This window comes from Paraburkholderia silviterrae, from assembly GCF_004353915.1.
Taxonomy (GTDB): Bacteria; Pseudomonadota; Gammaproteobacteria; order Burkholderiales; family Burkholderiaceae; genus Paraburkholderia; species Paraburkholderia silviterrae.
In genome coordinates this window covers 552,851-637,095 of the sequence record NZ_SMRP01000003.1, presented here as the reverse complement: position 1 = coordinate 637,095, position 84,245 = coordinate 552,851, and the positions used below count along the sequence as shown (strand labels likewise).

Annotated in this window: 74 protein-coding genes and 4 tRNA genes; 23 read left to right on the top strand and 55 right to left on the bottom strand. The window is 65.6% G+C overall.

The window, feature by feature from the left end; all coding sequences use genetic code 11:
- The 5 genes from EYW47_RS10380 to EYW47_RS10360 all read right to left on the bottom strand — a co-directional run.
- On the bottom strand, positions 1 to 225 hold a 225-nt coding region (locus EYW47_RS10380), incomplete at its 3' end, for a substrate-binding domain-containing protein (RefSeq protein WP_205710044.1).
- Positions 226 to 667: 442 nt separating this feature from the next.
- Complete coding sequence (glmM, locus tag EYW47_RS10375) at positions 668 to 2,020, bottom strand: phosphoglucosamine mutase (protein WP_133194742.1); 1,353 nt, start codon at positions 2,018 to 2,020, stop codon at positions 668 to 670.
- A 54-nt stretch (positions 2,021 to 2,074) separates the two neighbouring features.
- Positions 2,075 to 2,881 (bottom strand): dihydropteroate synthase, encoded by an 807-nt coding sequence (gene folP / locus EYW47_RS10370; protein ID WP_133194783.1) that lies wholly within the window; start codon positions 2,879 to 2,881, stop codon positions 2,075 to 2,077.
- Positions 2,882 to 3,131: 250 nt separating this feature from the next.
- On the bottom strand, positions 3,132 to 5,021 hold the full coding sequence (gene ftsH, locus EYW47_RS10365; RefSeq protein ID WP_133194741.1) for an ATP-dependent zinc metalloprotease FtsH: 1,890 nt from the start codon (positions 5,019 to 5,021) through the stop codon (positions 3,132 to 3,134).
- 235 nt (positions 5,022 to 5,256) lie between these two features.
- Entirely contained in the window at positions 5,257 to 5,919 is a 663-nt protein-coding gene (locus EYW47_RS10360; RefSeq protein ID WP_133194740.1) for an RlmE family RNA methyltransferase, read from the bottom strand.
- A gap of 266 nt (positions 5,920 to 6,185) precedes the next feature.
- On the opposite strand from EYW47_RS10360, the gene EYW47_RS10355 reads away from it, so the two are divergent.
- Positions 6,186 to 6,731 carry a YhbY family RNA-binding protein gene (locus EYW47_RS10355; RefSeq protein WP_133194739.1) on the top strand — a complete coding sequence of 182 codons (546 nt, stop codon included), beginning with the start codon at positions 6,186 to 6,188 and terminating at the stop codon, positions 6,729 to 6,731.
- Between the two features lie 73 nt (positions 6,732 to 6,804).
- Here the strand turns inward: EYW47_RS10355 and EYW47_RS10350 are convergent, their stop codons facing one another.
- From EYW47_RS10350 to gloB, 6 genes are all read right to left on the bottom strand, one after another.
- Complete coding sequence (locus EYW47_RS10350; RefSeq protein WP_133194782.1) at positions 6,805 to 7,278, bottom strand: DUF4149 domain-containing protein; 474 nt, start codon at positions 7,276 to 7,278, stop codon at positions 6,805 to 6,807.
- 74 nt (positions 7,279 to 7,352) lie between these two features.
- On the bottom strand, positions 7,353 to 7,829 hold the full coding sequence (gene greA / locus EYW47_RS10345; RefSeq protein ID WP_133194738.1) for a transcription elongation factor GreA: 477 nt from the start codon (positions 7,827 to 7,829) through the stop codon (positions 7,353 to 7,355).
- Between the two features lie 218 nt (positions 7,830 to 8,047).
- Positions 8,048 to 11,302, bottom strand: coding sequence for a carbamoyl-phosphate synthase large subunit (gene carB / locus EYW47_RS10340; protein WP_133194737.1), 3,255 nt, complete (start codon positions 11,300 to 11,302; stop codon positions 8,048 to 8,050).
- Between the two features lie 158 nt (positions 11,303 to 11,460).
- Positions 11,461 to 12,603 carry a glutamine-hydrolyzing carbamoyl-phosphate synthase small subunit gene (gene carA / locus EYW47_RS10335; protein WP_133194736.1) on the bottom strand — a complete coding sequence of 381 codons (1,143 nt, stop codon included), beginning with the start codon at positions 12,601 to 12,603 and terminating at the stop codon, positions 11,461 to 11,463.
- A gap of 660 nt (positions 12,604 to 13,263) precedes the next feature.
- Positions 13,264 to 14,916 (bottom strand): transglycosylase SLT domain-containing protein, encoded by a 1,653-nt coding sequence (locus tag EYW47_RS10330; protein ID WP_133194735.1) that lies wholly within the window; start codon positions 14,914 to 14,916, stop codon positions 13,264 to 13,266.
- Positions 14,917 to 15,070: 154 nt separating this feature from the next.
- Positions 15,071 to 15,913, bottom strand: coding sequence for a hydroxyacylglutathione hydrolase (gene gloB / locus EYW47_RS10325; RefSeq protein ID WP_133194734.1), 843 nt, complete (start codon positions 15,911 to 15,913; stop codon positions 15,071 to 15,073).
- A gap of 20 nt (positions 15,914 to 15,933) precedes the next feature.
- Between gloB and EYW47_RS10320 the strand changes: the two genes are divergently transcribed.
- The 4 genes from EYW47_RS10320 (at position 15,934) to EYW47_RS10305 (ending at position 18,151) form a co-directional block, all read left to right on the top strand.
- Complete coding sequence (locus EYW47_RS10320) at positions 15,934 to 16,767, top strand: class I SAM-dependent methyltransferase (RefSeq protein ID WP_133194733.1); 834 nt, start codon at positions 15,934 to 15,936, stop codon at positions 16,765 to 16,767.
- The gene (rnhA, locus tag EYW47_RS10315) at positions 16,764 to 17,207 is read left to right on the top strand and encodes a ribonuclease HI (RefSeq protein WP_133194732.1); all 444 of its coding nucleotides are present in this window, start codon (positions 16,764 to 16,766) and stop codon (positions 17,205 to 17,207) included. Before EYW47_RS10320 ends, rnhA begins: the two co-directional genes overlap by 4 nt.
- A 73-nt stretch (positions 17,208 to 17,280) precedes the next feature.
- Positions 17,281 to 18,027 (top strand): DNA polymerase III subunit epsilon, encoded by a 747-nt coding sequence (dnaQ, locus tag EYW47_RS10310; protein WP_133194731.1) that lies wholly within the window; start codon positions 17,281 to 17,283, stop codon positions 18,025 to 18,027.
- 49 nt (positions 18,028 to 18,076) lie between these two features.
- Positions 18,077 to 18,151, top strand: a tRNA-Val gene (locus EYW47_RS10305).
- A gap of 113 nt (positions 18,152 to 18,264) precedes the next feature.
- Here EYW47_RS10305 and EYW47_RS10300 read toward each other — a convergent pair.
- The 4 genes from EYW47_RS10300 to EYW47_RS10285 all read right to left on the bottom strand — a co-directional run bounded on the left by EYW47_RS10300 (position 18,265) and on the right by EYW47_RS10285 (position 24,361).
- On the bottom strand, positions 18,265 to 21,168 hold the full coding sequence (locus EYW47_RS10300; RefSeq protein ID WP_165976522.1) for a CHAT domain-containing protein: 2,904 nt from the start codon (positions 21,166 to 21,168) through the stop codon (positions 18,265 to 18,267).
- A 284-nt stretch (positions 21,169 to 21,452) separates the two neighbouring features.
- The gene (locus EYW47_RS10295) at positions 21,453 to 21,917 is read right to left on the bottom strand and encodes a DUF2214 family protein (protein WP_133194729.1); all 465 of its coding nucleotides are present in this window, start codon (positions 21,915 to 21,917) and stop codon (positions 21,453 to 21,455) included.
- Positions 21,918 to 21,985: 68 nt separating this feature from the next.
- On the bottom strand, positions 21,986 to 22,987 hold the full coding sequence (locus EYW47_RS10290; RefSeq protein ID WP_133194728.1) for a hypothetical protein: 1,002 nt from the start codon (positions 22,985 to 22,987) through the stop codon (positions 21,986 to 21,988).
- A gap of 309 nt (positions 22,988 to 23,296) precedes the next feature.
- Complete coding sequence (locus tag EYW47_RS10285) at positions 23,297 to 24,361, bottom strand: glycosyltransferase family 4 protein (RefSeq protein WP_133194727.1); 1,065 nt, start codon at positions 24,359 to 24,361, stop codon at positions 23,297 to 23,299.
- 756 nt (positions 24,362 to 25,117) lie between these two features.
- On the opposite strand from EYW47_RS10285, the gene EYW47_RS10280 reads away from it, so the two are divergent.
- Positions 25,118 to 26,953 (top strand): ABC transporter ATP-binding protein, encoded by a 1,836-nt coding sequence (locus EYW47_RS10280; RefSeq protein ID WP_133194726.1) that lies wholly within the window; start codon positions 25,118 to 25,120, stop codon positions 26,951 to 26,953.
- A gap of 134 nt (positions 26,954 to 27,087) precedes the next feature.
- Here the strand turns inward: EYW47_RS10280 and otsA are convergent, their stop codons facing one another.
- Entirely contained in the window at positions 27,088 to 28,521 is a 1,434-nt protein-coding gene (gene otsA / locus EYW47_RS10275; protein ID WP_133194725.1) for an alpha,alpha-trehalose-phosphate synthase (UDP-forming), read from the bottom strand.
- 112 nt (positions 28,522 to 28,633) lie between these two features.
- Positions 28,634 to 29,383, bottom strand: a complete 750-nt coding sequence (gene otsB, locus EYW47_RS10270; protein WP_133194724.1) for a trehalose-phosphatase — start codon at positions 29,381 to 29,383, stop codon at positions 28,634 to 28,636.
- 442 nt (positions 29,384 to 29,825) lie between these two features.
- Here otsB and EYW47_RS10265 point away from each other — a divergent pair, with 442 nt between their 5' ends.
- From EYW47_RS10265 to EYW47_RS10255, 3 genes are all read left to right on the top strand, one after another.
- On the top strand, positions 29,826 to 30,455 hold the full coding sequence (locus EYW47_RS10265) for an SCO family protein (RefSeq protein ID WP_377784930.1): 630 nt from the start codon (positions 29,826 to 29,828) through the stop codon (positions 30,453 to 30,455).
- Between the two features lie 89 nt (positions 30,456 to 30,544).
- Positions 30,545 to 31,033, top strand: coding sequence for a copper chaperone PCu(A)C (locus EYW47_RS10260; protein WP_377784929.1), 489 nt, complete (start codon positions 30,545 to 30,547; stop codon positions 31,031 to 31,033).
- Positions 31,034 to 31,154: 121 nt separating this feature from the next.
- Positions 31,155 to 32,030, top strand: a complete 876-nt coding sequence (locus EYW47_RS10255) for a cytochrome c oxidase assembly protein (RefSeq protein WP_133194723.1) — start codon at positions 31,155 to 31,157, stop codon at positions 32,028 to 32,030.
- 50 nt (positions 32,031 to 32,080) lie between these two features.
- On the opposite strand, the gene EYW47_RS10250 is transcribed toward EYW47_RS10255, so the two are convergent.
- The 7 genes from EYW47_RS10250 to uvrC all read right to left on the bottom strand — a co-directional run bounded on the left by EYW47_RS10250 (position 32,081) and on the right by uvrC (position 36,792).
- Positions 32,081 to 32,569, bottom strand: a complete 489-nt coding sequence (locus tag EYW47_RS10250) for a GNAT family N-acetyltransferase (protein ID WP_133194722.1) — start codon at positions 32,567 to 32,569, stop codon at positions 32,081 to 32,083.
- Positions 32,570 to 32,651: 82 nt separating this feature from the next.
- Positions 32,652 to 32,924, bottom strand: a complete 273-nt coding sequence (locus EYW47_RS10245; protein WP_133194721.1) for a DUF2164 domain-containing protein — start codon at positions 32,922 to 32,924, stop codon at positions 32,652 to 32,654.
- A 191-nt stretch (positions 32,925 to 33,115) separates the two neighbouring features.
- Positions 33,116 to 33,189, bottom strand: a tRNA-Cys gene (locus EYW47_RS10240).
- A gap of 125 nt (positions 33,190 to 33,314) precedes the next feature.
- Positions 33,315 to 33,390: transfer RNA gene (locus EYW47_RS10235), tRNA-Gly, on the bottom strand.
- 75 nt (positions 33,391 to 33,465) lie between these two features.
- Positions 33,466 to 33,541 (bottom strand) — tRNA-Gly (locus EYW47_RS10230).
- A gap of 181 nt (positions 33,542 to 33,722) precedes the next feature.
- Positions 33,723 to 34,313: a CDP-diacylglycerol--glycerol-3-phosphate 3-phosphatidyltransferase gene (gene pgsA / locus EYW47_RS10225; protein WP_133194720.1), complete on the bottom strand. Its 591-nt coding sequence runs from the start codon at positions 34,311 to 34,313 to the stop codon at positions 33,723 to 33,725.
- A 115-nt stretch (positions 34,314 to 34,428) separates the two neighbouring features.
- Complete coding sequence (gene uvrC, locus EYW47_RS10220; RefSeq protein ID WP_133194719.1) at positions 34,429 to 36,792, bottom strand: excinuclease ABC subunit UvrC; 2,364 nt, start codon at positions 36,790 to 36,792, stop codon at positions 34,429 to 34,431.
- A 211-nt stretch (positions 36,793 to 37,003) separates the two neighbouring features.
- Between uvrC and earP the strand changes: the two genes are divergently transcribed.
- The 4 genes from earP (at position 37,004) to EYW47_RS10200 (ending at position 41,333) form a co-directional block, all read left to right on the top strand.
- Positions 37,004 to 38,290, top strand: coding sequence for an elongation factor P maturation arginine rhamnosyltransferase EarP (gene earP / locus EYW47_RS10215; protein ID WP_133194718.1), 1,287 nt, complete (start codon positions 37,004 to 37,006; stop codon positions 38,288 to 38,290).
- Between the two features lie 140 nt (positions 38,291 to 38,430).
- Positions 38,431 to 38,988 carry an elongation factor P gene (gene efp / locus EYW47_RS10210; RefSeq protein WP_133194717.1) on the top strand — a complete coding sequence of 186 codons (558 nt, stop codon included), beginning with the start codon at positions 38,431 to 38,433 and terminating at the stop codon, positions 38,986 to 38,988.
- A 310-nt stretch (positions 38,989 to 39,298) separates the two neighbouring features.
- Positions 39,299 to 39,508 carry a CsbD family protein gene (locus EYW47_RS10205; RefSeq protein WP_133194716.1) on the top strand — a complete coding sequence of 70 codons (210 nt, stop codon included), beginning with the start codon at positions 39,299 to 39,301 and terminating at the stop codon, positions 39,506 to 39,508.
- Positions 39,509 to 39,947: 439 nt separating this feature from the next.
- Entirely contained in the window at positions 39,948 to 41,333 is a 1,386-nt protein-coding gene (locus EYW47_RS10200) for a sigma-54-dependent transcriptional regulator (protein ID WP_133194715.1), read from the top strand.
- A gap of 129 nt (positions 41,334 to 41,462) precedes the next feature.
- On the opposite strand, the gene nagZ is transcribed toward EYW47_RS10200, so the two are convergent.
- The 22 genes from nagZ to EYW47_RS10090 all read right to left on the bottom strand — a co-directional run bounded on the left by nagZ (position 41,463) and on the right by EYW47_RS10090 (position 62,195).
- Complete coding sequence (nagZ, locus tag EYW47_RS10195; RefSeq protein ID WP_133194714.1) at positions 41,463 to 42,503, bottom strand: beta-N-acetylhexosaminidase; 1,041 nt, start codon at positions 42,501 to 42,503, stop codon at positions 41,463 to 41,465.
- A gap of 78 nt (positions 42,504 to 42,581) precedes the next feature.
- Positions 42,582 to 42,989 carry a holo-ACP synthase gene (acpS, locus tag EYW47_RS10190; protein WP_133194713.1) on the bottom strand — a complete coding sequence of 136 codons (408 nt, stop codon included), beginning with the start codon at positions 42,987 to 42,989 and terminating at the stop codon, positions 42,582 to 42,584.
- A gap of 22 nt (positions 42,990 to 43,011) precedes the next feature.
- Positions 43,012 to 43,779 carry a pyridoxine 5'-phosphate synthase gene (gene pdxJ, locus EYW47_RS10185; RefSeq protein ID WP_133194712.1) on the bottom strand — a complete coding sequence of 256 codons (768 nt, stop codon included), beginning with the start codon at positions 43,777 to 43,779 and terminating at the stop codon, positions 43,012 to 43,014.
- Positions 43,776 to 44,705: a DNA repair protein RecO gene (gene recO, locus EYW47_RS10180; RefSeq protein WP_133194779.1), complete on the bottom strand. Its 930-nt coding sequence runs from the start codon at positions 44,703 to 44,705 to the stop codon at positions 43,776 to 43,778. The genes pdxJ and recO overlap by 4 nt, the downstream gene beginning before the upstream one ends.
- 75 nt (positions 44,706 to 44,780) lie before the next feature.
- The gene (era, locus tag EYW47_RS10175; protein ID WP_133194711.1) at positions 44,781 to 45,686 is read right to left on the bottom strand and encodes a GTPase Era; all 906 of its coding nucleotides are present in this window, start codon (positions 45,684 to 45,686) and stop codon (positions 44,781 to 44,783) included.
- A 61-nt stretch (positions 45,687 to 45,747) separates the two neighbouring features.
- Positions 45,748 to 47,025, bottom strand: coding sequence for a ribonuclease III (gene rnc, locus EYW47_RS10170; RefSeq protein ID WP_133194710.1), 1,278 nt, complete (start codon positions 47,023 to 47,025; stop codon positions 45,748 to 45,750).
- A gap of 242 nt (positions 47,026 to 47,267) precedes the next feature.
- Positions 47,268 to 48,161, bottom strand: a complete 894-nt coding sequence (gene lepB, locus EYW47_RS10165; protein WP_133194709.1) for a signal peptidase I — start codon at positions 48,159 to 48,161, stop codon at positions 47,268 to 47,270.
- 21 nt (positions 48,162 to 48,182) lie between these two features.
- Positions 48,183 to 49,976 carry a translation elongation factor 4 gene (lepA, locus tag EYW47_RS10160; RefSeq protein ID WP_133194708.1) on the bottom strand — a complete coding sequence of 598 codons (1,794 nt, stop codon included), beginning with the start codon at positions 49,974 to 49,976 and terminating at the stop codon, positions 48,183 to 48,185.
- Positions 49,977 to 50,182: 206 nt separating this feature from the next.
- Entirely contained in the window at positions 50,183 to 50,485 is a 303-nt protein-coding gene (locus tag EYW47_RS10155) for a glutaredoxin family protein (protein ID WP_133194707.1), read from the bottom strand.
- A gap of 5 nt (positions 50,486 to 50,490) precedes the next feature.
- The gene (locus EYW47_RS10150) at positions 50,491 to 52,026 is read right to left on the bottom strand and encodes a DegQ family serine endoprotease (protein ID WP_133194706.1); all 1,536 of its coding nucleotides are present in this window, start codon (positions 52,024 to 52,026) and stop codon (positions 50,491 to 50,493) included.
- A 25-nt stretch (positions 52,027 to 52,051) separates the two neighbouring features.
- Positions 52,052 to 53,122: a MucB/RseB C-terminal domain-containing protein gene (locus EYW47_RS10145; protein ID WP_133194705.1), complete on the bottom strand. Its 1,071-nt coding sequence runs from the start codon at positions 53,120 to 53,122 to the stop codon at positions 52,052 to 52,054.
- Positions 53,123 to 53,127: 5 nt separating this feature from the next.
- Positions 53,128 to 53,781, bottom strand: coding sequence for a sigma-E factor negative regulatory protein (locus tag EYW47_RS10140; protein ID WP_133194704.1), 654 nt, complete (start codon positions 53,779 to 53,781; stop codon positions 53,128 to 53,130).
- An 88-nt stretch (positions 53,782 to 53,869) separates the two neighbouring features.
- The gene (gene rpoE, locus EYW47_RS10135) at positions 53,870 to 54,469 is read right to left on the bottom strand and encodes an RNA polymerase sigma factor RpoE (protein WP_028215987.1); all 600 of its coding nucleotides are present in this window, start codon (positions 54,467 to 54,469) and stop codon (positions 53,870 to 53,872) included.
- A gap of 229 nt (positions 54,470 to 54,698) precedes the next feature.
- Complete coding sequence (locus tag EYW47_RS10130; protein WP_240763623.1) at positions 54,699 to 55,202, bottom strand: protein YgfX; 504 nt, start codon at positions 55,200 to 55,202, stop codon at positions 54,699 to 54,701.
- Between the two features lie 29 nt (positions 55,203 to 55,231).
- Positions 55,232 to 56,473 carry a beta-ketoacyl-ACP synthase II gene (gene fabF / locus EYW47_RS10125; protein ID WP_133194703.1) on the bottom strand — a complete coding sequence of 414 codons (1,242 nt, stop codon included), beginning with the start codon at positions 56,471 to 56,473 and terminating at the stop codon, positions 55,232 to 55,234.
- Between the two features lie 196 nt (positions 56,474 to 56,669).
- Positions 56,670 to 56,909 (bottom strand): acyl carrier protein, encoded by a 240-nt coding sequence (gene acpP / locus EYW47_RS10120; RefSeq protein ID WP_004197638.1) that lies wholly within the window; start codon positions 56,907 to 56,909, stop codon positions 56,670 to 56,672.
- A 168-nt stretch (positions 56,910 to 57,077) separates the two neighbouring features.
- Positions 57,078 to 57,827, bottom strand: coding sequence for a 3-oxoacyl-ACP reductase FabG (fabG, locus tag EYW47_RS10115; RefSeq protein WP_133194702.1), 750 nt, complete (start codon positions 57,825 to 57,827; stop codon positions 57,078 to 57,080).
- A 41-nt stretch (positions 57,828 to 57,868) separates the two neighbouring features.
- Entirely contained in the window at positions 57,869 to 58,807 is a 939-nt protein-coding gene (gene fabD / locus EYW47_RS10110) for an ACP S-malonyltransferase (protein ID WP_133194701.1), read from the bottom strand.
- Positions 58,808 to 58,929: 122 nt separating this feature from the next.
- Positions 58,930 to 59,919 carry a beta-ketoacyl-ACP synthase III gene (locus EYW47_RS10105; RefSeq protein ID WP_133194700.1) on the bottom strand — a complete coding sequence of 330 codons (990 nt, stop codon included), beginning with the start codon at positions 59,917 to 59,919 and terminating at the stop codon, positions 58,930 to 58,932.
- The gene (gene plsX, locus EYW47_RS10100) at positions 59,919 to 61,064 is read right to left on the bottom strand and encodes a phosphate acyltransferase PlsX (protein ID WP_133194699.1); all 1,146 of its coding nucleotides are present in this window, start codon (positions 61,062 to 61,064) and stop codon (positions 59,919 to 59,921) included. The genes EYW47_RS10105 and plsX overlap by 1 nt, the downstream gene beginning before the upstream one ends.
- 147 nt (positions 61,065 to 61,211) lie before the next feature.
- The gene (rpmF, locus tag EYW47_RS10095; RefSeq protein ID WP_018441573.1) at positions 61,212 to 61,391 is read right to left on the bottom strand and encodes a 50S ribosomal protein L32; all 180 of its coding nucleotides are present in this window, start codon (positions 61,389 to 61,391) and stop codon (positions 61,212 to 61,214) included.
- Positions 61,392 to 61,523: 132 nt separating this feature from the next.
- Positions 61,524 to 62,195: a YceD family protein gene (locus tag EYW47_RS10090; RefSeq protein ID WP_133194698.1), complete on the bottom strand. Its 672-nt coding sequence runs from the start codon at positions 62,193 to 62,195 to the stop codon at positions 61,524 to 61,526.
- A gap of 483 nt (positions 62,196 to 62,678) precedes the next feature.
- Between EYW47_RS10090 and EYW47_RS10085 the strand changes: the two genes are divergently transcribed.
- Positions 62,679 to 63,326: a Maf-like protein gene (locus EYW47_RS10085; protein WP_133194697.1), complete on the top strand. Its 648-nt coding sequence runs from the start codon at positions 62,679 to 62,681 to the stop codon at positions 63,324 to 63,326.
- On the top strand, positions 63,323 to 64,045 hold the full coding sequence (locus EYW47_RS10080; RefSeq protein ID WP_133194696.1) for an SAM-dependent methyltransferase: 723 nt from the start codon (positions 63,323 to 63,325) through the stop codon (positions 64,043 to 64,045). Before EYW47_RS10085 ends, EYW47_RS10080 begins: the two co-directional genes overlap by 4 nt.
- Before the next feature lie 129 nt (positions 64,046 to 64,174).
- Here EYW47_RS10080 and EYW47_RS10075 read toward each other — a convergent pair whose 3' ends face one another.
- The 4 genes from EYW47_RS10075 to EYW47_RS10060 all read right to left on the bottom strand — a co-directional run bounded on the left by EYW47_RS10075 (position 64,175) and on the right by EYW47_RS10060 (position 67,429).
- Positions 64,175 to 65,200: a S49 family peptidase gene (locus EYW47_RS10075; protein WP_133194695.1), complete on the bottom strand. Its 1,026-nt coding sequence runs from the start codon at positions 65,198 to 65,200 to the stop codon at positions 64,175 to 64,177.
- A 16-nt stretch (positions 65,201 to 65,216) separates the two neighbouring features.
- Positions 65,217 to 65,630 (bottom strand): Rieske (2Fe-2S) protein, encoded by a 414-nt coding sequence (locus EYW47_RS10070; protein WP_165976521.1) that lies wholly within the window; start codon positions 65,628 to 65,630, stop codon positions 65,217 to 65,219.
- Positions 65,627 to 66,286 (bottom strand): HAD-IIIA family hydrolase, encoded by a 660-nt coding sequence (locus EYW47_RS10065; RefSeq protein WP_133194694.1) that lies wholly within the window; start codon positions 66,284 to 66,286, stop codon positions 65,627 to 65,629. The genes EYW47_RS10070 and EYW47_RS10065 overlap by 4 nt, the downstream gene beginning before the upstream one ends.
- A 105-nt stretch (positions 66,287 to 66,391) precedes the next feature.
- A complete protein-coding gene (locus EYW47_RS10060; RefSeq protein ID WP_133194693.1) occupies positions 66,392 to 67,429 on the bottom strand; it encodes an RluA family pseudouridine synthase in 1,038 nt (345 codons plus the stop codon).
- Positions 67,430 to 68,326: 897 nt separating this feature from the next.
- Here EYW47_RS10060 and EYW47_RS10055 point away from each other — a divergent pair.
- From EYW47_RS10055 to EYW47_RS10025, 7 genes are all read left to right on the top strand, one after another.
- The gene (locus EYW47_RS10055) at positions 68,327 to 71,641 is read left to right on the top strand and encodes an Rne/Rng family ribonuclease (RefSeq protein ID WP_133194692.1); all 3,315 of its coding nucleotides are present in this window, start codon (positions 68,327 to 68,329) and stop codon (positions 71,639 to 71,641) included.
- Between the two features lie 655 nt (positions 71,642 to 72,296).
- Positions 72,297 to 72,842, top strand: coding sequence for a L,D-transpeptidase (locus tag EYW47_RS10050; protein ID WP_165976520.1), 546 nt, complete (start codon positions 72,297 to 72,299; stop codon positions 72,840 to 72,842).
- A 148-nt stretch (positions 72,843 to 72,990) separates the two neighbouring features.
- A complete protein-coding gene (moaA, locus tag EYW47_RS10045; protein WP_133194690.1) occupies positions 72,991 to 74,103 on the top strand; it encodes a GTP 3',8-cyclase MoaA in 1,113 nt (370 codons plus the stop codon).
- Between the two features lie 7 nt (positions 74,104 to 74,110).
- Positions 74,111 to 74,746, top strand: coding sequence for a molybdenum cofactor guanylyltransferase MobA (gene mobA, locus EYW47_RS10040; protein WP_133194689.1), 636 nt, complete (start codon positions 74,111 to 74,113; stop codon positions 74,744 to 74,746).
- A gap of 102 nt (positions 74,747 to 74,848) precedes the next feature.
- Positions 74,849 to 76,219: a molybdopterin molybdotransferase MoeA gene (moeA, locus tag EYW47_RS10035; RefSeq protein ID WP_133194688.1), complete on the top strand. Its 1,371-nt coding sequence runs from the start codon at positions 74,849 to 74,851 to the stop codon at positions 76,217 to 76,219.
- Positions 76,220 to 76,303: 84 nt separating this feature from the next.
- Positions 76,304 to 76,579: a hypothetical protein gene (locus tag EYW47_RS10030; protein WP_133194687.1), complete on the top strand. Its 276-nt coding sequence runs from the start codon at positions 76,304 to 76,306 to the stop codon at positions 76,577 to 76,579.
- On the top strand, positions 76,579 to 77,076 hold the full coding sequence (locus EYW47_RS10025; protein ID WP_133194686.1) for a GNAT family N-acetyltransferase: 498 nt from the start codon (positions 76,579 to 76,581) through the stop codon (positions 77,074 to 77,076). The genes EYW47_RS10030 and EYW47_RS10025 overlap by 1 nt, the downstream gene beginning before the upstream one ends.
- Before the next feature lie 96 nt (positions 77,077 to 77,172).
- Here EYW47_RS10025 and EYW47_RS10020 read toward each other — a convergent pair whose 3' ends face one another.
- From EYW47_RS10020 to pncB, 5 genes are all read right to left on the bottom strand, one after another.
- Complete coding sequence (locus EYW47_RS10020; protein ID WP_165976526.1) at positions 77,173 to 78,681, bottom strand: DNA recombination protein RmuC; 1,509 nt, start codon at positions 78,679 to 78,681, stop codon at positions 77,173 to 77,175.
- 14 nt (positions 78,682 to 78,695) lie between these two features.
- Positions 78,696 to 79,685 (bottom strand): 2-hydroxyacid dehydrogenase, encoded by a 990-nt coding sequence (locus EYW47_RS10015; protein ID WP_133194684.1) that lies wholly within the window; start codon positions 79,683 to 79,685, stop codon positions 78,696 to 78,698.
- Between the two features lie 201 nt (positions 79,686 to 79,886).
- Positions 79,887 to 81,401 carry a sodium:proton antiporter gene (locus EYW47_RS10010; protein ID WP_377784835.1) on the bottom strand — a complete coding sequence of 505 codons (1,515 nt, stop codon included), beginning with the start codon at positions 81,399 to 81,401 and terminating at the stop codon, positions 79,887 to 79,889.
- The gene (locus tag EYW47_RS10005; RefSeq protein WP_133194683.1) at positions 81,398 to 82,072 is read right to left on the bottom strand and encodes a LutC/YkgG family protein; all 675 of its coding nucleotides are present in this window, start codon (positions 82,070 to 82,072) and stop codon (positions 81,398 to 81,400) included. The genes EYW47_RS10010 and EYW47_RS10005 overlap by 4 nt, the downstream gene beginning before the upstream one ends.
- A gap of 149 nt (positions 82,073 to 82,221) precedes the next feature.
- A complete protein-coding gene (gene pncB, locus EYW47_RS10000) occupies positions 82,222 to 83,424 on the bottom strand; it encodes a nicotinate phosphoribosyltransferase (RefSeq protein WP_133194682.1) in 1,203 nt (400 codons plus the stop codon).
- A 367-nt stretch (positions 83,425 to 83,791) separates the two neighbouring features.
- Between pncB and fdxA the strand changes: the two genes are divergently transcribed.
- Complete coding sequence (gene fdxA, locus EYW47_RS09990) at positions 83,792 to 84,115, top strand: ferredoxin FdxA (RefSeq protein WP_133194681.1); 324 nt, start codon at positions 83,792 to 83,794, stop codon at positions 84,113 to 84,115.
- Positions 84,116 to 84,245: the final 130 nt, after the last annotated feature.

Genomic DNA, 84,245 nt, shown 5'->3' with positions numbered 1-84,245 from the left:
GCCCGCGAAGTCGACCGTTTTCGCCTGAATCTGCTTGATGCCGCCCGACGAGCCGATGCCTTGGTAGTTGACCTTGCCGCCGCCCGACTTCTGATAGGCATCTGCCCATTTCGTGTAGATCGGTGCTGCGAAGGTGCTGCCCGCGCCGGTGATATCAGCAGCTTGCGCTGCGATCGCGAAAAGCGCGCCAGCAACGCCAGCGAGCGCGGTTTGCATCAATTTCATGTGGCCTCCAAGTGTGTGAGCGGATGAACGACACCGCGAAGAATAGGGGCTCTCTGTGACAGTACCGTGACGATTCATGAAGCAATCGTGACAGTTCGATTACCGCCTGAAAGGCGAAAGGATTGTGAAGGGTGGCTGTGCCCGGGAGGCGCGCACGGCCCGCCCGTTGGGGCTCCCGTGTGCGGCGAAGCACAAGCGGGCGATGGCGTGGCGTTACAGGGTCGGAAGCGCAAGATGCTCGCTGAATGCGCGAGCGGCATCTGAAGCAAAAGTGAAACGTTTGCTCGTGCAGACAAAGAGGAACGGCCAGAGGCGTTCTGGCTCGAGAAAAACGATGCGCAACGCGGCGTCATGGCGCCTGCATGGCGCCGCGTTCGTAATGGGGACGTTGCGGCAGGACGCGCCTGCCGCTCCGGTTCTGGATCGCGCCGGAACGCCCGCGTCAGGCGATCGAGCGCTTGACCGTCTCGGCGATCGATTCGGCGTATTGAAGCGTGTCGCGCTCGTCGCGCGCCTCGACCATCACGCGCAGCACCGGCTCCGTGCCCGAGGCGCGGATCAGCACGCGGCCTCGGCCCTTGAGCTCAGCCTCGGCGTCCGCAATCGCCTTCTGGATCGCGGCATGGCCCTTCCAGTCTGCGCCCTGCGCGATGCGCACGTTGATGAGCTTCTGCGGAAACAGCGTCACGCCGTCGAGCAGTTGCGCGAGAGTCTGGCCGCTGCGCTTCATCGCGGCGAGCACCAGCAGCGCCGAGACGATGCCGTCGCCGGTCGTGTGGCGGTCGAGCGACAGAATGTGCCCCGAGCCCTCCGCGCCGATCAGCCAGCCGCGCTCGCGCAACTGCTCGAGCACGTAGCGGTCGCCCACATTGGCGCGCACGAACGGCACGCCGATGCGATCCAGCGCCTGCTCGACCGAGAGGTTCGTCATCAGGGTGCCGACCGCGCCATCGACCTTGCCGTCGGTCGCCATGCGGTCCTTCACGAGCACGTAGAGCAGCTCGTCGCCGTTGTAGAGGCGGCCCTGCGCATCCACGATCTGCAGGCGGTCCGCGTCGCCGTCGAGCGCGATGCCGAGGTCGGCGTGATTCGCGCGCACCGCGCGCACGAGCGCGTCGGGTGCGGTGGCGCCCACGCCATCGTTGATGTTGAAGCCGTTCGGCGAAACGCCGATGGGCACCACATCCGCGCCCAGCTCGTGGAACACATGCGGTGCGATGTCGTAGGCCGCGCCGTTCGCGGAGTCGACGACGAGCTTGAGTCCCCGCAGGCTGAACGCCTGCGGAAACGTGCTCTTGCAGAACTCGATATAGCGCCCGCGCGCGTCATCCAGACGGCGTGCGCGGCCGAGGCGTTCGGACGGCGCGCAGTCTAGCGGCAGATCGAGTTGCTCCTCGATCTGGGTTTCGACCTCATCCGGCAGCTTGTTGCCGTCGGCGGAGAAGAACTTGATGCCGTTGTCGTAGTACGGATTGTGCGATGCGCTGATCACGACGCCCGCTGAGAGACGCAGCGCGCGCGTGAGATAGGCAATGCCGGGCGTGGGCATCGGGCCCGCGAGCATCACGTCGATACCGGCGGCGGAAAGCCCTGCCTCGAGCGCGGCCTCGAGCATGTAGCCGGAAATACGCGTGTCCTTGCCGATCAGCACGGACGGGCGCGGCCCCGAGGACGCCGCGGCGCCTGCCAGCACCTTGCCCGCCGCGTAGCCGAGACGCAGCACGAAATCCGGCGTGATCGGCGCTTCGCCAACCTTGCCGCGAACCCCATCGGTTCCAAAATAGCGACGACCCATAATTCAAACCTCACATTGGCTCTGTTTTACGGCGCGTTCTCGCGCCCTGTTCTCTCAATGTCGCGCGGCCTCGCGCATGGCGCCCCATACCTTGAGCGCATCGACCGTAGGCGCGACGTCGTGCACGCGAATGATGGCCGCGCCCTGCTGCGCCGCGCACACCGCCGCGGCCACGCTGGCCGCCACGCGTTCGGGCGCGGGCCGGTTCACGAGCGCGCCGAGCATCGACTTGCGCGACATGCCCGCCAGAATCGGATAAGGCGCGACGCCGGCCACAACGTGCGGCGCCGTCTCGCGCAGATGCGCGAGCAACGCATAATTGTGCTCGACCACCGTCTTGCCGAAGCCAAAGCCCGGATCGACACTAATACGCGCCTTCGCCACGCCTGCTGCTTCGAGTTCGGCGCAGCGCGCTTGCAGAAACTCGCGCACCTCGCGCACGACATCCGCGTAATCGGGCTCGCCCACCTGCATGGTCTGCGGCTCGCCGAGCATGTGCATCACACACAAGCCGCACTGGCTCCCCCGCACCGCATCGATCGCGCCGGGCATGCGAAAGCCCCAGACATCGTTGATCAGATCGGCGCCCGCTGCGAGCGCGTGGCGCATCACTTCCGGCTTGTACGTATCGATCGAAAGCGGGACGTTCGCGCCCTTCAACCGCTCGACGAGCGGAATCACCCGTTCGAGCTCTTCGTCGAGCGCAACGGGCGGCGCGCCCGGTCGCGTCGACTCGCCGCCGATATCGATGATGTCCACGCCGTCGAGCAGCATGTGCTCGGCGCGGCGCAGCGCATCGTCGAAGGCGAGATAGCGGCCACCGTCCGAAAACGAATCCGGCGTGGCGTTGAGTATCCCCATGACGAGAGGACGCTCGAAAGTCAGCGTGAAGCGGCCGCACACGAGCGGTTCGGGCGCAGCCGCGTCGGCAAGCGCATTGGGCAGATTACCGTGCGAAGTCAGATTGGGCACGTCAAGAAACGTCAGATATGTAACTCAATGTGGCCGCCAAAGCAGCCCGATACGGTATGCGCGGCCAGAAATGCAAAACGGGCCGATGTGAACATCACACCGGCCCGCAACTTTACTCGATCTAGCGCACTGTGGCCGGTCAGGCCGGCGCGGTGGCGCTACCGGGTTTGACCTCCGTTCCCGTGCTGCCACCCGACGAAGGCGCATCTCCCGTTGACGGGCTGCTCTTCGGCGAGCGCGGCGGACGGCCGGCCATGATGTCGTTGATCTGATCGGCGTCGATCGTTTCCCACTCCATCAGCGCGGCGGTCATGGCTTCGACCTTGTCGCGGTTCTCATCGAGCAGACGCTTCGCGAGGTTGTACTGCTCGTCGAGCACGCGGCGGATTTCCGCGTCGACCTTCTGCTGCGTCGCTTCCGAGATCGCCCGCGTAAAGCCCTTGCCGAATGCGCCGCCGTTGTCGTCGTCGTCGGCGTAGACCATCGGTCCCAGTGCGTCGGTCATGCCAAAGCGCGTCACCATCGCGCGGGCCGTCTGCGTGGCCTTGTTGAAGTCGTCCGAGGCGCCCGTGCTGATCAGGTTCATGAACAGCTCTTCCGCCACACGGCCGCCGAACAGGATGGCCAGACGATCCAGCAGATAGTCCTTCGAGTAGGTCTCGTTGTCGTGCTCGGGCAACTGCCACGTCACGCCCAGCGCACGGCCGCGCGGAATGATCGTGACCTTGTGCACCGGATCGGCCTTCGGCAACAGCTTCGCGATCACCGCGTGGCCCGACTCGTGGTAAGCCGTCGCGCGCTTCGCTTCTTCGCGAATGACCGCCGACTTGCGCTCCGGACCCATGAAGATCTTGTCCTTCGCGTCCTCGAAGTCCTGCATCTCGACGATGCGCTTGCCGCGGCGCGCCGCGAACAGAGCCGCCTCGTTCACGAGGTTCGCGAGATCGGCGCCCGAGAAGCCCGGCGTGCCGCGCGCGATGACCGCTGCGTCGACGTCGTTGGCGATCGGCACCTTGCGCAGGTGCACCTTCATGATCTGCTCGCGGCCGCGAATGTCCGGCAGACCCACGTAGACCTGGCGGTCGAAGCGGCCCGGACGCAGCAGCGCCTTGTCGAGCACGTCCGAACGGTTGGTTGCCGCGATCACGATGACGCCCGAGTTGGCCTCAAAGCCGTCCATCTCGACGAGCATCTGATTCAGCGTCTGCTCGCGCTCGTCGTTGCCGCCGCCCATGCCGGCGCCGCGATGACGGCCGACCGCATCGATTTCGTCGATGAACACGATACACGGCGCATGCTTCTTGGCCTGCTCGAACATGTCGCGCACGCGGGCCGCGCCCACGCCGACGAACATTTCCACGAAGTCCGAACCCGAGATGCTGAAGAACGGCACCTTCGCTTCGCCGGCGATGGCACGCGCGAGCAGCGTCTTACCGGTACCCGGAGGCCCGACCAGCAGCACGCCGCGCGGGATGCGCCCGCCCAGCTTCTGGAATTTTTGCGGATCGCGCAGGAAGTCGACGAGCTCGGACACTTCTTCCTTGGCTTCGTCGCACCCCGCGACATCGGAGAAGTTCACCGCGTTGTTGTTCTCGTCGATCAGACGGGCGCGCGATTTACCGAACGAGAACGCCCCGCCTTTGCCGCCCCCCTGCATCTGTCTCATCATGTAGAACCAGAACACGATGATCAGCAACGTCGGTCCAAGGTAGTACAGCGCCGAAACGAGCGCATTGGGCTCTTCGTCAGCCTTGCCGCTCACCTGCACGCCATATTTCATCAGGTCGCCGACCATCCAGATGTCTCCCGGGGAGACGATCTGATACTTCTGGCCGTCAGCCGGAGTGACCGTGAGGTTCCGCCCCTGCACCACGACGCTCTTGACCTTGCCGGCCTTCGCGTCGTCCATGAACTGCGAGTACGAAACGCCTTCCTGGACACGGGGCTTGTCGAACTGCTTGAACACCGTAAACAGCACCAGTGCGATAACCAGCCACACCGCTGCCTTCGAAAACATGTTGTTGTTCAAAGCACCACTCCTTCACTCATAGACGTGCGCCTACATTTGCCTTGCGACACCATCAAAGCATTCTAATCCAGTACGCAGGGCCTCGCCATAACGTTTCGCTAAGGCGGAAATAGCCTGAGCGCCTTGTGCGGACCGCGTCCCGAAGCCGATCCGGAACGATCTTTACAGTCCTTGCAACGCGCTCGCCACGCTGGAGCCGATTATTGCGATACCCGGGCTTGTCTGGCCTGGGAGATCAGCGGGGTCGCTTCAGATGTTTACCCAATATAAACGTTTCGGACGATTTATCACGCGAAGCCTTCGGCTTGCGCGCGGCCACGACCTTGAACTGATGCTTGAACTTCTCGACGATCTGGCTGTAACCACTGCCGTGAAAGCATTTTACTAAAAGGGCACCATCAGGTTTCAGATGATTCTGCGAAAACTCGAGCGCGAGATCGCAGACGTGTTCGATGCGCGCGGCATCGGCCGACGCCACACCCGACAGATTGGGCGCCATGTCCGAAATTACAAGGTCCACCGGACGGCCACCGACGGCTTCTTCCAGTTGCGCGAGCACACCGTCCTCGCGGAAGTCGCCCTGCAGAAACTGCACGTCGGCAATGGGCTCCATCGGCAGGAGGTCGAGCGCAATGATCGTGCCGTCGATCCCGCCCTGGCGCTCCTCGTCGCGCTTCGAGCTCTGCGCGAGCTTGTTGCGCGCATACTGGCTCCAGCTGCCCGGCGCGGCGCCGAGATCCACGATCACCATGCCCGGGCGGATCAGCTTGTCCTGCTCGTCGATTTCCTTGAGCTTGTACGCGGCGCGGGCACGGTAACCCTCCCGTTGCGCCATCTTCACGTACGGATCATTAATATGGTCGTGCAGCCACGACTGATTGAAGCGGTTTTTTGCCATTAAAGGTGAACTCTTGCTGCGTGATGTCGCGCTTTTAGCGGATAATACGCGTTTAATTCGTGCGGCCGTCGCGGCCCGTCCGGCTCAAGGCGCGCGGTTCTCACCGCCTCGCTCGCCGGCATCAGCCCGCGCCACGCCGTTCTCCACGGTTTTTCCATTGTTCCGACGCGCTTCCCGCCTGGCGGCCCCTCGTTGTGAGGCCTGTCATGCCGGCATTCCACGCTGACTGGCGGGCGCCGTCATTTTAGTCGAGTCTGCCACATCCCATGCCCGCCCTCACACTTACTGCCGAACAGCGCTCCGAACTGCGCTCCGCGGCTCACGCGCTCAAACCGGTCGTGCTCATCGGCGCCGAGGGATTGACCGACGCCGTCCTCAAGGAAATCAAGGTGCACCTCGACGCGCACCAGCTCATCAAAGTGCGCGTGTTCGGCGACGAGCGCGAAGAGCGCGTCGCGATCTACGAAGAGATCTGCGACCGCCTGAACGCGGCGCCCATCCAGCACATCGGCAAGCTGCTCGTGATCTACAAGCCCGAGGAAACCAGGCCGAAGACCACCACCGCCCGCGCCGGCGCACGCGGCACCGTGAAGCGCCCCGCCGGCGACGTGCCGAGCGCGCGCGAAGCGGGCAAGCGTGGTGCGGCACCGCGCGTCGTGAAGGTCACCAAGGCATCCGAGAACCCGATGCGCAAGCCCAAGTCGCAGAAGGTGACCGTCAAGGGCAACGAGCGCGTCACACAAGGCGGCAACATCAAACGCGCCAAGAAACGCCAGACCGGCTCGAAGCGAGTCCATCAAGGCTCGAAGTAAGGAAAGAAGCGCGGCCAGTGTGCCGCGCTTTTTTTCGCTTCTAGCGGAGTCGTTGCGCCACTCGGGCGGCGCTTCAGCGCTGCGCCCGGGCGCCCCGCGCGGACGGCAGCAGCCAGACGAGCCAGGCGCCCAGCAAGCTCTCTACCAGATAGAACACGCTCGAAATGCCGTGCAGCATGCCGAAACGGCTCGCCCAGTCCGAATGGGCAATGTCGACGCCCGCTTGCATGGCATTCATGCGCATGGCGTTCATGAACGGCTGCAGCGCGTAATAGCCGATCAACACACACAACAACATGCCGATCAGCAGCCAGCGGAGGCGCCGATACCCTGTCTCGCCGCGGCGGATCAGCACGTTCGCGAGCCCGAGCAGCAGCACGCCGCTCACGAGCCCGAGCATGCCTTCGATGCGGAACAACTGCGCGGCGAGCGAGCCGGCCACCATGTGGTCCAGCGAGGCGAACAGCACGGGCGCGACCGCATAGCCGATCGTCAACTGGCTGCCCACCCACAGCATCGCGAGCAGCGCGAACACGCGGTGCGCCACGAGCGGAGGGGCCGGGCTGAGCAAATTCTGGGATGTGTTCACGTCGATGAGTACGTCACTGAGCACGCCACGCGTCAGACGTAGCGAACCTCGATGATTTCGTACTCGCGCACGCCGCTCGGCGCCTGCACTTCGGCCACATCGCCTTCGGACTTGCCGATCAGCGCGCGTGCGATGGGCGAGCTCACGGAGATCAGGCCGTGCTCGAGGTCCGCTTCGTCGTCGCCGACGATCTGGTACGTGACCGCCTTGCCCGAGTCGAGGTCTTCGAGGTCGATGGTCGAGCCGAACACCACACGGCCATCGGCTTCGAGCAACGCCGGGTCGATGACCTGTGCCGCCGCCAGCTTCGATTCGATATCGGCGATGCGGCCTTCGATGAAGCCCTGCTTTTCCTTAGCGGCGTCGTATTCCGCGTTTTCCGACAGATCGCCTTGCGCGCGCGCTTCGGCGATCGAATTGATGACCGCCGGACGCTCGACGGATTTCAGGCGCTGCAGTTCTTCGCGAAGTTGATCTGCGCCGCGCTTGGTCAAGGGAATCGTGCTCATAAACAACTCGTATGCCCGTTTGGGGCCTTATCCGGACCGCATATGAATCGTTGCGGCCATAAAAAAAATCACCGCGGTCAAGTGCATCCCGAGAGGGCGGCTGCGCGCACTGGCGCAGCCTGAAAACCCTGTTGGGACGCCGCTTAACCGCGGCACATTCAGCTTTGTATTCAGCCTGTTTGCCTGCCTTGTTCAGTATTGGACAGACAATCGAAGCCTTAGTTTAGGCGAGCGTGGAGGCCTTGTAAATCATAGACTTCCAGGTTCTTCAGGTAGCGCAGACCCTCGACGGCGGCGCGTGCGCCCGACATCGTGGTGTAGTACGTGACCTTGTTCGCCTGGGCGCTCATGCGGATCGAACGCGAATCGGCGATCGCCGCGCGGGTTTCGTCGACCGTCGTGAAAACGAGCGAAATCTCGCCGTTCTTGATCATGTCGACCACGTGCGGGCGGCCGTCCTTCACCTTGTTCACGACCTTCACCGGCACGCCGGCCGCCTCGATCGCGGCAGCCGTGCCGCGCGTCGCGACGAGCGGATAGCCGAGCTCGTGCAGCATGCGTGCGACTTCGACGGCCTTGGGCTTGTCCGCGTCCATCACGGTGATGAAAACGGTGCCCGACTCGGGCAATCGCGAACCGGCCGCGAGCTGCGACTTGAAGAGCGCTTCGCCGAAGGTCTTGCCCACGCCCATCACTTCGCCGGTCGAGCGCATTTCGGGTCCGAGCACCGGATCGACGGTCGGGAACTTGACGAACGGGAACACCGCTTCCTTCACGCTGAAGTACGGCGGCACGACTTCCTTCGTCACGCCCTGCTGTGCGAGCGTCTGGCCGACCATCGCGCGCGCCGCGATCTTCGCGAGCGGCAGGCTCGTGGCCTTCGAAACGTACGGCACGGTACGCGAAGCGCGCGGATTCACTTCCAGCACGTAGATGATGTCCTTCTTCGAGCCATCGTCCTGCGGCACTTGCTGGATCGCGAACTGCACGTTCATGAGGCCGACCACGTTGAGCGCCTTGGCCATCGCGGCCGTTTGACGCTTCAGTTCAGCCACCGTTTCCTGCGAGAGCGAGTACGGCGGCAGCGAGCACGCCGAGTCGCCCGAGTGCACGCCCGCCTGCTCGATGTGCTCCATCACGCCGCCGATGAACACGTCGGTGCCATCGGAGATGCAATCGACGTCGCATTCGATCGCGTCGTTCAGGAAGCGGTCGAGCAGCACCGGCGAATCGTTCGAGACCTTCACGGCCTCGCGCATGTAGCGCTCGAGGTCGCGCGGCTCGTGGACGATTTCCATGGCGCGGCCGCCCAGCACGTACGACGGACGCACGACGAGCGGATAGCCGATTTCGTCGGCGAGCTTGAGCGCTTCGTCTTCGGCGCGCGCGGTGCGGTTCGGCGGCTGGCGCAGGTTCAGGTCCTGCAGCAGCTTCTGGAAGCGCTCGCGGTCTTCGGCCGCGTCGATCATGTCAGGCGACGTGCCGATGATGGGCACGCCGTTCGCCTCGAGATCGAGCGCGAGCTTCAGCGGCGTCTGGCCGCCGTACTGCACGATCACGCCAGCGGGCTTTTCCAGATCCACGACTTCGAGCACGTCTTCGAGCGTGAGCGGCTCGAAGTACAGGCGGTCGGAGGTGTCATAGTCGGTCGAAACGGTCTCGGGGTTGCAGTTGACCATAATCGTTTCGTAGCCGTCTTCGCGCATCGCGAGCGCAGCGTGCACGCAGCAGTAGTCGAACTCGATACCCTGGCCGATCCGGTTCGGGCCGCCGCCCAGCACCATGATCTTCTTGTTGGTGGTCGGGTTCGCCTCGCACTCGTCCTCATAGGTCGAGTACATATAGGCGGTCTTGGTGGCGAACTCGGCCGCGCAGGTGTCCACGCGCTTGTAGACCGGGCGCACGTTCAGCTCGATACGGCGGCGGCGCACATCCGTGGCGTTGCTGCCGAGCAGCTTCGCCAGACGGCGATCCGAGAAGCCGCTCTGCTTGAGGTAACGCAGCTCGTCCTTCGTGAGGCTTTCGAGCGTGCGGCCCTTGACGGCCTCTTCCTTGCGGACGATCTCTTCGATCTGCGCGAGGAACCACGGATCGATTGCGGTTTCTTCGAAGATCTCTTCGCGCGTCATGCCCACGCGGAACGCATCGCCCACGTACCAGATGCGGTCCGGACCGGCTTCGCCGATCTCGCGGATGACTTCGTCGCGGCTCGTGGTCTTTTCGTCGAGGCCGTCGACGCCCACTTCGAGGCCGCGCAGCGCCTTCTGGAACGACTCCTGGAAGGTACGGCCGATGGCCATCACTTCGCCCACCGACTTCATTTGCGTGGTGAGACGCGGGTCGGCTTCGCGGAACTTCTCGAACGCGAAACGCGGAATCTTCGTGACGACATAGTCGATGGTCGGCTCGAACGAGGCCGGCGTCTGGCCGCCCGTGATCTCGTTCCTGAGCTCGTCGAGCGTGTAGCCGACGGCCAGCTTCGCCGCAACCTTGGCGATCGGGAAGCCCGTGGCCTTCGAGGCCAGCGCCGAAGAGCGCGACACGCGCGGGTTCATCTCGATCACGATCATGCGGCCATCGCGCGGGTTGATCGAGAACTGCACGTTCGAGCCGCCGGTGTCCACGCCGATCTCGCGCAGGACTGCCAGCGAGGCGTCGCGCAGGATCTGGTATTCCTTGTCGGTGAGCGTTTGCGCCGGCGCGACCGTGATCGAGTCGCCGGTGTGGATGCCCATCGGGTCGAGGTTTTCGATCGAGCAGACGATGATGCAGTTATCCGCCTTGTCGCGGACCACTTCCATCTCGTATTCCTTCCAGCCGAGCAGCGACTCTTCGATCAGCAGCTCACGCGTGGGCGAGAGGTCGAGACCGCGCTTGCAGATCTCTTCGAACTCTTCGCGGTTGTAGGCGATGCCGCCGCCCGAGCCGCCGAGCGTGAAGGACGGACGGATCACGATCGGATAGCCGCTCGTGCCGGTCACTGCCGCGATCTCGGCGTGAACCTTGGTCGCCTCTTCCATCGAGTGAGCGACGCCCGACTTCGCCGAGCCAAGGCCGATCTTCGTCATCGCGTCCTTGAACTTCTGGCGGTCTTCGGCCTTGTCGATCGCTTCGGGCGACGCGCCGATCAGCTCGACGTTGTACTTCTTGAGCACGCCGTGGTGATGCAGGTCGAGCGCGCAGTTCAGCGCGGTCTGGCCGCCCATCGTCGGCAGGATCGCGTCGGGGCGCTCCTTTTCGATGATGCGCTCCACCACTTCCCACGTGATCGGCTCGATATAGGTGACGTCGGCCGTGTTCGGGTCGGTCATGATCGTCGCCGGATTGCTGTTGACGAGAATGACCTTGTAGCCTTCCTCACGCAGCGCCTTGCACGCCTGTGCGCCCGAGTAGTCGAACTCGCAGGCCTGGCCGATGATGATCGGCCCCGCGCCGATGATGAGAATGCTCTTGATGTCTGTCCGCTTGGGCATAACGCTCTCGCTAAATATTCCTGTGTCTTGACTCCCGGCGCGCGGCGCGTGCTTCGTCTACCGAATCACGCCTTGCCGCTCGCCGTCGGGCGCGCGCGTGGGCCGTATTTCAACGCGGCTCGCTGCACGCCCTGCTCTGCTCCCTAACCGGCCAGGCCTTACTTGCCGCCCTTGGCGCTGTCCATCAACGCGGTGAAGCGGTCGAACAGATAGCCGATGTCCTGCGGGCCGGGCGATGCTTCCGGGTGACCCTGGAAGCAGAACGCGGGCTTGTCGGTGAGCTCGAACCCTTGCAGCGTGCCGTCGAACAGCGAGACGTGCGTGACGCGCGTGTTCGCGGGCAGCGTGTCGGCGTCCACCGCGAAGCCGTGGTTCTGCGACGTGATGACGACGCGGCCGTCGCCGAGATCCTTCACCGGATGGTTCGCGCCGTGGTGGCCGGTCTTCATCTTGATGGTCTTCGCGCCGAGCGCGAGGCCCATGATCTGGTGGCCGAGGCAGATGCCGAAGGTCGGGATGCCGCGCGCGATGAATTCCCGCGTTGCTTGAATCGCGTAATCGCACGGCTCCGGATCGCCCGGGCCGTTCGAGAGAAACACGCCATCCGGGTTCAGCGCGAGCGCATCTTCAGCCGTGGACTGCGCCGGCAGCACCGTGACATGGCAGCCGCGCTCGGCCAGCATGCGCAGGATGTTCTGCTTCACGCCGAAGTCGAACGCCACGACCTTGTACTTCGGCGCGGCTTGCGTGCGGTAGCCTTCGCCCAGACGCCACTCGGTGGTCGTCCACTCGTAGGGCTTGTCGGTCGAGACGACCTTCGCGAGGTCCATGCCCGCGAGGCCCGGAAACGAGCGCGCGAGTTCGATGGCCTTGGCCTCGTCGTCCGAGCCCGCGAGAATCGCGCCGTTCTGCGCGCCCTTCTCGCGCAGGATACGCGTGAGCTTGCGCGTGTCGATGCCGGCGATCGCCACCACGCCTTCGTCCTTCAGATAGTCGCCGAGCGTGCGCTCCATGCGGAAGTTCGAGGCGAGCGTCGGGAGGTCGCGGATAATCAGGCCGGCGGCATGGACTTTCGTGGCTTCGACGTCTTCGGCGTTGACGCCGACATTGCCGATATGCGGATACGTCAGGGTGACGATCTGGCGGGCGTAGCTCGGGTCGGTCAGGATTTCCTGATAACCGGTGATGGCCGTATTGAAAACGACTTCACCGGTCGTATGACCCGGCGCGCCAATCGAGTAACCACGAAAGACCGTGCCGTCGGCGAGCGCGAGCAGAGCGGGAGAAAATGACGGCAACACGGGAGACTCCTTGGGGGAGCACCCTGTGCCGACCTGTTATCCGACGTTGCGATCTTGGACCTGGGAGCGGCTGCGGCGTCGGCGTCCTGATCGTGGCGACAAGGACGCGCGCGCGGCTCGCTCTGCAGTCTGCTCGTTACGCGACCTTCCGTGTTGACCGGGTGTCGGGCGCCGGGCCGCGAAGGGGCGTTTGTGACGCTCGATCGGGCGGCAGCCAGCCAGTAGAAACAGAAAGCGCGGGCGGCGGATGAACGGGGGGAAGGAGGTAGGCGCTAGGGTGCGGGTTGATAAGCTCAAACCTTGAAATTATAGCGCGAAAACGGCCTTTCTTTCAAATTTCGGGATGACGCCCATCGGGCGGCGCGCCGATGCAAGCCGGGGCAGCACCCTTTCCACTATAGGCGCCGAACAGCGCCCGACAAGCGCGGCAACCGCCATCCGGGGTGTGCCGGCGCGATGTTCGCCCCAATGCCGGAGGCCCCAATGCCGGAGGCCCCTACGCCGGGCGCCCCTAAGCCGGGCGCCCCCATTTTCTGCCGACCAATGAAAACGCCGCCACCTGGCGGGGTGACGGCGCGAGAAACCAAGTGGCAAAAGTGATCGGAGCGAAACATCGTGCACTGCCCCCGCAGCGCACGACTGAGCACCCTACGCCAGCCGCTATTTGGATTTGTGCTTCTGCGTGTGGGTTTCGGCCTTCGGGCGGCTTGCCGCACCCTTCGACGCCTTGCTGGGCGCTGCGCTGGAAGCCTTGGCCTTGACTGGTTCGGAAACCTTGACGACCTCGGTGCGCGCGCGACCGTGTTTCTTATCGTAGCGCGACTTGGAAGCCGTGTCTGCAACCCGGGTGCCGATGCGCTCCACGCCGCCGCCGGACACATTCGTTGCCAGGCGCTCCGGCCCCGGCTCGCTCGGCATCGCCTTGCCAACCGGCACGTGCAGCACGAGCACCTGCCCAGGCATCACGAGGTCGCGGCGCGTCTTGTTCCAGGCCTTGAGCTGGCCGACCGAGACGCCATAGCGCCCCGCCACCGCGTCCATCGACTGCTTGCGGCGCACGCGGATCAGCATCTTGCGCGTGTCGGGCACGTCCGGCTCCATGGCCAGCACGGCGCTTTCGGCGACGTCGGCGCTAATGTCCTCGTCGTCGCCATCGTCGGTGCGCGGCACCACGAGCGTCGAGCCCGCCTTCAGGCGCATGCCCGCCGGAATCTTGTTGACCGACATGAGCGTGTCCGCATCCACGCCGATCTTCTGCGCGATAGCCGACGGCGTGGCGCGCGAATCGGTCGTGTAGACGGTCCACGAGGAAAGCTGGCCCGAATACGACTTGAGGTTGCGCTCGAAGGCGCTGGCGTTGTCGAACGGCAGCAGGATCTGCGGATCGGTCGCACCGAGAATGACCGGCTTCTTGAACGACGGGTTGAGCGAGCGGAACTCGTCGGGCGTCATGTTCGCGAGCTTGGCCGCGACGTCCACGTCGATATCGTGCGACGTGGTGACCGTGACGAAATACGGGTGGTTGGGAATGGACGGCAGCGTGAGCCCGTATTGCTGCGGGTTCATCACGATGTTCTTGACCGCCTGCAGCTTGGGCACGTAGTTACGTGTCTCATTAGGCATGCGCAGGCTCTGATAGTCGGTCGGCAGACCCGCCGCCTGGTTGCGCGCGATGGCGCGCTGCACATTGCCCTCGCCCCAGTTGTAGGCGGCGAGCGCGAGATACCAGTCGCCGAACATGTCATGCAGGCGCGACAGATAGTCGAGCGCCGCGCTGGTGGAGGCGAGCACGTCCCGGCGCTCGTCCTGCCACATGTTCTGCTTGAGGTTGTAGGTGCGGCCCGTGCCGGGCACGAACTGCCACATGCCTGCCGCCTTCGCGACCGACAGCGCCTGCGGGTTATACGCGGACTCGATGAACGGCAGCAGCGCGAGCTCGGTCGGCATATGCCGCGCCTCGAGCTCCTCGACGATGTGGTACAGATATTTTTGCGAACGCTCGGTCATGCGCGCGACGTAGTCGGGACGCTGCGCATACCACTGGGCGTTCATGTCGACCAGGTCGCTCTGCAGGTCGGGCATCTGGAAGCCGCGGCGGATACGCCCCCACAGGTCGGCGTCGGGGCTCGTGAGCTGGTCGACCGAGCCTTTGTCGACGTTGATCGTTTCTTTCGCTGCGGAGGTCTTGCGGATGGCGTCGGCGCGCGCCTGAGGATCGGCTGGGGAGAGCGAGTTGGCTGAATTCGCAGCCGGCCCCCCGCTCGCACAGGCGGCGAGCATGAGAACCAGCAGCGCACTTAGGATGAATCGCATGAACGTCTACTTGCAAATGGCGGGAATTTGGAGCCGATAGTACGGGCCGCACACGTTTCCGTCAATCGGAATAATTGGAAAAAAACCATGAAAATCCGCAGCTTGGACGACGTTCCATACTTTTGGGATGAGGATACCCGCGTAAGCCGTTGGGTCAGCGGAACCGGTTCTTCCATTCGCGCATCAGCGTGAAGGCGGCCAGTCGATCCGGCACCGTTTCATGGAGCGCCTCGGCGAGCGTCGCCTGCACGGCCGCATCGCCGGCCCGCATGAATGGGTTAACGGCGCGCTCGTGCGAAATCGTAGTCGGCAAGGTGGGGATGCCACGTTCGCGCATCGCTTGTGCCTGCCGGCTCCAGTCGCGCAGATCGGCATTGCCCGGATCGCAGGCCAGCGCGAAACGGATATTCGAGAGCGTGTACTCGTGCGCGCAATGGACCTCGGTGGCGCCCGGCAGCGCGGCGAACGAATCGAGCGAAGCGAGCATCTGCGCGGGCGTGCCCTCGAAGAGGCGCCCGCAGCCGCAGGCGAACAGCGTGTCCCCACAAAACAGATGCGGCGTGCCCGAAGCATCGGCGGCCTGGAAATACGCAATATGGCCGCGTGTGTGGCCCGGCACGTCCATGACCTTGAAGTCGAGCTCGGGCGCATCCAGATGGAGCGCATCGCCGCCCTTCACGCGCGTGACGAACGCATCGAGCGGGCCGAGCGCCTCGCCCGCCGGGCCGTACACCGGCACGCGCTCGTCCGTTAGCAGGTCGGCCACCCCGCCGACGTGGTCGTTGTGGTGATGGGTGAGTAAAATAGCGACGAGCCGCCAGCCTCGCTTCGCCAGATACGCGCGAACCGGCGCGGCGTCGCCCGGATCGACGGCAACGGCATTGCGGCCGTCCGACACGACCCAGATATAGTTATCTTCAAAAGCCGGAACCGGTACGTATTCGAGTGCGGCAAGCGTGGCGGCTGGCACGGATGCGTGCTCAAGCGGACTCTTCATGGGGCGGCCTACTTTTCGACATGTCTAACCGAACGATTATAGACTGGCCCGCCTGGACCGGATCGCCCGCAGGCAGGTACGTGCTGGGCTGGGAGCAGGAGCAGCTCGACCGCGTGGTGTCGAACATGTTCGGCTACCATGCGCTGCAGCTCGGCCTGCCGCAGCTCGACGCGCTGCGCGAGAACCGCATGCCGTGCCGCGGCCTCGTGCTCGACGCGGCCAGCGCGACGAGCGCGCCGTATACGGTGCCGGGCGCCCTTGCGCCGTCCGATTTGCAGCTTCCTTCTGCGCCCCACGCGCCGGCCGGGCGCAGCACGGTGTGGTGCGACCATCTCGATCTGCCGTTCGAGGCGCAGAGCGTCGACCTCATCGTGATGCCGCACACGCTGGAATTCACGAGCGATCCGCACCGCCTGCTGCGCGAAGCCGAACGCGTGCTCATGCCCGAAGGGCAGTTGCTGATCGTCGGCTTCAATTCGCTCTCGCTGTGGGGCGCGCGCCAGTCGGCGGCGAAACTCACGGGCCACCCGTTTCTGCCCGCGCGCGAGGACCTGATCGCCTTCACGCGCCTGAAAGACTGGATCAAGCTGCTTGGCTTCGAGCTTGAACGCGGACGCTTCGGCTGCTATCGTCCGCCGCTCGCCACCGAGCAATGGCTCGGGCGCTATGCATTCATGGAGGCCGCCGGCGACCGCTGGTGGCCGATCTTCGGCGCCATCTATATGGTATCGGCCATCAAGCGCGTGCGCGGCATGCGCCTCGTCGGCCCGCTGAAGGTCAAGAAACCGGTGCTGGCGCCCAGCCTGAAGGCCGCCGCCACCACTCCCTCCCCTACTCGCAACAAGGACTCATGAGCTCACCCGACTTCGTCGAAATCTTCACGGACGGCGCCTGCAAGGGCAATCCCGGCCCCGGCGGCTGGGGCGCGCTCTTGCGCTTCGGCGCGCAGGAAAAAGAACTGTTCGGCGGCGAGCCCGGCACGACCAACAACCGCATGGAGCTGATGGCGGTGATCGCCGCGCTCGAAGCGCTCAAGCGCCCGTGCAAGGTGACCGTGCACACCGACTCGCAATACGTGCAGAAAGGCATCAGCGAGTGGATCCACGGCTGGAAGAAGAAGAACTGGATGACGGCCGCGAAGACGCCCGTCAAGAACGACGACCTGTGGAAGCGCCTCGACGCGCTTGTCGCGCAACACGAGGTGGAGTGGCGCTGGGTCAAGGGCCACGCCGGCCATCCGGAGAACGAGCGCGCCGACGCGCTCGCGAACCGCGGCGTCGCCACGCTCGCCTGAATCCGAGCGGCACGCGTAGTGCGTCCCACAGAACGCGCTGCCCCCGCCACCACACCATCACGCTGCAAACGACATGCGCCAGATCATTCTCGATACCGAAACCACCGGCCTGAACCCCCGCACGGGCGACCGCATCATCGAAATCGGCTGCGTCGAGCTGGTCAATCGCCGGCTGACGGGCAAGAACCTGCACTTCTACGTCAACCCCGAACGCGACAGCGATCCGGGCGCACTGGCGGTGCACGGCCTGACCACCGAGTTCCTTTCGGACAAACCGAAGTTCGCCGAGGTCGCGGACGAGATCCTCGACTTCGTGCGTGACGCCGACATCATCATTCACAACGCGCCGTTCGATATCGGCTTTCTCGACGCCGAGCTCGCGATGCTCGGCAAGCCTTCGTTCAAGGAGCACTGCGGTGAGGTGATCGACACGCTGGTGCAGGCCAAGCAGATCTTCCCCGGCAAGCGCAATTCGCTCGACGCGCTGTGCGACCGCTTCGGCATCAGCAACGCACACCGCACGCTGCACGGCGCACTGCTCGACTCGGAACTGCTCGCCGAGGTTTATCTGGCGATGACGCGTGGCCAGGAAAGTCTCGTCATCGACATGACGAGCGCGACCGAGACCACCGGCAGCGTAGCGGCGCCTCGCGTGAAGTTCGAAACGCTCGCGTTGCCCGTGATCGCCGCAAGCGAGGAAGAGCTCGCGGCGCACGAAGCGCTGCTCGATGGTCTCGACAAGGCGATGAAAGGCACCTCGGTGTGGCGCACGCAACCGGCTCCTGCTGAGGAGAATTCGGCCACTGAGCAAAATACTTAAAAAAGGTCTTTACAAGATCGGAAACGCCCGGCATAATTTCAATCTCTTCGGGTGGTTAGCTCAGCGGTAGAGCACTGCCTTCACACGGCAGGGGTCACTGGTTCGATCCCAGTACTACCCACCAGAATTTCTGGTGTTGGTAAAGACAAGCACCGAAGATAAAAAGCCCCGTTGCGTACGCAACGGGGCTTTTTTCATTTCCGGCCAGGACGACTCGCTCCGACCACGGCCATCCGCTTATCGCTGGGCATCTCCCGCAAGAAAATACGCAGCCCAATAATAAGGATGCCGATACAATGCGCCCTCCTTCCCGGCAGCCATTGCGCGTTCGGTCCGGGCAAGCGCATCGGCCTTCGAAAGCGCCGGATTCGCCGCGTAGGCGTCGAACAGCCCGCTCGTGACGAGCGCGGCCGACTTCGACTCGACCGCCCACTGCGTCACGAGCAAGCTGCGCGCCCCGGCCGCGAAAAACGCCCGTGCGAGCGCCGACACCGAATCGCCCGCATCGCCAGTAGCAAGCCCCGTGTTGCACGCCGAAAGCACGACCCAATCCGCGTTCAGGCGCAGCGTCACGATATCGTCGGCGGTGAGGATCGAGTCGGGCAGGCCCCGCCCTTCGTAGGCCAGCGCGAGCCCCGCCTTGCGCAGCCCCGGCACCTCGCCCGGAATCACGCCGTGCGTCGCGAACAGCACCACGCGATCGTTCGAGAGGTTCTCCCCGAGCACATGGCTGCGCGAAGCCGCCAGCCCCGAAATCACACTCTGCTGCGGCGAAGCGCCCAGCGCCACCGCGATGGCGTTGGCCTCATCGAGCGTATCCGGCAGCGGCGTCACGCGCCGGTAGTCGAACGAGAGCGTGCGCGCATCCATGGGAAATGCCCGTGCGCCCACCACCACGCGCGCGCCGTCCTCTCGCGGCGCCTGCGCGCTGCCGTCGAAACTCGGGTCCGCAAACGCAACCAGTGGCTCGCTCGCGTGTGCCACACGTTCGGCGCGCGCACTCACGAGCGCCGACGCACTCGGCATGCGCACCGGCGTCGTGCTGTCGAGCCACCAGTCGGCATCGGCCAGGCTCGACGCCGGGCGTCGCAACAGCACTTCATAAGGAATGCTTGACAGGATCCCGCTCGTCGAGAGATAGACGGTCTTCGCGCCCTGCAGGTCGGCCTCGATCGGTGCGATGAGCGCACGATAGAGCCCGGCCGCGGCGCCCAGATCGAAGCCCGCAAGGTCTCCGGGCTGCGCAGGCGGCATGCCTGCGTCGAAACCGGCGCGCAGCGCCGCCACTTGCGTCGCGAGCGCCGCGCGTGTCACCGGCAGCACGACGGCATGCAGCGTGCGGTCCGGGCGCACCACGAACGCATAGCTCGCTTCGCGGCCCGCGTAGAGATCCACGTAGACTTCGCCCGCGTGCAGGACGGCGCCGACCGCTTCGGGCGTTGGAATCGCGGGCGCAACCAGTTCCCGGTAGCGCGGAAACTGCGATGCAATCTCGCGCCGCAGCGCACGCAGCTTGTCCTCCGCATCCGAGGACAACGATGCGCTCGTCACGAGCTGGTAGCGCAGCGCCGCCTCCTGCTCGATCAGTGCGCGCAAGGCCGGCGTTTGCGCGGCGAGCCGCGTCGCGCCGTCGTTCATGGCGCCCTGCGTGGCGTTCATATGGAACAGCTCGGCGATGCGAAACGCCAGCGCCTGCCCAGTCGCGCCATCGTTCATGAGGCGGGCCATCGAGAGCGCGAGCACACCGTCGTCGATGGTGCCGCCGCGCGTGCCTTCGTCGTCCCACTCGTCGTCGCTGCCGAGCCAGGGCTCGACGTAGCTCGCGATATCCGCCTCGCTCAGGTCCCCCTGCGGGTCTTCGAGGCGATAGAGCATTGCCAGCGCCGCATCGAACTTGGCAGTTGGATGGTCGGCGTCCTTGCGGTAGTACACCTTATGCTTGTGCCGATGCTTGTTTTCAGGGTGATCGTTCTCGTCAAGACGTAGTTGCGCTTCGCGCCAATTGCCGCCAGCCGCAAACGCGAGCGAGGCGCCCTCGTCCGCGCCGGATCCCAGCGTCGGGTTCGACGCGAGCGCCGCCTGCCAGCCCGCTACGTCGGCCCGATAGTCGCCGATGCGGCCCATCGCGAGCGCAATGAGCAAGCGCAGGCGCAGCGACTCGGCGTACGGCGAGGCGACAGGCGACATGCCGGCCTTGCGAAAACCGTCGATAGCCTCGTCGATCGATGCAAGCGCCGCGTCGTAGTCGTCGAACGAGGTCAGCGCCAGCGCTCTCGCGCGCGCCACCTGGGCACGCTGGGCCGTCGTGGGATGGAGTTGCGGGCCATTGTCGAGATCCCAGCGGAGTTCCTCGACGTAGCTGAGCGCCTCCGTCGCACGATTGCAGCGGATCAACAGATTCGTTTGCGTTGGCAGGTCGCCGATCAGCTCATTGGCGGCCGCATGGCGCCGCGCGGGGCTGAGCGACGCATTGCCGAGGTCGCGCCAGGCCAGATCGGTCGCTTCGCGGTTCAGGCGCAGCGCAACATCGAATTGCCCCCGGTAGCGCCATGCGAGCACCGCTTCGGCGCGCAGCACCGCGTACGCAGGATTGGCGGGCAAGGCATCGAGATCGGCATCTTTCGTCTCGGCCGCGAAAGACTTCGCGTCGTCGAGCGCTCGATGACTGCGCGCGAAGTCCTTCTCGTACGCAAACGCCGTGGCGAGCTCCGAAGCCGCGAGCGAGCGGCGGCCCGGCGCAATGCCGCTGTCGCTCGCGATCAGATCGAGGACGTGGAAGTAGTCGTTGATGTGCCCGTCGCGCGCGTCCTCGCGGGCGAGGCGGTCGAGCAGCGCTAGGCGCGCCCGGCCGTCCGGCATCTCGGCGAGCTGGGCCTTGAGTGTACGTTCGTCGAGTGGGAGCGGCGTCTGGGACGGCGACGACGCATTACCCTGCCCTTGCGCCGAAGTCTGAGCGTGCACTTGCGTCTGCGAGAGCGCGTCCTCCTCGCGACGGCCGCCGTGCATGCCCTTGTGATGGCCTTTTCCCGCATGGACGTCCGTGTCCCCGTCCGGCGCCTGGCACCCCGCGCACAGCAACACGAGTGCCACCGCCGCGAGACAGCGCGCGGCCATCCGCGCACGCAAGCCATGCAAGCCCATGATGCGTCTCCCCTCGCAGCGCAACATGTTCGAGACGAGCGGCGAGCCGACTTGCGACGCCCCGCACGCACGGTGTCCGCCTGCCTCACCGGCCCCCTGTTCCCTGCCGTTGCCCGGCGCGAGTCGATCTTAATGCCACACGCGCCGCGGGCCGAGCGCCGATGCGACTGCTATGTGCGCCAGCACTCCCGCGCGGCGACAACATTCATCAGCATAGTTGGATGGCGCACCTTGAGCGCCCGACTCGAAGTGCGCTTGCCGCGCGCCCCGCCAGGCGCGCCCTGCTAGGCGCCCCCCGTAGCGAGGCCGATTCCGCGTGCCATCCCGGTCGCGGCGAACACCATCACGACGAGCAGCACCGTCTGCCACGCGCCGATCCGCGCATACTTCGGCGCGCCGGTGAGATCGGGCACATCGCCCCGGCGCACGGCGAGCCGCCAGCGCAGCAGCGCCCTCATCGGTGCGATCTCGAGCAGCAGGATCAGCACGAGCACGCCCATCTTCACGTGAAAGAGCGGCTCATGCAGGTAATAGTCGGCGCCCTTCTCGAACCCGCCGAATGCCCGCATCGCCCCTGTCACGATCAGCACGACCGCCGAGCCGCCCCAGCCGTTGTCGGCGCCGAAGATCGCGGGCAACGCCTCGGTGGAAGTGCAGCGGCGCAGTCCGCGCGTGCGCCGCAGAATCGAGGCGAGCGCGAAGCCGAAGGCCAGCAGGTGAATGGCGGCAAGCAACCAGCGTGTGAGCATCGCGACTCCTTCGAAACGACGACGGGATCGACAAGCTTGCGCGAAGCACGCTCCGCGCAGGAACGGCCTTATGCGGTGCTGCCGGGCGGCTCGATCAGAGCGACGGGCGACGCCTGTTTCAGTGCGGCATCGAGTGCGCGCGCGGCGACGCGGTCGCCTTCGGTCATGAGCCGCACGCGCATGACGGTCTGACGATTGTGGCCCGCCGCTGCTGGCGAGTCCCACAGCAATTCGATCCCGGGATAGCGCCCGGCAGCGCGCGCCGGCGCGGCCTGGCGCGGCAACGCCGGGGCGGCAGGCGCTTCGCTCGCAGCCGGCTTTACCGCCGTGGCCGATATCGTCGACGCCGCCGGTGCCGGGCTCGCGCTCTGCGCAACGGCGCCGGGTTCGGCCGGCGTCGCGCCAGCCGCCGGCGCATCTGCCCGTGCATCAGCCGGTGCATCAGCCGGCGCGGAGCGTGGCGTCGTGGCGGCCGGCCCAATACCCACCGGCCAGCGCACCGACAGTTCGCGCGCATCGTACTGCCCGACCTTGCGGCTCTCGAGCCAGACAATGGTCGTGCGCGTCGCGGCATCGATCGACACTGCATAGCGCCCGATCGCGAAACGCCGTGCCGCCACGTTGGTGCGCCACAACGCGCGCGGACGGCAGATCCAGACGACGGACGCGTAGAGCGCGGGCGCCACGACGAGCCAGCCGTTGGTGGACTCGATCGCCTGCACCGCGCTGCGCCAGCCCGCGTCCCAGACGAACAGGCCGATCGACCAGAGCGCGAACAGGCAGCCGAGCACGCCGAAAATGCGCAACGCCTGGCGCAGCCATTGAGGCAGCGGATGGAATGGCCGCTCGACGCGCGCCTTCGCACCGGGCAGCACGATCAGCAGAAACAGGAACACCAGATTCAGGCACGCAGCCGGCGACGAAGCCATGCCCCGCAGCGCCGGGAGGAAATTCATGTCCCCCATCGAGTGCAGCCAGCGCGCAAGGATCACGAGACCGATTGCGCGCAGCGCGAACATCTTTCCGGCACCGGGAACGGTGGCGGCGCGCGTCGGTCGAGATCTCGCCAAGGCACTTCTCCTCAGGTGGCGTTGGTCTTGCGCTGTGGTCATGCGCAGTCGTCTTGCACGCTTGTCGCGCGCTGCGGTCGTGAATAGATTGCGGATTTCGCGGAACGGCCATTATAGGGACATTGCCGCCGCCCCTCACGCTCGCCGGTAGTGTTTACCTTGTCCCGAGGCCAAATGCGGCGCAAATGCGACAACGCCCCAGCGCAAAGCACTGGGGCGTTAGGGCGTTGGACAGGCAGGCACGCTCGGCGGCGCGTGCCGGGCGGCGACGGCCAGGCCGAGCGCCTGACCTGCCAATGCGCTGGCCGCTTAGCCGGCGTTGACTTCGCGCAGCACGGTGCGGCGCTTCTGGCGCAGCATTTCTTCGTACACGGCGACGTAGTTGCGCGCCATCACCTTCGACGAGAAGCGTGCCTCGAACGCGCCGCGCACCTTCTCGCGCGACAGCGTCGACAGGCGCTTGACCGCCGCGACTGCGCTGATCTCGTCTTCGACGACGAAGCCCGACACGCCATTGTCGATGACTTCCGGCACCGAGCCGCGCTTGAACGCGATGACCGGCGTACCGCAGGCCATGGCTTCGATCATCACGAGACCGAAGGGCTCCGGCCAGTCGATCGGGAACACCAGCGCATGCGCATTGCCGAGGAATTCGCGCTTTTCGGCTTCGCCGATTTCGCCGATGTACTCGACGTGCGGCAGCGCCATCAGCGGCTTGATGACTTCTTCGTAGTAGGCACGGTCGGCCCTGTCGATCTTGGCGGCAACCTTGAGCTTCATGCCCGCCTGGCCGGCGATGCGGATCGCCTTGTCAAGCCCCTTCTCCGGCGAGACGCGGCCGAGGAATGCGAGGTAGCCGGGCTCGACGTTCGGAATCGGCTTGAGCACGTCTTCGGGCAGGCCGTGATAGACGGTCTGCTGCCAATTGGCTTGCTGCAGCGGAGTGCGCTGGTTGTCCGAGATCGAGACGACCGGCACGTCGCTGAACGCGTTGAAGATCGGCTGCAGTTCCGGCAGGTCGAGACGGCCGTGCATCGTGGTGACGAACGGCACTTCCTGACGCTGGAACAGCGAGAACGGGTAATAGTCGATGTGGAAATGCAGCACGTCGAATTCATGCGCGCGGCGGCGCACTTCTTCGAGCAGCAGCATGTGCGGAGCCATCACGTCGCGAATCGTCGGGTCGAGGCGCAGCGCCTGCGGCCAGAATGCTTCCAGCTTTGCCGAGGTGATCGAATCGCCGCTGGCGAAGAGCGTGACGTCGTGGCCCTGCTCGACCAGCGCTTCGGTCAGGTAGGAGACCACCCGTTCCGTGCCGCCGTACAGCTTGGGAGGAACCGCCTCGTGCAACGGAGCGATTTGAGCGATTCGCATAGTGGTGAACTCCTTCCTCGTAATAAATCGGGCTAAGTGCTGCAATTTTGACAATCGACCTCGCGAGCTGCGGCCTCGTTGCCGCGCGCCCCACCAGGCGTTCCTTACCGCTAACCGCGCCGGAAGCCCGGCACACTGACCGACGCAGTTGTGAAGTCTTGAATTGACACACGCGGCGGCTCAGGCGGTAAACGCGCAGGGTTCGCGGTCGTTGACGTCATGCTGTCAAATTCCCTACGCTGTTCGAGTCGGCATTATCGGGGTTTGCACCCATTGCCGGCTACGAGATTTCAAACTCTTTACGTTGTTACAAAGCGGAAACACTCCGCAACCCCTTGTTTTTTAAGTGCGTTCTAGATTGGGGGTTCGTTTCCGGGCAGCGCGGCGCTAAAACCAGGGGCAAAATGCTTCAATATCTGGCCCTGGTTTGCTGGATCTCGCGGCCCGGGAGGCTTGCGGACGCGCCTGCGGTACGGCGCGTGATGTGTGCATACAGCGAGCTTGAACGCAATCCGTAATTGTATCTCGAAAACGGTCGTGAAAACCCGTTGCGCCTCCGGCGCGACAACATGTCGGGAAGGGACACTCCCTGTGACATAGTCGCGATAAGATGCGCGTCCCGCCGGGCACGAGCCATGCGGCTCGCGCTTGGGGTGTTTACAATGCGGGAATGCCGCCAGGTTTGCCGTTGCGCGCCTTTTTGCCTCTTTTTCTACCTTGCACGGACGAAGCTCCGTCAGACCGACCACCGATCAATTGGAACATCTGACCATCGCCCAGCGTAACGCCCACAACGCAAAGCTCGCGAGCTATGCGCGACGGCCACTTGCGTTCCTTTTCCGCTATATCAAGCGCCATCCTTTTGCCCATGCCGTCGTGCTCGCCAGCGTGTTCGCGGCCGTGGGCTGCGCCCTCGCCTCGCAATACGCGATCAAGCATCTGATCGACGTGCTGGGCGCGGGCCGCCACCATCCAGGCCCGTTGTGGACCGCGTTCGCGATCCTCGTCGGCCTGATTGCGGCCGACAACCTGCTCTGGCGGGTTGGCGGCTGGTTCGCCGCGCACACCTTCGTCACCGTCACGGGCGACTTGCGGCGCGACCTTTTCCAGTACCTGAGCGGCCACTCGAACACGTATTACGCGGAAAAGCAGCCCGGCACGCTCGCGAGCCGGATCACCGCCACATCGAACGCCGTCTACACCGCCGAGAACACCACTGCCTGGAACGTGCTGCCACCGTGCATCGCCGTGGCGGGCGCCATCGTCATGATCATTTCGGTCAATCCGTTGATGGCGGCGGGCCTGCTGCTGTGCTCGGCGATTCTTTCGATCATTCTCTTCAAGCTGGCCGGGCGCGGCTCGGCGCGCCACCACACGTTCGCCTCCAGGGCGGCCGCCGTGGACGGCGAGCTCGTCGACGTGATCGGCAACATGGCGCTCGTGCGCGCCTTCGGCATGACGCTGCGCGAGCAAAAGCGCTTCGGCTCGACCGTCAAGGCGGAGCTCGACGCCCGCCGCTCGAGCCTGCTCTATCTGGAGAAACTGCGCCTGCTGCACGCCATCATCACGGCGATGCTCTCGGCCGGCCTGCTTGGCTGGGCGCTGTGGCTCTGGAACCAGGGCAAGGCCACTTCCGGTGACATCGTGCTGGTGAGCTCGCTCGGCTTCACGATCCTGCACGGCACGCGAGATCTGGCCGTGGCGCTCGTGGACGTCACGCAGCACGTCGCGCGTCTGGCCGAAGCCGTGCAGACGCTGCTCGAGCCGCACGGCATGCCCGACCGCGACGACGCCAGCGAGCTGGTGGCCCAGGGCGGCCGGGTGGACTTCGAAGGCGTCACCTTCGCGTATCCGCACCGCAAGCCGATCCTCGACCACTTCGACCTGCATATCGAGGCGGGCCAGCGCGTGGGCCTGATTGGCAAGTCGGGCGCCGGCAAGACCACGGTGCTCGCGCTGCTGCAGCACTTCTACGACACCCAGGGCGGCGCGATCAAGATCGACGGCCAGGACATCGCCCATGTCACGCAGGACAGCCTGCGCCACGCCATCGCGCTCGTGCCGCAGGACATTTCCCTGCTGCACCGCTCGATCTACGAGAACATCGCCTACGGCCGCCCCGAGGCAACCCGCGAAGAAGTGCTCGCCGCGGCCCGCGAGGCGCGCTGCGCCGACTTCATCGAGGCCATGCCCGAGGGCTACGACACGCTCGTGGGCGACCGCGGCGTGAAGCTCTCGGGCGGCCAGCGCCAGCGCATCGCGATCGCCCGGGCGATCCTCAAGAATTCGCCGATCCTGCTGCTCGACGAGGCCACCTCGGCGCTCGACAGCGCCTCGGAGGAAGCCATTCAGCAGGCGCTCGACCGGCTCATGGTCGGCCGCACCGTGATCGCGATCGCGCACCGCCTCTCCACGCTGCACACCTTCGACCGCATCATCGTCATGAGCGCGGGCAAGGTGATCGACGACGGCAGCCCCGAGGAATTGCGCAACCGCCCGGGCCTGTATCGCGACCTGCTCGGCAAGCAGCACGGCAAGCCGTCCACGCTGCATCTGGGCAACAAGAAAGCCGACGAAAAGCACGTGGCCTGACGCCGGGCCCGCTGCCCGCACCAAAAGAAAAAGCCGCTTCGTTCAGTTCACGAAGCGGCTTTTTCTTTCTTGGCCATGCTCGAGGGGCTTCGAGGCGGCTTCGAGCGCCAGCGGATCCGCCTCTCTCCGCCCTGCTATGGCTGCGCCGGCTCGACGGGCGCCGGCAACGACACGCCAGCGTGCGCGGCCATGCTCGTCAAGTCGCGCATGAAACGGTCGCGCCAGACCGAGACGTTGTTCTCGCGCAATTGCACCATCATGTCGTTGTAGCGAGCGAGGCGCTCGGCGAGCGGCATCGAGAGCGCCTTGCCGAGGGCGTCGGCCATGCCATCGATGTCGAGCGGATTCACGATCAGCGCGCCGCCCAGCTCCTGCGCTGCGCCAGCGAAGCGCGAGAGCACCAGCACGCCCGGATTCTCGGGGTCCTGCGCCGAGATGTATTCCTTCGCGACGAGGTTCATGCCGTCGCGCAGCGGCGTGACGTAGCCCACGTGCGAAGCGCGAAAGAGCGCCGCGAGCACGGCGCGCTCGTACTGGCGGTGGATGTACCAGATCGGCGTCCAGTCGAGCTCGGCGAAGCGGCCGTTGATGCGGCCCGACTCGGCTTCGAGCCGCAGGCGGATGTCCTGGTACGCGTGCAGATCGGCGCGCGTGGGCGGCGCGATCTGCACGAACGACACCTTGTTGCGCTGCGATGGCGTCTGCTCGAGCAGCCGCTCGAAAGCGCGAAAACGCTCGACGAGGCCCTTCGAGTAGTCGAGCCGGTCCACGCTCATGATCACCTTGCGGCCGTGCAGAGTGGCCTTGAGCGTGCGCACCGGCTTGTCGAGCTCGCCAGCCTTGGCGAGCTCGGCGACTTCGTCGGGATAGACGCCGATCGGGTAATCGTTCGCGCACAGGGTCTTGCCGAACGCCTCGATCTGCGTGAGGCCGTCGGCGCGCTTTTCGACCGTGCCGCCCGCCTCGTTCACGATGTAGTCGCAGAACGCGCGCACGTCAGGCTTGGTCTGGAAGCCGAGCAAGTCGAACGAGCACAGCGCCTGCACCAGCTCGCGGTGCGGCGGCACCGCCAGCAGCACCTGCGAGGCCGGAAACGGGATGTGCAGGAAGAAGCCGATGCGGTTCTTCACGCCCGCCGCACGCAGCGCCTCGGCGAACGGAATCAGGTGATAGTCGTGGACCCAGATGACGTCGTCGTCGCGCAAAAGCGGCACGAGCTGCTGCGCGAGCCACGCGTTCACGCGGCAATAGCCCGCGTATTCGTTGCGGTCGTACTGCACGAGATCGGCGCGATAGTGGAACGCCGGCCAGAGCGTGGCATTCGAGAAGCCGCGGTAGTACTGGTCGTAGTCGCGGCGCAACAGGCCGATGGTCGCGAAGGTGACCGGGCCGCGCTCTTCGAGCTGGATCTGCGGCTGGCCGGACGAGAGCACCTCGCCGCTCCAGCCGAACCACATGCCACCAGTTTCCTTGAGCGCGTCGTAGACACCGACCGCGAGACCGCCCGCGGCCGGGCCGCCTTCGGAGATCGGCGCGACCCGGTTCGACACGATGATCAGTCGGCTCATGAGATGCAGGTTCCGTGCAGAAAAGAAGTTAGACGCGCCCGTGCGGGTGAGGCCCAGGGGCCACGCAGGCCGCGCCGGCGCACGGGGGCCGGAGCACCGGCGCGCGCCAGGTTCAGGCGCCGCGCACCGGCGCGACGAGTGTGTCGAGCCACGCGAGCAACGCTTCGACCGACTCGACGCGTGTCTTCGCGATCGTATCGCCACCGCCTACCTTGATCGAGAGGCCGCCCTGGGCGTTGACCACGGCGAAGCCCTTCTCGTCGGTCAGATCGTCGCCGGCGAACACGGGCGTGCGGCCCGCGAACGGCGGCTCGTCGAGGAAGGCGCGCAGCGCGCGGCCCTTGTCGACGTCCTTCGGCTTGATCTCGTAGACCATCTTGCCCGGCTGCAGCGCGTACGCGTCGGCGAATTCGGCTGCGAGCTTTTCGGTGGCCGCGCGCGCGACGCCCTCGTGCTCGGGCGCGTTGCGGTAGTGCAGCGCGAGCGACGCGCCCTTGATCTCGAGCAGCATGCCCGCATGCGTGCGCACCACTTCGGCGAGCACCTGCTCCATGTGCAGAAGACGCTGATCGTTGAAGCCAACACGCTGCGTGTCGCCGTTCGCGTCGCGGCGCTCGGCGCCGTGCAGGCCCGCGACCGGGAGATCCGGCATGCCGAGGAAGTTATCGATGCTATCGATGCCACGCCCCGAAACGATCGCCACAGCGCCGTGCGTCGCACGCCGCAGGGCGGCGAGCAGCGCGAGCATGTCGGGGCGCACCAGCACGCCGTCGGGCGTGGGCGCAAGGTCGACGAGCGTGCCGTCGAAGTCGAAGAAAAACGCCGTCTTGTCGAGCGGCAATTCAGCCGGAAGTACTTGCATTACGTTCGTTTCGTCCCTCGGCGCGCAGGCCGGGTATTGATCAGGCGAGCGCTCGCCCGACGCAGAAAGTGTGCGCATCTTACCGCGCATCGTGCTGATTTTCGAGAATGGCCGCCTGCGCGGCCATGGCGCCTGCCTTCACTGGCCGGCCTGGCACGCGGCGGCGTACGCAGCATCGACTCGATGTGTTCAGACGCTTTTTTGCGGTGCCGATTTGCGTAAAGCCACCCATCGGCAAGACAAATGCGGCAAATTGCCCCTGCCGTCCCGCCGCAGCGGGCCATGCGCGGCAGTGAGCCCCCAATTTTGCTACAGTCCAGCGACATGGCGTGGGCCGGCCACGCTCATGGCCTTGTAAACCGAGTTAACGAGAGAGCCTTTGTTCCCCGAGATCGACGCTTCACGTTCGTCACGCTTCGCACCCCGCGCCGTGGTCCGCCGGATCCTCCCGGCCCACCTGCACCGTGCCCTGCGCGGCGCACGTGTCGTGGCACTGTTGACGCTTGCCGCCGGCTCCGCGCTGCTCGGCGCCTGTTCGCATCCGGTGGAGCCGTGGCAACTTGCCGATGTGAGCGGCCATCTGCCCGACCTCACGTTCGCGCTCACCGCCGACACCGGCAAGCCCATCACCGGCGCGGATCTGCACGGCAATACGGCGCTCGTGTACTTCGGCTACACGCATTGCCCGGACGTCTGCCCGGAAACGATGGCGCGTCTGATGCAGGTCATAGCAAAACTCGGACCCGACGCGCAGCATGTGCGGATACTCTTCATCAGCGTCGATCCGGCACGCGACACGCCGCAGGCGCTGCATGCCTACGTGAGCGCGTTCGACGCTGAGCATGCGCTCGGCCTGACCGGCACCGATGCGCAAATCGAATCGCTCGCAAAGCGTTATCGCGTGGCGTATCAGATGGAAAAGCGCGACCCCGACGGCAGCTACGAAGTCACGCACAGCTCGGCCGTCTACGTATTCGACGCGCAAGGCCGCGCGCGCCTGCTCGCTACCGACAAGGACTCGCCCGACGCCATCGCACACGACGTGCGCCGCGTGATCGGCTCCTCGACGTGAGCGCCGCCGGGCTTCGCCGGAGCCCCTGTGCACCGGCGCAATCCGCAACACCGATTTCCGTACCACCCGCAACAGGAACTGCCATGACGATGAAAATGAAGTCCCACCGCATTGCTCGCATGAGCCGCATCAGCCGACTAGGCGCCACGCTTGGCTGCGCCCTCGCCTGCACGTTCGCAGCGTTCGCCCCTGCGGCACACGCCGCCAGCGCCGCGCTCACCGCGCAGAATGCATGGGTCCGCTGGCTGCCGAACGATTTGCCGGCGGCGGGCTACGTCACGCTGAAGAACGACGGCGACAAGCCGGTCGACCTCGTGAATGTGTCGAGCGACGACTACGGGATGGTGATGCTGCATCAGACCGTCTCGAACGGCTCGACGCAGAAGATGGTCATGGTGGACAAGGCTACGGTGCCCGCGCACGGCACGCTCGCAATCGCTCCGGGCGGCTATCACCTGATGCTCGAGCACGCGAAGCACAAGATCGCGCCCGGCGACACGGTGAAGGTGAAGCTGCAGTTCTCGGACGGCGCGACGCTCGACACGCCGTTCGCGGTCAAGCCGCCGTCGCAGCAATGATGGCGTGATGAGCGCGAAGAAGCGCGCCATGGCCCTCGTGAAGAAGCATGCGATGAACCTGCGCGGCTGTCCGCAATGAAGCTGCGCAGAAGCCCGCAATGAACCCGTGCAGAAGCCCGCGATGAACCTGCTCTATTGGCTCGACCCGTGGGAGCCTTCGCCGACCGTCGTGATCGCCGTCGTCCTGACGGCGGTGCTGTTCGTGCGCGGCAAGCGCCACGCGAGAGTTTCGCTGGCGCGCCAGATCTCGTTCTGGTTTGGGCTCAGCGCGCTCTATGTCGCGCTGCATACGCGGCTCGACTACTTCTTCGAGCATGAGTTCTTCATGCACCGCGCGCAGCATCTCGTGCTGCATCACCTCGGGCCGTTCTTCATCGCGCTCGCTTATCCGGGCGCGGCGCTGCGTGCAGGCATCCCGTTCGCGTGGCGGCAACGCTTCGTGCGCCCTGCGTTGAGCGCGCGGCCGGTGCGCGCGGCGCTCGACGTCGTCATGCATCCGGTCGTCGCCGTGACGCTCTTCGTCGGGCTCATCTACTTCTGGCTGCTCTCGCCCATTCACTTCATCGCGATGCTCGACTGGCGGCTCTATCGCGTGATGAACTGGAGCATGGTGATCGACGGCCTGCTGTTCTGGTGGCTCGTGCTCGATCCGCGCCCCGCGCCGCCCGCGCGTCTCGCACCCGGCAAGCGCGTGCTGGTGGTGATCGCGGCGATTCCGCCGCAGATCGTGCTCGGCGCCTTCATCTTCTTCACATCACATGAGCTCTATCCCGTCTACTCGATCTGCGGACGCGCGTTCACGTGGCTCTCGCCAATGCGCGATCAGCAGATCGGCGGCCTGCTGTTGTGGATTCCGGGATCGATGATGAGCGTGATCGGCGCGTTGATCGCGCTGCGTCACTGGATGCGGCTTTCGGCGCGCGGACGCCTCAAGCGCCCACAAGACGCGCGCAAGCCCACACGCGCCTCGCAGCAGCACGAGGTGCAGCACACCTGAGCGCATGCGCTGCACGCGCAAACCGTGACGTGCGGTGCAAGTACGACAGGTCAGGCGGAGCGCATCCACACGTGCGCAATGCCGTCCTCGTCGTGAATCTCTGAAACCGGCTTGAAGCCGAACGCACCGTAGAACTTTTGCAGATGCGCCTGCGCATGCAGCCGCATCGCCACGCCCGGCCATTGCTGCCCGATGTGCCCGATCGCACGTTCCAGCAGCCCGTTGCCCAGCTTGATGCCGCGAAAGTTTGCCGATGTCACCACGCGGCCGATGCGCACATCAGGATCCTCTGCGTCGGGCAGCAGCACCCGCAGATAGCCCGCGAGTTCGCGCTTGCCGAACCGCTCGCCCCAAGCAAACAGATGCCACGCGTCGCCGTCGAGGCCGTCGATATCGCCGTACACGCAGTTCTGCTCCACCACGAACACGGCCGAGCGCAGTTTGAGCATTTCATAGACATCGCGTGAGGAAAGCGAATCGAAGGCGTGCCATTGCCAATCGAGCTGGGCCGTCGGCAATGCGGGAGACTGCGCAATCATGTGATTTCCGTCAAAGTTTGCTGAAGCGTCGATTATGCCTTGCTGCGCAAGCGCGGCACAAACGCAGCCCGGCCGGCGGCTTTCACTTGCGCCGGCGCGACGAATCGAACTTGCGCCAGTACTGAAACGGCTCTTCGTGCAAGTCGATATCGAGTTCGACGATGCGCGCCTGCATGCGCTCCTGCGCATCGGCAATCGCCCGGTTATAGACGGCGGGCCCGATCTCTTCGAGGAAGAAGCCCAGCAGGCCGCCCGCGGCGATATTGCCGATCGGCTCGTCCATGTTGGCGTCGAAGTAGCGCTGGATCGACGCAATCGCGGCGGCGCGCGCGTCTTCGGGAAGTTCGATGGGCATGGCCGGAGTCCAGTAGAAACGATCCAGGGATTGTGCGCGAGTCCGCGGGACAGCACATCACCCATTTGACCTGGTACGACCGGCCACCTGGCTAGCTCGCGGGCCGCGCGCAACACTCACGGCATGCACGCGACATGGATACGCAGCAGAAAAAAGAAAAGCCACCCGAAGGTGGCTTTTCTTGTCTTACCTGGAGGCGCGAGCCGGAGTCGAACCGGCCTACACGGCTTTGCAGGCCGCTGCATAACCGCTTTGCTATCGCGCCAGATGCGGACTGCTCGATGCTTCTGGCACGCCGTACTGCTTGCGCCCACAATCACCGGACAGATTTTTTTGCGGCGGCCTCGCGGCCTGCCAAATAAAAAGGGAAGCGCTGCTTCCCCTGAATTCTGGAGCGGGAGACGAGTCTCGAACTCGCGACCTCAACCTTGGCAAGGTTGCGCTCTACCAACTGAGCTACTCCCGCATTTTTACTACCGGACCAACCTTTACTGCTCCGGCACCCCGTTTCACACTGCTGCAAAACGTCGCGCCTAAATTCTGGAGCGGGAGACGAGTCTCGAACTCGCGACCTCAACCTTGGCAAGGTTGCGCTCTACCAACTGAGCTACTCCCGCATTTTTTCTACATCGCCGCTGATTTACTGCTTATCTTCAGCGATCTCCACTGCATCTGCTTCGTTTGCTGCTTGTCGTGCAGCGGAGAAGTGAGATTATGTATAAGCCGCAGAATCGTGTCAACCCCTTCGCATGATCTTTTTAAAAAAGATTCGCGAGGGGGGCTCCACGGCTGCGCCGCTTACAGGCTCCCCCGCTCGCGGATCTGCGGCCACGCGAGCTTCATGTAATAGAGCATCGACCAGATCGTCAGCACGGCCGCCACGTAGATGAGCCACGTGCCCCACACGCGCGAGTCGAACAGCGTGAGCCCGCCGATCGTGAGCGGCGCATAGAACAGCAGCATGGGGATTGCCACCATCTGGCACGCCGTCTTGAACTTGCCGAGCTGATTCACCGCGACGCTCTTGGACGCGCCGATCTGCGCCATCCATTCGCGCAGCGCCGAAATGGCGATCTCGCGGCCCACGATCACGAGCGCGATGACGGCGTCGAGGCGCTGCAGATGCACGAGCACGAGCAGCGCGGCCGTCACCATGAGCTTGTCGGCCACCGGGTCGAGGAACGCGCCGAACGAAGAGGTCTGATTCCACTTGCGGGCGAGATAGCCGTCGAACCAGTCGGTCAGCGCCGCGAGCACGAAGATCAACATGGCGGCCGTGTTCTGATGCATCGGGCTCAACATCGTCTGCGGCAGATAGAACACGCCAACCACGAGCGGAATCAGCACGATCCGCAGCCACGTCAGGAGAATCGGAATATTGAACGGCATCGTGTGGCGCAGTCTGTCAGGGGAGATTGCAATGATGGGAGATGCAATTGTGCCGCGTCGCCGGACCTGCCACAAGCAAACGTAAGGCGGCGCGGTAGGTGACGTGGTAGCGGGCTCAATGAAGCTGCTGGTAGATCTGCTCGGCGAGCGCGTGCGAAATGCCCTCCACACTCGCCAGATCCTCCACGCTCGCGGCCATCACGCCGCGCAGGCCGCCGAAGCGCGCGAGCAGGCGCTGGCGGCGCTTGGCGCCCACCCCTTCGAGCTCTTCGAGCCGCGAAGTCTGGCGCGTCTTGCCGCGCTTCGCGCGCATGCCCGTGATGGCGAAGCGGTGCGCCTCGTCGCGGATCTGCGCGACCAGCATCAGCGCCGCACTCTCCTTGCCCAGCTCGAGCGGCGGCCGGCCATCGGCGAACACGAGGGTCTCGAGACCGACCTTGCGCCCCTCGCCCTTGGCCACGCCCACCAGCATCGCAGGGTCGAGCCCCAGCTCGACGAACACCTGGCGCGCGATCTCGACCTGGCCCTTGCCGCCGTCGATCAGCACGATGTTGGGCAGCGTGCCGCCCGCAGCGACGGGCTCCGCGCCTTCGGGAGACGCCGCGCTGTTATCGGCGGCTTCGGGCGCTTCGGGCGCTTCGGGCGCTTCGGGCGCTTCGGGCGCTTCGGGCGCGGGCAAGGTCTGCGCTGCGTCGGTTTCGTCGCGCGCCGACTGCGCGACCATCTTTTCGTAGCGGCGCGTGAGCACCTGACGCATGGCCCCGTAGTCGTCGCCGCCCGTGATGCCCGTGATGTTGTAGCGCCGATACTCGCCCGACTGCATCTTGTGATGGTGATAGACGACGCACGACGCCTGGGTCGCCTCGCCCATCGTGTGGCTGATGTCGAAGCACTCGATGCGCAGATGCGCGAGGTCGTCGAGCTCGAGCCCGAGCATCTGCGCGAGCGAGCGCGTGCGCGCCTGCTGCGAGCCCTGCTCGGAGAGCAGGCGGGCGAGCGCGAGCCGCGCGTTCTGCTCGGCCATGGCGAGCCAGGCACGCTTTTGCCCTTGCGGCTGGCGCAGCAGCGTGACCTTGTGGCCGGCCTGCTCGCTGAGCACGTCGACGAGCTCGCGGTTCGCCGGAGGATGACTCACCACCAGCACCGGCGGCACGCGGTTGCCGAAGTAGTGCTGGGCGATGAACGCGTCGAGCACTTCGGATTCGATGCCGATCTCGGGCTTGCCGCGCGCGGCCGGCTTGGCGGCCGACGCGGAGTCGGTGCCTGCGCCGCCCTCGGCGCTTTCGCCGGCATCGGCTTCCTCTTCGGCGTCGCTGCATTCGGTCCCGGCAGCCGATTCCACACCGTCCGCCCCTTGCGCCTCGTTCGCGAGATCCACCGCGAGCGCGAGCGGATCGGGCGCGGCGCCTTCATCGGCTTGCTCGCGCTCATCTCCAGCCTCATCGCCCCCTTCTTCGCTTTCATGGCCGGCGTGCGCCCCCGCCGCGGCCACCATGGCCTTGCGCGCGAGCGACGGCAGCGACTTCAGCGCCGATGCCGCCAGCACGGTCTCGCCGTCGATCTCCTCGGCGACACCGCCCTCCTCGTCGGTCAGCGCGCGCTCGACGTGCGCCGGAAAATACGCCTTGTCGCCCAGATGGCGGCCGCCGCGCACCATCGCGAGATTCACGCAGACCCGCCCGCCCAGCGCCACCACCGCGAGGATGTCGACGTCGCTCTCGCTGCCGGTCTCGATGGCCTGCTGATGCAGCACCGTCGAGAGCGAGCTCATCTGGTTGCGCACCGCCGCCGCCTGCTCGAACTTCAGCTCGGCGGCGAACGCATGCATCTTCGTCTCCAGCTCCCTCATCACCTCGTTCTGACGGCCGAGCAGGAAGCGCGAGGCGTTGCTCACGTCGCGCGCGTAATCGTCCGCGCTGATCGCGCCGACGCACGGCGCCGTGCAGCGCGCGATCTGATGCAGCAGACAGGGCCGCGTGCGGTTGTTGAACACCGAGTCTTCACAGGTGCGCAGCTGGAACACGCGCTGCAGGATCTGGATGCTCTCGCGTACCGCCGAGGCGCTCGGAAACGGCCCGAAGTACTGGTTGTTGCGATCGACCGCGCCGCGGTAGTACGCCATGCGCGGAAATTTGTGGCCTGTGAGCTTGAGGAACGGATACGACTTGTCGTCGCGAAACAGGATGTTGTAGCGCGGCGTGAGCGCCTTGATGAGATTGTTCTCGAGCAGCAGCGCCTCGGCCTCGGAGCGTGTGACCGTGGTCTCGACGCGCGCGATGCGCGTGACCATCATGGCAATGCGCGGCGAGAGCTGCGTCTTCGTGAAATAGCTCGACACGCGCTTTTTCAGGTCGCGCGCCTTCCCCACGTAGAGCACCGTGCCTTGCGCGTCGTAATAGCGATACACGCCGGGCAGATGCGGGAGCTGCGCCAAGACCTCTTTCGGGTCGAAAACGTCGGGATCGGTGGAAGCGGTCATCCAGTCTGGGGGCGTCGGGTGGCAAGCCGCGCCGCCTCTCGCGACGCCGCTGTGCGGGTGTCTTAGAATCGCAAGTTTAGATCATTCCGCGCGGGGCCGACCCCGCTGGCCCATCGGCCGGATGGCCTGCGGGCCTTGCGGCACGATGGCCTGATTGCCGTTCTCACGATTGCCGTTCTCACGATTGCGCACCTGCGCTCTTTCTGCCTCCATGCCACACAGCAAACGTCCCGCAGCAACCCGCAAACGCGACGCCGCGCAACCCACAGCCGACTCGCGCATCGCCTGCGACATCTTCTGCGCCGTGATCGACAATTTCGGCGACATCGGCGTGTGCTGGCGCCTCGCGCGCCAGCTTGTGCACGAGCACGGCTGGGAAGTGCGCCTCTTCGTCGACGACCTGCACGCTTTCCAGCGGCTTTGCCCCGCCATCGATCTCGAACGGGCCACGCAGAGCGTCGAAGATGTCGTGGTCGAGCACTGGCACGAGCCCGAGCACGCGGGCGAGACGCTGCAGATCGCCGATGTGGTGATCGAAGCGTTCGCCTGCGAGCTGCCGAGCGCCTACCTGGCCGCGATGGCGCAGCGCGAACGCACGCCCGTGTGGCTGAACCTCGAATATCTGAGCGCCGAAGACTGGGTCGCCGATTTCCATCTGCGCCCTTCGCCGCACCCGCGCTACCCGCTGCTCAAGCACTTCTTTTTCCCGGGACTGGGTCCGGGCACGGGCGGCGTGCTCAAGGAACGCGAGCTGGACGCCGCGCGCGCGGCGTTCGAGCGCTCGGCCGACGCGCGCGCGGCATGGTGGCAAAGCGCCACCGGCGGCCCGCCGCCGGGTCCGGATGCCACGGTGATCTCGCTCTTTGCGTACGAGAACCCCGCTGTCGACGCGCTGCTCGAGCAATGGCAAGACAGCCCGACGCCCATCGTGCTGCTCGTGCCGCAGGGCCGCATCTCCGGCGCGCTCGCGCGCTATTTCGGCGTCCAGTCGTTCGACGCCCACGCCTGCGCCGAACGCGGGTCGCTGCGCGCGCACGGCCTCGCCTTCACGGAGCAACGCGGCTACGACGCCCTGCTGTGGGCCAGCGACCTCAACTTCGTGCGCGGTGAAGACTCGTTCGTACGCGCGCAATGGGCGGCCCGGCCGTTCGTCTGGCAGATCTATCCGCAGGCGGACGACGCCCATCTGCCCAAGCTCGACGCGGCGCTCGAGCACTACGCACGCACGCTGGCCGAGGCGCCGCGCAACGCGCTCGCACGTTTCTGGCACGCGTGGAACGGCAACGGCGACCATGCTGCGACCGCCGGCTCCAACAGTGCGGCCAGCCTGTCCCACGAGACGTCCGCGCCTATGCCACCGCCGGTCCCCGACTGGCGCGATTTCGCGCAGCATTTGCCCGCGTTCAAGACCCGGGCGCAGGCCTGGGCGGGCGAACTGGCGCAAGCCGGCGATCTCGGCGGAAATCTAGCCGAATTCGCAAAAACTCAGTTAAAATAAGCGGTTACCCGACGGCAGCCGTCTCAAGCGCTTCGATTCCTGTGCCCCGATCATCAAGGGGACACACCATTCGACCCGCTTGCGACGTTTGCCGTCGCGCACACTTGAAGCTATTTAATATCTGGACAGGACTGTTTTTTATGAAGACCGCACAGGAACTCCGCGTCGGCAACGTCGTGATGATCGGCAACGACGCCATGGTCGTGCAGAAGGCCGAATACAACAAGTCGGGCCGCAACGCCGCCGTCGTGAAGATGAAGTTCAAGAACCTGCTGACCGGCTCGGGCATGGAAACCGTGTACAAGGCTGACGACAAGTTCGACGTCGTCGTGCTCGATCGCAAGGAAGTGACCTACTCGTACTTCGCCGACCCGATGTACGTGTTCATGGACGCCGACTACAACCAGTTCGAAGTCGAAGGCGAGATGATGGGCGACGCCCTGAACTACCTCGAAGACGGCATGCCGTGCGAAGTCGTGTTCTACAACGAGAAGGCCATCTCGGTCGAACTGCCGACCACGCTGGTGCGCGAGATCATCTACACGGAACCGGCTGTCAAGGGCGACACGTCGTCGGGCAAGGTCATGAAGCAAGCCAAGCTGACCACCGGCTTCGAGCTGCAAGTGCCGCTCTTCTGCAACATCGGCGACAAGATCGAAATCGACACGCGCACGAACGAGTACCGCAGCCGCGCGTAACGCGTTCGTCTGCATGCACTGGCCGCGTGAGTGCATCCGCAACGATCTGCAAGCGCGCAACGCCATCTCGATGCGTGGTGGATGCAAAAATAAAAGCGCCCTTCGGGGCGCTTTTTCTTTTATTCCCGAACGTGTATGTTTGTGACTCCATGGGAAATCCTTACCGGTTATTCAGGTGCGCAAATCAGGCGCGCCTCGCAGCGGTAAGGCACAGCACCCATGGCATGGTTTCTGCTGGTTCAATTTCGAGATACATCTCGCAATGGGGCAACCCGCGAGCATTGCTCTTCTTTGAACCAGGAGCGACACAATGAATAACGACATCGCTGCAGGCAAGTGGAAGCAGTTGTTGGGCAAGGCCAAGACCGCCTGGGGCAAGCTCACGGACGATGAGCTTGCGAAAGTCGAAGGGCGGGCCGAACGCCTCGTCGGCTTGATCCAGGAACGTTACGGCAAGACGCGTGATGAGGCCGAACGTGAGGTGCGGCGCTGGCTCGGGACGCACGGGCCTCGCCACTGACCGATCGGCTCACGACGCGGCTCGCTTCGCCCTTGAACGAGGCAGCTTGCATGCAGCATGGGGGTAGTACGGCTTGAGCGTGACGCAGCGCGGCGCGGCAAGCCCGCGCGGCACGCGACGCAGCGCGACGGTGACGTTGGGGCAAGACAGATCCGCGCGGGCAGATGCCCCGCGGGCGCCGCCCGAACAGGCGCACCGTCTCGCAGTCGGCACAGGCCGACGAACTGCTGTGCGCCAGCCGCCAATCTGAGAGGACCGGAACTGAACACTATGCTTCGAGACACCTTGGTGATCTCGGTGAAAATCTCCGTATCGTGCCGCGCCGCGGCGCGCCGCATCGTCGCGCCTGCCGGCCGGTCTGACTGCCGCCGGCCGGGCAGCGCCCACGCGAGCGCGCCTGCCCGGCGCACCTGCGTTCATCCGTAAGCCGCATTCAGCCATGCCACACGCCCTGATTGTCGAAGACGATCCCAACAGCCTGTCCGGCCTTTCGGCCATCCTGGCTGCTGACGGTTTTTCCGTCGATACCGCCGCCACGCTGGCCGACGCGCGCGCCGCACTCACGCGCTTCATTCCCGACGTTGTGCTCGTCGACCTGAACCTGCCCGACGGCAGCGGCCTGGAGCTGCTGCCCCTACTGCCTGCCCAGCCCCCCGGGGGCGCGCTGCCCGTGATCGTGATGACCGGCAACGCGACCGTCGAGAGCGCGATCGAGGGCCTGCGCCATGGCATCTGGGACTACCTGCTCAAGCCCGTCAACATTCCGCGCCTGCGCAGCCTGCTCGCGCGCATTCCGCGCCCGTACGAGCTCACCGAGGAAGTCCGGATGCTGCGCGCGACGCTGCGCGAACTGGGCCGCTTCGGCCCGATGGTTGGCCGCAGCAACGCGATCCAGCACGTCTACGACGCACTCGAGCAGCTCGCGCCCACCGAATCGGCGATTCTCGTGCACGGCGAGGCCGGCACCGGCAAGGAAGTGGCGGCGCGCACGCTGCATCAGCTGAGCCGCCGGCGCAAGGGGCCGTTCGTCGTCTGCGACGTGCGCGCGCTCACGGCCGAAGCCGCCAGCGGGCGGCCCATCGCGAGCCAGCTCTTCGGCCACGAGCGCGGTGCGTTCAGCGGTGCCGAGCAGCGCGAGCCCGGCCTCGTCGATCAGGCGAGCGGCGGCACGCTGTTCGTCGACGAGCTCACCGAACTGCCGCGCGCCCAACAGGAAGCGCTCCTGCGCGCGCTCGACTCGCAGACCTTCATGCGAGTGGGCGGCAATAGCGAAGTGGGCACCGATTTCCGCCTCATCGCGGCCACGCGCGCGGTGCCGCGCGATGCGGTCCGGCAAGGCATGCTGCACGAGGAGCTGTGGATGCGCCTCGACGCCGCGTCGGTCCAGTTGCCGGCACTGCGCGATCGCGAAGAAGACGCAGCACTGCTCGCCGCGGCGCGCGTCGACGAGCTCAATCTCGAGGCCCATGCGCGCGGCCTCACCGGCACGACGCGGCTGGTCTCGCCCTCGTTCGTGCGCGAGTGCCTCGCCTACGACTGGCCCGGCAACGTGCGCGAGCTGCAGGAGCGCGTGGAGCGCGCGTGGCATGCGTCCGGCGAAATCCTCGAAAGCTTGCACGCCGAAGAAACCAGCGGCGCCACGCCGCGCGAAGTCAACGGCGGCCGCGTGCAGGTCACGGTCGGCACGCCGCTCGCCGATGTCGAGGAGATGCTGATCCGCGCCACGCTCGACGCCGTGGGCGGCACGCGCCACCGCGCCGCGTCGCTCCTCGGCATCAGTCCGAAGACGCTCTACAACAAGCTCCAGCGCATGCGGCTGAACTGACGCCCCACCCCGTCTCTTGCGCATGAAAAAACGGCGGTCCTTCGAATTCGAAGGACCGCCGTTTCGATTTTTTGGGCCGTGTGCGCACGCGATGTAACGTAACGCGTAACGCCCGAGCGGCGCCGGCGTTCAGGGGAGCACGGTACGCAGCAGCGCCTGTGCGGACAGATACGCGGGATCGGCCACGAGCTTTTCCCAGCGCAGCGCCTTGCCGCGCGGACGCAGCCGCCTGATGCGCCTGGCCGACGCCTGCGCGGCGCGCGTGGGCTCGGCGGTGCGCAACGCGTCGAGCACCTTCTCCGCCTCGTGCGGCTGATTGCAGATCAGCACCATGTCGCAGCCCGCTTCGAGCGCCGCGCGTGCGCCCTCGGTCAGCGTGCCGCCCTGGCGCGCGGCCTCCATCGAGAGATCGTCGCTGAAGACGGCGCCCGTGAAGCGCAAGCGCTCGCGCAAAATCTCCTGCACCCAGACGCGCGAGAAGCCGGCCGGCTTCGAGTCGACCTTTGGATAGATCACATGGCCCGGCATGGCCGCCGTGAGCGAGAGGCCGAGCCAGTCATAAGGCTGCGCGTCCTCGCCGAGGATCGATTCGAGCGGACGCTCGTCCACCGGCACCGCAACGTGCGAGTCGGCCGTGGCAAAACCGTGACCCGGGAAATGCTTGCCGCAGTTCGCCATGCCCGCGAGTGCGAGACCGTGGTTCAGGCTCTTGGCGAGCAGCGTGACGACGCGCGGGTCGCGATGGAACGCGCGGTCGCCCACCACCTTCGACTGACCGTAGCCCAGATCGAGCACGGGCGTGAAGCTCAGGTCGATGCCGCACGCACGCAGCTCGCTCGCGAGGATATAGCCGACCGACGTGGCCAGCTTGGTGGCGAGCAGCACGTCCTTGTCCCACAGCGCGCCGATGCGCCCCATCGCGGGCAGCACCGTGAAGCCGTCGGTGCGAAAGCGCTGCACGCGGCCGCCCTCGTGGTCGACTGCGATCAGCAGGTCCTCGCGCACCGCGCGGATGGCGTCCGTGAGCGCGACAAGCTGCGCGCGGTTCTCGTAGTGGCGCGCGAACAGGATCACACCACCGGTTGAGGGATGCGCGAGGCGGCGCACGTCGTCGTCGTTGAGCGTCGTGCCGACCACGTCGAGCATGACCGGTCCGGGAATTCTCTTCATCGATCTGGCGTTGAATGGGCGTTGATTTTACGTAACGGCCGCCGCGCGCAACGTCTCCTGCGCGCGACCGGATGGAAATCAGCGAGTGGGCTGGCCGGTTTCGGCGATCACGAACGAGACGGCATAGTCCTGCTCGTCGGTGATCGACACTTGCGTGGTGATGCCGCGCGCCTCGAGCCATTGCGCGAGCTCGCCCGAGGCCACCATGTACGGCTTGCCGCCGGGCGCGTTGAGCGTCTGCACGCCACGCCAGGTCATCGGCATGCGGATGCCGAGGCCGATGGCCTTCGAGAACGCTTCCTTCGCGGAAAAGCGCGTGCACAGGTACGCGAGCCCGCGCTTCTCGGAGCGCGCCTTGCGCGCTTCGTAGACCGCGAGCTCGTCAGGGCCGAGCACGCGCGCCGCAAAGCGCCCGCCGGTGCGCTCCATGACTGCCGCGACGCGGCTCACCTGGATGATGTCGGTACCGATACCGTAGATCGCCATGCGTTCCTCGTCGCCGGGTGGGTCAGGCGTGCGTCGCGGCAAGACGCGCCGCAACCATGATCGCCTTCATCTCGCGCACCGCGTTCTCCCAGCCCGCGAAGATCGCATGCGCGACGATCGCGTGGCCGATGTTGAGCTCGTGAATGCCGTCGATCGCGGCGATCTGCTGCACGTTCGTGTAGTGCAGCCCGTGGCCCGCGTTCACCCTCAGCCCGAGGCCGATGCCGCAGTTCACGCCGAGCACCACGCGCTCGAACTCGCGCTGCTGCTCGGCGGCCTCGTGCGCTTCGGCATAGCGGCCCGTGTGCAGCTCGATCACGGGCGCGCCGGTTTCGTGCGCGGCGCGAATCTGCGTCTCGTCCGGGTCGATGAAGAGCGACACTCGGATGCCCGCATCGGCAAGCTGCCGGCAAGCGCCTGCAACGGCGTCGAACTGCCCCGCCACGTCGAGGCCGCCTTCGGTTGTCAGCTCCGCGCGCTTCTCGGGCACGAGGCAGACGTCCTGCGGCTTGATCTCGCACGCGATATCGAGCATCTCGGCCGTGACCGCGCATTCGAGATTCATGCGCGTTTTGAGCAGCGGGCGCAGCTTGCGCACGTCGGCGTCGACGATATGACGGCGATCCTCGCGCAGGTGCAGCGTGATGACGTCGGCGCCCGCCTCTTCGGCAAGCAGTGCCGCGCGGATCGGATCGGGATAGGCCGTGCCGCGCGCGTTGCGCAGCGTGGCGACGTGGTCGATGTTGACGCCGAGGTCGATCACGTTAGGCGAAGTGAGGAAGAAGCTCATAGATTCTGCAAGTCGATCAGGATCTGGCGCGTCGCAAGCGGCGTGCCGCCAAGGTAAGTGTGCAACAGGAAACGCATCAGCGCCTTGCTCTGCGCGACGGTCTGGGGGCGATGGTAATCGTCCTCTTCCATGTCGAGCAACGTCTGGCCGGAAAGCACGGGCCATTGCGCCGGCCATTCGTCGGAGGCCTCGCGCACGCCGCGCTCGGGATCGAACACGTAGCGCCCCTCGGCCACCACGGCCTTGCGGTTCACCGTGCGGTTGAGCGCGAGCGCGTAGCCGGTCTCGCGCAGCAGCACGCGCTCGAACGAACGCAGCACCTGCACGGGCGGCTCGTCGTGCGCGAGACGCGTCATCGTCACGACATAGTGGCGAAACAGCGGTGGATGCGGGTCTTCACGCGCGCAGAACTTCACGAGCAGTTCGTTCACGTAGAAGCCACAGAGCAGCGCGTCACCGGCGAGCGGCAGCATGCCGCCCACCCATTCGGCGCCGGTGAGCGTGCGCACTTCGCCCTTGCCTGTCCACGAGAGCGTGAGCGGCTGGAAGGTCTGCAGCACGCCGCGCAGCGCCGAGTGCGGCCGCTTGGCGCCCTTCGCGACGAGCGCGACGCGGCCGTGATCGCGCGTGAGCACATCGATGATGAGGCTGGTTTCGCGCCAGGGATAGCTGTGCAGCACGAACGCGGGCTGTTCGGCGACGCGATAGTCGGGCGTCGCGCTGCGCGGCGCACGCGGCAGTGTCGAGCGCGCGGTGGTCTTGCGCGGTGTGCTCGACGTCGGGGCGCGCTCGAGCGTGGCGTCGGCGCCTTCGGTCAAGTCGCTGCCTGGCGCAGACGACTTTGCGCGCCGGCTGCGCGACGGCCTGGCCGTGCCGCGCGCACGAGCGCCAGCGGGCGACTCGAAGTCGGCGTCGTCGGCGTTCATGCCAGCGTCGGGCGCGGGCCGGTCGTCGTTCAGGGTTCCGGCTGCGCCGTCACTCATCCTGGCACTCGTAGCGGGTCACTCGTAACCGTAAGCGCGCAGGCCGGCCTCGTTGTCGGCCCAGCCGCTCTTCACCTTCACGAAGGTTTCGAGATAGACCGGACCGTCGAACAACTTTTCCATGTCGAGGCGCGCCTCGGTGCTGATCTGCTTGAGCTTGGCGCCCTTCTGGCCGATCACCATGGCCTTCTGGGTGTCGCGCTCGACGAGGATCGTCGCGAAGATGCGGCGCAAGCGCCCTTCCTGCTCGAACTTGTCGATTAGCACGGTGCTCGTGTACGGGAGCTCGTCACCGGTCCAGCGGAACACCTTCTCGCGCAGGATCTCGGCGGCGAGAAAACGCTCGCTGCGATCGGTCAGGTCGTCTTCGCCGTAGATCGGCTCGCCTTCGGGCAGATACGGCTTGAGCGTTTCGAGCAGGCGCTTGATGTCGTCGGGATTGTTGGCCGAGAGCGGAATGATCTCGCGGAACTCGCGCAGCTTCTGCACTTCCTGGATGAACGGATAGAGCGTGGCCTTGTCGCTCACGCGGTCGATCTTGTTCGCGATCAGGATCGTGGGCGCGTTCGGCGGAATCAGATCGAGCACCTTCTGGTCGTCGGGACCGAACTTGCCGGCCTCGATCACGAATAGCACGGCATCGACGGAACTGAGCGTCGAGGTGACGGCGCGGTTCAGCGACCGGTTGAGCGCAGTGCTGTGGCGCGTCTGAAAACCGGGCGTGTCGACGAAGATGTACTGCGCGTCGTCGACCGTGTTGATGCCGGTGATGCGATGGCGCGTGGTCTGCGCCTTGCGCGACGTGATGCTGATCTTCTGGCCGACGAGTGCGTTCATCAGCGTGGACTTGCCGACGTTCGGACGGCCGACGATCGCGACCATGCCGCAGCGGAAACCGGCAGGAGTGGAAGTGGGAGCGTTCATGATCGGACCGGAATATGAGAGCGGCGCGCGCACGATTGAAACGGCGCGCGCACGGGTTGAATCAGTGGCCGGCATCCGCGGCGCGCACGGGGACCGCTACGTCCGCTTCGGCGCTGGCGCCCGCGGAGGAGCCGGACGATGCGCTGCTGGACAGCGCGCCCGGCGACGCGTCGTCGCCTGCGCCTGCGCCTGCGCCGGTCGTGCCGCTTGTGCTGCTTGTGCCATTACTGGCCGTACCGTGCTGTCCGCCGTTCTGTGGATCGCGGCCGCGCGCCGAACGCGGCGCGATCGACCCGGCGGACGGCACGGAGTCGAATTTATCGGCAGGCTTTTCGGCGTGCTTGTCCGCGGCGGCGCGCTCGGCTTTTTCGGTGGGTTTTTCCGGGGCTTTTTCGCCGCCCTTCTCCACGCCACGCTCCTGCACGTGCGCCGCGCGGATCACCGCGAGCGGCGCCGCCAGGACGGCGGCGGCGATGCGCTCGCCCGCCTCGTCGCCTGCCGCAACGCTATGGTGTGCACCGGCAGCCGGGCGCTCGCCGCGCGCACGGCGCTCCGGGGTGCGCAGATCGAGCGCGCCCTGCACGCCCGTCACGCCGGGCACAACCTCGGGCTCGATCTTGGGCGCGCGTGCGCCCTTCGAGCGGCGCGGCTTGGCGACCAGCGCGGGCGCGGCGGCCATCACCTCGTCGAGCGCCTTCTTCGCGGCGGCCTGCTCTGCCGCGCGGCGGCTCGCCCCCGAACCCGACACCTTCACGTCGAGCTTGGGCACCGTGCATTCGACCTCGAACTGCTGATTGTGCGCCGCACCATGCGTGGCGACGACGGTATAGGTCGGCAGCGCGATCTTGTGCCCCTGCAAGTACTCCTGCAGCAGCGTCTTGGAATCCTTGCCGAGCGTGCGCGGATCGATGTGGTCGAGGATCGGTATGTAGAGGCGCTTGATGACCGTCTGGGCGGCGTCGAAGCCGCCGTCGAGGAAGATCGCGCCGAAGATGGCTTCGAGCGCGTCCGCGAGGATCGAAGGGCGGCGAAAGCCGCCGCTGCGCAACTCGCCTTCACCGAGCCGCAGGCCGTCGGCGATATTGAGGGCCTGAGCAATCTCGTAGAGGGACTGCTGCTTGACCAGATTCGCGCGCACGCGCGAGAGATCGCCTTCGTCCAGCTTGCCAAAACGTTGGAACAATAGGGCCGCCACCGCGCAATTCAGAACCGAATCACCGAGGAATTCGAGGCGTTCGTTATGCGTGGCACTGTGACTGCGGTGGGTCAAAGCCTGGCGCAACAATTCCGCATTGCGAAATTCGTAGCGCAAACGGCTTTCCAACGGAGATAGGGGCATGGGGAGAGTATAACGCGCCCGCCGCCCCCGGCGAAAACGCGGGGCGGCGGGCGAAAAACCGTGATGAAGCGACGTTACCGGTGGTTCTTCAAGTAGCGTGCGAAGATGCGCTGCGAATTACACACATGGACACGCATGCATACGCATGCTTTGTGCGATGCCTCGCGTGGCATCTTCGCGATGCATCGCATGCGATTCGCGCACAGACCTCTCGCACGAATCGCGCGTACATCGAACCCGCCTTACTCGAACGGACCGATGCGCTTCAGATTGCTGAAGTTCATCCAGATGAAGAACGCGCGGCCGACGATGTTGGCGTCGGGCACGAAGCCCCAATAGCGGCTGTCCGCGCTGTTGTCGCGGTTGTCGCCCATCATGAAGTAATGGCCCGGCGGCACCTTGCAGATCACGCCGCGTGCGTTGTACTGGCAGTTGTCGCGATACGGATAATCTTCGGCGCCCACGATGAACGGCGGCACCGCAGGGTTGTTGAGGATGTTGTTCTTGCGGTCGCCGAGGTCTTCGGTGAACTGCTTCGCGTAGCCGATGCGCTCTTCGTCGAAGTAATCGGCTTGCGGCGCCTCGGGCACCGGCTTGCCGTTGATCGTGAGCTGCTTGTCCTGATACGCAACCACGTCGCCCGGCAGGCCGATCACGCGCTTGATGTAGTCGACCGACTCGTCCTTCGGATAGCGGAACACCACCACATCGCCGCGCTCGAGCGGACGGCCCTGGGTGACCTTCGTGTTCGTGATCGGCAGGCGCAGACCGTAGTCGAACTTGTTCACGAGGATGAAGTCGCCCACGAGGAGCGTGGGCACCATCGAGCCCGACGGAATCTTGAACGGCTCCACCACGAACGAGCGCACGAGGAACACGATCAGGATGACGGGAAAAAAGCTCGCCGTATATTCGAGCCACCACGGCTGGCGCAGCTTTTCGTTGCGCAGGTTCTGACGCGTCACGGGCGCGTTCTCATCGGCGAAGCGCTCACCCACGCGCGCCTGCTGCCGGTCGAACTCGGCGACGGCCGCATCGGCGGCGAGGCGCCGGCGCGGCATGAAAACCAGCTTGTCTGCAACCCACGCGATACCCGTCAAAACGACGAGCACAAAAAGAATCAGCGCAAAATTCATGTAGAGGTCCGTTGTTCTGGCTTATTTGTCTTCGACACGGAGAATCGCGAGGAATGCTTCTTGCGGAATTTCGACAGAGCCAACCTGCTTCATCCGCTTCTTGCCTTCCTTCTGCTTCTCGAGAAGCTTCTTCTTACGCGAGATGTCACCGCCATAGCACTTGGCCAGCACGTTCTTGCGCAGCGCCTTGATGTTCTCGCGTGCGATGATGTGCGCGCCAATGGCCGCCTGGATCGCCACGTCGTACATCTGGCGCGGAATGATCTCTCGCATCTTCGCCGCCACTTCGCGGCCGCGGTATAGCGATTGCGTGCGGTGCACGATGACGGACAGCGCATCGACTTTGTCGCCGTTGATCAGCATGTCGACCTTCACGACGTCCGAACTGCGGTATTCCTTGAACTCGTAGTCCATCGACGCGTAACCGCGCGAGACCGACTTCAGGCGATCGAAGAAGTCGAGCACGATTTCCGCCATCGGGATTTCGTAGGTGAGCTGCACCTGGCGGCCGTGGTACTGCATGTTGATCTGGTTGCCACGCTTCTGCGTACAGAGCGTGATGACCGAACCCACATAGTCCTGCGGCATGTACAGGTTCACGGTCACGATCGGCTCGCGGATCTCGGCAATCTTCGAGGGCTCCGGCATCTTCGCCGGGTTCTCGACCTTGATCAGGGTGCCGTCGGCCTGCACGACTTCGTACACCACGGTGGGCGCCGTGGTGATGAGATCCATGTCGAACTCGCGCTCGAGACGCTCCTGCACGATCTCCATGTGCAGAAGACCGAGGAAGCCGCAGCGGAAACCGAAGCCGAGCGCCTGCGAGACTTCGGGCTCGTACTGGAGCGAAGCATCGTTGAGCTTGAGCTTTTCAAGCGATTCGCGCAGCGCGTCGTACTGGTTCGCCTCGACCGGATAAAGGCCCGCGAACACCTGTGGCTTCACTTCCTTGAAGCCCGGCAGGGGTTCCGGCGCCGGCTTGGTCACGTGCGTGACGGTGTCGCCCACCTTGGTGGCGGCGAGCTCCTTGATGCCCGCGATGATGAAGCCCACCTGCCCCGCCGAGAGCTGGTCGAGGTTGCGCGACTTCGGCGAGAACACGCCCACGTGCTCGACCGGGTACTGCGCGCCGGTGGCCATCAGCTTGATCTTGTCCTTCGGACGCAACGTGCCGTTGACGATACGCACGAGCATCACCACACCCACGTAGTTGTCGAACCACGAGTCGATGATGAGCGCCTGCAGCGGCGCTTGCGTATCGCCCTTGGGCGGCGGCACCTTGGCGATGAGCGCCTCGAGCACGTCTTCCACGCCGAGGCCGGTCTTCGCGCTGCAGAGCGTCGCGTCGGTGGCGTCGATGCCGATCACGTCCTCGATCTCGGCGATGGCGTTTTCGGGGTTCGCCGCGGGCAGGTCGATCTTGTTGAGCACCGGCACGACTTCGACGCCAAGCTCGATCGCGGTGTAGCAGTTGGCCACCGTCTGCGCCTCGACGCCCTGGCTTGCGTCCACCACGAGCAGCGCGCCCTCGCACGCGGAGAGCGAGCGGCTCACTTCGTACGAGAAGTCGACGTGCCCCGGCGTGTCGATCAGGTTCAGGTTATAGACCTGGCCGTCACGCGCCTTGTACGAGAGCGCAGCGGTCTGCGCCTTGATCGTGATGCCGCGCTCGCGCTCGAGATCCATCGAGTCGAGCACCTGCGATTCCATTTCACGGTCGGACAGGCCGCCACACAACTGGATGATGCGATCGGCGAGCGTCGACTTGCCATGGTCGATGTGCGCAATGATCGAGAAGTTACGAATATGATCCATTCAGTACCGATCAAGCGAAAAAGGCGCGCCCCAACACTTGCTGGGCACGCCTCGTAAATAGATGAAAAACCGCAGTATTTTAGCTGAAAAGGGGTCCCACGGGCGAACCGTCCTGTGATGTAACGGATGTGCATGCCGCGAGGCCGCCTCGCACGGGATGCCGGGTGGGCGTTTCACGCATTGCGCGACGGAGGCGGCAGCACGCTCTACGCACCCGGCGCTGCGGCGCTCAAGCCCAGCGCCGCGCGCACGCGCGCCTCGTCGAGCCGGTAATGGCACAGCTCGACGCCATCGCAGGCCAGCACCGGCACGAGCTCATCGTAGCGCGCCTGCAGCGCGGGGTCGGAATCGACATCGATCACCTCGATGTTCGCCCCCGCCGCCGCGGCCAGCGGCGCAAGCGCCGCGCGCATGTCCTCGCATAGATGGCACCACGCGCGGCCGTAAAGGATGAGATGCGCGCCCGCGCGCGGTTCAGTGGCGCTCGATGTCCGCGCAGGGGCGCTCATCGTGCTTACTTCTGCCCCGAATTGCGCGGGCGCAGCGGCACGAACTGCGTGTTTTCGCCCCGGCGCACGAGGATCGCCACCATCTTCTGCGGGTCCAGGCGCGACGCGACATCCTGGAACTGCTTCGCACTGGTGATGTCGGTGTCGCCCACGCGCAGGATGATGTCGCCCTTCTGCAAACCGGCGCGCGCGGCCGGGCCGTCCACCGAATCCACCATCACGCCGCCCTTGATCTTGAGCTGGCTCAGCTGGTCAGCGGAAAGGTCCGTCACCGAAAGGCCCAGTGCATTCGACGGGCGCGGCTTGGGCTCCGGCGCCTTCTTCTGGTCGGCCTTCGCGCTCTTGTCCGACTGCATCTCGGCAATCGTGATCGGCAGATCGCGTGTCGAGCCCTTGCGCCAGATCGTGACGGTCGCTTTGGTGCCCGGTTTGGTGTCGCCCACCATGCGCGGCAGGTCGGTGGCCGCGTCGACCGTCTGGCCGTTGAACTTCTGGATGATGTCGCCGGGCTGGATGCCCGCCTTGTCGGCCGGGCCGCCCGGCTCGACGCTCGACACCAGCGCGCCCTGCGCCTTCGGCAGACCGAGCGAATCGGCCACATCCTTGGTCACCTCGCCGATAGCCACGGCAATACGACCGCGCGTGACCTTGCCCGTGGCTTTCAGTTGATCGGCCACGCGCATCGCCTCGTCGATCGGAATCGCGAACGAGATGCCCATGAAGCCGCCGGTACGGCTATAGATCTGCGAGTTGATGCCGATCACCTCGCCCTGCATGTTGATGAGCGGGCCGCCCGAGTTGCCGGGATTCACGGCCACGTCGGTCTGGATGAACGGCAGATAGTCGCCCGTGTCGCGGCCCTTCGCGCTCACGATGCCGGCGGTCACGGTGTTCTCGAGCCCGAACGGCGAGCCGATCGCCACGACCCACTCGCCCACGCGCACCTTGTTCGAGTCCCCGATCGTGATGGCCGGCAGGTTGTTGGCCTGGATCTTCACGACTGCCACGTCGGTGCGGTCGTCCACGCCGATCAGCTTGGCCTTGAACTCGCGCTTGTCGGTGAGCGTGACGTAAATGCTGTCCGCGTCGTCGACCACGTGTGCGTTGGTCATCACGTAGCCGTCGCTCGTCATGATGAAACCCGAACCCACGCCACTGCTCTGTTCGGTGTCGTTGCCGCTGTCCGGCCCGGAGTCCTGTCCTCCGCCTTGACTGCCGCCCTGACCACCGCCTTGACCGCCGCGCGGCGACTGGTCGCCGCCTTGTGGTCCCTGAGGTCCCTGCGGCAAGGGGATGCCAAAGAAGCGGCGGAAAAATTCCGACATGTCGCCATTGTCCATCCCCGGCGGCAGCCCGCGCTGCGAGAGCGTCACGCGCGTGGTGGTGCGAATGTTGACGACCGAGGGCCCAACCTTGTCCACGAGATCGGTGAAGTCTGGCAGATTGGCGGCAGGCGCCGCCGATGCCGTGTGCGGGGCGAACGGCAGGCACGCCGCCACCACCGCGGCCGCGAAGAATTTGCGCAGCGGGAGGATCGTCATATCGAAATCGGCCGTAGCGTAGAAGTTACTTGGGAGCCTTGTATTCTATGGCAGACGCGAATTGCTGCAACGTGGTCTGGGGCACCTCGCCGAGCAAGGTGATCCAGTAATCCCCACTGCGCTTCACGAGCACGTGGGTCGCGCCGCTGCTACCCGAGCCTTCCTTGCGGCTATTGTGCTCGACTGGCTCGACAAAGACGGAGATGGCCGACAGTCCATCGGAGAACACGGCCTGATCGACGGGAATGGGCGGATCGTTGGCGTCACGCGCGGCCATCGGGCGGCGCAGTTCGCGGATCTTGCGAAAGCCCGGCACGGTCTGCGCGAAGGTCCAGCCCTGGGCCTCCATGTCGACCGGTTGCAACGGCGGACGCACGACCGTCCAGCCGGCGGTGTTGCCGATGTTACGTATAGCGGCGGCGATCGGCGCCTTGTCCACCGGCACGCCGATGCTCACCTGCGTGAAGGAGAGCTGCTGGAGCACCTGGCCATTCGATGGGTCGAGCGTCTGCGCACGCAGCAACAGACCCGTCTTCGCGTCGGCCCACAGCTTGTAGGCGAAGCGGTAGGCGTCCTTCGGATCGAGTTCGATCACCTGGCTGTCGATGCCGGCCACGCGGTCGTTGCCGAGCATCTTGGGATCGTAGACGGCGAGCACCTGTTCGCCGCTCGTGGAAAGCAGCGCCGGGAAAGCTTCCTTGTTCTGGCGCTTTTCGACGACGCACAGCTTGCGCTCGGGCACGAACGTGTAGAGATCGTCGTTATGGCGCAGCATCTTGCGCGGCTTGCCATCGAGGCTTTCGAGCTGCTCGTATTCGCCGTCGTTCTTCGTGGCGTAGTGCGTGATGCGCGAGGACTGCACGAACGCCCCGCGCTGATAGACGAAGGTGCCCGTGTAGTTCAGTTGCTGTGCGGCTTGCTGAATGCGGTCGAGCCACTGCGCGGCGCTCTGGCGCGTGGCCGGGTCGGCGGCCGACGCGCCTTGCGCGTGTGCGTGCGTGGCGGCAGACAGAGCGGTGAACATTACGGCCGCACAGCACAGAAGTGCCGGCAGCCGCCCCCAGAATGTCGTTTTATTCAACCGCGCTATCTGCATCAGACTTATTGGCCTTGCGTGGTAAGGGCGGCGGAGCGGATGAACGGCATCGAATCCGACATGACCGGTTGCTGCGCGAACTGCTGGTGCGCCTCGAGATACTCGTCCAGCCGCGCGTCGCGGATGATGTTGCCGTCTTGCACGGCAGCCGTCTGCACCGGTGCCGTATTCATGGCCACACGCTGGACGTGGTCGCCGGCGGACTGCACCGATGCGATCTGCGGCGCGCCGGCCATGCCGACGCCGCGCATCTGCGGCATGACGATCCACGTGAGCGTGGCGGCAGCGGCGGCCACGGCCAGTGACGGCACGACGCGGCGGCGCAACGCAAGGATGCGCGAGACGCGGCCGTTATGCGCGGCGGCCTGGCCCGACGCGGCGGGCAACGCCGCTGGCGCCAGCACGTGCGGCTCGGCCTCGAAGCGTGCTGCGAAGCCCGCCATGAACGACTGGCTCGCGGCCGGGCTCATCGCCAGGTCGTCGGAGCGCAGCACGTCGCCGATCAGGTGATAGCTCGACCAGGCCATGCGGCCTTCTTGTGCGAGCCCAGAAAAAATAGCGTTCAGATGCTGTTCATCGCCGGCCATTTCGCCGTCGACGAAGGCGGACAGTTGCTCGCCGCGCGAGCTTGACACCGATTGCATCGAAACCGACCCCATGATGCTCCCCATTTCCTTACAGAGCCCCGTAGTGACACACACCCACATCCTGGTGAATTGCGTCCGTGCCCGGCGCGAGGCTGGCGTGTTACCAGCGCTTGCCTTCCGGTGTGTCCAGCAGCGGACGCAATTTTGCCGCAATGGCTTCGCGAGCGCGGAAAATTCTCGATCTGACGGTGCCGATCGGGCAACCCATCATTTCGGCAATTTCCTCGTAGCTCAAACCCTCAATTTCACGAAGAGTAATGGCGGTGCGCAACTCTTCCGGTAAAACCGCCATCGCAGCATTGACCGTCTCTGCGATCTGCTTGCTCATCAACATCGACTCTGGCGTGTTGATATCCCTTAGTTGATCGGCGTCCGAGAAAGTTTCAGCTTCTTCAGCATCTGCTTCGGTAGATGTAGGGGCGCGTCTTCCCTGGGTCGCAAGGTAGTTCTTCGCCGTATTGACGGCAATTCGGTACAACCACGTATAGAAAGCGGATTCGCCACGAAACTGCGGCAATGCCCGATACGCCTTGATGAAGGCATCCTGGGCCACGTCCTCGACCTCCGCGGGATCCCGCACGAGGCGCGAGATCAGGCGGATGATCTTGCGGTGGTACTTGGAGACCAGCAGCTCGAACGCGGCCTTGTCGCCTTTTTGCACGCGTTCGACCAGCACCTGGTCGATTTCTTTTTCGCTCACCTGAAAAATCCGTTAGCTCATGGAAGTGGACGCGGGGGCACCATTGTAGCGTTACCGCCACGGTGCCACGTTACGCGCGTAACAGCCGTTACAGTCGTTACAGCGCTCTGGCAGGCGCAGGACGTCATTAGATGGGGACGGCGAGGCGAAAGACAATGCGGGCGATGCCGGCAATGGGGGGAAATGCGGGTTCGCGAAGCGCCGCGCAGGCACCTCGGCGCAATGGCGCTTAACGGCCGGAAGCGCTGCGGGCGCTCACGGCGAGAATGCGGAACGTCTCGGCGTCGAGGGAATCGGCGGCCACGAGCAACGTCTTGCGGCGCCCGCCCGCTTCCACCACGAGCACGAGCAAAGCGGCACCCCACTGCGCAGCGCCGGCGAGACGCCCATCGACGAGGCTCGCACCGGTGCGCGCAATGGCGGCGAAGCGATCGGTCCCGATTTCGATGAAAGCGGGCTGCGCACGGCGCCATGCCTGGAAAGCGAGCAGCCCGGCCGCGCCCAGCGCGAGCGTCGGCGGCAATGCGCGCCATACGCCAAGCCAGGGAGAGAGCGTCGTAAAAAATGCAGCAGCGGCAATCAGGACGCCCGCGAGAAGCAGCGCCTGCAGCGCCCGTGACGGGCGCAGGGCAACGCGCGGCACATGGATGCGCCGCGCGTCGGAAAGGGTGTTGCGGCCGGCCGGCGAGTGCAACTGCGCCGGCGCGGCCGCTGTGTCGCGCGTGGCGATCACGTTCGGCTCACATGCCGCTTAACGGTGGCTCAAGCGTGACGCTTGAAAACCAGCGTGCCGTTCGTGCCGCCGAAGCCGAACGAGTTCTTCAGCGCGACGTCGATCTTCATGTCCCGCGCGGTGTTCGCGCAGTAGTCCAGGTCGCATGCCGGATCCTGGTTGAAGATGTTGATCGTCGGCGGCGACACCTGGTTGTGCACGGCGAGCACCGTGAACACCGATTCCAGGCCGCCCGCGCCGCCCAGCAGGTGGCCGGTCATCGACTTGGTGGAGTTCACGACGATGTCCTTCGCGTGGTCGCCGAACGCGCGCTTGATCGCAGTGGTTTCCGCGATATCGCCGAGCGGCGTCGACGTGCCGTGCGCGTTGACCCAGTCCACTTCGGTCGGGTTCACGCCCGCGTTGCGCATCGCGTACTGCATGCAGCGGCGCGCGCCGTCGCCGTCTTCGAGCGGTGCGGTCATGTGATACGCATCGCCGCTCATGCCGTAGCCCGTGACTTCCGCGTAGATCTTCGCACCGCGCTTCTTCGCGTGCTCGTACTCTTCGAGGACCATCACGCCGGCGCCCTCACCCAGCACGAAGCCGTCGCGGTCCTTGTCCCACGGGCGGCTCGCCGTCGCCGGGTCGTCGTTGCGCTGCGAGAGCGCGCGCGCCGCCGCGAAGCCGCCGATGCCGAGCGGCGAGACGGTCGATTCCGCGCCGCCCGCGATCATCACGTCGGCGTCGCCGTACTCGATCAGGCGCGAGGCCTCGCCGATGCAGTGCAGGCCGGTCGTGCAGGCCGTGACCATCGAGAGATTCGGGCCCTTGATGCCGTACTTGATCGACAGGTGGCCGGAGATCATGTTGATGATCGAGGCCGGCACGAAGAACGGCGAAATACGGCGCGGACCGCGGTTGAGCAACTCGGTCTGCGTGACTTCGATCATCGGCAGGCCACCGATGCCCGAGCCCACCACGACACCCACGCGCTCGGCATTCTCTTCGGTGATCTCGAAGCCGCTGTCCTGCATCGCCTGGATACCCGCAGCAATGCCGTAATGGATGAACGTATCCATGTGACGCGCTTCTTTCGCCGGCATGTAATCTTCGACGTTGAAACCTTTCACTTCACCGGCAAAGCGGGTCGAGAAGTTCGTAGCGTCGAACTTCGTGATGTTGGCGATGCCGGACTTCCCGGCGACCAGATTGGCCCACCCGTCGGCAACATTATTGCCAACAGGCGAAATCAGCCCCAGGCCTGTAACAACAACTCGACGGCGGCTCACGGTAACCCCTTTTCCATAGATGACAAAACAAAAGCCACAGAGGCCACAGGAAATGCTCCTGTGAGCCCTGTGGCTAGTTGACCGGCAGATGTCCCGCAGCAGGTGCGGGGCGTTCGCGGTTTCACGGGCAAGCGTCCTCGCGGGCCGCTAGCGTGCAACTTGCGTGCGCGCGCCGGCCCGGGCAGGAAGTTGGCGCTTAGGCCTTGACGTTCGCGCGAGCGTAGTCGATCGCTTGCTGAACCGTCGTGATCTTCTCGGCTTCCTCGTCCGGGATTTCCATGCCGAATTCGTCTTCGAGGGCCATCACCAGTTCCACGGTGTCGAGCGAGTCTGCGCCCAGATCGTTCACGAACGAAGCTTCGTTCTTGATTTCAGCTTCGGCGACGCCCAGTTGCTCGGCGACGATCTTCTTGACGCGCTGTTCGATGTTGTCCATTACCCCTCCAAGGGAAAAAAGTTAGCTCATAAATGCGAGTGCGCGCATTTTATCAGGTTTGACCTGGCAGAAAAGCGGCGCTCGCGGTTCCGGAACGGCTATTCGCGAGAGCGCCTGGCGAGGTTATTCACACAGGCGCATCAAGGCGCGGATAGTACCTGAATCCGGTTAAGACATATACATCCCGCCATTCACGTGCAACGTAGTGCCCGTGATATAGCCTGCCTGCGGCGAGGCGAGAAAGACGACCGCGTGAGCGATGTCTTCCGGGCTGCCAAGGCGTCCCAGCGGGATCTGCTGCTTGAGCGCCGTCTGCTGCTCGGCGGGCAGATCCTTGGTCATGTCGGTGTCGATGAAGCCCGGCGCCACGCAGTTCACGGTGATGCCGCGGCTGCCGATCTCGCGCGCGAGCGCGCGCGTCATGCCCGCGACGCCGGCCTTGGCCGCCGCGTAGTTGGCCTGGCCCGGGTTGCCCGACGAGCCGACCACCGAGGTAATGTTGATGATGCGGCCGCTGCGCGCCTTCATCATCGGACGCAGCACGGCGCGCGAGAGGCGGAACACCGACTTCAGGTTGGTGTCGATCACGGCGTCCCACTCGTCGTCCTTCATGCGCATCGCCAGGTTGTCCTGCGTGATGCCCGCATTGTTGACGAGGATCGCGAGGCCGCCGAACTCCTTGACCGTCGCGTCGATGAGCGCTTCGGCCGCAGCCGCGTCGTTGACGTTGAGGACCGCGCCGCGGCCCTTCACACCGGCTGCTTCGAAAGCCGCGGTGATGGCCTGCGCGCCGGCTTCGCTCGTTGCCGTGCCGATCACCGTCGCGCCCTGGCGCGCCAGTTCGAGCGCGATCGCCCGGCCGATGCCGCGCGATGCGCCGGTGACGATCGCGGCTTGATTGTCGAGAGTCTTTTCCATCGTTCGAATCCGTTGCGTTTGATGCTTTTCGATGCTGCGGCTTAGGCTTTGAGAAGCGCGAGCGCTTCCTCGAGCGACTTCGGATCGGCCACCGAGGCGCCGGCCAGGTTGCCGTCGATACGCTTGGTGAGGCCCGCAAGCACCTTGCCGGGACCGCATTCGATCACGTGCGTCGCGCCCTGAGCGGCAATCGCCTTCACGCACTCGACCCAGCGCACCGGGCCCGCGGCCTGACGCACGAGCGCGTCGCGGATCTTTGCGGGATCGGTTTCGAAGGCCACGTCGACATTGTTCACGACCGGGATCTGCGGTGCGTTGAGCGTGACGCTCGCGAGATACTCGCGCAGCTGGTCCGATGCGGGCTTGAGCAGCGACGAGTGGAACGGCGCGGAAACCGGCAGCGGCAGCGCGCGCTTGGCGCCCTTGCCCTTGGCGATCTCGCAGGCCTTCTCGACCGCGCCCTTATGGCCCGCGATCACGACCTGCGCCGGCGCGTTGAAGTTCACCGCTTCGACCACGCCGCCGCTCGCGGCAGCCGCTTCGGTACAGACGGCGCGCACAGTGTCGTCGTCGAGGCCAAGCACGGCGGCCATGCCGCCCTCGCCCACCGGCACCGCACTTTGCATCGCCTGCGCGCGGAAGCGCACGAGCGGCACGGCGTCGCGGAACGCGAGCACGCCTGCGGCAACGAGCGCCGTGTATTCGCCGAGGCTATGGCCCGCGACGATTGCCGGGGCCGGGCCGCCCGCCGCTTGCCACGCGCGATAGACGGCGCAGGCGGCGGTGAGCATGACCGGCTGGGTGTTGGTGGTGAGATTGAGCTCGTCGGCGGGGCCTTCGGCGATCAACTTGCCGAGGTCCTGGTTGAGCGCATCGGACGCTTCCTTGAGCGTCTCGCGCACGATGGCGTTATCGCCAAAGGCGTCGAGCATGCCGACGGCTTGCGAGCCTTGTCCGGGAAAAACGAACGCGAATTTCATAACGTCCCCAATATTCGATCAAAACAGATGGGCGATGCGCTCCGATTTACCGCTTTCGGGCCGCGCGCGTCGCACGCGCGTCCACTCAATGCGGGAGCGCAAAAGCCCATTCCAGGGTCGGGTCAGAAGCGGATGACGGAGGCGCCCCAGGTAAAGCCGCCGCCGACGCCTTCGATCAGCACGTTCTGGCCGCGCTTGATGCGGCCGTCGCGCACTGCGACGTCGAATGCGAGCGGAATCGAAGCCGCCGAGGTATTGCCGTGCTCGCCCACGGTGACCACCATGCGCTCGGCAGGCAGGCCGAGCTTGCGGCAGGTGCCCTGCATGATGCGGATGTTGGCCTGGTGCGGGATCAGCCAGTCGATCTGGTCGGCGGTGAGCTGCGCCTTTTCGAGCGCCTCGATCGCGACCTTCTCGAGCACGTTCACGGCGAGCTTGAACACGGCCTGGCCGTCCATATGCAGGAACGCGTTACCGGCGATCACGCCGCCGTTCACGTTGCCCGGCGTACAGAGAATGTGCGCGTAGCTGCCGTCGGCGTGCAGCGCGCTCGAGAGCACGCCCGGTTCGTCGGAAGCCTGCATCACGATCGCGCCCGCGCCGTCGCCGAACAGCACGCAGGTCGTGCGGTCCTTGAAGTCGAGAATGCGCGAGAAGGTTTCCGCGCCCACCACGAGCGCCGTCTTGTGCTGGCCGCTGCGAATCAGGCTGTCGGCGACCGAAACGGCGTAAGCGAAACCCGAGCACACGGCCTGCACGTCGAACGCCGCGCCGTGATTGCGGATGCCGAGCTTATTCTGCAGCAAGCAGGCAGTGCTCGGAAACACGAAATCGGGCGTGGAAGTGGCGACAATGATGAGATCGATCGATTGCGGGTCGACGTCGGCAGCGGCGATCGCGCGCTGCGAAGCCGCGAGCGAGAGATCGCTGGTCGTGACGTCGGGGGCCGCGAAGTGGCGCGCGTGAATGCCCGTGCGGGCGACGATCCACTCGTCGCTCGTCTCGACGCCTTGCGCGGCAAGCCGCTCGGCCAGATCCTGATTGGTGACGCGCTCAGGCGGAAGAAAACTGCCCGTGCCGAGCACGCGGGAATAGAGAGTCGATTGAGCCATTATGCCTTCGAGGATGATGCGGCGCCGGGCGGCAGACCGCCCGCCGTCTGACCGGGTGAGCTCGCGGATGGACCCGCGGACGGCTCCTCGGGAGCCCTTGCGGCGGTACTGTTCTGGCCGCCGGCCGCCTGTTCGAGTGAACTGGCGTTTTCTTCCATGGCGCGCGCGAGACGCTCCAGCACACCATTTTTGACGGCATCATACCCGCGTTTGATCGCCCACTCAAACGCATAGGCGTCGGCAGAGCCATGGCTCTTGAAGACGAGGCTCTTCAGGCCGAGCAGCGCGGCGCCGTTGTACTGGCGGTGATCGACGCGCTTTTTGAAACGCATGAGCACCGGCAGCGCGGTGATCGCCATGAGCTTCGTGAGCCACGAGCGGCCGAACTCTTCCTTGATCATGTCATTGAGCATCTGCGCGAGGCCCTCCGACGTTTTCAGCGCGACATTCCCAACGAAACCGTCGCAGACGATGACGTCGACGGTGCCCTTGTAAATGTCATTGCCTTCCACGTTGCCGCGGAAGTTCAGCGTGCTCGCGCGCAGCAATTCGCCCGCGCGCTTGATGATCTCGTTGCCCTTGATGACTTCTTCGCCGATATTCAGGAGCCCGATGGTCGGGCGCTCCTTGCCCTCGAGCGCGGCAACAAGGGCGTGGCCCATCTCGGCGAATTGCAGCAGGTGCTGAGGTTCGCAGTCGACGTTCGCGCCGAGGTCGAGCATCGTCGTGTAGCCACGCGCGTTGGGCAGCGCGAACGCGATGGCCGGCCTCTCGATGCCGGGCAGCGTCTTGAGCACGTATCGCGAGACGGCCATGAGCGCGCCGGTGTTGCCGGCCGAGACGCAAGCCTGCGCCTCGCCCTCTTTCACGCGATTGAGCGCGACGCGCATCGACGAGTCTTTCTTCTTGCGAAGGGCGACTTCGACCGGATCGTCCATTTCGACGACCTCGGTGGCGGGAACGACTGAAAGTGCGGGGAGGTCCAGCGCCTTCAGCTTCTTGAGCTGGGCGCGGATCGCCGTCTCGATGCCCACCAGTTGCAGTCGCGCGTCGGGATGCGAGCGGACGAAATTGACTGCGGCAGGCACCGTTACGGACGGACCGTGGTCGCCTCCCATGCAATCTATCGTGAGCGTAACAGTCATGGAATGCGACGGATTTCAGGCACAAAAAAGCGGCAGATGAATGCCGCCTTTTTTGCCGAGCCGAAAAATTGTCAAGCGAACAGAATCGCCATGTGCGGCGCTGCCTGGAAACCCGTTTTCGGGTTGCCGCGCCGCACGCTGGAACGATTAGTCGTTCTTGGTCTTGACGACTTTCTTGCCGCGGTAGTAGCCGTTCGGGCTGATGTGGTGACGCAGATGCACTTCACCCGTGCTCGGCTCGACAGCCAGCGGCGCGCCCGTGAGGAAATCGTGCGAGCGGTGCATACCGCGCTTCGACGGCGACTTCTTGTTTTGTTGAACTGCCATGATAACTCCTGAAAATTTTCCAAATTCTAACACAGCCCGATCCGGCCGCCGCCACCCTTAGGGGGTAGCCGGACTCCGGGACTGGGCCCACGAATTGATACTGCACGCCACCTGCAGCCACTCAGTAAACACTCAGTGCTTGCTGCCGGGACCGTCCTTCTTGAGCGATTCGAGCGCCGCAAACGGGTTGACGCGCTCTTCCGGCTCGATTTCCTGCTCCGGCACGTCGTCCACGGAATCCACGCCTTCCGCGCCGTCGGCACCCGAGGCAAGGCTTTCGTGAATTTCCGGACAAACTTCGTGCTTCGGCACGAGCGGCAGCGAGAGCAACAACTCCTCTTCGATCAAGTCGACGAGATCGAAATGGCGCGAGCCCACAATCACATCGAATTCATCGTCGTCGAGCGGAAACTCGTCCGCCTCTTCTTCCGTCTGGACGATGCGGAAGACGGTGTCCGCGTGGAACGCCTGCTCGTAAGGAGCGACGCACCGCTGACACGTAAGCCATGCGCCACCGTGAATCGCGAGCCGCAGATACGGCTGCGGCCCCTCGGTGCCGTCGTCCTGCAATTCCTGTTGCTTGAAGCCCTCGGCCTGCCACGTGAACGCGGTGTCGCGGTCTGGCGCCTCGGCCGGGACTTCGTTTAGCATGCGCGGCAACTGCGAGAGACGCACCGTGCCCGAGGCACTGCGGCCGCTACGCGCGAATTCGAAGATATCGACGTCGCGCGGATTGAGTGCGCTCTTGTCCTGCGCGCCCTTTTCCAACGCGGCGCCGGCAGGCTTGCCAGGATGTTCGGTCATTGCGCTCTCCTGCTCCAGAAGTACGGCCTGCAGACCATGGCAGGCATTGTAAAAAGCCGGACCATGCTGCCGAGCTGCATTCTTGATCTACCCGCTTGCAGCACCTGCTTCAATCGGCTCCGGTACGCTCAGGCACGCCGAGCTACGGATTGCCGCTCTCTTTAATGCACGTTTCAAACATTGGCCAAGGGCATTGACCAGCGCTTGCTCAAGACGCGCGAAGTGAGCGTACCGATGAAAAGCCCAAAATCATAGCGCCTTTATCTTTGCGAGTCAAACACTTAAGCTCACGCTCACAAGCCTCTGTGCGGCTTGAGTATTTCGGCAAATGCGTCGGCAAATGCGTCGGCAAAATCATCGGCAGGTCGGACGGGCCGCAATGAAATCCGCCCCCGTTTTTAACCACGCCTTTTGCGACAGTGATTGCCGAATGCCTTGCCCGCCAGTCGCCGCCCTACGACCCATTCTCACGATCCGACCATCATGCAGGAAACCGCTGCAACGGCCCCACAGACGGGCCGCCCCGCGCTGATTCTCGCCTCCAGTTCGCGCTACCGCCGCGAGCTGCTCGAGCGCCTGCGCATTCCTTTCGACACCGCCGTGCCAGCCATCGACGAAACGCCGCAGCCCGGCGAAACGCCCGAAGCCACGGCGCTGCGTCTCGCCGAGGTCAAGGCCCGTGCCGTGGCCGCCGCCCTGCCGGTCGGCACCGGGCGCGCGCTCGTGATCGGCTCCGACCAGGTGGCGACCTTCGACGGCCACCAGATCGGCAAACCGGGCACGCACGAGCGCGCGCTCGATCAGCTGCGCGCCATGCGCGGGCGCGAAGTGTTGTTCCATAGTGCGCTCAGTCTGCTCGACACCGCTACTGGCCAAACGGATACCGTCGATGTCGTGACCAAAGTCCGCTTTCGCGACCTGCCCGACGCCGCACTCGACGCCTATCTGCGCGCCGAGCAGCCCTACGACTGCGCGGGCAGCGCGAAATCGGAGGGGCTTGGCATCGCGCTGCTCGAAGCGATCGAATCCGACGACCCCACCGCACTGATCGGCCTGCCGCTCATCGCGCTCACGCGCATGCTGCTTGCCGCCGGCTATCCGCTACTGGCGCCGCAGGAGGCTCAGCCATGACCACGGGCACGCTCTACCTGATCCCGAATACGCTCGGCGAAGGCGACGACGCCGCGCTCGCCGCCGTTCTGCCCGCGCCCGTGCGCGAGCGCGCGGGCACACTGGCGAGCTATATCGGCGAAAACGCCAAGACCACGCGCGCGTTCCTGAAGCGCGTCGGCACCACGCGGCCGATCCAGGAGATCGAGATTCGCGAACTCAATGTCAACACGCCCGCGGGCGAGATCGACAGGCTGCTCGCGCCGCTGCTGGCCGGCATCGACACAGGGCTCGTCTCCGAAGCCGGCGTGCCCGCCGTGGCCGATCCGGGCGCCCTGCTGGTGCGACGCGCGCACGAGCGCGGCATCAAGGTCGTGCCGCTCGTCGGGCCGAGCTCGATCCTGCTCGCGCTGATGGCCTCGGGCCTGAACGGCCAGAGCTTCGCATTCCACGGCTACCTGCCTGTCGACGCGAACGAGCGCACGAAGAAGCTGCGCGAGCTGGAACAGACCTCTCGCAAGGCGAAGCAGACGCAGATCTTCATCGAAACGCCCTATCGCAACCGCCAACTGCTCGACGCGCTGCTCGCGACCTGCGCACCTTCCACGCTCGTGTGCGTGGCCGCCGACCTCACGCTGGCCACCGAGACGATCGTGAGCCGCGCCGTGTCCGAATGGAAGAAGAAGCCGGCGCCCGAGTTGCAAAAGCGGCCCGCGATCTTCCTGTTGCTGGCGAACTGAGCGCGTATCGGCGCATCGACGCATCGACGCATCGGCACTAGATCGAGTGCACGCCCGCTCAAAACACAACGGCCGCCGTGGATCAGACAGCGGCCGTTTTTACGTCGGCATGACCCTGCGCGCGGCGGATCAACGCACTGAGACCTTCCCGCCCGAGATCAGCGAATGCACGGCTGCCGAGCCGATGCTCGCCCCAAAGCGCTTCGCCACGCGGTCGGTGATGCCCTGCTTGACCGTGTAGTCGACGATGTCCGGTGCCTTGATGACCTCGCGCGCCACATAGTCGTTGTCGCCGAAACCGTCAGCGAGGCCGAGCTCGACGCTCTTCTGGCCGGTCCAGAAGAGGCCCGAGAAGACGTCCGGCGAGTCCTTCAGGCGCTGGCCGCGGCCCGCCTTCACGGCGTCGATGAACTGCTGGTGGATCTGGTCGAGCATCTCCTGCGCATGCGCGTCCATCTTCGGCGTATCCGGCGAGAACGGGTCGTAGAAGCCCTTGTTCTCGCCCGAGGTGCGCAGGCGGCGCTGGACGCCGAGCTTGTCCATCAGGCCCGTGAAGCCGAAGCCGTCCATCAGCACGCCGATCGAGCCGACGATGCTGGCCTTGTTGACATAGATCTTGTCGGCCGCGGCGGCGACGTAATAGCCGCCCGAGGCGCACATGTCGCCCACCACCACATAAAGCGGAATGGCCGGGTACTTCTTGCGCAGCCGGTGGATCTCGTCGTTGATGATGCCCGCTTGCACCGGCGAGCCGCCGGGGCTGTCGATGTGCAGGATCACGCCAGCGGTGCCGTCGTCGTCGAAGGCGCTGTCGAGCGCGCTGTTGATGTCCTCGGCGTTGGCTTGCGTATCCGACGAAATCTCGCCGTTGAGCGTGACGAGCGCCGTGTGGCGGCCGCCACTGTCCACGCGCGCGCCGGAAAGGTCGATGAGACTCCACGCGATCAGCAGCAGCACTGCGAGAAACGCAAAGCGGAAGAAGATCTTCCAGCGCCGCGCCGCGCGCTGCTCGTTGATCGCGGCTAGCGCAATGCGCTCGAGCGCCTCGCGCTCCCAGCCGGGCTTGCCGCCGTCGGCGCCATTGGCGCTGCCGGACTTCCCGGCGGGCGCGCGACGTGCCGGCTCGTTGGGATCAGGGGTCAGATTGTCGGACATGCGTGGGCAATGAAGATCAGGATGGGGTCGGACTCAAATCGTCGTCCGGCAGCCAGAATACCGCACGGCCCTCGGGCGTGTCGCGTTCCTCGACACGCACCGGGCGCAGCCGGGCGCCGCGGCACGGGCCGCCCACGCACTTGCCCGTGTCGGGCTGATAGATCGCGCCGTGCGTTGCGCACATGATATAGAGGCCCGATGACTCGAAGAACTGCCCTTCGACCCAATCGAGCTCCATGGGCACATGCGCGCAACGGTTCAGGTAGCCGTACACCTCGCCGCCGTAGCGCACAAAGAACACCACGGCGTCGCCGCCCGCGTAAGTCGCGCTCATGCGCTGGCCTGCGCCGCCTTCGACTAGCGCTTCGGCTGCGCACACGCGCACGGGGGCATGCTGCGTCGTCGCGCTCATCTGTGGATGCGCGCTCATGCGTGCTCCCGCAGCCAGGCGGCGAGCGCCGCCACGTCCGGCGCGATGTACTGCGGCGCGAGCACCTCCAGCGCACCCGGCGAATGGGCGCCGTAGGCCACGCCCACGCCCGCCGCGCCGGCGTTGGCGGCCATCTGCAGATCGTGGGTTGTGTCGCCGATCATCACCGTTCGGTTAAGATCCTGCCCCAATTCGCGCGTGAGTTCCTGCAGCATGGCCGGATGCGGCTTCGAGAAGGTCTCGTCGGCGCAACGGGTGCCGTCGAACAGGCTCGTGAGCCTCGCTTCGGCGAGCGCGCGGTTCAGCCCCACCCGGCTCTTGCCGGTCGCCACCGCAAGCAGATAGCCCGTGTCGCGCAGTTCGGCGAGCATCTCGCGCACGCCCGAGAACAGCTCGGTTTGCTGATCCTTCAGCAGGTAATGGACGCGGTAGCGCTCCACGAGGCGCGGATAATCGGCGGGGTCGAGCGTGGGCGCGGCAATCTGCAGCGCTTCGCGCAAGCCGAGGCCGATGACGTAGCTCGCGGCCTCGTCGCCGGGCACAGGCAGCCCCAGGTCGCGGCACGCGGCCTGGATGCTGCGGGTGATGTGGGCGGTCGAGTCCATCAGCGTGCCGTCCCAGTCGAACACAATCAGGTCAAATTGCTCTCGGGCCATGCGGTCCTTCTCCAAACACTGTTGTTCTTGAGTCCGGCTTGCTCCCCGGTTCATTGTGGCGTCGTTCGTGACGTCCGTGGTGGCGCCCGTCGTGACGCCGTGCCTTCATTCGGGTTGCGCGGCGGCGTGGTTCTCGCCTTCACCCGTCGCATCGCGCTGCGCGCGCAACTCGCCGACAAAGCGGCGCAGCTCGGGCGGCAGCGGTGCCTCGAATTGCAGCGGCGCGCCCGTGATCGGGTGCGTGAGCTTGAGCCGGTGCGCATGCAGGAACATGCGCTTGACGCCGGGTTTCGCGCCGTTGCGCGCGAGCGCCTTGTTGAGCGCGAAATCCCCGTACTTGGCGTCGCCGACGATCGGCAGGCCCAGGTGGGCCAGGTGCACGCGGATCTGATGCGTGCGGCCGGTCTTGAGCTCGGCCTCGACGAGCGCGTAGCCGGGCCAGCGCTCGACGAGATTGAACACCGTATGCGACGGCATCCCGTCGGGCTGCACGCGCACGCGACGCTCGCCTTCCGGGGTCAGATACTTATGAAGCGGCTCCTTGACAGCGCGCCGGCGCCCCCAGTCGCTCGCCCATTCTCCGTGGACGCACGCGTAATAGCGCTTGTCGGTCTTGTTCTCGCGCATCTGCTCGTGCAGGCCGACCAGCGCCGCGCGCTTTTTCGCGAGCATCAGCACGCCGGAGGTCTCGCGGTCGAGCCGGTGCACGAGCTCGAGGAACTTGGCATGCGGCCGCGCCTCGCGCAACTGCTCGATGACGCCGAAGGCCACGCCGCTGCCGCCATGCACGGCCACGCCGGCGGGCTTGTCGATGACGAGCAGCGCATCGTCCTCGTACAGCACGCTGAACTCCGCCGCGGGCACGGGTGTCGCGCCAGCTGCCTCGCTCGGCTGCGCGACGCGCATGGGCGGCACGCGCACGAGGTCGCCCAGCTCGAGCCGGTACTGCGCGTCGATGCGCCCCTTATTCACGCGCACTTCCCCGCTGCGCAGAATGCGATAGATGTGGCTCTTCGGCACGCCCTTACAGACGCGCAGCAAGAAATTGTCGATCCGCTGACCGGCGGCGCCTTCGTCGATCTCGACGAACGAAACCTGGTCGCTCGCGACCTGATTCTGGGATATTTTGCCTAACTCTTTCATTCTGAATATAATTTGCCCAGCGCTAACGCGACGGCAGGCCAAACGGCCAAAAAGGTCCTGATTCGCCCGACTCATACCCAAGGGCAGTTCGTCGGGATCTTGAACCGCGCAGCATGTGCAGGCGGCAAGCGATAAACCGACATTTTACTTGCGCCCGGGGCTGGTTGCTCACCCCGCCTGAAGAGATGCAACGAGTTGCACGCACGGAAATCCGCGCACGGCAGGGACGGCGCCCACAGGCACGTTCGGTCGAGACGGACTCCGACGGTAACGGAAGGTTGGTATAAAGAATTCATCCGGTGCGTCGCGCCGCGCGGTCGAAGTGATTCGAAGCGACCGCAGCCCGACGCGCTGGTGGCGAAAATACGGCGAGCGCCCGAAGCGTCCCGGCAACGTGCGGGACACGGCGACGTCAAAAGTGGCGAGACATCCCGAGGGGGAAGGCGGGCGTTCCTGAAAGCTTCCCGTGCGCGGCATGTGCTTGATGCTTCATGCCGCAAAGTAGATCCAGCCGGCAGCGCGCGCAGTTCGCGGCTGCGGCCCATGTCCTGTCGTGGTCGTGCATGGCGCAATTTGCCGCCAACGCACGCAACTCATGGCGATCAGGCGGCGGCGGGCGGATCGGAAGCGCAGGAAACCCGTGCCGTCGTTCTTTCCGCGGCACGTCTTGTCGCTTGTTGAAGACGTATTTCGCATGAGCCCACGCGGCCGTCCCTGGCAACGCAACGCCAGGCCGGGCGCCCGAAAGGCAATTCTCCCCGCCATCGTTCCTGCTCCAGCGTGCTTGTGAAAACACAATAAGGCGCGGCTTGCCGCTGCCCGTCCCTGTGCTGCCCGTCGAAGCGTCGGGCGCCTCAAAAGTCAGGGCCGCGCGCGAAGCCGCACTGGAGCCGTTCAATGAAACGAATGTTGTTCAACGCGACGCAGCAGGAAGAGCTGCGCGTCGCCATCGTCGATGGACAAAAGCTGATCGACATCGACATCGAAACCGCCGGGCGCGAACAGCGCAAAGGCAACATTTACAAGGGCATCGTCACGCGCATCGAGCCGTCGCTCGAAGCGTGTTTCGTCAACTACGGCGAAGACCGCCACGGCTTCCTGCCGTTCAAGGAAGTCGCCCGCCAGTACTTCCGCGAAGGCATCGACATGCGCGGCGCGCGCATTCAGGACGCCCTCAAGGAGGGTCAGGAGCTGATCGTCCAGGTCGAGAAGGAAGAGCGCGGCAACAAGGGCGCCGCACTCACCACGTTCATCTCGCTCGCCGGCCGCTACCTCGTCCTCATGCCGAACAACCCGCGCGGCGGCGGCGTCTCGCGCCGCATCGAGGGCGACGACCGCCAGGAGCTGCGCGAAACCATGGCGCAGCTGCAACTGCCGGAAGGCATGAGCATCATCGCGCGCACGGCCGGCATCGGCCGCTCCGCCGAAGAGCTCCAGTGGGACCTGAACTACCTGCTGCAACTGTGGCGCGCCATCGAAGCCGCGTCGCAGGCCGGCCAGTCCGGCCAGCCCATGCTGATCTACCTGGAATCGAGCCTCGTGATCCGCGCGATCCGCGACTACTTCCAGCCCGACATTGGCGAAATCCTCATCGACACCACCGAAATCTATGACCAGGCGCGCGCCTTCATGGATATCGTGATGCCGGACAATGTCAATAAGGTGAAGCGGTACCACGACGACGTGCCGCTCTTCTCGCGCTTCCAGATCGAGCACCAGATCGAGACGGCGTACTCGCGCACGGTGCCGCTGCCCTCGGGCGGCGCGATCGTGATCGACCACACCGAGGCGCTCGTCGCCATCGACGTGAACTCGGCGCGCGCCACCAAGGGCGCCGACATCGAGGAAACCGCCGCGCGCACCAACCTCGAAGCCGCCGACGAAGTCGCGCGCCAGCTGCGTCTGCGCGACCTGGGCGGCCTGATCGTGATCGACTTCATCGACATGGAGTCGGCCAAGAGCCAGCGCGAAGTCGAGCAGCGCCTGAAGGACGCGCTGCGCCACGACCGCGCCCGCGTGCAGATGGGCAAGATCTCGCGCTTCGGCCTGATGGAGCTCTCGCGCCAGCGCCTGCGCCCGGCCCTCTCGGAAGGCAGCCACGTCACCTGCCCGCGCTGCAACGGCACGGGCCATATCCGCGATACGGAATCGTCGGCGCTTCAGGTCCTGCGCATCATCCAGGAAGAGGCAATGAAGGAAAACACCGCGGCAATCCATTGCCAGGTGCCGGTCGAAGTGACCGCCTTCCTGCTCAACGAAAAGCGCGCGGAGATCAACAAGATCGAGTCGCGCTTCAAGGTCGGCGTGGTGCTGATCCCGAACAAGCACCTCGAAACGCCGCACTACAAGCTCGAGCGCCTGCGTCACGACGACACCCGCCTCGACGACCCGCGCGCCTCCTGGAAGATGGCCGAAGAGGCCGCGCGCGAGCTCGAGTCGGAGACCGGCTACAGCAAGCGCACGGCCGAACCCAAGCCGAAGCAGGAAGCCGCGGTGAAGGGCATCACGCCCGAGCGTCCGGCTCCCTCCGCGGCGGTCAAGCCGGTTGAAGCCGCTCCCGTGGGCGCGCCGGTCGCAGCCGCGCCGGCGGGCGGCGGCTTCTTCGCGTTCATCAAGCGTCTGTTTGGCGGCGCACCGGCTGCAGCCCCCGCTCCGGCTCCGGTCGAGCAGCAGGATAAGGCTGCCCGTCCGGCACGCGAAGCCCGCACCGAGCGCGGCGAGAAAGCCGGCGCTGGGGCCGGCTCCGCCGACCGCAACCGCAACCGCCGAAGCGGCGGCCGCGACGCGGCCGGCCGTGGCGAGGCCGCTAGCGGCACGCGCACCGGCCAGCCGTCGGGGCGCCGCGAAGAACGCGAGCCGCGTGAAGCACGCGAGGGTCGCGAAGGCCGTGAAGGCCGCGGCACCCGCGAGCCGCGTGACGCACGTGAGCCGCGTGAATCCCGTGAGCCGCGCGAACAACGCGAACCGCGTGAGGCACGCGAAGGCCGTGAGCCACGCGCCGAGCGCGAGCAGCGCATCGAGCGCGTCGAGCGCGGTCAGGAGCGCAGCGAGACTGCAGAAGCCGCACCGCGCGGCGAGCGCCAGGAGCGCCAGGAGCGCGGCGAGCGCCGTGAACGCGCCGAGCGTGGCGAACGCCGACGCCAGCAACCGCCCGAAGCCGCCGAGGCGCAGGAAGCACGCCTCGACGCCGCCAGCACCGAAGCCGACACCGCCGAAGCAGCCCAGGCCGCCCTCACCGACGGTGTGACCCACGCCGGTGCCGAGGAAGACAGCGCAACATCGCAAGGTGAAGAGCGCCGCCGCCGCCGCCGCGGCCGCCGCGGCGGTCGCCGCGAGCGCGATGCGGAAGGCACGCAAGGGCTCGAAGGCGCTGCTGGCGCCGATGAAGGCAGCGACGAAAGCACCGACGAAGCGGCCGTTGCCGCGCCTGCGGGCGAGCAAGCTGCCGAGCGCGTCGAAGCCCAGGCCGAAGCCCATGCGCCGGAAGCCGCCGTTCATGCTTCCGTCGCCGAGGCCGTGGTCGTGACCGCCCTGCCGGTCGCAACCGCCGCTGCTGCCGAAGCCGCGCAAGCGGAGCAACCTGCGCAAGTGATCGAAACGTCGGTCGCCGAAGCGTCGGTCGCCGAAGCGTCGGTCGCCGTGACGGCCGCGCCGGTCGAGACCACGGCTGAGGCCGCTACCGAATCGGCGGCGCCTGCTGCCGTACCGGCCGCGCCCGTCGTCGAACCGGTTGCTGCCGCCACGCCGGTTGAGGCCGAGCCGGCCAAGACTGCCGCTGCGCCGGTGGCCGAAGCCGCAACGCCTGCAGCGCCCATCGTGGAGCCCGCTGCTGCCGAAACGCTGGCGGTCCGCGAAGACCGCGTCGAAGCGCCGCCCGCAGCAGCTGCCGAGCCGGCCGTCGTCGCTCAGCCCGAGCCGGTCGAAACGCGCGTCGAAGCAGTTGTGGCGCACGCCGAAACCGCAACGGTGATTGCCGAGACCGCGACCCAGCGTCACACGCAAGCCGGCGCGGCCGACACGGCCGACACGCTGCGTCCGATGCTGGAATCGGCTGGCCTCGAGTGGGTCAACACCGACTCCGTCAAGCTGCGCGCCGCGCAGGACGCCGCCGCGCAACTGGTGAAGCCCGCGCGTGTGCCGCGCGAGCGCAAGCCGCTGCCGCCGGCTGACAGCGCGCCGATGCAGCAGGTGGAAACGACCCGCCAGCCGTAACCGCCGCGCGAGCGCTGCCTGAGCGGATGAGCCGCCCAGGCAGCCGCTAGATTGAACAGCACCCCAAAAGTTGGCCACTGGTCCAACCTTTGGGGTGTTTTTTATTGCGAAGGCTGAACCAGAAGCAAGCGAAAGGCAGGACAGCCTGGAATGCGGACCAGTGCAAATGCGACCGTGTGACTCACGATCCAGGTCGGTCAGATTTCAACCGGCTTGACGCACAGCCAGTAATCCGCCAGACGCAGTCGTGAAACTGAGTGGAAACACATACCATGCCCGTTGGTGAGGCTTGCGTCATATGACGCGCCAATTTCTGGAAAAGTGACGATGCGGCGCTGAAAGTCCCGCGTTTGGAGATTCAATGATGGGGCACGCATGGGTTCGTCGGGGTATCGTGGCGGGTGCGCTGCTGGCGACAGGAGCCTTAGCCGTCGTGGCGATCGGTGCCGGTAACTCACCGGCGGGATACCGCGCCGACGGGACACCTTCTGGCACCACGCCTCCCTCCGTCGCGGCGGCCTCTGCGTCGCCTGGCGCAGAGGCAACCCCCACCGCTTCGAAGATCGCAACAGCGGATGGCGCAGCCACCCCTGCGCCGCTCACGACCCAAGCTATGACGCCAGTCCGGGTGGCGCTACCTCCGGCCGGGACGCCCATGTCTCAAGCGATCAAAATGATCCAGGATCAAGCAGCCATTGCTCTCGCCGCGAACCCGGCCGTTGAGCCGCACGATGCGCTCGGCGGCCCTCCGGTATTTCCGGCGGGTTTTGACTTTGGCGCGGCTAGCCCGCCCGCCACTGCGCCGAGCGAGTGCACCAAGGCCAGGCGGATCGTTTGCGTGGATAAAACCACCTATACCGCTACGGTGTACGAAAGCGGCAAGCCGCAGTGGGCGTTTTACGTTCGTCCGGGGGACGCGCGTGGCCCCCGCTATCTAACGGGGGAAGGTTACGGCCGTATTACCCACAAGAGCCGTAATCACGTGTCCAGCATTTACGGCACGCCGATGCCGTATGCGATGTTTATTTCGTGGGACGCCTCCCCTGCCACGGGCGAAGCCTTCCATTTGTCGTATCAGTTCCAGTCGGAAGGGTATTACGGGGCAAGCCACGGATGTATGGGCGTGGGTTCCGAAGCGGCCATGAAGCGACTCTGGGACAGCAGCCCCAAAGGCACACGGATATTCGTCTATCGCACCTGACGGTGCGTGACAGGATGTCGTCAAGTTGATGCACCGCCGCGCACGGAGAGCATCGCTTCTGACGGCCAGGCGCCGGCTGATATATCAAATTGGCAATGGGCAAAGCGCGGTTGGGCTAAAATCGAGCTATCGCGAGTACGAGCCCACCATGTCCAGACGCATCATCCCTGTTGCCGACGTCCGTTCGCTGCCGCCCAGCCCGGCCGCAGAGGCCGTGCGCGCGCCGTCCGGCGAGCTGTTCGACACCCTCGCGCGACCGCTGCACGACCTGCGCATCTCCGTCACGGACCGCTGCAACTTCCGCTGCGTCTACTGCATGCCGCGCGCGGTTTTCGACAAGGACTACCCGTTCCTGCCGCATTCAGCGCTGCTTTCGCTCGAAGAAATCGAACGTCTTGCGCGGCTTTTCGTCGCGCATGGCGTTACCAAGATTCGCCTGACCGGGGGCGAGCCGCTCCTGCGCAAGAACATCGAATTCCTGATCGAGCGTCTCGCGAAGCTGCGCACGCGAGGGGGCGAGCCGCTCGACCTCACGCTCACGACCAATGGCTCGCTGCTCGCGCGCAAGGCGCGCGCATTGCGCGACGCGGGCCTCACGCGCGTCACGGTGAGCCTCGACGCGCTCGACGACGCCCTCTTTCGCCGCATGAACGACGCCGACTTCGCGGTCGCCGACGTGCTCAATGGCATTGCGGTCGCGCAAACCGTGGGGCTCTCGCCGCTCAAGGTCAACATGGTCGTCAAGCGCGGCACCAACGACAGCGAGATCGTGCCGCTCGCGCGCCACTTCCGCGGTTCGGGCGTGACCTTGCGCTTTATCGAATACATGGACGTGGGCACCTCGAACGGCTGGAACATGACCGAGGTGCTGCCGTCGGCCGACGTGGTCGCACGCATCGCCGAGCACTTCCCGCTCGTTCCGCTGGAAGCGCATAACGCAGCCGAAACGGCGCAGCGCTGGGCCTACGCTGACGGCGCCGGCGAAATCGGCGTGATTTCGAGCGTCACGCGCGCGTTCTGCGGCGACTGCACGCGCGCGCGCCTGTCGACCGAAGGCAAGCTGTATCTGTGCCTGTTCGCCTCGACGGGCTACGACCTGCGCGCGTTGCTGCGCGGCGAGGCCAGCGACGCCGCCATCTCGGCCACGATTGCGCAGATCTGGGAGCAGCGCGCCGACCGCTATTCGCAGCTGCGCGGCAGCGAGGCTGCCCCGGCTGTGGGCGAAGAGCGCCGTATCGAAATGTCCTATATCGGCGGCTGATACGCCGATGCCCCCGACCTCGCCTGCCCCCGCCATCCCCGCCGCCGCACTCACCGGCCTCGTGCTCGCGGGCGGCCGCGGCCAGCGCATGGGCGGCGTCGACAAAGGTCTGCAGCGCCTGCACGGCAAGCCGCTTGCCGCACACGTGTTGGCGCGCCTCGCGCCCCAGGTGGGCGCCCTCGCCATCAGCGCGAACCGCAACCGCGATGTCTATGCCGAACTCGGCGCACCGTGGCAGGCGCAGGTGATCGCCGATACGCTGCCCGACTACCCCGGCCCGCTCGCGGGACTGCTTGCCGGCCTGCGGGCGGCCCGCACCGAATGGCTGCTGAGCGCGCCCTGCGATTCGCCGTGGCTGCCAGCCGATCTCGGCGCACGGCTGGCCGAAGCGGCACGCGCGCAAAGCACGCTGATCGCCACGGCAACGACAGCGAACGCGGCCGGTGAAGTCAGCCTGCACCCCGTCTTCGCACTCGTCCACACCTCGCTCGCCAGCGACCTCGCGGCGTTTCTGGACGCGGGCGAGCGCAAGGTGCGTGCGTGGTACGCGCGCCACACGGCGGCCGAAGTGGCCTTTGCCGACGAGCGTGCGTTTTACAATGTCAATTCCTTACAGGAACTTGCCGACCTCGACCGTGCCTGACGAGCGCCACCGGCTTGACCGCGACCGCCCGCCACCGGCCTGATGCACGTCCCCCTGGACGATCGCCGCACCCATCGTGCGGATGCGACGCTTCTCCACTCCATGACCACGCTTAACAGTATTTCCGGTAGCGCAGGAAGCCTTAGCCAGTTCGATCCCCAAGCCTTGCCCGTCAGTGCCGCCCAGGCCATCGTGCTCCAGTGGGCGACGCCGCAAGTGCCAAGCGAGCGCGTGCCGTTGCGCGATGCGCTCGCGCGCGTGCTCGCCTCTGACGTGATCTCGCCGATCGACGTGCCCGCGCACGACAACTCGGCCATGGATGGCTACGCTTTCGACAGCGCGTCGCTGCTAGTACACGATGCCGCATCCAGTGGCGCGACGCTCACGTTGAACGTGGCCGGCAAGGCATTCGCCGGCCATCCGTACACGGGCGCCATCGCACCGCGCGCGTGTGTGCGCATCATGACAGGGGCGCCGATGCCCGCCGGCTGCGACACCGTCGTGCCGCAGGAGCGCGTGGAGTGCAGCGGGAGCACGGCGGGAGAAGAAGCCGCAGCCGGGTCGCTCGCTGAAGCGGTCACCGAATCGATCACATTCCGCGCCGACGCCGTGACGCCCGGCGCGAACCGCCGCCGCAAGGGCGAAGATCTCGCACGCGGCAATGCGGCGCTGCGCGCGGGCCGCGTGCTGCGCGCGAGCGACATCGGCTTGATGGCCTCGCTCGGCATCGTCGACGTGGCGGTGCGGCGGCGCCTGCGCGTGGCGTACTTTTCGACCGGCGACGAACTGCGCTCGCCCGGCGAGCCGCTCGATCCCGGCTGCATTTACGACAGCAATCGCTATACGCTCGGCGCGATGCTCCAGCGCCTGAACGTCGAGCCGATCGACCTCGGCGTGGTGCGCGACGACCCCGAATCGCTTGCAGCCACGCTCAAGGCAGCCGCTGAAAGCGCCGACGTCGTGTTGACCTCGGGCGGCGTCTCGGTCGGCGAAGCCGATTTCACGCGCACGCAGTTGCAGACGCTCGGCGACGTGTCCTTCTGGGGCCTCGCAATGCGTCCGGGCCGCCCGCTCGCGTTCGGCCGCATCTGGTCAGGCGGCCGCCCAGGCGCTGGACGCGCGGCACTCCTGTTCGGATTGCCAGGCAACCCCGTCGCAACGATGGTCGCGTTCTATCAGATCGTGCGTCCCGCCCTGATCGCGATGTCGGGCGCAACGCCGCAGCCTGTGCCGCTCATTCCGGCACGCTGCGACGCGCCCATCAGGAAGCGCCCGGGCCGCACCGAGTTCCAGCGCGGCGTCGCCGAACGCGATGCGCAGGGCCAGTGGCACGTCGCACCCACGGGCTCGCAAAGCTCCGGCGCGCTCAGCACGATGAGCGAGGCGAACTGCTTCATCGTGCTCGCCCACGAAAGCGCCGACCTCGATGCCGGCGACGCCGTCGACATCATGCTCTTCGACGGCCTCGTCTAGCGCGGCGCTCATGGCCAGCCACCGCATCGTTCAACATAATTCAACGTCCACAGCGACGTCTCATCGACCTACGGACCGACTCACATGAAAAAACAGATTTCGTTCATCGCCGCCGGGCAGACCGCGAAGGCCCTCATCCTCGTGTACCTGACCTTCAGCGTGCCGGTCGTGCTGCTCGTCGCGGTGGTCGCATTTTTCCGTAATGGCACCTTCGAACTCAGCACCGTGTTCAGCGCGCTGATCCTCAATGCGATCGTGGGCTTCGTGCTGCTGTGGATCGCCTGCCATCTGTACAACTGGGTCGCCGCGCGCTTCGGCGGCATCGAGATCCATCTCTCCGATGTCCAGGAGGAAGCGTAATGAGCGCCACGATCCGCGCGGCCACGCCCGCCGATGTCGACGCCATGCACGCACTGATGTACGAGCTCGCCGAGTTCGAAAAGCTCACGCACCTCTTCACCGGCACACCCGAAGGGCTCGCCGATGCACTGTTCGGCGCGCGTCCGTCGGCCGAGGCGCTCGTGGCCGAAGAGGCAGGCCGTATCGTCGGCTATGCGCTCTTCTTCCATAACTACTCGACCTTCCTCGGACGCCGCGGGCTCTATCTCGAAGATCTCTACGTGCAGCCTTCACAGCGCGGCACGGGACTCGGCACGGCCATGCTGCGCGCGCTCGCGGCCATCGCCGTCGAGCGCCAGTGCGGCCGCTTCGAGTGGACCGTGCTCGACTGGAACGAGCCGGCCATCCGCTTCTACGAGAAGATGGGCGCAACCGTCCTGCCCGACTGGCGTGTGGTGCGCGTGACGGGCGACGCGCTCGACCAGCTTGCGGCACCGGCCGAGCGGGTCGCGAGCTAAGGCACAAGCAGCGAAAAAACGGGCCGCCCGCAGCGATCTGCGGGCGGCCCGTTTTTTTGTGTCCCGCTCAATGCGCGCGATCGCGCAGCGTGTGCCTCACTCGTCACCGTTCTCGCCGTTGCTGAGGACGTCGCCGAGCAGGTTCGACGCCGCCTCGCCGGGCAACGCCTCGACATCGCGCAACTTGCGGCTCATCGCGCGCGTGCGCACTTCGGCGGCTTCGATCGAGCGCGTCACCGTTTCCAGCTGCGATTTCGTGCGCGCGAGCACCTCGCCGAACTTGCCGAACTCCGTCTTCACCGCGCCAAGCACCTGCCAGACCTCGCTGGAGCGTTTCTCGATGGCAAGCGTGCGAAAACCCATCTGCAGACTGTTGAGCAGCGCCGTCAGCGTGGTCGGGCCCGCGACGCTCACGCGGTAATCTCGCTGCAAAAGGTCAGTGAGGCCGGGACGGCGCAGGATCTCGGCATAGAGCCCTTCGGTGGGCAGGAACAGCAGCGCAAAGTCGGTCGTGTGCGGCGGCGCGACGTATTTTTCGGCGATGGTGCGTGCCTCGGCGCGCACGCGTGCCTCAAGCGCGCGGCCCGCCTCCTCGATGCCGTTAGCGTCGGCACGCTCCTGCGCGTCGATGAGCCGCTCGTAGTCCTCGCGCGGAAACTTGGCGTCGACGGGTAGCCACACCGGCGCGCTATCGGAGGCTGAAGCGGAGCCGCCGTCCTGAAGCCCGCGCCCCGGCAGCCGGATCGCGAACTCCACGCGCTCGCTGCTGCCCGGCACCGTCGCGACATTTTTTGCGAACTGGTCGGGCGTGAGCATCTGCTCGAGCAGCGCTTCGAGCTGCACTTCGCCCCACGTGCCGCGCGTCTTGACGTTCGTCAGCACTTTTTTCAGATCGCCGACACCGGCCGCGAGCGACTGCATTTCTCCCAGCCCGCGATGCACCTGCTCCAGTCGGTCGGAGACGAGCTTGAACGATTCGCCCAGACGCTGCTCGAGCGTCGCGTGCAGCTTTTCGTCGACGGTGCGGCGCATTTCTTCGAGCTTCGCCGCATTGTTCGCTTCGATGTCCTTCAGGCGCTGTTCGAGCGTCGCGCGCACCTCGGAGAGGCGGCGGTCGTTCGCCTCGGTCAACTGCACGATTTGCTGGCCGAGCACGTTGCCGAAATGGCGCAGTGCCTGGCCTTGCTCGTCGCGTGACTGTTGCGCCTGCAACTGCTGGCTCTGGCGCACGGCGTCGAGCTGCTGCGCGTTGCTCTCGGTGAGCTTCGCGAGCTGCTGCGCGAAGCTATCGAGCTGGCCGTTCTGCACGGTCGCAATGCTCGTGAGGTGCGCGGCGAGCGCCTGCTGCACCTGCGCAAAGCCGCCGCCGAACTCGCTGCGCGAGGCCTGCGCGGTACGCGCAATCTCATTGCGCAGCTCGCGCTCGATGCGCTCGGCGGCACGCGCCTGCGTGTCGGTCGAACCGGCGATGCGGTCGCTGAGCTGGTCGATTGCGTCGAGCGTGGCTTCGGCGCGCTCGTCGTCGTGCGCGCCGCGGCGCGCGCGCATCAATAACACGATCGCGCATAACAGCGCGAGCGCGAGGACGAGCGTCGCAACCGCCATCAACGGCGCGGCGCTCATGAACGCGCTTTCCCCATCACGTCAGGATTGATCGGATTGGGCGGCTGACCCGCGCGCGGGCCCTCGCCCAGCGCGGCAATCAGATTGTCGGCAGCGAGGTTCGCCATCGCACGGCGCGTGCCCTCGCTCGCGCTCGCGATGTGCGGCGTGAGCACCACGTTGTCGACCGTGAGCAGTGCCGGGTGCACGCTCGGCTCGCCTTCGAACACATCGAGGCCCGCGGCGGCGATCTGGCGCGTGCGCAGCGCCTCGGCCAGCGCCGCGTCGTCGACGATGCCGCCGCGCGCGATGTTCGTGAGCGTGGCCGTGGGCTTCATCAGCGCGAGCTCCGCCGCGCCGATCGTGTGGTGGTTCGCCGGCACATACGGCAGCACGAGCACGACGTGATCGGCCTCCTTGAGGAGCGCCTCTTTCGTGCGGTACTCGGCGTTCAGCTCAGCCTCGAGCTCGGGCGCGACGCGCGAGCGGTTGTGATAGATCACGCGCATGTTGAAGCCGCGCGCGCGGCGCGCGAGCGCCTGACCGATGCGGCCCATGCCGATCACGCCGAGCGTCGAGCCGTGCACGTCCGTGCCCATGAACATGTCGAAGGACCACTTCTGCCACTTGCCCGCACGCAGGAAGTGCTCCGATTCGGCCACGCGCCGCGCGGCCGCCATCATCAGCGCCCAGCCGAAGTCGGCCGTGGTTTCGTTGAGCACGTCAGGCGTGTTGGTGCCGAGCACGTTGGCGGCGTTCAAGGCCGCCATGTCGAAGTTGTTGTAGCCCACCGCCATGTTCGCGACCACGCGCAGGCGCGGCGCCGCGGCCAGCGTCGTTGCGTCGATTGGGTCGCCCATGGTGAGCGCGCCGTCCTTGTCGGCGAGCCGCGCGTTGAGTGCGTCGGCGGACAGCGTCTCGCCGTTGTTCCAGTCGACGTCGAAGTACTGCTTGAGACGATCGATCACGTCCGGAAAGATCGGGCGCGCCACGAGAATTTTTTGCATCGTTGCTCTCCACACTTCAGAGGTTGATCCGCTTGCCTGGAATGGATCCGCCGGTTGCGGCTGTCCGCCATTGTCCCGCGCGAAGGGGCGCCAACGGAAGCCTGCCGGACGGCTGATGTGAATTCGGCCGCGAGTCAGGCCACGAAGGACGGCTAAACCAGCCGGCTAGACGAGCTAGGCGAGCGAGGCGAGCCAGGCGAGCTAGACGAAAAAGAGCCAGGTCGCCACGGCGAACGCCGGCAGCAACACCACGCAGGACCAGCCAAGATAGCCGAAGAAGCCCGGCATGCGCACGCCGCGCTGCTGCGCGATCGCCTTCACCATGAAGTTCGGCGCGTTGCCGATATAGGTCATCGCGCCCATCCAGACAGCACCGGCCGAGATCGCCGCGAGCGTTTTCGCGCCGCCCGTCATGAGCGATTGCGCGTCGCCGCCCGCGAGATTGAAGAACACGAGATAGGTGGGCGCGTTGTCGAGGAACGACGAGAGGACGCCCGTCGCCCAGAAATACAGCGCGTCGTTGGGGCGCCCCGGCGCGTCGTTCACGAACTGGATCAGCTGCGCGAACGCGCCTGCCTCCCCCGCGCGCAGCATCGCGATGACGGGCGTGATCGTGACGAAGATGCCCGCGAACAGCTTCGCCACCTCGGCGATAGGCGCCCAGTCGAAGCCGTTGTCCGCACGCGCCTTGCGCGACGCGAAGACGAGCGATACGACCGACAACGCGATCAGCCCCACGTCGCGCACGAGATTCTGCAACTCGATGCGCGTGCCCGGCAACGCGATGCCGATGTCCGGCTTCCAGACGCCGCTCATCAGCACGAGCGCGATGGCGAGCGCCAGCAGCACGAAGTTGAACTTGCCGCCGACGTGAAGCGGCGGCCTGTCCGGCGTCGGATCGAGAATCGCCGCGCGCACCTCGCCCGAACGACGGAAGTACCACGAATCGAGCAAATAGAAAACGGCGAGCAGCACGGCGCAAACGAACAGCATCGGCAGCGCGAGATGCTGCGTAGTCCAGAAGAAACCCACGCCGTTGAGAAAGCCGAGGAAAAGCGGCGGGTCGCCGAGCGGCGTGAGCGAGCCGCCCGCGTTGGCGGCGAGAAAGATGAAGAACACTACGACGTGGACGTTGTGGCGCCGGTTGTCGTTCGCGCGCAAGAGCGGCCGGATCAGCAGCATCGCGGCGCCGGTCGTGCCCATCACGCTCGCGAGCGCGGTGCCGAGCGCGAGAATCGCCGTATTCGTGCGCGGCGAGCCGCGCAGATTGCCGTACACGCAGATGCCGCCCGATATCGTATAGAGCGCGCCGAGCAAAACGATGAACGGCACGTACTCGTCGACGAGCGCATGCAGGAACAGCGGCCAGGCGGCCGAAAACCCGTGCGTCGCCGCGAACGGCAGCAAAAACGCGAGCGCCCAGGCCGCCGAGATCTTGCCGAAGTGGTGATGCCAGAACGTGGCCGCAAACATCGGAAAGAGCGCGATCGACAGCAGCATGCACGCGAATGGGAGGCCCCAGGTCGCGGAAAGCGTCGCGCCATCCACGCCAGCCGCGTGCGCCGCGGGTGCAATCGTCACGCCGAGTGCCGCGACGATCCCGGCGAGCGCATGGCGCGAGAGAAACGCAAAAAAACGCATGGGTCGCGCGGCCCCGCCCTTCCCGCGCCGCGCGCCTTCGGTGCGCGCAGCGCGCTCGACTGTGTCAAACGTCATGCGCCCTGCACGACGATGACATGCACGCGATACGGCCCGTGCGCGCCGAGGACGATGGTCTGCTCGATATCGCCGGTGCGCGACGGCCCCGAAACGAAGTTGACCGCACGGGGCAGTTCGCCGCGTTCGGCGCGCATGAGCGCGAAGGCGTCCTCGTGGCCGGCGACGATGCGCGACGCGGGCACGACGGCAATGTGCGTCTCGGGCAGCAACGCGCCCGAGGCCCACGTCTGCGGGCTCGAAAGCAGGACCAGTGTGCCCGTTTCGGCGGTCGCGCAAAAGCATCCGGTGAGGCCGACGAGATCGCGATCCTCGGGCTTGCGAAATTCGACGCTCAAGCCCGCGCCGGCCCAGTCGAACGATTCGAGCGTTTGCCAGGCCACCGCTTGCGTGGATAACCCGAGCGACGCGAGATAGCGCGCGGCGGCTGCGGGCACATCGGCGAGCTGCGCGACTTCGTCGACGCTCGAAGCCATTTTCTTCGCCTCGGCCACGAAGCGCGCGACGAGATCGCCTTCGAGCGGCGGACGCGGTCCAGGCGGATGACGCGCGAGGTAGTCGGCGACGGCTTCGCGCTCGTGCGCGGCGGGCGTCGCGTCGCGGCCCTGCGCCGCGCGGATGCGCGCGAGTATGCTGCGGCGGGCGGCCGTGGTGTCGACCTTGGAGTCCATACGCGTCCTCGAAAAATGAAGAAAAGCGACGCGCCGATTATACCGGGGCGTCGCTGTTCTTCTGGCGCGGCTCGCGTGCGCGCAACGCGCGCCGAGCGCGGATGGCAGGCGTGCGGCGCGCAGGCGAGTGAACGCCCGATGTGCGGCGCTTACTTGCTCGCGAGCTCTTCTTCCGTGGGCTGCTCGATGCCGAACACCTGGCGCAAATAGGCCAGATAGGCCTTGTCGTCGCACATGTTCTTGCCCGGCGAATCGGAGAGCTTGGCAACGGGCTGGCCATTGCAGCGGACCATCTTGATGACGATCTGCAGCGGCTGATAGCCGAGGTCATTGGTGAGATTGGTGCCGACACCGAACGCGAGGCGACAGCGGTCCTTGAAGCGCTCGTAAAGGCGCAGCACCTTGGGAATGTCGAGCGCGTCCGAGAAGATCATGGTCTTCGTGCGCGTGTCGCAACGGTTGTCCTCGTAGTGCTTGAGCAGGCGCTCGCCCCACTCGAACGGGTCGCCCGAGTCGTGGCGCGCGCCGTCGAAGAGCTTGCAGAAGTACATATCGAAGTCGCGCAGGAAGGCCTGCATGCCGTAGACGTCCGAGAGCGCGATGCCGAGGTCGCCGCGATACTCCTTCGCCCACATCTCGAAGCCGTAGATCTGCGAATCGCGCAGGCGCGGGCCGAGCGCCTGGCACGCCTGCAGATACTCGTGCGCCATGGTGCCGAGCGGCGTGAGGTTGTGCTTCATCGCGTAGTAGACGTTGCTCGTGCCCGTGAACTGCTCGGCCAGGTCCTCCTTGAGCGTGAGGATCACCTCCTCGTGCCAGCGCTTCGAGAAGCGGCGCCGCGTGCCGTAGTCGGCGATCTTGCAGTCGGCGAACTCGGGCTTCGCGCCGAGCAGTTCGATCTTGTGGCGCAGACGCTCGCGGCCCTCTTCGTACTGCGGATGATGCTGCGTGTTGCGGAAATAGACCTCGTTGACGATGGCGAGCACTGGAATCTCGAAGAGGATCGTGTGCAGCCACGGCCCCTTGATCTCGATGTCGATTTCGCCGTTGCCCCTGGGCGAGGGCAGAACAGAGATGTACTTCTCGTTCAGATGGAAGAGCGCGAGGAAATCGATGAAATCGCTCTTGATGAAGCGCATCTTGCGCAGATAGTCGAGCTCGGGCTCGGCAAAGCGCAGCCTGCAAAGCTTCTGGATCTCGCCGCGGATTTCATCGACGTAAGGGACGAGATCGATTTCGGGTGTACGGCAGCGGAAGCGGTATTCCACGTTGGCCGCGGGGAAATGATGCAGCACCACCTGCATCATCGTGAATTTGTACAGATCGGTATCGAGCAGCGAAGTAATGATCATGATGGGCGAGCCGGACTGCTATCGGAGGGCGCGCGCCTCGCTTGCCGGCCGCCTTGCCTTGCGAAGGCGAGGCGGCGTCGCCGCAAACGGCATGCGCCAGTGATGCGCCAATGTTACCCGAATGAGCCCACGCCAAGCCGCCAGCGCCGCAGCTCCATGCGCGCGCAAGGGGCAAGAAGCGAAAAAAGCGCAAAACCTCGCGCGAGACCGGGCCATTGATCGTGTGTCCCCAGCGCAGCGCATAAACTAATCACGAAACGATCTAAGCAGCGCTGCGGAGGTCTGGCTGAGAAAAATCGGCATCAGTTACAATATTGGTTTTGGCGAACTGCCAACCCCCGATACAAAGCATGCAGGAGCTGCCTGAATGACCCACGTTGTGACCGAAAGCTGCATCAAGTGCCGCTATACCGACTGCGTCGATGTGTGCCCGGTGGACTGCTTTCGCGAAGGTCCCAACTTCCTCGCGATCGACCCGGACGAGTGCATCGACTGCGCCGTGTGCGTTGCCGAATGCCCGGTGAACGCCATCTACGCCGAAGAGGACGTGCCTGGCGACCAGCAGCACTTCACTGAGCTGAACGCCGAACTGGCGAAGGCATGGCCGAGCATCACCAAGACCAAGGCGCCGCTGCCCGAAGCCGACGAATTCAAGGACGTGAAGGACAAGCTCGCGCTGCTCGCGCGCTGAGCGTCCGCCTCCGGGGCTGTCGTCATCCTGAAACCCTGCCCTCCTTGCGGCGGGGTGAATAAGAAGATGGCGACAGGGTGTTGACAGACTCCGCCAGACCTCATAGAATCTCGTTCTCTGCTTTTGTTGA

Coding starts and splice junctions, on each gene's coding strand:
- EYW47_RS10075 (WP_133194695.1), bottom strand. CDS start 65,200: ATGTCCGACAATCTGACCCCTGATCCCAACGAGCCGGCACGTCGCGCG.
- glmM (WP_133194742.1), bottom strand. CDS start 2,020: ATGGGTCGTCGCTATTTTGGAACCGATGGGGTTCGCGGCAAGGTTGGC.
- EYW47_RS10200 (WP_133194715.1), top strand. CDS start 39,948: ATGCCACACGCCCTGATTGTCGAAGACGATCCCAACAGCCTGTCCGGC.
- EYW47_RS10010 (WP_377784835.1), bottom strand. CDS start 81,401: ATGACGTTTGACACAGTCGAGCGCGCTGCGCGCACCGAAGGCGCGCGG.
- otsA (WP_133194725.1), bottom strand. CDS start 28,521: ATGAGCCGACTGATCATCGTGTCGAACCGGGTCGCGCCGATCTCCGAA.
- EYW47_RS10020 (WP_165976526.1), bottom strand. CDS start 78,681: ATGGCGGTTGCGACGCTCGTCCTCGCGCTCGCGCTGTTATGCGCGATC.
- rnhA (WP_133194732.1), top strand. CDS start 16,764: ATGAGCTCACCCGACTTCGTCGAAATCTTCACGGACGGCGCCTGCAAG.
- EYW47_RS10150 (WP_133194706.1), bottom strand. CDS start 52,026: ATGACGATCCTCCCGCTGCGCAAATTCTTCGCGGCCGCGGTGGTGGCG.
- lepA (WP_133194708.1), bottom strand. CDS start 49,976: ATGGATCATATTCGTAACTTCTCGATCATTGCGCACATCGACCATGGC.
- EYW47_RS10015 (WP_133194684.1), bottom strand. CDS start 79,685: ATGCAAAAAATTCTCGTGGCGCGCCCGATCTTTCCGGACGTGATCGAT.
- folP (WP_133194783.1), bottom strand. CDS start 2,881: ATGGGGATACTCAACGCCACGCCGGATTCGTTTTCGGACGGTGGCCGC.
- EYW47_RS10085 (WP_133194697.1), top strand. CDS start 62,679: ATGCAGGAAACCGCTGCAACGGCCCCACAGACGGGCCGCCCCGCGCTG.
- EYW47_RS10205 (WP_133194716.1), top strand. CDS start 39,299: ATGAATAACGACATCGCTGCAGGCAAGTGGAAGCAGTTGTTGGGCAAG.
- pncB (WP_133194682.1), bottom strand. CDS start 83,424: ATGATCATTACTTCGCTGCTCGATACCGATCTGTACAAATTCACGATG.
- EYW47_RS10250 (WP_133194722.1), bottom strand. CDS start 32,569: ATGATTGCGCAGTCTCCCGCATTGCCGACGGCCCAGCTCGATTGGCAA.
- EYW47_RS10105 (WP_133194700.1), bottom strand. CDS start 59,919: ATGGCTCAATCGACTCTCTATTCCCGCGTGCTCGGCACGGGCAGTTTT.
- moaA (WP_133194690.1), top strand. CDS start 72,991: ATGTCCAGACGCATCATCCCTGTTGCCGACGTCCGTTCGCTGCCGCCC.
- EYW47_RS10025 (WP_133194686.1), top strand. CDS start 76,579: ATGAGCGCCACGATCCGCGCGGCCACGCCCGCCGATGTCGACGCCATG.
- EYW47_RS10005 (WP_133194683.1), bottom strand. CDS start 82,072: ATGGACTCCAAGGTCGACACCACGGCCGCCCGCCGCAGCATACTCGCG.
- EYW47_RS10145 (WP_133194705.1), bottom strand. CDS start 53,122: ATGCAGATAGCGCGGTTGAATAAAACGACATTCTGGGGGCGGCTGCCG.
- mobA (WP_133194689.1), top strand. CDS start 74,111: ATGCCCCCGACCTCGCCTGCCCCCGCCATCCCCGCCGCCGCACTCACC.
- recO (WP_133194779.1), bottom strand. CDS start 44,705: ATGAACGCCGACGACGCCGACTTCGAGTCGCCCGCTGGCGCTCGTGCG.
- EYW47_RS10070 (WP_165976521.1), bottom strand. CDS start 65,630: ATGAGCGCGCATCCACAGATGAGCGCGACGACGCAGCATGCCCCCGTG.
- efp (WP_133194717.1), top strand. CDS start 38,431: ATGAAGACCGCACAGGAACTCCGCGTCGGCAACGTCGTGATGATCGGC.
- pgsA (WP_133194720.1), bottom strand. CDS start 34,313: ATGCCGTTCAATATTCCGATTCTCCTGACGTGGCTGCGGATCGTGCTG.
- otsB (WP_133194724.1), bottom strand. CDS start 29,383: ATGCAAGTACTTCCGGCTGAATTGCCGCTCGACAAGACGGCGTTTTTC.
- fabG (WP_133194702.1), bottom strand. CDS start 57,827: ATGGAAAAGACTCTCGACAATCAAGCCGCGATCGTCACCGGCGCATCG.
- gloB (WP_133194734.1), bottom strand. CDS start 15,913: ATGAAGAGTCCGCTTGAGCACGCATCCGTGCCAGCCGCCACGCTTGCC.
- plsX (WP_133194699.1), bottom strand. CDS start 61,064: ATGACTGTTACGCTCACGATAGATTGCATGGGAGGCGACCACGGTCCG.
- earP (WP_133194718.1), top strand. CDS start 37,004: ATGCCACACAGCAAACGTCCCGCAGCAACCCGCAAACGCGACGCCGCG.
- EYW47_RS10065 (WP_133194694.1), bottom strand. CDS start 66,286: ATGGCCCGAGAGCAATTTGACCTGATTGTGTTCGACTGGGACGGCACG.
- moeA (WP_133194688.1), top strand. CDS start 74,849: ATGACCACGCTTAACAGTATTTCCGGTAGCGCAGGAAGCCTTAGCCAG.
- rnc (WP_133194710.1), bottom strand. CDS start 47,025: ATGCCCCTATCTCCGTTGGAAAGCCGTTTGCGCTACGAATTTCGCAAT.
- EYW47_RS10055 (WP_133194692.1), top strand. CDS start 68,327: ATGAAACGAATGTTGTTCAACGCGACGCAGCAGGAAGAGCTGCGCGTC.
- EYW47_RS10080 (WP_133194696.1), top strand. CDS start 63,323: ATGACCACGGGCACGCTCTACCTGATCCCGAATACGCTCGGCGAAGGC.
- EYW47_RS10295 (WP_133194729.1), bottom strand. CDS start 21,917: ATGCTCACACGCTGGTTGCTTGCCGCCATTCACCTGCTGGCCTTCGGC.
- EYW47_RS10320 (WP_133194733.1), top strand. CDS start 15,934: ATGTCTAACCGAACGATTATAGACTGGCCCGCCTGGACCGGATCGCCC.
- fdxA (WP_133194681.1), top strand. CDS start 83,792: ATGACCCACGTTGTGACCGAAAGCTGCATCAAGTGCCGCTATACCGAC.
- lepB (WP_133194709.1), bottom strand. CDS start 48,161: ATGAATTTTGCGCTGATTCTTTTTGTGCTCGTCGTTTTGACGGGTATC.
- EYW47_RS10355 (WP_133194739.1), top strand. CDS start 6,186: ATGCCCGCCCTCACACTTACTGCCGAACAGCGCTCCGAACTGCGCTCC.
- EYW47_RS10260 (WP_377784929.1), top strand. CDS start 30,545: ATGAAAATGAAGTCCCACCGCATTGCTCGCATGAGCCGCATCAGCCGA.
- pdxJ (WP_133194712.1), bottom strand. CDS start 43,779: ATGAGCTTCTTCCTCACTTCGCCTAACGTGATCGACCTCGGCGTCAAC.
- EYW47_RS10155 (WP_133194707.1), bottom strand. CDS start 50,485: ATGAGCGCCCCTGCGCGGACATCGAGCGCCACTGAACCGCGCGCGGGC.
- dnaQ (WP_133194731.1), top strand. CDS start 17,281: ATGCGCCAGATCATTCTCGATACCGAAACCACCGGCCTGAACCCCCGC.
- EYW47_RS10330 (WP_133194735.1), bottom strand. CDS start 14,916: ATGCGATTCATCCTAAGTGCGCTGCTGGTTCTCATGCTCGCCGCCTGT.
- EYW47_RS10050 (WP_165976520.1), top strand. CDS start 72,297: ATGTCTCAAGCGATCAAAATGATCCAGGATCAAGCAGCCATTGCTCTC.
- era (WP_133194711.1), bottom strand. CDS start 45,686: ATGAACGCTCCCACTTCCACTCCTGCCGGTTTCCGCTGCGGCATGGTC.
- EYW47_RS10090 (WP_133194698.1), bottom strand. CDS start 62,195: ATGACCGAACATCCTGGCAAGCCTGCCGGCGCCGCGTTGGAAAAGGGC.
- acpS (WP_133194713.1), bottom strand. CDS start 42,989: ATGGCGATCTACGGTATCGGTACCGACATCATCCAGGTGAGCCGCGTC.
- EYW47_RS10060 (WP_133194693.1), bottom strand. CDS start 67,429: ATGAAAGAGTTAGGCAAAATATCCCAGAATCAGGTCGCGAGCGACCAG.
- EYW47_RS10285 (WP_133194727.1), bottom strand. CDS start 24,361: ATGCGAATCGCTCAAATCGCTCCGTTGCACGAGGCGGTTCCTCCCAAG.
- greA (WP_133194738.1), bottom strand. CDS start 7,829: ATGAGCACGATTCCCTTGACCAAGCGCGGCGCAGATCAACTTCGCGAA.
- uvrC (WP_133194719.1), bottom strand. CDS start 36,792: ATGACCGCTTCCACCGATCCCGACGTTTTCGACCCGAAAGAGGTCTTG.
- fabD (WP_133194701.1), bottom strand. CDS start 58,807: ATGAAATTCGCGTTCGTTTTTCCCGGACAAGGCTCGCAAGCCGTCGGC.
- nagZ (WP_133194714.1), bottom strand. CDS start 42,503: ATGAAGAGAATTCCCGGACCGGTCATGCTCGACGTGGTCGGCACGACG.
- EYW47_RS10245 (WP_133194721.1), bottom strand. CDS start 32,924: ATGCCCATCGAACTTCCCGAAGACGCGCGCGCCGCCGCGATTGCGTCG.
- EYW47_RS10255 (WP_133194723.1), top strand. CDS start 31,155: ATGAACCTGCTCTATTGGCTCGACCCGTGGGAGCCTTCGCCGACCGTC.
- acpP (WP_004197638.1), bottom strand. CDS start 56,909: ATGGACAACATCGAACAGCGCGTCAAGAAGATCGTCGCCGAGCAACTG.
- carB (WP_133194737.1), bottom strand. CDS start 11,302: ATGCCCAAGCGGACAGACATCAAGAGCATTCTCATCATCGGCGCGGGG.
- EYW47_RS10030 (WP_133194687.1), top strand. CDS start 76,304: ATGAAAAAACAGATTTCGTTCATCGCCGCCGGGCAGACCGCGAAGGCC.
- rpmF (WP_018441573.1), bottom strand. CDS start 61,391: ATGGCAGTTCAACAAAACAAGAAGTCGCCGTCGAAGCGCGGTATGCAC.
- EYW47_RS10140 (WP_133194704.1), bottom strand. CDS start 53,781: ATGGGGTCGGTTTCGATGCAATCGGTGTCAAGCTCGCGCGGCGAGCAA.
- EYW47_RS10300 (WP_165976522.1), bottom strand. CDS start 21,168: ATGGGCTTGCATGGCTTGCGTGCGCGGATGGCCGCGCGCTGTCTCGCG.
- EYW47_RS10360 (WP_133194740.1), bottom strand. CDS start 5,919: ATGGCAAAAAACCGCTTCAATCAGTCGTGGCTGCACGACCATATTAAT.